Source organism: Streptomyces sp. NPDC050856 (assembly GCF_040653855.1).
Lineage (GTDB): Bacteria > Actinomycetota > Actinomycetes > Streptomycetales > Streptomycetaceae > Streptomyces.
This window is the reverse complement of sequence record NZ_JBFAGV010000002.1, coordinates 173766-289108: the sequence shown is the minus strand read 5'-3', so window position 1 is coordinate 289108 and position 115343 is coordinate 173766. Positions and strand designations below refer to the sequence as shown.

At 73.5% G+C, this 115343-nt stretch carries 94 protein-coding genes, 2 tRNA genes and 1 pseudogene (2 of these 97 cut by a window edge); 41 read left to right on the top strand and 56 right to left on the bottom strand.

Annotated features, from left to right (window positions below):
- From AB0H53_RS03160 to AB0H53_RS03090, 15 genes are all read right to left on the bottom strand, one after another.
- A protein-coding gene (locus tag AB0H53_RS03160) for an AMP-binding protein (RefSeq protein WP_362106283.1) crosses the window boundary here: on the bottom strand, window positions 1-490 show its 5' portion. 1040 nt of this gene lie to the left of the window's left edge; only the first 490 of its 1530 coding nucleotides appear in the window; its start codon is at window positions 488-490; the stop codon falls past the left edge of the window.
- A 1-nt stretch (window position 491) separates the two neighbouring features.
- Window positions 492-716 (bottom strand): acyl carrier protein, encoded by a 225-nt coding sequence (locus AB0H53_RS03155; protein WP_362106280.1) that lies wholly within the window; start codon window positions 714-716, stop codon window positions 492-494.
- Entirely contained in the window at window positions 713-1729 is a 1017-nt protein-coding gene (locus AB0H53_RS03150; RefSeq protein ID WP_362106277.1) for a transglutaminase domain-containing protein, read from the bottom strand. Before AB0H53_RS03150 ends, AB0H53_RS03155 begins: the two co-directional genes overlap by 4 nt.
- A gap of 5 nt (window positions 1730-1734) precedes the next feature.
- The gene (locus tag AB0H53_RS03145; RefSeq protein ID WP_362106274.1) at window positions 1735-2010 is read right to left on the bottom strand and encodes an acyl carrier protein; all 276 of its coding nucleotides are present in this window, start codon (window positions 2008-2010) and stop codon (window positions 1735-1737) included.
- Complete coding sequence (locus tag AB0H53_RS03140) at window positions 2007-3698, bottom strand: AMP-binding protein (RefSeq protein WP_362106271.1); 1692 nt, start codon at window positions 3696-3698, stop codon at window positions 2007-2009. Before AB0H53_RS03140 ends, AB0H53_RS03145 begins: the two co-directional genes overlap by 4 nt.
- A complete protein-coding gene (locus AB0H53_RS03135) occupies window positions 3698-5167 on the bottom strand; it encodes a Gfo/Idh/MocA family oxidoreductase (protein WP_362106268.1) in 1470 nt (489 codons plus the stop codon). The genes AB0H53_RS03140 and AB0H53_RS03135 overlap by 1 nt, the downstream gene beginning before the upstream one ends.
- Window positions 5164-6267 carry an Ldh family oxidoreductase gene (locus AB0H53_RS03130; protein ID WP_362106265.1) on the bottom strand — a complete coding sequence of 368 codons (1104 nt, stop codon included), beginning with the start codon at window positions 6265-6267 and terminating at the stop codon, window positions 5164-5166. The genes AB0H53_RS03135 and AB0H53_RS03130 overlap by 4 nt, the downstream gene beginning before the upstream one ends.
- Window positions 6267-7589 carry a M20/M25/M40 family metallo-hydrolase gene (locus AB0H53_RS03125; RefSeq protein ID WP_362106262.1) on the bottom strand — a complete coding sequence of 441 codons (1323 nt, stop codon included), beginning with the start codon at window positions 7587-7589 and terminating at the stop codon, window positions 6267-6269. The genes AB0H53_RS03130 and AB0H53_RS03125 overlap by 1 nt, the downstream gene beginning before the upstream one ends.
- A complete protein-coding gene (locus AB0H53_RS03120) occupies window positions 7586-8464 on the bottom strand; it encodes a sugar phosphate isomerase/epimerase family protein (protein ID WP_362106259.1) in 879 nt (292 codons plus the stop codon). Before AB0H53_RS03120 ends, AB0H53_RS03125 begins: the two co-directional genes overlap by 4 nt.
- Window positions 8461-9606 (bottom strand): DegT/DnrJ/EryC1/StrS family aminotransferase, encoded by a 1146-nt coding sequence (locus AB0H53_RS03115; RefSeq protein WP_362106256.1) that lies wholly within the window; start codon window positions 9604-9606, stop codon window positions 8461-8463. The genes AB0H53_RS03120 and AB0H53_RS03115 overlap by 4 nt, the downstream gene beginning before the upstream one ends.
- A complete protein-coding gene (locus AB0H53_RS03110; protein ID WP_362106253.1) occupies window positions 9603-10742 on the bottom strand; it encodes a DegT/DnrJ/EryC1/StrS family aminotransferase in 1140 nt (379 codons plus the stop codon). Before AB0H53_RS03110 ends, AB0H53_RS03115 begins: the two co-directional genes overlap by 4 nt.
- Window positions 10739-11890: a Gfo/Idh/MocA family oxidoreductase gene (locus AB0H53_RS03105; protein ID WP_362106250.1), complete on the bottom strand. Its 1152-nt coding sequence runs from the start codon at window positions 11888-11890 to the stop codon at window positions 10739-10741. Before AB0H53_RS03105 ends, AB0H53_RS03110 begins: the two co-directional genes overlap by 4 nt.
- 191 nt (window positions 11891-12081) lie before the next feature.
- Window positions 12082-12612 carry a flavoprotein gene (locus AB0H53_RS03100; protein WP_362106248.1) on the bottom strand — a complete coding sequence of 177 codons (531 nt, stop codon included), beginning with the start codon at window positions 12610-12612 and terminating at the stop codon, window positions 12082-12084.
- Between the two features lie 19 nt (window positions 12613-12631).
- Window positions 12632-13291, bottom strand: coding sequence for a class F sortase (locus AB0H53_RS03095; RefSeq protein ID WP_362106245.1), 660 nt, complete (start codon window positions 13289-13291; stop codon window positions 12632-12634).
- Between the two features lie 7 nt (window positions 13292-13298).
- Window positions 13299-14003 (bottom strand): DUF4142 domain-containing protein, encoded by a 705-nt coding sequence (locus AB0H53_RS03090; RefSeq protein WP_362106242.1) that lies wholly within the window; start codon window positions 14001-14003, stop codon window positions 13299-13301.
- A 560-nt stretch (window positions 14004-14563) separates the two neighbouring features.
- Between AB0H53_RS03090 and AB0H53_RS03085 the strand changes: the two genes are divergently transcribed.
- A complete protein-coding gene (locus AB0H53_RS03085; protein WP_362106239.1) occupies window positions 14564-15202 on the top strand; it encodes a DNA-binding response regulator in 639 nt (212 codons plus the stop codon).
- 133 nt (window positions 15203-15335) lie between these two features.
- Here the strand turns inward: AB0H53_RS03085 and AB0H53_RS03080 are convergent, their stop codons facing one another.
- The 7 genes and pseudogenes from AB0H53_RS03080 to iolC all read right to left on the bottom strand — a co-directional run bounded on the left by AB0H53_RS03080 (window position 15336) and on the right by iolC (window position 23832).
- Window positions 15336-16196, bottom strand: coding sequence for an ABC transporter permease (locus tag AB0H53_RS03080; RefSeq protein WP_362106236.1), 861 nt, complete (start codon window positions 16194-16196; stop codon window positions 15336-15338).
- Window positions 16193-19027 (bottom strand): alpha/beta fold hydrolase, encoded by a 2835-nt coding sequence (locus AB0H53_RS03075; protein ID WP_362106233.1) that lies wholly within the window; start codon window positions 19025-19027, stop codon window positions 16193-16195. The genes AB0H53_RS03080 and AB0H53_RS03075 overlap by 4 nt, the downstream gene beginning before the upstream one ends.
- A gap of 276 nt (window positions 19028-19303) precedes the next feature.
- Window positions 19304-19903: an NAD(P)H-dependent oxidoreductase gene (locus AB0H53_RS03070; protein ID WP_362106230.1), complete on the bottom strand. Its 600-nt coding sequence runs from the start codon at window positions 19901-19903 to the stop codon at window positions 19304-19306.
- A gap of 137 nt (window positions 19904-20040) precedes the next feature.
- A complete protein-coding gene (locus AB0H53_RS03065; RefSeq protein WP_362106227.1) occupies window positions 20041-21543 on the bottom strand; it encodes a CoA-acylating methylmalonate-semialdehyde dehydrogenase in 1503 nt (500 codons plus the stop codon).
- A 15-nt stretch (window positions 21544-21558) separates the two neighbouring features.
- Window positions 21559-21767, bottom strand: a pseudogene (locus tag AB0H53_RS03060) (3D-(3,5/4)-trihydroxycyclohexane-1,2-dione acylhydrolase (decyclizing)); the annotation flags it as partial.
- Window positions 21768-22001: 234 nt separating this feature from the next.
- Window positions 22002-22817, bottom strand: coding sequence for a 5-deoxy-glucuronate isomerase (gene iolB / locus AB0H53_RS03055; protein WP_362106224.1), 816 nt, complete (start codon window positions 22815-22817; stop codon window positions 22002-22004).
- 58 nt (window positions 22818-22875) lie between these two features.
- Complete coding sequence (iolC, locus tag AB0H53_RS03050; RefSeq protein WP_362106448.1) at window positions 22876-23832, bottom strand: 5-dehydro-2-deoxygluconokinase; 957 nt, start codon at window positions 23830-23832, stop codon at window positions 22876-22878.
- Window positions 23833-24165: 333 nt separating this feature from the next.
- Between iolC and AB0H53_RS03045 the strand changes: the two genes are divergently transcribed.
- The 3 genes from AB0H53_RS03045 (at window position 24166) to AB0H53_RS03035 (ending at window position 27283) form a co-directional block, all read left to right on the top strand.
- On the top strand, window positions 24166-24363 hold the full coding sequence (locus AB0H53_RS03045) for a MarR family transcriptional regulator (RefSeq protein WP_362106221.1): 198 nt from the start codon (window positions 24166-24168) through the stop codon (window positions 24361-24363).
- 284 nt (window positions 24364-24647) lie between these two features.
- Window positions 24648-24959 (top strand): heavy-metal-associated domain-containing protein, encoded by a 312-nt coding sequence (locus AB0H53_RS03040; RefSeq protein ID WP_362106218.1) that lies wholly within the window; start codon window positions 24648-24650, stop codon window positions 24957-24959.
- A 77-nt stretch (window positions 24960-25036) separates the two neighbouring features.
- On the top strand, window positions 25037-27283 hold the full coding sequence (locus AB0H53_RS03035) for a heavy metal translocating P-type ATPase (RefSeq protein WP_362106215.1): 2247 nt from the start codon (window positions 25037-25039) through the stop codon (window positions 27281-27283).
- Between the two features lie 408 nt (window positions 27284-27691).
- On the opposite strand, the gene AB0H53_RS03030 is transcribed toward AB0H53_RS03035, so the two are convergent.
- From AB0H53_RS03030 to AB0H53_RS03005, 6 genes are all read right to left on the bottom strand, one after another.
- Window positions 27692-28981 (bottom strand): citrate synthase, encoded by a 1290-nt coding sequence (locus AB0H53_RS03030; protein WP_362106446.1) that lies wholly within the window; start codon window positions 28979-28981, stop codon window positions 27692-27694.
- Between the two features lie 167 nt (window positions 28982-29148).
- A complete protein-coding gene (locus tag AB0H53_RS03025) occupies window positions 29149-31374 on the bottom strand; it encodes an ATP-dependent RecD-like DNA helicase (RefSeq protein WP_362106212.1) in 2226 nt (741 codons plus the stop codon).
- Between the two features lie 554 nt (window positions 31375-31928).
- Window positions 31929-32735, bottom strand: coding sequence for a sugar phosphate isomerase/epimerase family protein (locus AB0H53_RS03020; protein ID WP_362106443.1), 807 nt, complete (start codon window positions 32733-32735; stop codon window positions 31929-31931).
- Between the two features lie 26 nt (window positions 32736-32761).
- Window positions 32762-33904, bottom strand: coding sequence for a dihydrodipicolinate synthase family protein (locus tag AB0H53_RS03015; RefSeq protein WP_362106209.1), 1143 nt, complete (start codon window positions 33902-33904; stop codon window positions 32762-32764).
- A complete protein-coding gene (locus AB0H53_RS03010) occupies window positions 33901-35052 on the bottom strand; it encodes a Gfo/Idh/MocA family oxidoreductase (RefSeq protein WP_362106206.1) in 1152 nt (383 codons plus the stop codon). Before AB0H53_RS03010 ends, AB0H53_RS03015 begins: the two co-directional genes overlap by 4 nt.
- Before the next feature lie 205 nt (window positions 35053-35257).
- A complete protein-coding gene (locus tag AB0H53_RS03005) occupies window positions 35258-35392 on the bottom strand; it encodes a hypothetical protein (RefSeq protein ID WP_362106203.1) in 135 nt (44 codons plus the stop codon).
- A 126-nt stretch (window positions 35393-35518) separates the two neighbouring features.
- Here AB0H53_RS03005 and AB0H53_RS03000 point away from each other — a divergent pair, with 126 nt between their 5' ends.
- Window positions 35519-36307, top strand: a complete 789-nt coding sequence (locus AB0H53_RS03000) for a sugar phosphate isomerase/epimerase family protein (protein ID WP_362106200.1) — start codon at window positions 35519-35521, stop codon at window positions 36305-36307.
- A gap of 148 nt (window positions 36308-36455) precedes the next feature.
- On the opposite strand, the gene AB0H53_RS02995 is transcribed toward AB0H53_RS03000, so the two are convergent.
- Both AB0H53_RS02995 and AB0H53_RS02990 read right to left on the bottom strand, forming a co-directional pair.
- Complete coding sequence (locus AB0H53_RS02995; protein WP_362106197.1) at window positions 36456-37442, bottom strand: methyltransferase domain-containing protein; 987 nt, start codon at window positions 37440-37442, stop codon at window positions 36456-36458.
- 146 nt (window positions 37443-37588) lie between these two features.
- On the bottom strand, window positions 37589-38446 hold the full coding sequence (locus AB0H53_RS02990; protein ID WP_362106195.1) for a phytanoyl-CoA dioxygenase family protein: 858 nt from the start codon (window positions 38444-38446) through the stop codon (window positions 37589-37591).
- A gap of 75 nt (window positions 38447-38521) precedes the next feature.
- On the opposite strand from AB0H53_RS02990, the gene AB0H53_RS02985 reads away from it, so the two are divergent.
- Window positions 38522-39232, top strand: a complete 711-nt coding sequence (locus AB0H53_RS02985) for an adenosylcobinamide amidohydrolase (protein ID WP_362106192.1) — start codon at window positions 38522-38524, stop codon at window positions 39230-39232.
- On the opposite strand, the gene AB0H53_RS02980 is transcribed toward AB0H53_RS02985, so the two are convergent.
- Window positions 39212-41008 (bottom strand): ATP-binding cassette domain-containing protein, encoded by a 1797-nt coding sequence (locus AB0H53_RS02980; RefSeq protein WP_362106189.1) that lies wholly within the window; start codon window positions 41006-41008, stop codon window positions 39212-39214. The genes AB0H53_RS02985 and AB0H53_RS02980 overlap by 21 nt on opposite strands.
- A 484-nt stretch (window positions 41009-41492) precedes the next feature.
- Between AB0H53_RS02980 and AB0H53_RS02975 the strand changes: the two genes are divergently transcribed.
- The 3 genes from AB0H53_RS02975 to AB0H53_RS02965 all read left to right on the top strand — a co-directional run bounded on the left by AB0H53_RS02975 (window position 41493) and on the right by AB0H53_RS02965 (window position 46268).
- Window positions 41493-42641 carry a DUF4185 domain-containing protein gene (locus AB0H53_RS02975; protein WP_362106186.1) on the top strand — a complete coding sequence of 383 codons (1149 nt, stop codon included), beginning with the start codon at window positions 41493-41495 and terminating at the stop codon, window positions 42639-42641.
- A 138-nt stretch (window positions 42642-42779) separates the two neighbouring features.
- On the top strand, window positions 42780-43997 hold the full coding sequence (locus AB0H53_RS02970) for a glycosyltransferase (protein ID WP_362106183.1): 1218 nt from the start codon (window positions 42780-42782) through the stop codon (window positions 43995-43997).
- Between the two features lie 453 nt (window positions 43998-44450).
- The gene (locus AB0H53_RS02965) at window positions 44451-46268 is read left to right on the top strand and encodes a glycoside hydrolase family 3 protein (protein ID WP_362106180.1); all 1818 of its coding nucleotides are present in this window, start codon (window positions 44451-44453) and stop codon (window positions 46266-46268) included.
- 107 nt (window positions 46269-46375) lie between these two features.
- On the opposite strand, the gene AB0H53_RS02960 is transcribed toward AB0H53_RS02965, so the two are convergent.
- The 6 genes from AB0H53_RS02960 to speB all read right to left on the bottom strand — a co-directional run bounded on the left by AB0H53_RS02960 (window position 46376) and on the right by speB (window position 56333).
- A complete protein-coding gene (locus AB0H53_RS02960; RefSeq protein ID WP_362106177.1) occupies window positions 46376-47863 on the bottom strand; it encodes a S28 family serine protease in 1488 nt (495 codons plus the stop codon).
- Between the two features lie 89 nt (window positions 47864-47952).
- Complete coding sequence (locus tag AB0H53_RS02955; RefSeq protein ID WP_362106440.1) at window positions 47953-48300, bottom strand: hypothetical protein; 348 nt, start codon at window positions 48298-48300, stop codon at window positions 47953-47955.
- 217 nt (window positions 48301-48517) lie between these two features.
- Complete coding sequence (locus AB0H53_RS02950; protein WP_362106174.1) at window positions 48518-52249, bottom strand: ABC transporter ATP-binding protein; 3732 nt, start codon at window positions 52247-52249, stop codon at window positions 48518-48520.
- Window positions 52250-52404: 155 nt separating this feature from the next.
- On the bottom strand, window positions 52405-53280 hold the full coding sequence (locus AB0H53_RS02945; RefSeq protein ID WP_362106437.1) for a serine hydrolase: 876 nt from the start codon (window positions 53278-53280) through the stop codon (window positions 52405-52407).
- Window positions 53281-53420: 140 nt separating this feature from the next.
- Window positions 53421-55103 (bottom strand): thiamine pyrophosphate-binding protein, encoded by a 1683-nt coding sequence (locus tag AB0H53_RS02940; RefSeq protein ID WP_362106171.1) that lies wholly within the window; start codon window positions 55101-55103, stop codon window positions 53421-53423.
- A 249-nt stretch (window positions 55104-55352) separates the two neighbouring features.
- Window positions 55353-56333, bottom strand: coding sequence for an agmatinase (gene speB, locus AB0H53_RS02935; protein WP_362106169.1), 981 nt, complete (start codon window positions 56331-56333; stop codon window positions 55353-55355).
- Between the two features lie 157 nt (window positions 56334-56490).
- On the opposite strand from speB, the gene AB0H53_RS02930 reads away from it, so the two are divergent.
- Window positions 56491-57909, top strand: a complete 1419-nt coding sequence (locus AB0H53_RS02930; RefSeq protein ID WP_362106166.1) for a PucR family transcriptional regulator — start codon at window positions 56491-56493, stop codon at window positions 57907-57909.
- A 36-nt stretch (window positions 57910-57945) separates the two neighbouring features.
- Here the strand turns inward: AB0H53_RS02930 and AB0H53_RS02925 are convergent, their stop codons facing one another.
- From AB0H53_RS02925 to AB0H53_RS02915, 3 genes are all read right to left on the bottom strand, one after another.
- The gene (locus AB0H53_RS02925) at window positions 57946-58734 is read right to left on the bottom strand and encodes a SprT family zinc-dependent metalloprotease (protein ID WP_362106163.1); all 789 of its coding nucleotides are present in this window, start codon (window positions 58732-58734) and stop codon (window positions 57946-57948) included.
- A gap of 5 nt (window positions 58735-58739) precedes the next feature.
- A complete protein-coding gene (locus AB0H53_RS02920) occupies window positions 58740-62291 on the bottom strand; it encodes a type I restriction endonuclease (protein WP_362106160.1) in 3552 nt (1183 codons plus the stop codon).
- A gap of 100 nt (window positions 62292-62391) precedes the next feature.
- Window positions 62392-62706, bottom strand: coding sequence for a hypothetical protein (locus AB0H53_RS02915; RefSeq protein WP_362106157.1), 315 nt, complete (start codon window positions 62704-62706; stop codon window positions 62392-62394).
- A gap of 515 nt (window positions 62707-63221) precedes the next feature.
- On the opposite strand from AB0H53_RS02915, the gene AB0H53_RS02910 reads away from it, so the two are divergent.
- Both AB0H53_RS02910 and AB0H53_RS02905 read left to right on the top strand, forming a co-directional pair.
- Window positions 63222-64016, top strand: coding sequence for a helix-turn-helix transcriptional regulator (locus tag AB0H53_RS02910; RefSeq protein ID WP_362106154.1), 795 nt, complete (start codon window positions 63222-63224; stop codon window positions 64014-64016).
- Window positions 64009-64221: a DUF397 domain-containing protein gene (locus AB0H53_RS02905; RefSeq protein WP_362106152.1), complete on the top strand. Its 213-nt coding sequence runs from the start codon at window positions 64009-64011 to the stop codon at window positions 64219-64221. Before AB0H53_RS02910 ends, AB0H53_RS02905 begins: the two co-directional genes overlap by 8 nt.
- Here AB0H53_RS02905 and AB0H53_RS02900 read toward each other — a convergent pair.
- The 5 genes from AB0H53_RS02900 to AB0H53_RS02880 all read right to left on the bottom strand — a co-directional run bounded on the left by AB0H53_RS02900 (window position 64205) and on the right by AB0H53_RS02880 (window position 70712).
- The gene (locus AB0H53_RS02900; protein WP_362106149.1) at window positions 64205-65401 is read right to left on the bottom strand and encodes a restriction endonuclease subunit S; all 1197 of its coding nucleotides are present in this window, start codon (window positions 65399-65401) and stop codon (window positions 64205-64207) included. The two genes, AB0H53_RS02905 and AB0H53_RS02900, sit on opposite strands and share 17 nt — an antisense overlap.
- A complete protein-coding gene (locus AB0H53_RS02895) occupies window positions 65391-67988 on the bottom strand; it encodes a class I SAM-dependent DNA methyltransferase (RefSeq protein ID WP_362106146.1) in 2598 nt (865 codons plus the stop codon). Before AB0H53_RS02895 ends, AB0H53_RS02900 begins: the two co-directional genes overlap by 11 nt.
- Before the next feature lie 91 nt (window positions 67989-68079).
- The gene (locus AB0H53_RS02890) at window positions 68080-68739 is read right to left on the bottom strand and encodes an RloB family protein (RefSeq protein WP_362106144.1); all 660 of its coding nucleotides are present in this window, start codon (window positions 68737-68739) and stop codon (window positions 68080-68082) included.
- Window positions 68739-69998, bottom strand: a complete 1260-nt coding sequence (locus AB0H53_RS02885; RefSeq protein WP_362106141.1) for an ATP-binding protein — start codon at window positions 69996-69998, stop codon at window positions 68739-68741. The genes AB0H53_RS02890 and AB0H53_RS02885 overlap by 1 nt, the downstream gene beginning before the upstream one ends.
- Before the next feature lie 108 nt (window positions 69999-70106).
- Window positions 70107-70712, bottom strand: coding sequence for a hypothetical protein (locus AB0H53_RS02880; RefSeq protein ID WP_362106138.1), 606 nt, complete (start codon window positions 70710-70712; stop codon window positions 70107-70109).
- Between the two features lie 167 nt (window positions 70713-70879).
- Between AB0H53_RS02880 and AB0H53_RS02875 the strand changes: the two genes are divergently transcribed.
- The 4 genes from AB0H53_RS02875 (at window position 70880) to AB0H53_RS02860 (ending at window position 74718) form a co-directional block, all read left to right on the top strand.
- On the top strand, window positions 70880-72061 hold the full coding sequence (locus AB0H53_RS02875) for a helix-turn-helix transcriptional regulator (RefSeq protein ID WP_362106135.1): 1182 nt from the start codon (window positions 70880-70882) through the stop codon (window positions 72059-72061).
- Window positions 72062-72165: 104 nt separating this feature from the next.
- Entirely contained in the window at window positions 72166-73323 is a 1158-nt protein-coding gene (locus tag AB0H53_RS02870) for an acyl-CoA dehydrogenase family protein (protein ID WP_362106132.1), read from the top strand.
- 5 nt (window positions 73324-73328) lie between these two features.
- The gene (gene tesB, locus AB0H53_RS02865) at window positions 73329-74213 is read left to right on the top strand and encodes an acyl-CoA thioesterase II (RefSeq protein ID WP_362106129.1); all 885 of its coding nucleotides are present in this window, start codon (window positions 73329-73331) and stop codon (window positions 74211-74213) included.
- 40 nt (window positions 74214-74253) lie between these two features.
- Window positions 74254-74718 (top strand): hypothetical protein, encoded by a 465-nt coding sequence (locus tag AB0H53_RS02860; protein ID WP_362106127.1) that lies wholly within the window; start codon window positions 74254-74256, stop codon window positions 74716-74718.
- A 112-nt stretch (window positions 74719-74830) separates the two neighbouring features.
- Here AB0H53_RS02860 and AB0H53_RS02855 read toward each other — a convergent pair whose 3' ends face one another.
- Both AB0H53_RS02855 and AB0H53_RS02850 read right to left on the bottom strand, forming a co-directional pair.
- Entirely contained in the window at window positions 74831-75598 is a 768-nt protein-coding gene (locus AB0H53_RS02855) for a phosphatase (RefSeq protein WP_362106124.1), read from the bottom strand.
- Window positions 75599-75690: 92 nt separating this feature from the next.
- Window positions 75691-76269, bottom strand: coding sequence for a TetR/AcrR family transcriptional regulator (locus AB0H53_RS02850; RefSeq protein WP_362106121.1), 579 nt, complete (start codon window positions 76267-76269; stop codon window positions 75691-75693).
- Window positions 76270-76349: 80 nt separating this feature from the next.
- Between AB0H53_RS02850 and AB0H53_RS02845 the strand changes: the two genes are divergently transcribed.
- The 10 genes from AB0H53_RS02845 to AB0H53_RS02800 all read left to right on the top strand — a co-directional run bounded on the left by AB0H53_RS02845 (window position 76350) and on the right by AB0H53_RS02800 (window position 89619).
- Window positions 76350-77981, top strand: coding sequence for a carboxyl transferase domain-containing protein (locus tag AB0H53_RS02845; protein WP_362106118.1), 1632 nt, complete (start codon window positions 76350-76352; stop codon window positions 77979-77981).
- 14 nt (window positions 77982-77995) lie between these two features.
- Window positions 77996-79939, top strand: coding sequence for an acetyl-CoA carboxylase biotin carboxylase subunit (locus AB0H53_RS02840; RefSeq protein WP_362106115.1), 1944 nt, complete (start codon window positions 77996-77998; stop codon window positions 79937-79939).
- Window positions 79936-80892, top strand: coding sequence for a hydroxymethylglutaryl-CoA lyase (locus tag AB0H53_RS02835; protein ID WP_362106112.1), 957 nt, complete (start codon window positions 79936-79938; stop codon window positions 80890-80892). Before AB0H53_RS02840 ends, AB0H53_RS02835 begins: the two co-directional genes overlap by 4 nt.
- 7 nt (window positions 80893-80899) lie before the next feature.
- On the top strand, window positions 80900-82060 hold the full coding sequence (locus tag AB0H53_RS02830) for an acyl-CoA dehydrogenase family protein (protein ID WP_362106109.1): 1161 nt from the start codon (window positions 80900-80902) through the stop codon (window positions 82058-82060).
- 436 nt (window positions 82061-82496) lie between these two features.
- A complete protein-coding gene (locus AB0H53_RS02825; RefSeq protein ID WP_362106106.1) occupies window positions 82497-83531 on the top strand; it encodes an ABC transporter substrate-binding protein in 1035 nt (344 codons plus the stop codon).
- A gap of 5 nt (window positions 83532-83536) precedes the next feature.
- Window positions 83537-84397, top strand: a complete 861-nt coding sequence (locus AB0H53_RS02820) for a siderophore-interacting protein (protein WP_362106103.1) — start codon at window positions 83537-83539, stop codon at window positions 84395-84397.
- A gap of 147 nt (window positions 84398-84544) precedes the next feature.
- Window positions 84545-86020, top strand: coding sequence for an aspartate aminotransferase family protein (locus AB0H53_RS02815; RefSeq protein ID WP_362106100.1), 1476 nt, complete (start codon window positions 84545-84547; stop codon window positions 86018-86020).
- The gene (locus AB0H53_RS02810) at window positions 86004-87266 is read left to right on the top strand and encodes a lysine N(6)-hydroxylase/L-ornithine N(5)-oxygenase family protein (protein WP_362106097.1); all 1263 of its coding nucleotides are present in this window, start codon (window positions 86004-86006) and stop codon (window positions 87264-87266) included. The genes AB0H53_RS02815 and AB0H53_RS02810 overlap by 17 nt, the downstream gene beginning before the upstream one ends.
- Window positions 87263-87853, top strand: a complete 591-nt coding sequence (locus AB0H53_RS02805) for a GNAT family N-acetyltransferase (protein ID WP_362106094.1) — start codon at window positions 87263-87265, stop codon at window positions 87851-87853. The genes AB0H53_RS02810 and AB0H53_RS02805 overlap by 4 nt, the downstream gene beginning before the upstream one ends.
- A 47-nt stretch (window positions 87854-87900) precedes the next feature.
- Window positions 87901-89619: an IucA/IucC family siderophore biosynthesis protein gene (locus AB0H53_RS02800; RefSeq protein WP_362106434.1), complete on the top strand. Its 1719-nt coding sequence runs from the start codon at window positions 87901-87903 to the stop codon at window positions 89617-89619.
- Window positions 89620-89768: 149 nt separating this feature from the next.
- Here AB0H53_RS02800 and AB0H53_RS02795 read toward each other — a convergent pair whose 3' ends face one another.
- Window positions 89769-91325, bottom strand: coding sequence for a beta-N-acetylhexosaminidase (locus AB0H53_RS02795; RefSeq protein ID WP_362106432.1), 1557 nt, complete (start codon window positions 91323-91325; stop codon window positions 89769-89771).
- 247 nt (window positions 91326-91572) lie between these two features.
- Here AB0H53_RS02795 and AB0H53_RS02790 point away from each other — a divergent pair, with 247 nt between their 5' ends.
- Window positions 91573-91848, top strand: a complete 276-nt coding sequence (locus AB0H53_RS02790) for a hypothetical protein (protein WP_362106428.1) — start codon at window positions 91573-91575, stop codon at window positions 91846-91848.
- A 35-nt stretch (window positions 91849-91883) separates the two neighbouring features.
- Window positions 91884-93701: a glutamine--fructose-6-phosphate transaminase (isomerizing) gene (gene glmS, locus AB0H53_RS02785; RefSeq protein WP_362106090.1), complete on the top strand. Its 1818-nt coding sequence runs from the start codon at window positions 91884-91886 to the stop codon at window positions 93699-93701.
- Window positions 93702-93881: 180 nt separating this feature from the next.
- Here the strand turns inward: glmS and AB0H53_RS02780 are convergent, their stop codons facing one another.
- Window positions 93882-94403 (bottom strand): universal stress protein, encoded by a 522-nt coding sequence (locus AB0H53_RS02780; protein ID WP_362106087.1) that lies wholly within the window; start codon window positions 94401-94403, stop codon window positions 93882-93884.
- A gap of 463 nt (window positions 94404-94866) precedes the next feature.
- Between AB0H53_RS02780 and AB0H53_RS02775 the strand changes: the two genes are divergently transcribed.
- The 4 genes from AB0H53_RS02775 (at window position 94867) to AB0H53_RS02760 (ending at window position 97543) form a co-directional block, all read left to right on the top strand.
- Window positions 94867-95142 carry a hypothetical protein gene (locus AB0H53_RS02775; RefSeq protein WP_362106425.1) on the top strand — a complete coding sequence of 92 codons (276 nt, stop codon included), beginning with the start codon at window positions 94867-94869 and terminating at the stop codon, window positions 95140-95142.
- A 377-nt stretch (window positions 95143-95519) separates the two neighbouring features.
- Window positions 95520-96692: a helix-turn-helix domain-containing protein gene (locus AB0H53_RS02770; RefSeq protein ID WP_362106084.1), complete on the top strand. Its 1173-nt coding sequence runs from the start codon at window positions 95520-95522 to the stop codon at window positions 96690-96692.
- A gap of 70 nt (window positions 96693-96762) precedes the next feature.
- Window positions 96763-97374, top strand: a complete 612-nt coding sequence (gene orn, locus AB0H53_RS02765) for an oligoribonuclease (RefSeq protein ID WP_362106081.1) — start codon at window positions 96763-96765, stop codon at window positions 97372-97374.
- Window positions 97375-97470: 96 nt separating this feature from the next.
- Window positions 97471-97543: transfer RNA gene (locus AB0H53_RS02760), tRNA-His, on the top strand.
- A gap of 96 nt (window positions 97544-97639) precedes the next feature.
- On the opposite strand, the gene AB0H53_RS02755 is transcribed toward AB0H53_RS02760, so the two are convergent.
- The 3 genes from AB0H53_RS02755 to AB0H53_RS02745 all read right to left on the bottom strand — a co-directional run bounded on the left by AB0H53_RS02755 (window position 97640) and on the right by AB0H53_RS02745 (window position 101902).
- Complete coding sequence (locus AB0H53_RS02755) at window positions 97640-98683, bottom strand: methyltransferase (protein ID WP_362106078.1); 1044 nt, start codon at window positions 98681-98683, stop codon at window positions 97640-97642.
- A 1105-nt stretch (window positions 98684-99788) separates the two neighbouring features.
- Window positions 99789-101216, bottom strand: a complete 1428-nt coding sequence (locus tag AB0H53_RS02750; protein ID WP_362106076.1) for a HAMP domain-containing sensor histidine kinase — start codon at window positions 101214-101216, stop codon at window positions 99789-99791.
- Window positions 101213-101902, bottom strand: coding sequence for a response regulator transcription factor (locus AB0H53_RS02745; RefSeq protein WP_362106073.1), 690 nt, complete (start codon window positions 101900-101902; stop codon window positions 101213-101215). Before AB0H53_RS02745 ends, AB0H53_RS02750 begins: the two co-directional genes overlap by 4 nt.
- A gap of 68 nt (window positions 101903-101970) precedes the next feature.
- On the opposite strand from AB0H53_RS02745, the gene AB0H53_RS02740 reads away from it, so the two are divergent.
- Window positions 101971-102519 carry a hypothetical protein gene (locus tag AB0H53_RS02740; protein WP_362106070.1) on the top strand — a complete coding sequence of 183 codons (549 nt, stop codon included), beginning with the start codon at window positions 101971-101973 and terminating at the stop codon, window positions 102517-102519.
- 32 nt (window positions 102520-102551) lie between these two features.
- On the opposite strand, the gene AB0H53_RS02735 is transcribed toward AB0H53_RS02740, so the two are convergent.
- Together AB0H53_RS02735 and AB0H53_RS02730 are read right to left on the bottom strand one after the other, a co-directional pair.
- On the bottom strand, window positions 102552-103418 hold the full coding sequence (locus AB0H53_RS02735; protein ID WP_362106067.1) for a fused MFS/spermidine synthase: 867 nt from the start codon (window positions 103416-103418) through the stop codon (window positions 102552-102554).
- A gap of 80 nt (window positions 103419-103498) precedes the next feature.
- Window positions 103499-104023, bottom strand: coding sequence for a hypothetical protein (locus AB0H53_RS02730; RefSeq protein WP_362106064.1), 525 nt, complete (start codon window positions 104021-104023; stop codon window positions 103499-103501).
- A gap of 248 nt (window positions 104024-104271) precedes the next feature.
- On the opposite strand from AB0H53_RS02730, the gene AB0H53_RS02725 reads away from it, so the two are divergent.
- Complete coding sequence (locus AB0H53_RS02725; RefSeq protein WP_362106061.1) at window positions 104272-105657, top strand: tetratricopeptide repeat protein; 1386 nt, start codon at window positions 104272-104274, stop codon at window positions 105655-105657.
- 224 nt (window positions 105658-105881) lie between these two features.
- Here AB0H53_RS02725 and AB0H53_RS02720 read toward each other — a convergent pair whose 3' ends face one another.
- Entirely contained in the window at window positions 105882-106481 is a 600-nt protein-coding gene (locus AB0H53_RS02720) for a histidine phosphatase family protein (protein ID WP_362106058.1), read from the bottom strand.
- Between the two features lie 634 nt (window positions 106482-107115).
- Here AB0H53_RS02720 and AB0H53_RS02715 point away from each other — a divergent pair.
- The 6 genes from AB0H53_RS02715 (at window position 107116) to AB0H53_RS02690 (ending at window position 112662) form a co-directional block, all read left to right on the top strand.
- The gene (locus AB0H53_RS02715; RefSeq protein ID WP_362106055.1) at window positions 107116-108237 is read left to right on the top strand and encodes a hypothetical protein; all 1122 of its coding nucleotides are present in this window, start codon (window positions 107116-107118) and stop codon (window positions 108235-108237) included.
- Window positions 108228-109814, top strand: a complete 1587-nt coding sequence (locus AB0H53_RS02710) for a hypothetical protein (RefSeq protein WP_362106053.1) — start codon at window positions 108228-108230, stop codon at window positions 109812-109814. The genes AB0H53_RS02715 and AB0H53_RS02710 overlap by 10 nt, the downstream gene beginning before the upstream one ends.
- Window positions 109811-111148, top strand: coding sequence for an AAA family ATPase (locus AB0H53_RS02705; protein ID WP_362106050.1), 1338 nt, complete (start codon window positions 109811-109813; stop codon window positions 111146-111148). Before AB0H53_RS02710 ends, AB0H53_RS02705 begins: the two co-directional genes overlap by 4 nt.
- Before the next feature lie 160 nt (window positions 111149-111308).
- Entirely contained in the window at window positions 111309-111677 is a 369-nt protein-coding gene (locus tag AB0H53_RS02700) for a hypothetical protein (protein WP_362106047.1), read from the top strand.
- A 234-nt stretch (window positions 111678-111911) separates the two neighbouring features.
- On the top strand, window positions 111912-112598 hold the full coding sequence (locus AB0H53_RS02695) for a bifunctional DNA primase/polymerase (protein ID WP_362106044.1): 687 nt from the start codon (window positions 111912-111914) through the stop codon (window positions 112596-112598).
- Window positions 112589-112662: transfer RNA gene (locus AB0H53_RS02690), tRNA-Lys, on the top strand. The genes AB0H53_RS02695 and AB0H53_RS02690 overlap by 10 nt, the downstream gene beginning before the upstream one ends.
- 130 nt (window positions 112663-112792) lie before the next feature.
- Here AB0H53_RS02690 and AB0H53_RS02685 read toward each other — a convergent pair.
- Window positions 112793-114046: a M6 family metalloprotease domain-containing protein gene (locus AB0H53_RS02685; protein ID WP_362106422.1), complete on the bottom strand. Its 1254-nt coding sequence runs from the start codon at window positions 114044-114046 to the stop codon at window positions 112793-112795.
- Window positions 114047-114687: 641 nt separating this feature from the next.
- Here AB0H53_RS02685 and AB0H53_RS02680 point away from each other — a divergent pair.
- On the top strand, window positions 114688-115343 hold the beginning of the coding sequence (locus AB0H53_RS02680) for an EAL domain-containing protein (protein WP_362106419.1). The gene runs 1021 nt beyond the window's last position; the window shows 656 of its 1677 coding nt (coding positions 1-656); its start codon is at window positions 114688-114690; its stop codon lies beyond the right edge, outside the window.

The following is a 115343-nucleotide window of genomic DNA, read 5'->3' as shown; positions in this document are numbered from 1 at the left end:
GCACCCCCTTGGGGTGGCCGGTGGTGGCCGAGGTGTGCAGGATGGCGAAGGGGTCGTCGAGCCGGGCGGTACGGATGTGCCGTTCGCCGCCGTGCTCCGCCGCGCCGGCGGCCGGTTCCTCGATCGGCCACACCTCCAGGCCGGGCGCCAGGGAGGCCAGCCGTCCGGCACTGGTCCGCTGCGCGACGGCCAGACCCGGTTCGACGTACTCCACGATGTACGAGACCTCGGCGTCGGCGAGGTCGGCGTTGACCGGGACGACCACCACGTTCGCCGAGGCGCAGGCCAGGTAGGTCACCAGGACCTCCAGCCGGTTCTGGCTCATCACCAGCACCCGGGCGCCCTCGGGCAGCCGGCCGGCGAGGCGGCCGGCCAGCGCGCGCACCTCGGCCCGCAGTTCGCGCCAGGTCAGCTCGCGGCGGACGTCGCGCAGCGCCACGGCGTCGGGGGCCAGGCTCACCTGGCGGGCGAGGATCCTGTCGAGCCACATGTCAGCCCGCCTCCTCGGCCAGGAGCAGGTCGATGCCCTCCAGGGTGTTGACCGCGGCGAGTTCGTCGTCGTCCAGCGCCCGGCCGATCTCCTCCTCGCAGCGCAGGGCGATCCGGATGACCTCGCCGGAGTTGACGCCGGCGGCGTGGAACTCCTCCGTGTCGCCGATCCTCTCCAGCATCAGCGGGTTGTCCAGGCAGGCGGCGACCAGTTCGCGGGCGTTCACGCCTCTTCCCTCCGGGGTCGGGCGCTGACACCGGCCAGCGCCCACAGCGGTACCGGCTCCCCGCCGGCGCGGACGATCAGTGGTGCGGCGTCCTCGACGGCACACGGCAGCAGCCGGTTGAAGCGGCTGCCGCGGCACGCCTCGCGGAACGCCCCGCCCGCGCCGGTGCGGCCGATCAGGTGGGCGAAGACGGGGTCGAGGGCCTTCCAGCGCCCGTCCTCCTGGACCTCGCACCAGGTGTGGTCGCCGCCGACCAGCCCGAGCAGGTAGCCGCGCCTGGTGCGCGCGGTCAGCCCCGCGGCGCGCAGCCGGGCGGTGAGCCGGCGGCTGGCGACCACGCAGTCGGCCATGCCCAGTTCCCAGGCCCGGTCCGGGTCGGAGCGCAGCGCCTCGGCGACCGCCTGGTAGGTGGTGGCTCCGCTGTCGAGCGCGTCGAGCACGGCGTCGTAGGCGGAGCGGATCCGCGGGTCGCGCACCTGGTCCTCGGCCCCGGAGAGCCGGACCACGATCCGGTAGGCGCTGACCTGGTAGCCCCGGGCGGCGGGGGGCCCGCCGTCCCAGGCAGCCTCGCCCGGCGGCTCGAGCGCGCCGAGCAGTTCCACGCCGGGCGCCGCGCTGTCCGGCACCGCCAGCCGCAGCGGGCCGAGTTCCCTGGCCACCCGGCCGCTGGTGACCGGCGGCCGCACGGTCACGTCCCAGGTCTGCGGCCGGTACCAGGTGGCCGGCGAGGACTGCCCGAAGCGCAGCAGGAACCGCCAGGCGAGTTCGGGGATGGAGGTGTTGCTGCCGGAGAAGTAGGCCGCGTTGGTCAGGTCGGTGTAGTCGAACAGCGCGCCGCGCCCGGCGTCCCGCACATGGGGCAGCCCCGCGTCGGCCAGGCCGCTCAGGTGCGACGCGGCGATGCCCAGGTGGGCGGCGGCGTCCACCAGGCCGGTGTCGTACCGCGCCAGGTCGGCCGGCACCGGGCGGAAGCCGGCGGCCGCCGGGGTCCCGGCGGGGTCCGTGGTCGTCATGTCGGTCATTCCTGCACCGACCCGGCGATGTTGCGGGCCAGTTCGCGCGCCGTGGCCGCCTCGTACAGCACCTCGTCGGGGACCGCGACGCCGCACGACTCCTCCACCCGCACCACCGCGCGCAGCAGTTTCACCGACTCCATGCCGGGGAGGGCGGCCAGGGGCGTGTCGAGGCCGATGTCTCCGGGCTCGGTGCGCAGCACCTCGGCCAGCGCGGTGACGACGGCCCGCTCGACCTCCGCGAGCCTGTCGACGCCGGTCTCGTCAGCCTGTGGGTTCATGCTCTCGCTCCTTCGGTACGCCCTCGCTGCGGACCGGATATCCGGCCTTGGATGTACAGCTCCCGCGCCTGCCGGCGCTTGACCTTCCCGGAACTGGTGAAGGGAATGGACCGGGGGGCGACGGACATGACGTCGACGTTCTCGAAGCCGAGCCGGGACACGATCTCCCGCCTGACGTTCGCGGTCAGCTCCGCCGCCTCCGGGCCGCCGAGCGCCGTCTCGAACAGGACGGCGATCCGCTCGCCGCCGCCGACGCCGCTGTCGTCGGTGACCCCGAGCGCGGCGCAGTGCCTGCGGTCGACGCCGGGGATCTGCCGGACGATCTCCTCGACGTCCTCCGGGTAGTAGTTCTGGCCGCGGATGACGATCATGTCCTTCATCCGGCCGACGATGTGGAACTCCCCGTCCAGAGCGAAGGCCAGGTCCCCGGTGCGCAGCCACCGGTCGGCGGTGAACGGCTGCTCGGAGTCGGGCAGGTTGAGGTAGCCGCGCATGACCGCCGGGCCGTGGATCTGCAGTTCGCCGACCGTCCCGTCGGGGACCTCGCGGTCACCGTCGCCGACCCGGACCTCCAGGCCGGGCACGGCCCGTCCGACGCACACCACCGGGCGCGCCTCGGGAGCCCGCGGCGGTACCTGCCTGACCGAAGCGCCCAGACCGAGCGCGTACCGGTCGACCGTCCGGGTCGTGGGGCGCGTGCGCAGGTCGGCGTAGGTGGCCACGAGGGTGGCCTCGGCCAGCCCGTAGGCGGGCAGCATGGTCTCCGGCCGGAAGCCGTACGGGGCGAACGTCGCCTCGAAGCGGTCGATGGTGCGCTGGTGGACCGGCTCCGCGGCGTTGTACGCCACCCGCCACCGGGACAGGTCCAGCCCCTCCGGGACGCCGTCGGCGACCGCGTCGACCAGGTAGTCGAAGGCGAAGTTGGGGGCGGGCATGGCGGTGGCGGGCGACGCGGCGAAGCCGGCCAGCCAGGAGCGGGTGTCGCGGATGAAGTCCGAGGGGCGCCACAGGCAGACGGAGGAGCCCCGGGCGAACGCGCTCAGCATGAGGAACAGGCCCATGTCGTGGAAGAGCGGCACCCACTGGCCCATCACGTCGTCCTCGGCGCGCCAGTCGACGCCGTCCGCGAGCGAGGCGAGCCCGGCCGCCACGTTGGCGTTGGTCAGCGCCACGCCCTTGGGCGACGAGGTGCTGCCCGAGGTGTACTGGATGACGGCCAGGTCCTCGTCGCCGCCGGGCCCGCCGAGGTCGCGGGGCACCGCTTCGGCCGGCACCCGGGTGATGTCCACGAAGGGCAGGCCGGGCAGGCCGGCCGCCAGCCGGGGGGTGACGCGCTCGGTGGTGGCGTCGACGAGCACCGCGTCCAGCCGGGCGTCCTCGGCGATCCGACGGACGTGGTCGAGGTAGCTGTCGAAGCCGGGGAAGGCCACCGGCAGGGCGACGGGGACGGCGGCGCCGCCCAGCCGCGCGGTCGCCAGCAGGCCGCGGACCCAGGGCTCGCCATTGGCCATGAGCAGTCCGATGCGGGGTTTCACCGGTTGGCGCAGGCGGCCCAGCAGGGCGCCCGCCGTGCGTTCGGCGTCGGCCAGCACCCGTTCGAAGGGGTGGTGGGTGTCCTCGCGCATCGGGGTGTGCAGCACGGTCCGCGGCCGTACGGCATCGGTCAGGTCGGTCCACAGTGACGGCATCAGGCCCCCCGTTCCAGGTGTGCGGGGTGTGCAGGGTGTTCCGGGTGTGCGGAGTGCTCCGGGTGTGCGGGGTGTTCCGGGTGTGCGGAGTGCTCCGGGTGTGCGGGGTGTTCCGGGTGTGCGGAGTGCTCCGGGTGTGCGGAGTGCTCCGTGAACTCGATCCGGGTCCCGACGCTCAGGGCGAGTTCCGCGGCGGTGAGCGGCCGTTCGGTCCTGATGAGGACGTTGTAGTGGTTCGGTGCGTGGCACTCGTCGAAGCCGACGACGGTGCCCACGGTCCGGCCGTCCACACGGAAGTCGTCGCCCCGCTCGATGACGCCCGGCTCGTCGAAGGCGGCGAAGCCGAGGAAGCCCACCCGGTTCACTTCCTCACCGGGGCGCCGCGGCGCCTCGGCCGTGGTCACCAGCTCGTGGACCGCGCCGGCGGGCACACAGCGCGACCCCCACTCCGCCAGCCGCATGCCCCGGTCGTCCCGGGAGTGGTACATCAGCTTGACCATCCGCCCCGGAAAGGGCGCCTTGCTCGGCACGGACATGCGCGGGCGGGTCTCCTTGCGCCGCGCGACCCGGTAGGCCTCCTCGACGAGCGCGACCGCGGCGGTCCCGTCGGCACCGTGCGCGCCGCCGTCCCGGACGGCCGCGCGGAAGGCGTGGAGGATCCCCCGGTACTCGTGCGCCAGGGAGGACTTGAACGCGCTGAAACCCGCCAGCATGTCGGCCCGCAGGACGCCGCCGTCCTTGAGGACCACCTCGACGTCCTTGATCTCGCCGCCCGGCAGGCCCCAGTCCAGCTCGACGGTGACCGGCACCCCGCCGTCGACGGCACGCAGCCGCAGCTCCCCGAAGTACTCCGCACCGGAGCGGAGGTCCCCGATGCTGGCGTCCTCCAGGACCAGGTCGCCCAGCAGGAAACGGGCGGTGTCCAGGGCGTTGGGCCCGTTGTCGATGACGCAGCCCCCGCCGCAGCGCGCGGCGTCCAGGTACCACCGGTCGGAGCCCAGGTGCTCCTCGATCCTCTCGTGGTAGCGCAGCCGTACCGAGTCGATGGCCGCCGCCTGCGGCAATCGCTCCCGCAGCGCCCCGACATGGCGGTTGTACCGGCGGTGGAAGGCGGTGAACAGCGCCGCCCCGGTGCGCCGGGAGACCTGCTGGAGCCGCCGGGCGTCGGCCAGGCGCACGGTGAGGGGCTTCTCGCAGCACACGTGCACCCCGCGCTCCAGCGCCGCCGCGACGACCGGCGCGTGCAGGTCGTTGGGCACGGTGACCACCACGGCGTCGGCCACGCCGGACGCGAGCAGTTCCTCGTACGACGTGAAGGTGGCGACGCCGGTCGCGGCGAACGGCGCGAGCCGGTCCTCGTCCAGGTCGCACACCGCGGCCAGGTCGCACTCCGGGTCGGCCGCCACGGCGTCCAGGAAGAACGGGGCGATGCTGCCCAGTCCGATCACGCCCAGGCGCACGGCGGTCACCGCCCCCCGTCCGCGCCGGTTCGGAACGGCCAGGGCGGCACGCCCAGTTCGGAGGTGACCTTCTCCACCTCGGCGGCGGTGTCCTCGGCGACGGCGACCCCGGCCGCCGCGGCCTCGGCCGCCCGCTCGGCCTCGGGGAGCCCCGGGTAGGCGACGCGGTCGGCGTACCCGGCGGGCGGGCAGGCCGTCACGGTGCCCAGCAGCTCGTCGACGCGCCGCTCGAAGCCGGCGCGGTCGCCGAACGCCTCCGGGGAGACGGCGATCAGCACGTGCCCGATGTCGTCGTCGTCCTGCGGTCCCTCGAAGGCCGCCGGGTGCGGTCCGTGCCCGGCCCCGGCCAGCGGCCCGCACAGCAGGTCCACCAGCAGGCCCAGGCCGAAGCCCTTGGCGCCGCCGGTCTCCAGCGCGCCGCCGAGCCAGAGCACGTCGGCCGTGCCGTCGGCGTACTCGGCGGGGTCGGTGGTGCCCGTGCCGTCGGGGCGTATCAGCCAGCCCTCCGGGACCGGTTCACCCCGCTTGCGGGCCTGGTTGACCCTGCCGGTGGCGGCCACCGTGGTGCTCATGTCCAGTACGAACGGGTCGCGCTCCCGGCCCGGCACGGCCGCGCCCAGCGGGTTGGTGCCCAGCATCCTGACGGTGCCGCCCAGCGGCGGGACCACGCCCTGGCGTCCGCAGTTGGTCATCGCCAGCCCGACCAGGCCGGCCCGGGCGGCCCGGTGGGCGTACGCCCCGGCGGCCCCGAAGTGCGTGCTGTTGCGCACGGTGACGAAGCCGACCCCGGACTCGGCGGCGATCTCCGCCGCCAGGTCCATGGCGCGGGCGGCGCTCACCAGCCCCAGCGCCCGGTGCCCGTCCGCCGCGACCGCCACCCCGGTCCGCCGTACGACCTCCAGCTCGGCGGCCGGGTCGATCCGGCCGGCGCGCAGGGCGGGGACGTAGGAGCGGACGAGGGCGTTGACGCCGTGGGTCGGGTAGCCGCGGGTCTCCGCGTACACCAGGATGTCGGCGGCGGTCGACGCGGCGGCCTCGGACAGGCCGCAGGCCCGCAGGACCGACGCGCAACCCGTGTGCAGCTCGTGCACACCGATGGTGGGAAGCATCAGTGGGTCTCCTCCAGGGTGGACTCGTGGAGTGGCGCGCCGACGGCGTGGGCGAACCGCAGGACGGTGCGGCGCACCGTGTCGGTGTAGGCGGCGAGGTCGCCGACCGCGACGTGTTCGCGTTCGGTGTGGGCCCCGTTGCGGTCCAGCCGGCCGGGGCCGCAGACGCAGACGTACCTGCCGGGTCCGCCCGCCCAGATCGCGTCGCAGGTGAAGGGCGCCCCGTCGGTCGCCGGGGTGTGGCGGCGCAGGCCGGCGCCGCGCAGGACGGCCTCCATGGCCGGGTCGCGGTTGGCCAGTGTCGGCAGGCCCTGTTTGAGCCACTCGGCGCGCACCACGTCGTCCCAGTCGTCGGCCACCCGCCGGGTGAGCGGGTTGCCGGAGTAGGCGGCGCGGAACGCCCCGCGCGCGCCGGCGAGGGCGTCGGTGACCCGGCGGCGCATCAGGGCCCCGGTGCCGGTGTCCGGGTAGGCGATGTTGAGCAGGAGCTGTCCGGATCCGTAGACCCGGTTGTGGGCGGAGCCGGTCTCCAGGCCGGCGACGGTCACGCGGCTGCCGTCGGCGCGGTCACCGCCCAGCTCGCCGGCGAGCCGGGCGGCGAGGAAGCCGAGGGCGACCGTGGCGTTGTGGCCCTGCTCGGGGTGGTCGTCGGTCGAGTCCTGCCCCTCGACCCGCAGGCGCAGGGTCATCGTCGCCGTGCTGGAGTCCATGAACGTCCGCCCCGTCGGTTCGGCGAACAGCGTCAGCCGCCCGACCTGGCCCAGGGAGGTGAGCCAGCGGGTGCCGAAGCTGCCCATGGCGCCGCCCTCCTCGCCCGGTACGGAGCACAGGCGCACCTCGACGGCGCCGGCGATCGCCGGTTCCCGGGCGAACGCGGCGGCCACTCCGGCCAGTGCCGCCACCCCCGGGCCCTTGTCGTCCACGGCACCCCGCCCGTACAGCACTCCGTCCGCCAGCCGGGGCGGCAGGTGCGGGCCGACGGTGTCCATGTGGAAGTTGATGACGAGCCGTCTGCCGGCGGGGGCGTCCGGCGCGCCCATGGCGACCACCACGGAGGGCTGGGCGGCGAGCAGGCCGGGGGCGGCGGCGAAGAACGAGCGGACCGGGAGCGGCACTTCGGGCGCGTCCAGCACCTCGGGTCCGGGGGCCCGGGCGAGCAGCACCCGGAAACCGCGGGCCTCGGCCTCCCGGGCGAACAGCTCCTGGGCGCGGGCGGTCTGCCCGGCCTCACCGCCTTCCAGCGGTGAGACGGAGGGGATGTCCATCAGCCGTACCAGGAACTCCACGTCCCGCGGGCCGAAGGACCGGACCGGCACGGTCATCGGCCGTCCACCGCCCGCCGGACCAGGCCGGGCCAGGCCGTCCGGAGCTCCTCGACGTAGGCGCGGTAGGAGGACTCCAGGGCGGCGTCGTCCCCGGTGACCGCGAGGTGCGGCATGTGGACCAGGTGCGGTTCCACGCTGTACCAGCCGTCGTAGCCGTGCGTCCGCAGTTCCGCCAGGCTCCGCGCGAGCCCGGCCCGCCCGGCGCCCGGGGCGGTGGCCGACACCTCGCCGGTCTCGCCGCGCACCGCGTCCTTGAGGTGGACGTGCTCGACCCAGGGCAGCACCCGGCGCAGGAAGTCGGGGCCCTCGTAGCCGTACCAGACGCCGTTCCCGGCGTCGAACAGCAACCGCAGCCGGTCGCTGTCCACCCGCTCCAGCATCCGCAGCGACCGCTCGGCGCTCGCCGACGCCCAGCCGTGGCAGTTCTCGTGCAGCAGCGTGACGCCCAGCCGTTCGGCCTCCCGGGCCAGGGCCCGCATCCGGCTCAGCGCCTCCCGCTCCCACTCCGGCTCACCGCGCCCGTCGTCGGGGTACGACATGCAGCGCAGCCGCTCGCACCCGAGCCGCAGGGCGCGGCCGGCGGACACCTCCAGCACCCGGAGCTCGTCGGCGAGCGGGGTGGCGACCGTGGTCGACCAGCCGCCGAGCGGGGTGTCGACCACCGGGACGGCCAGCCCCTCGGCGCGTACCCGCGCCACCAGCCGGTCGGTGGCCGGCTCGTCCAGCTCGTGGATCCACCGGCCGTCGACGGTACGCAGCTCCAGGCCGGGCAGGCCCAGCTCGCGGTGGATGCGCAACTGGTCGTCCAGGGAACGGGCCGCCTCGTCACCGATCCCGCACAGCCGAGCGGGGGCGGCGGCCGGCGCGCTCACGGCCGTGCCCCGTAGAAGCGGGCGATCTCCGCGGCGACGCGGTCGACCGTGCCCGGGTCCATCTCCTCGTGCAGCGGCAGCGCGAGCACGGTGGCGGCGAGCCGTTCGGCCACCGGGAAGTCGCCGGGCGCGTGGCCCAGGTGGCGGAAGACCGGCTGGAGCGGCAGCGGGCGGGGGTAGTGCACCATGGTCTCGATCCCGCGCTCCAGCAGGAACGCCCGCAGCGCGTCCCGGTCCTCGGCGCGCACCGCGTAGGTGTAGACGCTCCGCTCGGCGAAGCCGTCCGGCGGGGTCCGCAGCGCGGGGGCCAGGGTCCGCAGCCGCTCCTGGTAGCGCTCGGCGAGCGCGCGGCGGCGGCGCAGGACCCCGTCGAAGTGGTCCAGGCGCCGCAGCAGGAAGGCCGCGGTCACCTCGTCCATCCGGGAGTTGATCCCGACCCGGTGGTACAGGAAGCGCACCCGGCTGTCCTGGCCGTGGTTGCGCAGTTCGCGCACCGCGCCGGCCACCTCGTCGTCGTCGGTGAGGACCATGCCGCCGTCGCCGATGCCGCCGAGCGGCTTGCCGGGGAAGAACGACAGGACGCCGAGGTCGCCCAGGCCGCCGGCGGGCCGGCCGGCCGCCGCCGCGCCCAGGGAGATCGCGCTGTCCTCGATCAGCAGGGCACCGTGCTCGTCCGCCGGGCCGCGCAGCCCCGCCATGTCCGCCAGGTTGCAGAACAGGTGCGCCGGCAGGATCGCGCGCACCGGCCGTTCGGCGGCCTTCAGCGCGGCGGCCACCGCCGTGGGCGCCAGGGTGGCCGTCTCCTCGTCCACGTCGGCGAACACCGGCCGCGCGCCGACGAGCGCGATGGTGCTGGCCGACGCGATGAAGGAGTAGGCGGGGGTGATCACGTCGTCGCCCGCGCCGATGCCGTGCGCGAGCAGGCCGAGCTGGAGCGCCCCGGTGCCGCCGCCGCAGGCCACGGCGTGCCGCACGCCCACCTCGGCGGCGATCCGCCGCTCCAGGAGCGCCACCTGGTCCTTGAGGATGAAGGCGTCGCTGCGGCTGACCCGCGCCATGACGTCGAGCACGTCGGCACGCCACGAGCGGGTGCGCTCGGACCAGCCGTGGAAGGGCACGGGCACGCGGACGTCCTGGCTCATGACGCTCCCTGGTAGAAGGCGCGCACGGCGCCGACGACGTGATCGACCTGCGCCTCGGTGAGGTCCGGGTACATCGGCAGTCCCACGGCGCGCCGGGCGCTCGCCTCGGCCACCGGGACCGGGTGCCTGACTCCGGGGCGGTGGGCCAGGGCGGGCTGGTGGGTGAGGGGTCGCGGGTAGTAGACCTCGGTGCCGACACCCCGCTGTTCGAGGAACGCGACCAGTTCGTCGCGGCGTTCGCACTCGATGAGGTACACGTACCAGACCTGGTCCTCGGGGCGGGCCGGCGGCCGCGGCCAGGGGACGCGGACCTCCGCCAGCCCGGACAGCCCCTCGGTGTAGCGGGCGGCGAGCTCGGCCCGGCGGGCGATCTCCTCCTCCAGACGCTCCAGCCGGGTCAGCAGGACGCACGCCTGCACCTCGTCCAGCCGGCTGTTCCAGCCCAGCAGTTCGTGGCGGCCGGTGCCGTCGGGGTGGCGGCCGTGGACGGTGAGCATCCGGGCGCGTTCGGCGATCCCGTCGTCGTCGGTGAGGAGCATGCCGGCGTCGCCGATGGCGCCCAGCGTCTTGGTGGGGAAGAAGGAGAGGACGCCGGCCCGGCCCCACAGGCCCGCGTGCCGTCCCCGGGTGCGCATGCCGATGGCCTCCGCGCTGTCCTCCAGCACGGTCAGACCGTGGTCGGCGGCGATCTTGGTGAGGGCGGGCATGTCGGCCATCTGGCTGAAGAGGTGGACCGGCATGATGGCCCGGGTGCGCGGCGTGACCGCCCGGACGACCGCCTCCGGGTCCATCGCGTACGACCCGGGCAGCACGTCCACGAAGACCGGCTCGGCACCGACGTGCAGCACGGCGGACGCGGAGGCGAAGAAGGTGTACGCGGGCACGACCACTTCGTCGCCCGGTCCGATGCCGGCCGCCCGGAGCATGATCGCGAGCGCGTCGCTGCCGCTGTTGCAGCCGACGGCGTGGCGGGCACCGGTGAACCCGGCCAGGGCCGCCTCCAGTTCGCCGGCCGCCTGCCCGGCGGTGAAGACGCCCCGGTCCAGGACCTGGGTCAGCCGCTCTTCCAGGCGCGGCCAGTCGCGCTGAGCGCTCCGCGCCCAGCTGTGGAACGGGACCGTCGTCCGGCTGCTCACGCGATGGCCTCCTCGTGCGGTTCGTCGTCCTGGGGGTGGGAGCCGTACGGGTCGTGGGAGTCGTACGGGTCGTCGGGGGGCGGCTCCCCGGGGGCGGGGCCGAGGCCCGCCGTCCGCGCGGCGGACTCCAGCAGGGCGCACGCGTGCACATGGAGGGCGGTGTCCGTCGCCGCGGGCGGGGCCGGGGACCGCCCGGCGAGGTAGCGGTAGGTGTCGGCCAGGAACCGCGTCAGCGGCCGGTCGGGGACCACTTCGGCGATGGGCAGCCGGGACGAGGCCAAGGTGCCCTCCCGGCGCTCCGCGCCCAGTGGGTAGCCGGCCCGTACCCAGCCGTGCGCGGTGTGGGCGGTGAGGCTCCGGCGCCGCCGGGTGACCGTGAAGTCGGAGACCAGCTCGCTGCGCACTCCGGACCGGTGGTGCAGCACCAGCCGGGCCCCGCCGAACCCGGGCAGGCCCCCCTCCCCGTCGGGCAGCGGCCGCACCGACGCCTCGGCGATCTCCCGTACCGGGCCCGCGAGATGGAGGGCCAGGAGGAGCTGGTGCGGCATCTCGACGTCGAGGGCGGACCGGTGGCCGTCGCCGAGGTCCCCCGGGCGGGGCGGGCGTGGCTTGCTCTGGTCCATGGACAGGTGCCGGAGCGGGCCGATGGCGGCGAGTTCCCGTTCGACGCGGTGGGTGACCTCGCTGGAGGGCCAGACCGTCACGGGGATGAGGCGGGCGCCCGCCGACCGGGCCGCCGCCACCATGCGCCGCGCCTCCGCGTGGGTACGGGCGAACGGTTTCTCCACCACGACCGCCCGGGCGCCGAGGGCCAGCAGGGCCCGCAGCAGGGGCAGTCGGCCGCCGGGCGGGGTGGCCAGGTGGAACACCGTCCGCCCGGGGTCGGCCGGTGCGCGCCGGGCGAGTTCGTCGAGACCGGCCAGCCAGCGGGTGCCCGCGGGCAGCTCGTCCGGCCGCCGCGGGTCCACCGCGGTCACCTCGGAGTCGTACAGGTCCGCGGGTCCGGTGGCGGCGGCCTCCCTGAGGGCCGCGTGGTGCAGCTCCCGCCCGGCCCGGCCGTATCCGACGATGACGGTGCGCAGGGGGCCGGAGTCCAGGAGCCGGGCAGGCACGGCGGCGGGCGCCCGCGAGGGCCGTTCCCCGGGCATGCGGCTGCCTCCTCCCCCGTAGCCGAAAGACTTCCGAAAACGCGCCGTTGACGGCGTGGGCGTCCTGCGGAAGCGTCGAAACCATAGGCCGGACGGGGGAGTACGCGTCCATGTCTCGTAAGAGGCATTCCCCGGCCCGGTGCCTCGGCGTGGGGGCGGGGTTCAGCGGCGGGCCGCCTCCCGGCCGGCCGTCACGGGCGGGCCGGGTGCCGCCCGGCCGTCACCGGGGCGAGGAGCTCCAGTGCCTCCTCCCAGCGCCACGCCTCGGCGGTGCTCACGCCGATCCGGACGCCCATGCCGCGCAGCCGGTCCAGGCTCTGCCGGTAGGCGGGGTGGGCGGCCAGGTCCGCGTTGACGCAGGGCAGTGCGGCGGTCGGGACGCCGGCGCCGTACGCCTCGCAGAGGGTGGCCACGGCGAGCGTGTCGGCCATCCCGGCGGCCCACTTGTTGATCGTGTTGAAGGTGGCCGGGGCCACCGCGATCGCGTCCGGGGGCGGGAAGGGGCGGGGGTCCCCGGGGCGGCGCCAGGCCGAGCGGACCGGGTGGCCGGTCAGGGTCCCGGCCGCCGCGACGTCCAGGAACCCCAGTGCCCGCGGGGTGGCGATCACCCCCACCTCCCAGCCCGCCTTCCGCGCGGCCGCGAGCAGCTCGCCGACCCCGTGGGCGATACCGGCCGCGCAGACGACGACGTACAGGAACGGCTTCTCGGACTGATCGCCCACACGGACCCCCCGGGGATGGTTACGGAGCAGTCCCCGCAGCGTACGGCGGCTGGACGGGCACCCCGTAGAGCACGAGGTTCCCGGCGTACACCCGCTCGTCGGGGTCGAAGTCCCCGGCGCAGGTCACCAGGGCGAGCCGGGGCGAGCCCTGGGAGGTGAACAGGTCGCGCGGCAGGTCCCTCTTGGCGTAGGTGCGGCGCGCCACGACGGTGTACGTGTGGCGGACGCCGTCGGCTGCGGTGACGTGCACCCGGGCGCCGATCGGCACGTCGTGCAGGGCCTCGAAGGGGCCGGCGCCCTCGGTGGCCGAGTCGAGGTGGCCCGCCAGGAGGAGGGTGCCGCGGGGCGCTCCGGGCGGGGCGCCGAGCGCCCACCAGCCCAGCCGGGACGGGGACTCGGGCACGGCCAGGGAACCGTCGCGGGTGGCGGTGACCGGGTCGACCGGGGTGGCGCGCAGGTGGCCGGGGACCGTGAGCGTCACGGGTGGCGAGTGCGCCGCGGCCTCGGCGGCCACGGCGCGGGGCGCGTCGGCCGGCGGCAGGGTGCCCGCGTCGGGCGCGCCGGGAGCCGTGGCCCGGGACGGCAGCAGACAGCTCAGGGCGGCACAGGCGGCGGCCGCGAGTCCGGCCCAGGCCATCAGCGGGCCCGGGCCGGACGTGGAGCGCGTCCGGACTCCCATCCAGGGGTCAGCGGCCGTCGTTGCGGCGGATGCGGCCGGCGGCCCAGAAGGCGCCGGCGGCCACCAGCACACCGCCGACCGCCACCGCGGGCACCGCGAGGACGCTCGGCACGTCCGCGGCGAGCGCGGCCTGGCCGCCGTTGCCCGCGTGGATCTCCCTGGGTTCCGCGGCGTGGCGGCAGGTGCCGCCGCGGACCATGTCCAGGTGCATGGCGACGACCGGCCGGGCGGTCCTGGCCGCCGCGGTGATCTCGTGGTTGCGGCCGTTGGCGATCTGGTTGTCGATCCGGGCCAGGGTCTTCTCGTGCGCGGCGGCCTGGGTCTTGAGCCAGGCGGCGTCGTAGGCGCTGGAGCCCGCCTTGGCCATGACGGCGGCGAGCGCGTCCTGCTGTTCCTTGCTGGGGGCGACCGGCAGGTCGACGCCGAGCTTGCCGGCGAGCGCCTTGGTGTCCGCGTCGAGCTTGGTGTGGTCGCGGACCAGGACGGCGCCCACGTGCTTCACGCAGGCGGTCGTGGCGTTCTTCTGGGCGTCCTGCCCGGCGGCGATCTCGGCCAGGTTGCCCTGGTGGCTCGCCCGCAGGAAGGCGCTGTCGGTGGGGTGGGCCTCGGCGTCGGCCGTGGCGGCGATGGCGGGGCCGGCGGCTATGCCGGTCAGGGCCAGGCAGGTGAGGACCGTGGCGGTCCAGCGGTGCGTGCGGATCACGTTGCTCATCCGTTCCTCGTCGTCGGTGTCCGACCCGTCACTGTTCGGGGTCGCACCGACCATCGGGACACGGCCGGGGGGCGGGTGCCACTCGCCGTACTGCAAATGGCGTCACCGCCGACGGCCCTGCCCGTACCTGGCCACCGGCATCACGACGGGTCTCACCACCGGCCGCGAAGGGCCGCGACCGCCGTCGGGTGGACGCGGCGGCCACCGCCCTGCGAAGGGCTCGGGGCCGTCGGTTCCCCGGGCCGCACCGGTCGCGCCCCGGCACCTGGGTGGATCCGTGCGGCCGGGCGGGGGAAATACCTTCGCTCCAGCGTGGACCGCCCGTCATGCCGGGGCGAGAGGTTGGCTTGGACTCGCCAACCCCGCACGTGCCCTTGTCACCGTGCGCAGTCACATGCGTACATGGAGTTGCGTAAGTTCCAAGGGGATGGCGGGGGTGGTCAGCCGTGGGGAACGCACCGGGCTCGGTGCTCGGCCGAACGGCACTGAGAGACTCGACACCGGCACGTGCGGCGCCGTCGCAGGTGCCACCGCAGGCACCTCGGCCCGCCGGGCAGTCGGTGCGGGGGACCAGACAGATCTGCGCGGCGCTCGCCGCGCTCGCCGAGTCCGCCCGCCGCGAGCTGCTGACCTTCGACGACCCGGCCGCCTGCCTGGGCCAGTCGATTCCCGAGCCCTTCCTGGAGCACGCCGGAGCGTGTGTCCGGGCGGCCACCGCCCGGGCCGGCACGGTCCGCCAGGTCGTGCCCCGGCACGCGCTGGAGCGGGTCACGGCGGCCGACGTCACGGCGGCGGCCAGACTGACCGGCCGGGCCCGGCTGACCGAGTCGATCCCGTTCAAGATGATCGTCGTGGACCGTACGGTGGCGGCCGTCCCCCTCGATCTGGAACTGCTGTACAACGGGATGCTGCTGATCCGGGACCCGGTCGTCGTCCAGGCCCTGGTCCGCGCCCATCACGCCTGGTGGGACGCGGGCGAGGAAATCACCCGGCCACCGGCCCCGCCGGGGTCGCTGCCGCCGCACCTGCGGCCGGTGCTGGAGGCGCTGCTGGCCGGGCTCACGGACGAGACGGCAGCCGCCCGGCTCGGCATATCGGGCCGTACGTACAGCCGCCGGGTGGGCGAACTGCTCGCGGCGCTCGGTACCACGAGCCGCTTCCGGGCGGGAGCGGAAGCGGCTCGTCGGGGCTGGCTGTGAGCACCGGTCCGGCGGTCCGGTGAGACCCGCCGGCGGCCAGGACCGCCGGCCGCCAGGCCGCCGGCACCGCGGCCGGCGGTGCCGGCGGTGTCGGAAGTGTCGGAAGTGTCGGAGGTGTCGGAGGTGTCGGCGCCTACGACACGATGTCCTTGCGCGCGAACCCCCGGAAGGCCAGCGCGAAAAGGACCAGGGCGTAGGTCACCGACACGGCGGCGCCCTTCACCATGCCGCCCCACTCCAGCTGCGGCTGGAGGGCGTCCACCCAGGCGAACTGCCAGTGCGCGGGCAGGAAGTCCCGCCAGGAACCGAGCGCGGTGACCGCGTCCAGCACATTGCCGACGATCGTCAGGCCGACCGCGCCGCCCACCGCGCCCAGCGGCGCGTCGGTCCTGGTCGACAGCCAGAAGGCGAGCCCCGCCGTGACCAGTTGGGAGACGAAGATGAACGCCACGACCAGCGCCAGGCGCGGCACCGCCCCGGCCGCGGCCAGGGAGCCGCCCGTGGGCAGCTCCAGCGGGCCCCAGCCGTAGGCCACGGTCCCCGCCGCCAGCGCCACGAGCGGCAGCAGGAGCATCGCGGCCGCGCTGAAGCCGAGCGCCACCACCAGCTTCGACCACAGCAGCCGGGCCCGTGGTACCGGCGCCGCGAGCAGGTAGCGCAGGGACGACCAGCCCGCCTCCGATGCCACGGTGTCGCCGCAGAACAGCGCCACCGGCACCACCAGCAGGAAACCGGCCGAGACGAAGAGACAGGTGGCGGCGAAGTTGGCCCCGGACGCGGTGGCGGTGTCCATCAGTGTGATCCGGCCGTTGTCCCGGCCGTCCGGGGTGCCGCCGATGGCGAAGGCGGCGATCAGGACGAAGGGCAGCGCGGCCAGCACGGCGCCCATCACCAGGGTGCGGCGGCGCTTCGCCTGGCGTACGGCTTCCACGCGCAGGGGCAGGGTGTGCCCCGGCCGGTAGCCGGGCGCCGCGGTCTCGTTCGGTGCGCTCACGCCGGGCCTCCTGCGTCGATCAGGGTGAGGAAGGCGTCCTCCAGCCGGCGGTGCGGGCCGACGCCGGTCACGGGCACGTCCAGCCGGACCAGTCCGGCGATCAGGTCGGTGGCGCTCGCGCCGTCGAGGCGTACCAGCAGGCCGCCCTCGGCGCGGACCACCGAGGCGATTCCCGCCAGCGCGCGGACCTTGTCGGCCAGCGGTTCCGGCACCTCGACCGCCGTGGTGACGAGCAGTGCCTCTCCCGCGCCGGTGATCTCCGCGACCGGGCCCGCCCGGACGAGCCGGCCGCGGTCCATGACCACCAGGTGGGTGCAGGACTGTTCGACCTCGGAGAGGAGGTGGCTGGAGACGATGACGGTCCGGCCCCCGGCGGCGTACCGGATCATCACGTCACGCATCTCGCGGATCTGCGGCGGGTCCAGGCCATTGGTCGGTTCGTCGAGGATGAGGAGGTCCGGCAGGCCGAGCATGGCCTGGGCGATGGCGAGCCGCTGCCGCATGCCCTGCGAGTAGGTGCGGACCGCGCGGGCCAGCGCGTCACCGAGACCGGCGATCTCCAGCGCCTCCTCGATCCGGGCGTCCCGCGCGGGGCGGCCGGTGGCCCGCCAGTACAGCTCCAGGTTCTCCCGGCCCGACAGGTGCGGCAGGAAGCCGGCGCCCTCCACGAACGCGCCGACCCGGGACAGCACCGGCGCGCCGGGCCGGACGGCGTGCCCGAAGATCCGGACCTCCCCGGCGTCGGGGGTGATCAGCCCCATCAGCATGCGCAGAGTGGTGGTCTTGCCGGCGCCGTTGGGGCCGAGGAGCCCGAGGACCTGGCCCTTCTCGACCCGGAAGGACAGCTCCCGTACCGCGTACCGGTCGGCGGACCTGGCGTACCGCTTGGTCAGGCCGTCGATGGTGAGGGGTACGCCGGCGAGCGCCGGGTCGGGCGCGGGGGCGGCGGTGCGGCGGCGGGCGGTCAGCAGCAGCACGGCGGCGGTCAGGGCGCCCCCGGCGGGCAGGCCCCACACCCACCACGGCCAGCCGGCCGCCTCGGTGCGCACCGCGGGTGCGGTCGGTACGGACAGGCCGCTCACCGCGGCGACGGTGTACGTCGCCGGGGCGACCGGCGAGGCGTAGCCGAGGTCGGTGGCGGCCAGGACCAGGCGCAGCCGGTGACCGGCCTCCACCTCGTGGTCGATGGCCGGGAGGGTCACCTCGACCTCCTTGGCGGCCCTCGCGCCCTCGACGCGGACGGGGGCGACGAGTTGGGCGGGCAGTACCTGTCCGCGCCCGTCCGGCCCGACGTCGTAGACCTTCGCGAAGAGGACCGCCTCCCCGCTGTCGGAGGCGACGGTGACGCGGACGGTGGGTGAGCCGGTGATCCGGAGGGGCTCGGTGAGGGGCCGGGAGTCGAACCCGGCGTACTGGCCGGGGAAGTCCAGGGCCAGGCCCATGCCGAGGGAGGAGAGCCGGGACAGCCCGCCGCCGGCGCCGGGAACGGTGGAGATGGCGGGCGGGGCGGCTCCGGCGGGGTTGCGGAACGCCTGCGCCCGGCCGGTCAGGGGGATGGTGCGGGCGCCGTCGCGCAGCCCCGGGTAGCGGTCGCCGGTGGCGCCGCGCAGCCGGGCCTGCCCGTCGGTCGAGTCGACACCGCCGGTACGGGTGACCCGGAACGCGGGCCCGGTGGCGGCGTCCGGGTCCTGCTTGAGGTGGCGGTCGAACCAGCCGGTGATCCGGGCCTGGACGCGCTCGGTCTCGCGGTCGCCGCCGTCGTGTCCGCCGGAGATCCAGTCGACGGCGACCGGGGCGCCGTTGGCGCTGATCGCGCGGGCCATGGCGTCGGCGTGGGAGAGCGGGAAGAGGGAGTCGGCCCGGCCCTGCACGATCAGGGCGGGCACCTTGATGCGGTCGCCCACGGCCGAGGGGCTGCGTCCTTCGAGGAGGGCGCGGGCGGCGGGGTCGGGTTTCCCGGTGACGGCGACCCGTTGGTACATGGCGCACAGCGTGTCCTGGAACCGCCCGCACGCGGCGGCGGGGGCCCTGACCCGGCCGGTGGCGCCCGCCGGCGCCGTACCCGGGGCCTTGGCGGTACCGCCCGGCCCGTTCCCCGTACCCGGCGCGTCACCCGTGCCGGGCGCGTTGCCGGTGCCGGGCGCGTCGCCCGGTGGCGGCTCCGTGCGCGGCGGCTCGGCGCCGACGGCGGCGGGCGCGCCGGTCGTGAAGAAGATCCCGGCCCAGAGCTTCTTGAAGACCCCGTCCGGGAAGAGGGCGTCCGCGAGGTTCCAGTACGTGATCTGCGGGGCGATGGCGTCCACCCGCTTGTCGTGGCCCGCCGCCAGCAGCGAGATCGCCCCGCCGTACGACACGCCCGACACGCCCACCCTCGGGTCGCCCGCCGCGTCCAGCCGTACCTCGGGCCGCCCGGCCAGCCAGTCGATCAGCCGGGACACGTCCTTGACCTCGAAGTCCGGGTCGTTGAGGCCGATCTGCCCGGTGGAGGCGCCGAAGCCCCGCGCGGTCCAGGTCAGTACCGCGTACCCGTCCCGCGCCAGCCGCTCCGCCTGCGCCCGCACATCGTCCTTGCTGCCGCCGAACCCGTGGCCCAGCAGCACCGCCGGGCGGCGCGCCCCGTCGCCGCCCGCACCGGTCGCCGGGGCGTCGGGCGAGGTGAAGAACGAGGTGTCGATCCGCGCGCCCGGCATCTCCAGCATCCGGTCCTCGCGGTGCACGGCGGGCTCGCCGCCGGAGGCGACCGCGGTCCAGGTGCCGGCACCCGCCAGTAGCGCCACGGCGACGGCGACGGCCGCCGCACGGCGGGGAGGCCGGGGAAGTCGGATCTGCATGACTAGACCCTAAGCGGAACACCGCCGCCGCTCGGCTGCCGCCGGGTGGAACCGGTGGGCCTCCTTCAGGAGGACCCGCGACCGCCGCCGTACACCGGACGCGGTACACGGCGGGGCCCGCTCGCGGGAAGGATCGCCGGGTACCGGCGGGGGCGGCCCGGACCGCCCCGGGCGTCAGGCGCCGGATGCCGCGCCCCCGTCGTGAGGCGCCGGGCGCCCGCCGCGTCCGGGGCGGCGGGCCCGCGTGCGGAAGGGCGCGGGGATGTGCCCGTCCGGTCACTCGTAGGGCAACCGGGCGAGCGGGGCCTCACGCTGGAAGAACGTCTTGGCGCGGATGGCCGCCCGTTCGTCGTCCCGCACCTGGCCGGGCCGGGAACCGTTGCCGAAGAGCACCCCGCCGAACCGCATCCGCAGGTACGCCGCCGTGTGGTTGAGGGTGGTGACCACCCCCTCGCCGACCACCTCCTCACGGTCCGCCATGGCCGTCACCCCCCACAGGGTCCGGCCCGCCATCCGCTCCTGGAAGTCCAGGCCGGGCACCCCCAGCCAGCCCGACCAGTAGTCGAGGTAGCGCTTGGCGGGAGCGGAGACGGTGTACCAGTACAGGGGCGAGACGATGACGATGTCGGTGGCCTCCAGGGTGGCCTGCCGCAGCGTCTCCTCGTTCTCCCCGGCGGGCCAGGTGCCGGACTCGTGACGCCCGTCCTGGAAGTCGGGCAGCGGCAGCCGGGCCAGGTCCACCCAGCGCTGCGGGGTGCCGGGGGGCAACTGCTCGGCGGCGGCCCGCGCCAGGATCTCGCTGTTGCCGTCGGGGCGGGAGCTGCCGAGGACGAAGAGGAACGAGCGGTCGGCGCCATGGCCGGTGTCTGTGGTCATGTCTGCACCAACTCCGGCCGCGTGAGCGGGTATTCCGCCGTCCGGAAGAGGCCCGCTGTCGCGGTGATCCCCCGGTGCCGGCGGGGCCGCGCCCCCGTCGTGAGGTGCCGGCGGGGGCGCGCGCACGGCGGGGCCGGCTACCGGGAGGTCGGGAAACCGAGGTCGACGCCGGCGGGGGTCTCGGAGGGGTCGGGCCAGCGGGTGGTGACGACCTTGCCCCGGGTGTAGAAGTGGACGCCGTCGTTGCCGTAGATGTGGTGGTCGCCGAAGAGGGAGTCCTTCCAGCCGCCGAAGGAGTGGTACCCGACGGGGACCGGGATGGGGACGTTGACCCCGACCATGCCGGCCTGCACTTCCAGCTGGAAGCGGCGGGCGGCGCCGCCGTCGCGGGTGAAGACGGCGGTGCCGTTGCCGTAGGGCGAGTCGTTGATGAGGCGGACGCCCTCCTCGTAGGTGTCGGCCCGCAGGACGCACAGGACGGGACCGAAGATCTCGTCGCGGTACGCGTCGGAGTCGGTGGACACCTTGTCCAGCAGGGACAGCCCGATCCAGTGGCCGCCCTCGTGCCCGGCGACCGTGTGACCGGTGCCGTCGAGGACGACCTCGGCGCCCTGGGCGGCGGCGCCGGTGACGTAGGAGGCGACCTTGTCGCGGTGGGCGGCGGTGATCAGCGGGCCCATCTCGGAGGCCGGGTCGGTGCCGGGGCCGATGGTGATCTTCTCGGCGCGTTCGCGGATCTTCGCCACGAGTTCGTCGCCGATGGCGCCGACCGCGACGACCGCCGAGATCGCCATGCAGCGCTCGCCGGCCGAGCCGTACGCCGCCGAGACCGCCGCGTCCGCGGCCGCGTCCAGGTCGGCGTCGGGCAGCACCAGCATGTGGTTCTTGGCGCCGCCCAGGGCCTGGACGCGCTTGCCGTTGGCGGAGGCGGTGGTGTGGATGTACTTGGCGATCGGTGTCGAACCGACGAAGGAGACGGCGGCCACGTCCGGGTGCGCCAGCAGCGCGTCCACCGCCACCTTGTCCCCGTGGACGACGTTCAGCACGCCGTCGGGCAGGCCGGCCTGGGAGGCCAGCTCGGCCAGCAGGTTGGCGGCCGAGGGGTCCTTCTCGCTGGGCTTGAGCACGAAGGTGTTGCCGCAGGCGACGGCCAGCGGGAACATCCACATCGGCACCATCGCCGGGAAGTTGAACGGCGTGATCCCCGCCACCACGCCCAGCGGCTGGCGGATGGAGGCCACATCGACCCGGCTGGAGACCTGGGTGGACAGCTCCCCCTTCAGCTGCGTGGTGATCCCGCAGGCCAGCTCCACGATCTCCAGGCCGCGCGCCACCTCGCCCAGCGCGTCCGAGTGGACCTTGCCGTGCTCGGCGGTGATCAGCGCCGCGATCTCGTCCCGGTGCGCGTCCAGCAGCGCCCGGTAGTGGAACAGGATGCCGGTGCGCTGGGCGAGGGAGGAGGTGCCCCAGGTGGCGTAGGCGGCCTTGGCGGCGGCGACGGCGGTGTCGACCTCCTCGGTGGAGGCGAGGGCGACCCGCGTGGTGACAACGCCGGTCGCCGGGTCGGTGACCGGGCCCCAGTTGCCCGACGTGCCCTCGACGCTCTTGCCACCGATCCAGTGGTGAACGGTCTTCGTCATGTCGTACGTACTCCTCTACAGGTGGCTGCGCCGGGCTGCGACGTGCCGGTCGTCCTCCTCGCGGGCCCGGTCGCCGGCGTACGGGTCGCGGTCCCGGCCACGGGCACATCCCACCATGCCCGCGCACCGGGCGCGCCCGACACTGTGTCTGCCGTTTCCGTCCCCGCGTAGACATATGCGGTGGACCCCGGTGGACCCGCTCCGGCCAGGGCTTCGCGCAGGTCGCGCCGGGCACGGGCGGACCCCGGACGGGCCGGCCGGGAGGGGCCGCGCCGCGGGCGGGGCCGACCGCGAACCGTTCCCCGGCGCACGTGGCGCCGGTGTACCGCGCCGGCGCGGGGCCCGGCACGGACCCGTACCGCCCATGGCGCCCGCACCGCCGGCGCCGCCGCCGCTCGGCGCCGCCGCCGCCGAGCGGGTCGCGGACGGAGCGGACGGAGCGGACGGAGCGGACGGGCTCACCGGTACCCCTCCGTGCGGTGGTCGGGGTGGAACCGGATCCGCCACTCCCGTTCGTCCCCCGGCCCGGCCATGACGTTGAGGTAGTACATGGGATGGCCGGGCTGGGCGATGGAGGGGCCGTGCCAGCCGTCCGGGACGAGCACCGCGTCACCGGTGCGGACCTCGGCGAGGACGTCCGCGCCGCCGGGCCGGGAGGGTGAGACCCGCTGGTACCCCACTCCCCCTCCGTCGATCTCGAAGTAGTAGATCTCCTCCAGCGGGGCCTCCTCGCCGGGGACGTGCTCGTCGTGCTTGTGCGGCGGATAGGAGGACCAGTTCCCGCCGGGGGTGAGGACCTCGACGGCGATGAGCCGGTCGCAGTCGAAGGCGTCGGCGGCGGCGAAGTTGCGCACCTGGCGGGCGCAGGCCCCGCTGCCGCGCGCCTCGACCGGGACCTCCGGCGCGGGGCCGTAGCGAGCGGGGAGTCGTCGCTCGCACTTCGCTCCTGCCAGGGCGAAGCGGCCTCCCGCGCCGGAGGCGATCTGGGCGTGGGCGTCACGCGGCAGGTACAGGAAGTCGGTGACACCACTGAACACGCTGTCACGGCCGGTCAGTTCGTGGCGCTCGTCCTGCACATGCACCGTACAACCACCGGTGAGCGGGAGCACGATCCATTCGCTGTCCCCGGTCGCGAACGCGTGGCTCGCGCCGGGACCGAGTTCGAGCACCCGCAGCGCGGAGTGGTCCCAGCCGGCCCGCTCGGGGTCGAGGCGCAGGGCGTAGGTCCCGTCGGCGGCCTCGCCGCCCCGTACGTGCAGCTGACGCTCGGTCATGCTCGCCTCCTGACGGCGATGTCGCGGCGGTGCGGTGGCCTCCGGGCGCCCCCACCGGTCATGGGCGGGGGCCATCGGGGCGCTCCGGTCGTGGCGGTGCTCCGTCCAGGACGGCCCTGACCTCGTGCGGGAACGGCATGGCGGTGGAGCAGGCGAGGCGGGAGGCGACGATGGCGCCGGCGGCGTTGGCGTAGGCGAGGGTGGCGGGCAGGTCCCAGGAGGCGAGCAGGCCGTGGCACAGGGCGCCGCCGAACGCGTCGCCGGCCCCCAGGCCGTTGACGACCTCCACGGGCACCGGCGGGAGGCGCACGGTCCGTCCGTCGCGGTGGGCGGCCAGCACACCGGCGGGCCCCAGCTTGACCACGGCGAGCTCCACACCCGCCGCCAGCAGCGCCCGCGCGCACGCCTCCGGCTCGCGCTCACCGGTGGCGACCTCGCACTCGGCCAGGTTGCCCACCGCCACGGTGGCCCCCGCCAGCGCCCGGGCGTAGTGCACCCGCGCCGGGGCGGGATCGGGCCAGAACATCGGGCGCCAGTCCAGGTCGAAGACGTTCACCCCGCCCCGGCCCCGGTGCTCCAGCGCGGCCAGGGTCGCCGACCGGCTGGGCTCCTGCGACAGCCCGGTACCCGTCACCCACAGGATCCGGGCCGCGCCGATCGCCGCCAGGTCCAGCTCATGGCCGTGGATCTCCAGGTCCGGCGCCTTGGGCTGCCGGTAGAAGTGGAGCGGGAAGTCGTCGGGCGGGAAGATCTCGCAGAAGGTCAGCGGCGTCGGGTACGCCGCCACCGGCGTCACCCACCGCTCGTCCACCCCCAGCGCCCGCAGCTCCCGGCGCAGGTACTCCCCGAACGGGTCGGCGCCCGTGCGCGACACCAGGGCGCTGCGGCGGCCCAGACGGGCGGCGGCCACCGCCACATTGGCCGCCGAACCACCCAGGAACTTGCCGAACGCCGTGACATCCGCCAACGGCACCCCGACCTGGAGGGGATACAGATCCACCCCGACCCGGCCCATGGCGATCAGGTCGAACGGCCCACTCTCCACGCGTGCCCCTCTCCGCTCGGCGCGCCCCCAGGTGTATCCACCGCTCCGGGACGCTGTCAACGCTTTGTCCTTACATCCTGACCACACTGGTACGGATGGCGGCGGGGACGGCGCGCGTCGCCTCCCTGTCACGCATGTCTCCATTACGCGGATCTTCCGTCACAGGCCCTCGACAGCCACTCCCCGTCCGTCACTCTCCGTCGTTCACCGGGCACAGGCTCAGTGATCGCCAGCGTCCACGCCGCGACTCCTCCGGCGGCCCTCCCGGGCCGCAGCCGCGGCGCGCGCAGGGAGGTGCCACAGATGACGGACCGAAGGCTCTGGTCCTACAAGGAGATCGCCGCGCACATCCGGGTGCAGCCGGACACCGTCCGGTCCTACCGGAAGCACGGCCTGCTCCCGCAACCCGACCACATGGAAGGCGGCAAGCCCTACTGGTACGCCGACACGATCCGCACCTGGGTCGCCAACCGCCCCAGCAACCGGGGCCGTGGCGGCTGACCCGCCCACCGCACCGGCACTCCGGCCCCGCACCCCCTCCTCCCGTGCGGGGCCGCCGGTCTGCCCGTGGCGCCAAAAGCCGCATATACCCCTTCACCGCCTATGCTCCGACAACACCGGGTCACCCGCGGGGCGAGTGGCCGACCCGGCTGGCCTTGATACCCCCTAGGGGTATACAGTCGACAGTGTCAGGGAGCCTCGGTGTCCCCGTGGGCCCCTGGCGCACCATGACGTCGCACCGCGACGTCGCACCGCGAGTCGCACCACCGAAGAGGAGAAACGCCATGACCGCCGAGACCAAGACCGAGCTTCCGCAGGCCACCGGTTCCTGCTGCTCGTCCACCGGTTCCTGCCACGACAGCGCGGCGGACACCCCGGCCGGTGGCGTGACCACGGTCTACGAGGTGAAGGGGATGACCTGCGGCCACTGCGAGGGCGCCGTCGCCGGTGAGATCTCCGAGCTGCCGGGCGTGACCTCGGTGGAGGCCGTCGCCTCGACCGGCCGGGTGACCGTGGTCTCCACGGCCGCGCTCGACGAGGCAGCGGTGCGGGCCGCCGTGGACGAGGCGGGCTACGAACTCGTCCGCCGGGCCTGAGCGACGACGACTGGCAGCCCCCGGCCGGGCCGCACCGCGACGACGGTGGGCCCGGCCCTTCTCCCCGGGAAGCGCACATGACCACCACCACCACAACCACCGAGCTGATCATCGGCGGGATGACCTGCGCGTCGTGCGCGGCCCGCGTCGAGAAGAAGCTCAACCGCATGGAGGGCGTCACCGCCACCGTCAACTACGCGACGGAGAAGGCGAAGGTCTCGTACCCGGAGGGCGTCGAGCCGGCCGACCTGATCGCGACGGTCGTCAGGACGGGCTACACCGCCGAGGAGAAGCCCGCGCCCCGGCCCGCCCCGACCCCCGCCGCCGGCCCCGTGCCCGCGGCCCCCGCGCCGGCACGGACGGACATATCCGACCCGCGCGGCACGCCCGAGCTCTCCGCCGCGCGGCAGCGCCTGACCGTCTCCGCACTGCTGGCCGCGCCCGTCGTGCTGCTCGCCATGGTGCCCGCCCTCCAGTTCGACAACTGGCAGTGGCTCTCCCTCACCCTCGCCGCGCCCGTCGTCGTATGGGGCGGCCTGCCCTTCCACCGGGCCGCCTGGACCAACCTGCGGCACGGCGCCGCCACCATGGACACCCTGGTCTCGGTCGGCACCCTGGCCGCGTTCGGCTGGTCCCTGTGGGCGCTGTTCCTCGGGCACGCCGGGATGCCGGGCATGCGCCACGGCTTCGACCTGACCGTCTCCCGCACGGACGGCGCCTCCAGCGTTTATCTGGAGGTGGCCGCGGGAGTCGTCACCTTCATCCTGCTCGGCCGCTACCTGGAGGCTCGCGCCAAGCGCGGCGCCGGCGCGGCTCTCCGGGCGCTGATGGAACTGGGCGCCAAGGACGTCGCCGTCCTGCGCGACGGCCGCGAGGTGCGCGTCCCCACCGCCGAGCTGCGGGTGGGCGACCACTTCGTGGTCCGCCCCGGCGAGAAGATCGCCACCGACGGCACCGTGGTGGAGGGCTCGTCCGCCGTCGACGCCGCCATGCTGACCGGCGAGTCGCTGCCGGTGGACGTGACGGTCGGCGACACCGTCACCGGCGCGACGCTCAACACCGCGGGCCGCCTCGTCGTGGAGGCCACCCGGGTCGGCGCCGACACCCAGCTCGCCCGGATGGCCCGGCTGGTGGAGGACGCGCAGAGCGGCAAGGCCCAGGTCCAGCGGCTGGCCGACCGGATCTCCGCCGTCTTCGTACCGATCGTGCTGGTCGCCGCCCTCGGCACGCTGCTCACCTGGCTGGCCGTGACCGGTGACGTGACCGCCTCCTTCACCGCCGCCGTCGCCGTACTGATCATCGCCTGCCCGTGCGCGCTGGGCCTGGCGACGCCCACCGCCCTGATGGTGGGCACCGGGCGGGGCGCGCAGCTCGGCATCCTCATCAAGGGGCCCGAGGTGCTGGAGTCCACCCGGCGGGTCGACACCGTCGTCCTGGACAAGACCGGGACGGTCACCACCGGCCGGATGAGCCTGCGGGAGGTGTACGCCGCCGAGGGCACCGACGAGCGGGAGCTGCTGCGCCTGGCGGGTGCCCTGGAGCACGCCTCCGAGCACCCGGTGGCCCGCGCCGTCGCGGCCGGCGCGGCCGAGCGGGTGGGCCCGCTGCCGGTGCCGGAACGGTTCGAGAACGTCCCCGGCCTGGGTGTACGCGGTGTGGTCGAGGGCCACCGGGTCCTGGTGGGCCGCCCCGGGCTGCTGACGGACGTCGACGGGGTCCTGCCCGAGGCGTCGCTCGGCACCACCGTCCAGGTCGCCTGGGACGGCCGGGTGCGCGGCACCCTGACCGTGGCCGACTCGGTGAAGGCCACCAGCGCGGAAGCGGTGGCGCGGCTGCGCGCGCTGGGCCTGTCCCCCGTCCTGCTGACCGGGGACAACAAGGCGGTCGCCGAAGCGGTCGCGGCCGAGGTGGGCATCGAGGAGGTGTACGCCGAGGTCATGCCGGAGGACAAGGTCGACGTGGTGAAGCGCCTGCAGGCCGAGGGCCGGGCCGTCGCCATGGTGGGGGACGGCGTGAACGACGCCGCCGCGCTCGCACAGGCCGACCTGGGGCTGGCGATGGGCACCGGCACGGACGCCGCCATCGAGGCGGGAGACCTCACCCTGGTACGGGGGGACCTGCGGGTGGCGGCGGACGCGATCCGGCTCTCACGGCGCACCCTGAGCACCATCAAGGGCAATCTCTTCTGGGCCTTCGGCTACAACGTCGCCGCGGTGCCGCTGGCCGCGGCCGGGCTGCTCAATCCCATGATCGCCGGGTTGGCCATGGCCTTCTCGTCCGTGTTCGTGGTGACCAACAGTCTCCGGCTGCGATCGTTCTCGTGATTTGACCTCCACGTGACACACAAGACCTTCACAAGGAGACCTAGATCACAGATATTTGGGGGTAACCATTTGGGCGGCTCGCGAGTCTAAATGGGCGATGCCACGAACGTCTTGGGGGACGTTCATGGGATGTCTTGGGGGACGTCCCAGGCAAGCGTAGGCCGGGGCACGTGCAGCGGGGAGCTTTGAGCGGCCCTCCCGTACGTACGTACCCCGGCAGATCGCGCGAGACCTCTGCTGACACCGGCAGACGCCCGGCCGGATCCCGTGGGGGGAATCCGCTCCGGGGACATGGAGAGCGCCCCGCTCGCCGACCCGTGGGGGGATCGGCGGCGGGGCGCTTTTCGCTGTCCGGCCAGGCCCGGGGCCTGGCCGGACGGGGTGGCGCGGTGAGCGGGCCGTACGGTGTCAGCGGCCCTCGACCGGCACGAAGTCGCGCAGGACCTCGCCGGTGTAGATCTGGCGCGGGCGGCCGATGCGGGAGCCGGGCTCCTTGATCATCTCGTGCCACTGGGCGATCCAGCCCGGCAGCCGGCCCAGCGCGAACAGCACGGTGAACATCTCGGTGGGGAAGCCCATCGCCCGGTAGATCAGACCGGTGTAGAAGTCCACGTTCGGGTAGAGGTTGCGCGAGACGAAGTAGTCGTCGGCCAGCGCGTGCTCCTCCAGCTTCAGCGCGATGTCCAGCAGCTCGTCGGACTTGCCGAGCGCGGAGAGGACGTCGTGCGCCGCCGCCTTGATGATCTTCGCCCGGGGGTCGAAGTTCTTGTAGACGCGGTGGCCGAAGCCCATCAGACGGACGCCGTCCTCCTTGTTCTTCACCTTGCGGATGAAGGACTGGACGTCACCGCCGTTGGCCTTGATGCCCTGGAGCATCTCCAGCACGGACTGGTTGGCGCCGCCGTGCAGGGGCCCCCACAGGGCCGAGATGCCGGCGGAGATCGAGGCGAACATGTTCGCCTGCGAGGAGCCGACCAGGCGCACGGTGGAGGTCGAGCAGTTCTGCTCGTGGTCCGCGTGCAGGATGAGCAGCTTGTCGAGCGCCGAGACGACGACCGGGTCGAGTTCGTACTCCTGGGCGGGGACCGAGAAGGTCATGCGCAGGAAGTTCTCGACGTAGCCGAGGTCGTTGCGCGGGTAGACGAACGGGTGGCCGATCGACTTCTTGTAGGCGTACGCCGCGATCGTCGGCAGCTTGGCGAGCAGCCGGATCGTGGAGAGGTGGCGCTGCTCCTCGTCGAACGGGTTGTGGCTGTCCTGGTAGAACGTCGACAGCGCGGAGACCACCGAGGACAGCATCGCCATCGGGTGCGCGTCGCGCGGGAAGCCGTCGAAGAAGCGCTTGACGTCCTCGTGCAGCAGCGTGTGCTGCGTGATCTCGTTCTTGAAGCCCGCCAGCTCGTCGACCTTCGGCAGCTCGCCGTTGATCAGCAGGTAGGCCACCTCGAGGAAGGTGGAGCGCTCGGCCAGCTGCTCGATGGGGTAGCCGCGGTACCGCAGGATGCCCTGCTCGCCGTCGAGGTAGGTGATCGCGGATTTATAGGCGGCGGTGTTGCCGTATCCGCTGTCCAGGGTCACCAGACCGGTCTGGGCTCGGAGCTTCCCGATGTCGAAGCCCTTGTCGCCGACGGTGCTCTCGACCACCGGGTAGGTGTATTCACCGTCCGCGTACCGCAGTACTACAGAGTTGTCGCTCACGTCATCCCTCACCGACGTAGTGCCTCTTCTTCGAGGTGCCCTGACTGTCTCTACCATCCCCCACTTGGCTCAGCAGAGTGCACTCGGGGTCGACCATTGGGCCAATTGGCGGCACTGAGTGCCGTCAACCTGCTCATCCTGCCCCCTTCGCCCCGTTTGGCAAAGTCCTAGGTGGTGTTTCCCACCGGGCGGGCGCCTGCCAGCCGGTGGTCCAGTGCGGTGAAGCGCCGGCCGGCGGAAACGGTACGGACGGCCTGCCCGATCGCCTTGCGGGAGCCGACCAGGACCACCAGCCGCTTGGCCCGGGTCACGGCCGTGTACAGCAGGTTGCGCTGGAGCATCATCCAGGCCCCGGTGGTGACCGGGATCACCACGGCCGGGTACTCGCTGCCCTGGGAGCGGTGGATGGTGACCGCGTACGCGTGGGCCAGCTCGTCCAGCTCGTCGAAGTCGTACGGCACCTCCTCGTCCTCGTCCGTCAGCACGGTCAGGCGCTGGTCGTCCACGCTGAGCGAGGTGACCACGCCCACCGTTCCGTTGAAGACGCCGTTGGCGCCCTTCTCGTAATTGTTGCGAATCTGGGTGACCTTGTCGCCCACACGGAAGACCCGGCCGCCGAACCTCTTCTCCGGCAGGTCGGGCCGGGCGGGGGTGACCGCCTGCTGGAGCAGGCCGTTCAGGGCGCCCGCGCCGGCCGGGCCGCGGTGCATCGGCGCCAGCACCTGCACGTCCCGGCGCGGGTCGAGCCCGAACCGCGCCGGGAGGCGGCGGGCGGCGACGTCGACGGTGAGCCGGCCGGCCTCCTCGGTGTCCTCGGCCACGAACAGGAAGAAGTCGCGGAGCCCGGAAGTGAGGGGCGGGACACCCGCGTTGATGCGGTGGGCGTTGGTGACCACCCCGGACTGCTGGGCCTGGCGGAAGATCCGGGTCAGCCGCACGGACGGCACCGGGCCCTCCGGTGCGAGCAGATCGCCGAGCACCTCGCCGGCACCCACGCTGGGCAGTTGGTCCACGTCCCCCACCAGCAGCAGGTGGGCACCCGGCGCGACCGCCTTGACCAGCTTGTTGGCCAGCAGCAGGTCCAGCATGGACGCCTCGTCCACGACGACCAGGTCGGCGTCCAGCGGACGCTCCCGGTCGTAGGCCGCGTCCCCGCCCGGCTTCAGCTCCAGCAGCCGGTGCACCGTGGACGCCTCGGCGCCGGTCAGTTCGGCCAGGCGCTTGGCCGCGCGGCCGGTGGGCGCCGCGAGGACCACCTTGGCCTTCTTGGCCCGGGCCAGTTCCACGATGGAACGGACGGTGAAGGACTTGCCGCAGCCGGGGCCGCCGGTGAGGACGGCGACCTTCCGGGTGAGGGCGAGCCGGACGGCCTGCTCCTGCTCGGGCGCCAGCTCGGCCCCCGTACGGTCCGCGAGCCAGGCCAGCGCCTTGTCCCAGGCGACGTCCTGGAAGGCCGGCATGCGGTCCTCGCCGGTGCGCAGCAGCCGCTGGAGCTGGGCCGCCAGGGACAGCTCGGCGCGGTGGAAGGGCACCAGGTACACCGCGGTGAGTGGCCGGCCCTCGGGGCCCGGCACCTGCTCCCGTACCACCCCTTCCTCCTCGGCCGCGAGGTCGGCGAGGCACTCGATGACCAGCCCGGTGTCGACCTGGAGCAGCTTCACCGCGTCGGCGATCAGCCGCTCCTCCGGCAGGTAGCAGTGCCCCTGGTCGGTGGACTGCGAAAGGGCGTACTGGAGACCGGCCTTGACCCGCTCGGGACTGTCGTGCGGGATGCCGACGGCCTGGGCGATCCGGTCGGCGGTGAGGAAGCCGATGCCCCACACGTCGGCGGCCAGCCGGTAGGGCTGGTTCCGTACGACGGAGATGGAGGCGTCGCCGTACTTCTTGTAGATCCGCACCGCGATGGAGGTGGAGACGCCGACACCCTGGAGGAAGATCATCACCTCCTTGATGGCCTTCTGCTCCTCCCACGCGGCGCCGATCAGCGTGGTCCGCTTGGGCCCGAGGCCCGGCACCTCGATGAGCCTCTTCGGCTCCCGCTCGATGACGTCGAGGGTGTCGACGCCGAAGTGGTCGACGATCCGCTCGGCGATGCGCGGGCCGATGCCCTTGATCAGGCCGGAGCCCAGGTAGCGGCGGATGCCCTGGACGGTGGCGGGCAGGACGGTCGAGTAGTTCTCGACGTGGAACTGGCGGCCGTACTGCGCGTGCGAGCTCCAGCGCCCCTCCATGCGCAGCGACTCACCGGGCTGCGCGCCCAGGAGCGAGCCGACCACCGTGAGCAGATCACCTGCCCCCCGCCCGGTGTCGACCCGGGCGACCGTGTAGCCGTTCTCCTCGTTGGCGTACGTGATCCGCTCCAGGACCCCTTCGACCACTGCCAGATTGGACATGCCCCGAAGCTACCCGGCGGGTCCGACAGCCCGGGCGCCCTGTGGACAACTCCCGCCGGCCGCCTCCCGGCGGTGTCACCGGACCGCGCCCTCCTCCCGGCCGCGGTCCGCCTCCGGCCGGCCCTCATCCGGTCGGCCCGGGCCGCGGTCGCGGACGCCGTCGCCCGCGCTGCTCGCCATCGGCGCCCCGCGCCGCCTGCCGGCCGCCCCGGCCGTGTGCCGGACCGCCGTGCCCCCGCCGGACTCGGCCTGCTCGGTCCCGGCGGGCGATACCCCTCGGGGCCCTGCTGCCGCGCCACGCCGGAGAACGGGTCACGGTGGGCCCGGGGTCTCGTGCCGTTCACCGGCCTGGCGGCCGTCCTGGTCGTCACCGTCACCGTCACCGCGCTGAGCCCGATGGCCGCCACCGGCACGGCAAGGGGCCCGGTCTGCCGACCGGGCCCCGCGCGCTCCCCCTCCACCAAGGTCTCCCGTCCCCCCGGACCCCTCCCCGGGAGACCTTGCCGCCCTGTACGACCGGCGTCACCCGGAAAGGGTTGTACGGATGCGCCAGGTCATTTTTCCGGAGCCCCGCCCTCCGCCCGGCGGGTGAGCCGGACGTACCGCTGTGCCGTCTCCGCCAGGACCTCGGCGCCGTCGCGGGCCCACAGGCCGGCGTTGAAGAGCTCCACCTCGACCGGACCCCGGTAGCCCGCCGCGTCGACGCGGTCGTGCCAGGCACGCAGGTCGATCGCCCCGTCGCCGAGCGGACCCCGGCCGGTGAGCGCCCCGGCCGGCAGGGGGGTGGTCCAGTCGGCCAGCTGGAAGGCGTGGACACGGCCCTGCTCGCCCGCGCGGGCGACCGCCGTCGGGGCTCGGTCGTCCCACCAGACGTGGTACGTGTCCACGACCACGCCCACCTGGGAGGCCGGGAAGCGCTCGGCGAGGGCGAGGGCCTGGTCGAGGGTGGACACGACGCAGCGGTCGGCCGCGTACATCGGGTGCAGTGGCTCGATCGCCAGGCGGACGCCCCGCTCCGCCGCGTACGGGGCGAGTTCGGCGAGCGCGTCCGCGACACGGGCCCGGGCGGCCGGCAGGTCCTTTGTACCGGGTGGCAGGCCGCCGGACACCAGCACCAGGGTGTCCGTGCCGAGCGCCGCCGCCTCGTCGACGGCCGCGCGGTTGTCGTCCAGGTCCGTGGCGGTGGTGAAGAAGCCGCCCCGGCACAGGGTGGTCACCGTCAGGCCCGCCCCGCGCACCAGCCGGGCGGTGGCCGCCAGGCCGTACTGCGCGACCGGCCCGCGCCACAGGCCGATGCCCGGGATGCCGAGGCGTGCGCACGCCGCGGTGAGCTCCGGGAGGGTGAGCTGTTTGACCGTCATCTGGTTGACGCTGAGGCGGGCGAGGCTCACTGCGGGACTCCGTACAGGGTGAGCAGGGTCCTCATGCGGGCTTCGGCCAGCGGCGGGTCGGGGAACAGGCCCAGGCCGTCGGCCAGTTGGTAGGCCCGCGCCAGGTGCGGCAGCGAGCGGGCCGACTGCAGGCCGCCGACCATGGCGAAGTGGTCCTGGTGGCCGGCCAGCCAGGCCAGGAACACCACGCCCGTCTTGTAGAAGCGGGTCGGCGCCTGGAAGAGGTGGCGGGACAGGGCGACCGTCGGGTCGAGGAGGGCGCGGAAGCCGGCCGTGTCGCCGGTGTCCAGGACCCGTAAGGCCCCGGCGGCCAGCGGGCCCAGCGGGTCGAAGACGCCGAGCAGCGCGTGGCTGAACCCCCGCTCGTCGCCCGCGATGAGCTCGGGGTAGTGGAAGTCGTCGCCGGTGTAGCAGCGGACGCCGTCCGGGAGGCGGCGGCGCAGGTCGACCTCCCGCAGGGCGTCCAGCAGGGAGACCTTGACGCCGTCGACCTTGCCGGGGTGCCCGGCGACGACCTCCAGGAAGGTGCCGGTGGCCGCGTCCGGGTCCGTGGAGCCCCAGTAGCCCTCCAGCGCCGGGTCGAACACCGGGCCCAGCCAGTGCAGGATCACCGGCCCGGACGCCTGGCGCAGGAGGCCGGCGTAGACGTTCAGGTAGTCGTCCGGGGACCGCGCGGCGGCGGCCAGGGCCCGGGAGGCCATGAGGACGGGCAGCGCGCCGGCGTCCTCGACGACACCCAGTTGCTCCTCGTACGCGGCACGGACGGTGGCCAGGTCCGCCGGGCCGGAGAGCTGGTCGGTGCCGGCGCCCGCCGCGATCCGGCCGCCGGCCGCCCTCGCCTCCGCCGCCGAGCGGCGGATCAGCTCGGCGGCGCCCGGCCAGTCCAGGCCCATGCCGCGCTGCGCGGTGTCCATGGCCTCGGCGACGCCCAGCCCGTGCGACCACAGGTGGTGGCGGAAGGCGAGGGTGGCGTCCCAGTCGACGGCCGCCGGCGAGTCGGGTGACACGTCCGCGTACGGGTCGGCCACGACGTGCGCGGCGGAGAAGACGGTCCGGGAGGTGGGGGGCGCGCCGCCGGCGGTGGGGACGGCGGGCTCGCCACGGGGTTCGTAGGGGCCGGACGGGAGCCGGATCGTCACAGCGACAGCTCCGGTACGTCGTGGCGGCGGCCCTCCGCCGACGACCTGAGGGCCAGTTCGGCGAGCTGGACGCCGCGCGCGCCCGCCAGCAGGTCCCAGCGGAACGGCTCGTCGCGGGCGACGTGGCGCAGGAACAGCTCCCACTGGGTCTTGAAGCCGTTGTCGAACGCGGCGTTGTCCGGGACAGGCTGCCACTGCTCGCGGAAGGCGTGCGTCGCGGGCAGGTCGGGGTCCCACACCGGTCGGGGCGTGGTGGAGCGGTGCTGCACGCGGCACTCGCGCAGGCCCGCGACGGCCGAGCCGTGGGTGCCGTCGACCTGGAACTCCACGAGTTCGTCGCGGTGGACGCGGACCGCCCAGGAGGAGTTGATCTGGGCGACGGCCCCGCCCTCCAACTGGAGGATGGCGTAGGCGGCGTCGTCGGCGGTGGCCCGGTACGGCTCGCCGCGCTCGTCCCGGCGCCGCGGGATGTGGGTGGTGACGTGCGCCGTCACCGCCGTCACCCGGCCGAACAGCTCGTGCAGGACGTAATCCCAGTGCGGGAGCATGTCGACGGCGATGCCGCCGCCGTCCTCGGCGCGGTAGTTCCAGGAGGGACGCTGCGCCTCCTGCCAGTCGCCCTCGAAGACCCAGTAGCCGAACTCCCCCCGTACGGACAGGATCTCGCCGAAGAAGCCGCCGTCGACCAGGCGCTTCAGCTTCCGCAGGCCCGGCAGGAAGAGCTTGTCCTGGACGACGCCGTGCTTGACGCCGGCGGCCCGGGCCAGTCGGGCCAGTTCCAGGGCCCCGGCCAGGTCCGTGGCGGTGGGCTTCTCGGTGTAGACGTGCTTCCCGGCGGCGATGGCCCCGCCGAGCGCGGCGGCGCGGGCCGAGGTGACCTGGGCGTCGAAGTAGATGTCGGTACGGTCGTCGGCGAGGACGGCGTCCAGGTCGGTGGTCCATTCGGTCAGCCCGTGGCGTTCGGCGATCTCCCGCAGGGCCCGCTCGCGGCGGCCCACCAGGACCGGTTCGGGCCACAGCACCTCGCCGTCGCCGAGGTCGAGGCCGCCCTGCTCACGGATGGCGAGGAGGGAGCGCACCAGGTGCTGCCGGTGGCCCATCCGTCCGGTGACGCCGTTCATCGCGATCCGCACGGTCCTGCGTGTCACGGAGGTCCCCCCAGGGTCGTGGGCGCGGGGCACGGGGCGGCGTCGCACCCGGGTGCGGGCACGGGCGCGGAGGGCCGCCGCCGAGCCGGGCGGCAGGCGTCTCCTCCCGCCGACGCTAGCCGCGGCCGGCGGCCCGGACAAGGACCGCGCCCGGCCCGCCCCGCAGGAGCGCTCGACGGCAGTCACCCCGGGCCGGTGCGGCGCCTCACGCCCGGCTGCCGACGACCTGCCGCTCCCGGTCGGCGCGCCGCCCGCGCTCACCACCGTCGAGCCGCCGCCGCACCAGGCAGGGGCGCGGGAGGCGGGCGGCGGGCGGGAAGGAACCGCCGTTGGGCGGCATGGGGATGGCCGGCGCGGAAGCGACGGACCGCGCGTCGACGCCGCCGCCGCGCCGGGTGCGGGCGGATGATCCCGGGCACGCGGGGTACCTTCCGCCTGACCGGATCAGCTAAGGAGCACCCTCATCGTGAAGTACGCCTTCTCCACCCTCGGTGTCCCCGGGATGCCGATCGCCGACGTCGTCCGCCTCGCCGCCAGCACCGGTTACCAGGGGGTGGAGCTGCGCGCCCACCCGGAGGAGCCGGTGCACCCCGGGCTGGTGGCCCATGAGCGGCGTGCCGTGGTGGAGGAGTTCGCCCGCGGCGGCGTGGAGATCCTCGCCGTCGCCGGGTACGCGCGCGTGGCCGCGGCGGGCGACGACGAAGCCGTCTACGAGGAGCTGCACCAGCTGCTCCACCTGGCCGCCGACCTCGGGGCGCCGTACGCGCGGGTCTTCCCGGGCGGCGGGGACCAGGACCCGGCGGAGGCGGACGCGACGGCCGCCAGGCGGCTGGGCGTGGCGGCGGAGGTCGCGGCCGACCTGGGCGTACGGATCCTGCTCGAGACGCACGACTCGCACCGCACGGGCGCGGACCTGGCCCGTGTCGTGGGGGCGGTCGGCCACAAGCACGTGGGCGCCCTGTGGGACGTGCTGCACCCCTGGGCGGCCGGCGAGTCCCCGGCGGCCACCCATGCCGTACTGGCGCCGTACCTCGGCTACACCCAGGTCAAGGACGTCGCGTCGGCGCAGGACACCGAGCCGCTGCCGCTCGGCGCGGGCGTGGTGCCGCTCGCCGAGTGCCTGTCCCTGCTGGGCGGGCCGGAGGCGGACGGCTGGGTGTCGTGGGAGTACGAGAAGCGCTGGCACCCCGGCGCCGCCGACCTGCCGGCCCTGCTGGCGGCGGGCCGGGAGCACCTGGGCCGACCCGGCGCCTGAGCCCGCCCGTCCCGCGGGCCGTGTGCCGCCCGAGGCCGTTCGGGACCTGAGCCGGCCGGGTGTCCGCGCCGGCGGGCCCGTACGCCCGGGGTCCGGCGTACGGGCCCCGGCGTACGGCGTCATCGCGTCCCCGCGTCCGGCCCGCCGGCTACGGCTTGCGCACCAGGATCCGCCGGTAGGTCATCCGGCGTTGGGCGTAGAGCCTGATGGTGGTGTTCACCGCGGCCACGAACTGCTCGATCATCAGCCGCCCGTAGGCGGGCCGGCCCGGTGCCGCCACCGGGTCACCCGGCCAGTCGGAGATCACCTGGGGGGCGAAGTAGTCCCACATCTGGCGCTCGAAGTGGTCGGCCATCGGCCCCCTGGCCACGTGACCGAGGTCGGTGAAGGTCTCGGCCGGCAGGAAGCCCGCGGCCATCAGGTCGTCCTCGATGGTGTGGGTCCGGCCGAAGTGCGGGAACTGGAAGTGGGTGACCAGCTCGGCCACGTCCTCGTCCGTGGCGAGCGAGGTCAGCATCCAGTCGTCGACGACGAACCGGCCGCCCGGCGCCAGGCTGCGGAAGACCCGCTCGTACAGGGCCCGGTGGTCCTTCACCTGGTACAGCATGTTGACGCTGAGCGCGGCGCCGAAGGGCCCGCCGGGCAGGGCCCGCTGGCAGTCGCCGAGGACGACGGTGACACTGCCGTCGCGCAGCGGCCGCGTGGCGTTGATCCGGCGGCTGGTCGCGGCGTGGGCGGCGGAGTTGGTCACCGAGGTGACGTGGACGCCGAAGTGGCGTGCCAGTAATCGGGCGGGGCCGCCGAGCCCGCCGCCGATGTCCAGGACGTGTTCGCCCGCGGTCAGTTCCGCGAGTTCGCCGATCTGGAGGGTGTGCAGCGCGGCGCCCCGCTTCCACAGCCGTCCGTCGGACCAGATGGCGGGGTCGGGGACCATCGGCGGGTGCAGCAGGTCGCCCGTGAGGTAGATGTGCAGCCCGCCGCCCGGCAGGCCGCGCCGGCCGCCCACGACGTCGGAGGAGTAGTGGCCGTTGTCGGCCCGGGCGTCGTCGGCCAGGCGGTCCTCCACCGCCAGGGCGCCGGCTCCGGCGGACCTGTCGCTGATGGCTCTGTCAGGGTGTTGTTCCCCGCGGCGCATGAACGTTACTTCTCCCTTGCGATCCAGTGGTCCGGTGATCCAGTGGTCCGGCTGTCCAGGGGGGCGGGCGCCCGGTCGGGCGGTGGCGGCGGCCCGCCGCCGTCACCGCCGCCGGGACGTGCGGCGCGGAGGCGGTCCGCCGGCCGTCAGGGCCGCCTCGGCCGCCGACGGTAGGTGACGGGCGGGTGGTCGGGGCCGTCGTAGGTGGGGAGCATGCGGCTGACCGGAGCGGTGCGCAGGGGATGGCCGGGCTCCCGCCACCAGCCGGCCTTCGGCAGGCAGAACTGCCGTACGTAGTGCGCCCGGAACTCCTCCGGCAGGTCCCGGAAGTCCGGGGTGAACAGCAGGTCCACGGCCGTCCGCCGGGCGCCGCTGGTGTTGGGGTGCGTCGCGTGCAGCACCCGCACATCGCCGATGACCAGGTCACCGGGGTTGGCCTCGATGGTGAGCTCGCCCGGCACGGGGAGGTGGGAGACCGAGTCCTGCGGCTGGTTCTCGATGTCCACCGTGTGCGGTTCGGGCAGGATGTCGTTCAGCTCGTGGTGGCCGCGGTGACTGCCCGGGACCACCCGCAGCGCCCCGTTCTCGCGGTCGGTGTGCTGGAGGTAGAGCATGCAGAAGACCTGGGCGGGACGGTCGGCGAAGCTGAGCTCGTGGTCCCAGGCCCACCAGTCCTGGTGCCACCACAGCCCCGGCGAACCCGGTGGCTTGCTGATGACATAGCCGCTGATCCAGCGCGGATCGGTGAAGCCGAGCCGCCGGAAGGCGTCGTCCAGCGCCGGGGAGGTCAGGACGTCGGCGTGCGGATCGTCCTCGACGTGGATGGGGATCAGGCTGCCGTGGTGGGCGTAGCGTTCGAAGTGGTCGCGCTTCTCGGAGTCCAGCTTGCGCTCCGCCAAGGCACGTAATCGGTCGATGAGTTGGGGGTCCAGGGCGCCGGGGATGAGGCAGAAGCCGTCGGTCGCCATGCGTTGGGTCAAGCCGGAGTCGATCGTCTGATCCATGTGGCTGGTCCTCCCGACACCTGATATGCCGTAGCCGGACGGTACCAGTGTGGGCGGAGAGGCAGGAAGGCTGTCATGGACATCGAATTGCGGGAAGTTCTGGACACCCCACTGGTGTTGTGGCGGCCCGGCCCCGGCTGGCGCATGCTCTCCTCCAGCCCGGTCGGCGGCGGGCTGGGCACCCGCGAGTGGGTGCTCAACGCACAGGTGCCGGCCTCCTACGCCCGCACCGATCTGGACACCCACGTGGGGGAGCTCTCCGCGGCGTGCGGGCTGCGCGGCCGGGGCGTCGGCATGCTCACGGCGGCGTCGGTACGGCACCACACGCGGGCCGAGGAGAGCGGCGTGGGCGCGGTGGCCACGGTCGGGCTGAGCGTGCCGACGTGGGCCGCGGACCACCGGCGTACGGTCCCGGCGCCGCGACCCGGGCCCGGCACGGTGAACGTCGTGGCGGTGCTGCCCGTGCCGCTGGAGGACGCCGCCCTGGTCAACGCGGTGATGACGGCGACCGAGGCGAAGACCCAGGCGCTGCTGGAGGCGGGCTTCGCCTGTACCGGCACTGCCTCGGACGCCGTCTGTCTCGCCGTGCCGCAGCCCGGGGCCACCGCCCGTCGGGAACCCTTCTGCGGCCCGCGGTCGCTGTGGGGTGCCCGGCTGGCCCGTGTCGTCCACACGTCGGTCCTGCGCGGCGCCCTGTCCTGGCTGGAGCGCCACCCCGACCGCACGACGGCCGCCTCGGTACGGGCCGGCACGGCACCGGCCGGGTCAGCGCAGGCCCCCGCCTGACCGGGCCGGCGACTTGCGCCCCACCGCCACCAGGCAGCCGGCGGTGAACAGCAGCAGCACCAGCAGCGGACGGACCAGCCCGGTGTGCCACCCGTCGAGGACCAGGCCCCTGGTGACCTCGATCGCGTACGTCAGGGGATTGCACCGGGCCACGGCCGCCAGCCAGTGCGGCATGGCGTCCAGCGGCACGAAGGCGTTGCTGGCGAACAGCAGGGGGAAGGAGGCGAATCCGCTGATCGCGAAGAACGTGGTGTGACTGGACGAGCTGTAGGCCAGGGCGATGAAGCCCGCGGTGAGGGCCCCGGTCAGCAGCATCATGGCGACCAGCACGAGCAGGGCGTCGCCGGCGTGCGCGGCCGGCCGGGCGCCCAGGGCGAGGGCGACGAGCAGGATGACCGCCGCCTGCACGGCGCCCAGCGCCATCTGGAAGAAGATCCGGCTGTTCACGATGGAACTCCGGGCCAGCGGCATGCTCATGAGCCGCCCGAGATAGCCGGTCTCCTTGTCCCAGAGCAGCGGGACGGCACCGCTGACCCCCAGGCCGACGGCGGTGAAGGCGATCACGCCCGGCAGCATGAACGCGATGTAGTCCGCGTCGGCGACGGTCCCCGGATCCACCGCGCGCCGCAGCGAGCTGCCGAAGAAGACCAGCCAGATCGCCGGCTGCAGCAGCGTGAAGAGCAGGTTCAGCCGCTCGCGGCTCAGTTGCAGGTACCAGCGCCGCAGCAGGGCGGCGGTCTCCTGCCGGCGGCCGCGCAGGGCGCCGTGGACGGCGGGCCTGCGGGGGCCGGCCGCCGCGGCCCGGGGAACGGGGGCCGGGACCGGCAGCCGCTCCCCGTCCGTACCGCGCAGCCCCCGGCCGGTGTGCAGCAGGAAGACGTCGTCCAGCGTGGGCCGCTGGTAGCCGACCTGCTCCAGCGCCACGCCGTGCTCGCGCGCCTCCCCGGCCACCACCGCCAGCGCCGCCATGGCGTCACCGACGTGGATGTGCACCGTACGGGGGCCCGCCTCCAGGAAGCGGTGTGCCCAGTCCCGGCCCTGGACGATGTCGCGCAGGCCGGGCACGTCGTCGGTCACCACGTGCAGCACGTCCGAGCCCACGGACCGCTTGAGCTCGTCGGGCGCGCCGGCGACCACCTCCCGTCCGGCGTCGATGATGGCGATCCGGTCGCACAACCGGTCGGCCTCGTCGAGGTAGTTGGTGGTCAGCAGCACCGATACGCCCTGGTCGCGCAGTTGGGCGACGTGTTCCCAGATCCGGTGCCGCGACTGGACGTCGAGGCCCAGCGTCGGCTCGTCCAGGATCAGCACCTCCGGCCGCTGCAGCAGCCCGCTGGCCAGGTCCAGGCGCTTGAGCATGCCGCCGGAGAACTCCGCCACCTGGCGGTCCGCGTCGGCCAGCAGGCCCACCACGTCCAGCACCTCGGCCACCCTGTCGTCCCGGTCCCGGCGGGGGACGTGGTGCAGGTCCGCCTCGATCTCCACGCTCTCCCTGGCCGTCAGCAGGTGCCGTACGCCCTTCTCCTGCGAGACGTACCCGATGCGCCGCCTGACCTCGGACGGCTCCCGTAAGACGTCGAACCCGCAGACCAGGGCGCGGCCCCGGGTGGGGGGCAGCAGCGTGGTGAGCATCCGGATCGTCGTGGTCTTCCCGGCGCCGTTCGGACCGAGCAGGCCGAAGACCTCGCCGGCCTTCACCTCGATGTCGAGTCCGTCGACCGCCCGGCGGTCGCCGAACTCGCGTGTCAAGCCCTCGGTTCTGATCACGTAGTCCATGCGGCTCATGATCTCCGCCGGTTCCGGCGGGTGTCCACGGACCGCACGGCCGGTGCGAGCGGGGCCCGGGTCGCCAGGTGCGGCGCCGGCCGGCGGCAGCCCCGGGCCGTCACCGGAGGGTGCCGCCGGGGCCCGGGAGGGTGCGGCTTCGGCCGCCGGTCCGTGTCGCTGCCACGGCCGCCGCGGGGGCCGCCGTAGTCTGCGTCGCCGTATCCGCGGTCCGGCGCCGCCCCACCGGGCGGCCCGCGACTCCCGCGCCGCCGACCCGGACCGGGCACCCGCCGGGCGCCGCGCGGAACGAGCCGGAGGGGTGAGACGACTGCCTGCGAAGACCCGACCACCGCTCGCGGGCGGCCCGCTTCCCGTGGGGCGGCCGGGTCCGTCCCACCGGTGGCCCCGGCACGGCCGCGCGGCGCCGCCGGCCCACCGGGAGCGCCGGACGGCACGGGCCGGGCGCCGGGCCCGGTGGGGGATCTGCCTCACGGTGTGCCTGGCGCTGCTGCCCGCGGCGGCCTGGGCGTCGGCCCGTGCCCGCCCCGCCGAACGCGCCCGAGCCCACGACCTGCCGCCCGCACCGGGCGCGCCGCTCCCCCGGGGCGACGCGCCGCTGACCCGGGGCGCACCGCCGGCGCCCGGTGCGGAGGCCGCGCCGGCGGAGTTCGTGGCCCTGGTGGCGGGTCAGGGGGACGGGGACGTCAACCGCACCCGCGACCGGTTCGCGGTGCACGCCACGGACCTGGGCGTGATGTGGCGGGACGGCCTGGGCCGGGTGGCGGTGGCCTTCGGGGACACCTACGGGGAGGGCTGGGGCGGCAGGGGCGCCGGCCCGGCCACGGCGGACTGGCGCTTCAACACCCTGGCGCACTCCACCGACGTCGACCTCGCGGACGGCATGAGCCTGGACTCCATGGTCACCGACCGGCCCGGCCACGCGGCGCGCATCCTGCCCGCGGACCCCTCGGTGAACGAGGTCACCGTGGTTCCGACGGGCGCGGTGAGCGCCGCCGGCCGGGACTACCTCCACTACATGTCCGTGCGCCAGTGGGGAACGCCCGGCACCTGGACGACCAACCACTCCGGCCTGGCCTGGTCCGACGACGGCGGGCAGAGCTGGAACAGGCCCGCCGGCGTCCGCTGGGCCAACGAGGCCGGCGGAAGCAGGTTCCAGATGGCGGCGCTGACCGAGTGGGAGGGGAGGATCCACCTCTTCGGCACGCCCAGCGGCCGGTTCGGTGACGCCTACCTCGCCCGGACCACCGCGGAGGGGCTGCTGGATCCCGCGGCCTACGAGTACTGGACCGCCGACGGCTGGCGCGCCGGCGCGCCGGACGACACCACACCGGTCATGCCGGGGCCGGTGGGTGAGCTGTCCGTGCAGTACAACACCCACCTGGGCAAGTGGCTGGCGCTCCACCTGGACGAGGACCGCGCCGCCGTGGTGGCCAGGACCGCGCCGGGTCCGACGGGCCCGTGGACCGAGGGGCAGGTGGTCGTCCGGGGCACCGACCACCCCGGCCTCTACGGCGGCTTCCTCCACCCGGCCACCACCGGGGCCGAGGTGTACTTCACGATGTCCCGGTGGGACCCCTACCACGTCGTCCTGATGCGCCTGGCCGTCGACCGGCTCACCTGACCGGGCCGGCCACCTGACCGGGCCGGCCGCGGCGGTGCCGGCCCGCACCCGCGCCGGCCCGGAGAGCCTGCCGACGCTCCGGGCCCGGCGTTGCTACAGTCCGCGTCCCCGCCAGCGGCCCGAAGGGAGAACCGCCCCGTGCGCGTCCTGTGCGTCTCGACCGTCCCGCCCTCCCACATCCATGAGACGCTGCGCTTCTCCCGCCTCCTCGCCGAGGCCGGGCACGATGTGCTCATCGCGACCGAGGAGCACCTCCTGGGCGCTTTCCTCGATGACGGGCTGGCGGCCACGGCGTGTCTGCCGAGCCTGTTCGAGGACGCGCTCGCGGCCGGCGAGGAGACGCACCGGGCGGCCCGGCTGCTGCGGACCGGCCGGGTGACCTTCGAGTCGGCCGCCCGGGTGCTGGCGGGCCCGCACATGGGCGGCCAGCTCCAGGCCCTGGCCGCGGTCGCCCAGAAGTTCGAACCGGATCTGATCCTGCGTGACGGCATGGACGTCAGCGCCTGCCTGGTCGCGGAGAAGGCCGGGGTACCGCATGTCGCGCTGCCGTCCGGCGCCAAGGGGTACACCCATCCGGCGGCGCTGCTGCCGCACCTCGACCGGTGGCGGTCCGCCATCGGGCTGCCGGCGCGGGGCGATCCGCTGTCGCTGACGGCGTACGGGCACCTCGACCACCTGCCGCCCGCCTGGTCGTTCACCCCGCACCTGCCACCCGCGTACGCCTACCGGCAGCCGGCGCCGGCGAGGCCCCACGCCAGGCTGCCCGGCTGGGTGGCCGACCTGCCCACCGACCGGCCGCTGGTGTACGCGGGGATCGGCCGGGCGCTGCCGCGTTTCCAGCCCCCGCACGAGGGCCCGGCGGTGCTGCCGGGCCAACCGGACGCGGTGGCGGTGCTGCGCGCGGTGGTGGCCGGGCTGTCGCGGCTGGAGTGCGTCGCGGTGGTGTCCACCAGCGGGGTGACCGTCCACGACCTCGAACCGGCACCGCACGTGCGGGTGGTGGAGTCACTGGCCCAGCCGCTGCTGCTGGAGGCGGCCGACCTCTTCCTCACCCCCGGCGGCTACAGCAGCGTCCGCGAGGCGGTCCGCACGGCGACCCCCATGGCGGTGCTGCCGCAGATGGCGGACCAGCCGCACAACGCGCGGCGGGTCACCGAACTCGGGCTGGGCGGACTGGTCACCGACCCTTCGGCGGCGGGCATCGCGTCGGCGTGCCGGCGGCTGCTGGCCGACCCGGCCGTGCCGCGGCGCGCGAAGCAGGCCCGGCTGGCCACGCTGGCCCTGCCCACCGCCGAGAAGGCCGTGCACCACCTGGAGCGGCTGGTGGAGCACCACGCCGCCACGGACACCGGCTGACCCACCGGCACCCCGCGCCCGTCCGCCGCGCCCGGCCCGTACCCCGCCCGGCCCCGCGCGCCCATCGGTCCCGCTGCCCACCGCGCCGCGCTGCCCGGCCGCCCGGCGGCCGCCCGCCGCCGGCTGGTCCGTCGGCGCCCGCGGGCAACCGTCCGCCCGCCGTTCGCGTCATTCGAGACGTACTGCCAGAGAGTGACCGCGGCGCGGTGTCGGCCTCGTTCCCCACCCACGATCGCCGGCTCCCCCTCTCAGCCGCCCGCGGCCGGCAGCACACACCGCCGCCGGCGCGTACCCCTCCGAAGCGCCGGTGGCGGGCCCCACCCCCGCAGCGCGTTCCGGCGCGTTTCCCGGCGCGGGCTGTTCAGGTCCTTGACCTGGCAGTTACTTTCGGGCTATCCGTGACTTCTTGGCAGTTTCCTTCACCCTCGTCACGCACGGCCGGAAGGAGCACCAGTGCACCACCGCGCCATCACCTCCAGACGTACCCTCCTCGCCGCCTCCGCCGCCACCGCCGCGGCCGCCGCCACCGGCGCCGTGGGACCCGCTCCCGCCCACGCCGCCGTCCTCGACCGCCACCTGAAGGGGCTCATCTCCCGGATGAGCCTGGAGGAGAAGGTCGGCCAGCTGTTCGTCATGCGGGTGTACGGACACTCCGCCACCGCCCCCGACCAGGCCGACATCGACGCCAACCTCAAGGAGATCGGCGTCCGTACCGCCGCCGAACTCATCGCCAGGTACCACGTCGGCGGCATCATCTACTTCTCCTGGGCCCACAACACCCGCGACCCGCGCCAGATCGCCGAGCTGTCCAACGGCATCCAGCGCGCCGCGCTCGGCCGGCCGGTCCCCGTGCCGCTGCTCATCTCCATCGACCAGGAGCACGGCATCGTCGCCCGGATAGGGCGGCCCGCCACCCTGCTGCCCGGCGCGATGGCGCTCGGCGCGAGTGGTTCGCGCTCCACCGCCCGGCGCGCCGCGCACATCGCGGGCGGCGAGCTGGCCGCCATGGGCATCCGGCAGAACTACGCCCCGGTCGCCGACGTGAACGTCAATCCCGCCAACCCCGTCATCGGCGTACGGTCCTTCGGCGCCGACCCCGGGGCCGTCGCCGACCTGGTCGCCGCCCAGGTCAGGGGCTACCGGCGGGCGGGGGTCGCCGCCACGTCCAAGCACTTCCCCGGACACGGGGACACCGCGGTCGACAGCCACTACGGCCTGCCCACCATCAGCCACACGCGCGAGCAGTGGCAGGCCCTGGACGCGCCGCCGTTCCGGGCCGCGATCGCCGCCGGTGTCGACTCGATCATGACGGCCCACATCGTGGTGCCGGCCCTGGACCCGGCGGAGGACCCGGCCACCCTCTCCCGTCCGATCCTGACCGGCATCCTGCGCGGGCAGCTCGGCTACGACGGTGTCGTGGTGACCGACTCGCTGGGCATGGAGGGCGTCCGGACCAAGTACGGCGACGACCGGGTGCCGGTGCTCGCCCTGAAGGCGGGGTGCGACCAGTTGCTCAACCCGCCCGACCTCGCCGTCGCCTGGAACGCCGTCCTGCGGGCCGTACGCGGGGGCGAACTCGGCGAGGCGAGGATCGAGGAATCGGTTCTCCGCGTCCTGCGCCTCAAGAACCGGCTCGGTCTGCTGCGCGATCCGTACGTCTCCGTGCCGGAGGTGGACCGCGCGGTCGGCACCCGGGCGCATCTGGCCGCCGCCGACCGGATCGCCGAGGAGACCACCACGCTGCTGCAGAACTCCGGCAACCTGCTGCCGCTCAGCGGCCGCCGGCAGAGCGACCTGCTCGTGGTCGGCGCCGACCCGGCCTCGCCGTCCGGGACGACCGGCCCGCCGACAGCGACACTCGCCACCGCCCTCACCGAACTGGGTTTCGCGGTACGGGCGCTGCCGACCGGCACCGCCCCGACCGCCGCGCGGATCGAGGAGGCGGTGGCGGCGGCGGCCGGCATGGACGCGGTGATCGTCGCCACGTACAACGTGACGGCCACCAGTCCGCAGCGCACCCTGGTGTCGCGCCTCGCCGCCACCGGGGTCCCGGTCGTCACGGTCGCCATCCGCAACCCCTACGACATCGCCCGGCTGACCGGTCAGCGCGCCGCCCTGGCCACGTACTCCTGGACCGACGTCGAGCTGCGCGCGGCCGCCCGTGTCATCGCCGGCCGGGCGCGCCCGGAGGGGCGGCTGCCCGTGCCGGTGCAGCGGGCGGACGACCCCGCCCGGGTGCTCTACCCGCTGGGCCACGGCCTGTCGTACTGAGGCGCGGGAGCCTCGGGCGCGGGAGCCCGAGCCGCGCGCGCCGGGGTGGCTACCGGCGCGCGCGGCCACCCGGGGGACTCAGCGTCCGGGCCCCGGGCCCCGGGACGTCACGGGCGCAGCGTCTGCTCGCGCTCGATGTCCCGCTTGTCCAGGCGCGCGTCGTAGCGCGCCAGCGGCCGGGCCTTGTCCGGGTCCGCCTGGACGGTGGCCGGGGCGACGTCCGCCCACGCCAGGATCCGGGCCGTGGCCTTCGTCCGCTCCGCCTCGACCAGGCCGGAGACATTGGCACCGTGGTTGGCGCCGGGCGCGGCGAACACGTACGCGTCACGGGCGCCCCTGTCGACGCGGAACCGCTCGGCGCCCCAGGGGTCGTTGCCGCCGTACACGAAGAGCATCGAACGGGCCCGGGTGCGGACCCAGTTGTCGACGTCGCGCATCACCCACGGCTTGAACCGCACCGGGATCTCGCGCGGCACGAAGTTGCGGGCGGGCTGGTAGCCGTACCGGGTCAGGCCCTTGAGGTGCGGGACCCGCAGGCTGGGCGAGCCGAGCTCGGTGGCGGCCTGGTAGTAGTACGGGGTGTAGGGCTCCAGCCCCTGGTCGGTGTAGGCGGACCAGCCGGCGTACTTGTCGATGGTGTCGTAGACGACCTCGTCGGTGGCGGTCGCGGCGTCCGGGACGGCGGCGCACTCGGCCTCGGTGTGGTACTGCCAGAAGCCCCAGACGAAGTCGAGCACCACCGCCTCGTACGCCTTGTCCAGGCTGCCGACGGTGGTGAACGTCGCGCCCTCGCCGGCCGCCCAGTCGCGGTACTTGCGCTGCAGCGGTTCCCGGCGGACCAGGGCCTCGCGCTGCATGGCGTTGAGACGGTCGCGGCACTCCTTGGTGGAGACGGTGGCGAAGAACCGGTCGTAGGCCGAGTCCTCCTTCTCCACGATGTCGTTGGGGGCGACGTAGGCGACGACGCCGTCCATGTCACGCGGGTAGAACCGCTCGTAGTACGTGGCGGTCATACCGCCCTTGGAGGCTCCGGTGGCCAGCCACTTGCGGTCGTAGACCTTCTTCAGCGCGGTGAAGACCCGGTGCTGGTCGGAGGCGGCCTGCCAGATGTTCAGCTTCGACCAGTCGGCGGGCTGCGGGCGGGACGGGGTGAAGAATCGGTACTCCAGGGAGACCTGGTTGCCGTCGACGATCCGCGTCGGCTCGCTGCGACCGGGGCGGGTGCTCAGGTTGTAGCCGCTGGTGAAGAAGACGGTCGGGCGGCTGGTGTCCTTGTGCAGCACGGTGAGGCGCTGCTGGAAGGTGCCCTTGGCGGGGTTCCGGTGATCGACGGGTTGGGTGTAGCCGAGGACGAGGAAGCGGTAGCCCGGGTAGGGCTTCTCCTCGATCAGGCTCATCCCGGGGATCGCCAGGATGCGGTCCTTGATGTCGCCGGTGGTGCGGGTGATGCCGGTGGTGCCTGTGCCGGTCGTGCCGGTGGTTCCGGTACCGGCGGCGGTGCCGCTGTCCGGGCCGGCGGCGGTGGCCGTGCCGGCCGCGCCCACGGTGCCTATGAGCACCACGAGCGACAGCAGCGATCTGAGCGCCTTGCGCATTCGCCCTCCACTTGGTTCATGACGGTCGCCGTGAACCTAGCGGGGTCAACGGGCGCCTCGCCAGACCCGATTGCCCACCGGTCTCCCGTTCAGCACAGGATCCACCCCGTGGAGACGCCCCGGCCGGCGACGGAACCGGCCGCCCGGACGCACCGGTTGAGGGCGTGCACGGTGACGGGACCGGCCTGCCGGCTGAACTTCCCGGCGTCGACGGCGGCCCGCCCGCCGCGCGCCTGGAGGGAGACGGCCATGGCGCGCCGGGCGCCGGGCGCCTTGGCGACGGTGACCGCGCAGGCGTACTGGCGGTTCTTGTGCACGCGCAGTTCCCCGGTGGGGAACGGCACGGTCTTGACGAGCCGTCCGGAGCAGGTCGCCGCCGCCGCGGCGGCCGGTGTGCCCGGCCCGGCCAGGGTGAGGGTGCTCACGGCGACCAGCACCGTGAGAGCGTGCGCGATCAGTCGTTTCGTCCTGACCACGGCCGCCACATCGAACACACTTGCTCTCCTTTGCCTCGTGAGCGTACGTGCGTACGACGCGCCGGAGAGACGGAGGGTTGCGTTCCGCCCGCAGTGCCCGCCTCCCCCGGCGGGACCCGGGGCGGAGAGGGGGCGGGAGCGTCGCCGGGCTCGCCCCCGCCCGCTCCGCCCGCCGGGGCTACGCCGTCGGCGCCGGGACCTCCTCGCCCACGAAGGTGCGCCACAGCTCGGCGTACCGGCCCCCGCGCGCCAGCAGCTCCTCGTGGGTGCCGTCCTCGGCGACCCGGCCGTGGTCCATGACCACGACCCGGTCGGCGCGGGCCGCCGTCGTCAGCCGGTGGGCGACCACCAGCGTGGTGCGGCGGCCCGCCAGGCGGTCCGTCGCCTGGTTGACCTGGGCCTCGGTCGCCAGGTCCAGCGCGGCCGTCGCCTCGTCCAGGAGCAGCACGTCGGGGTCGACCAGCTCCGCGCGGGCCAGCGCGATGAGCTGGCGCTGACCCGCCGAGAGGTTCCGCCCGCGCTCGGCGACCTCGTGGAGGTAGCCGCCGTCCAGCGTGGCGATCATCTCGTGGGCGCCGACTGCCCGGGCGGCGGCCTCCACCTCGGCGTCACTGGCCCCGGGGCGCCCGTACGCGATGGCGTCGCGCACCGTGCCCGCGAAGAGGTACGCCTCCTGCGGCACGACTCCGAGACGGTGCCGGTAGCCGGTGAGGTCCAGTTCCCGCAGGTCGGTGCCGTCCGCGGTGACCCGCCCCGACGTCGGGTCGTAGAACCGGGCGACCAGCTTGACCAGGGTGGACTTGCCCGCGCCGGTCTCGCCGACGAACGCCACGGTCTGCCCGGCCGGGATGCGCAGGTTCACCCCGCTGAGCGCCGCCTCCTTGCCGCCGGCGTCGTCGCCGCCGTACTCGAAGGAGACCTCCTCGAAGGCGATCTCACCGCGCAGGGACCGCACCTCCAGCGGCCGGGCCGCCCGCGCCGTCGACGTGGGCACCCGCAGCAGCTCCTGCATCCGTCCCAGCGAGACCGACGCCTGCTGGTATCCGTCGAAGACCTGCGAGAGCTGCTGGACCGGGGCGAAGAACAGGTCGATGTAGAGCAGGTAGGCCACCAGGGCGCCGGTCGTCAGCGTGCCCGCCTGCACCCGGCCCGCGCCCACGATGAGCACCGCAGCCGCGGCGACGGAGGACAGCAGCTGGACGAACGGGAAGTAGATCGAGATCAGCCACTGGCCGCGCACCCGGGCCGACCGGTACGCGGCGCTGCGCTCGGCGAACCGCGCCGCGCCCGTGCGCTCGCGCCGGAACGCCTGCACGATCCGCAGCCCGGCCACCGACTCCTGGAGGTCGGCGTTGACGACGCTGATCCGCTCCCGGGCCAGCTCGTACGCCTTCACGCTGGAGCGGCGGAAGAAGACCGTGCCGATCACCAGGACCGGCAGGGTCGCGAAGACGACGAGCGCGAGCTGGACGTCGATGACGACGAGGGCGACCATGATGCCGAAGAAGGTGACCACCGAGACGAAGGCGGTGACCAGACCGGTCTGGAGGAAGGTCGACAGGGCGTCCACGTCCGTCGTCATCCGGGTCATGATCCGCCCGGTCAGCTCCCGCTCGTAGTAGTCGAGCCCGAGCCGCTGGAGGTGCGCGAAGATCTTCAGCCGCAGCGCGTAGAGCACCCGCTCGCCGGTCCGCCCGGTCTTCCGGATCTCACCGGTCTGCGCGGCCCACTGGAGCACCACGGTCAGCAGCGCGAGCGCCGAGGCCGCCCACACCGCGCCGAGCGCGGCCCGCTCGACGCCCTCGTCGATGCCGTGCCGGATCAGGATCGGCAGCAGCAGGCCCATGCCCGCGTCGACCGCGACCAGCGCCAGGCTGACCAGCAGGGGCGGGCCGAAGCCGCCCAGCAGGCGGCGCAGCCCGTAGGACTCCTCGGGCCGCACGGCCCGCTCCTCGTCCACGTCCGGCGCATCGGTGGCCGGCGGGAGCGCCTCCACCTGCGCGAGCAGCTCGGGGGTGGCACCGGGCGCGGCGGAGGGGGCCACCGGTTCGTCGCGCTGCCACAGGGCCGGGGTGATGCCGCGCTCGGCGTCGAACTCGGCGTCCAGCTCCTCCCGTACCGAGCGGTCCTCCTCCGGGTCGGGGGCGGGCGGGGCGTGCCCGGGCGAGACACCGCCCAGCTCGTCGGGGTCGGTCAGCAGCCGCCGGTACAGGGCGCAGCGCCGCTGGAGCTCGTCATGGGTGCCGATGTCGGCCAGCCGCCCGCCGTCCAGCACGGCGATCCGGTCGGCGAGGTTGAGCGTGGAGCGGCGGTGCGCGATGAGCAGGGTGGTGCGGCCGGCCATCACCGACCGCAGCGCCTCGTGGATCTCGTGCTCGACCCGGGCGTCCACCGCCGACGTGGCGTCGTCCAGGAGCAGCAGCCGGGGGTCGGTGAGGATGGCGCGGGCCAGCGCCACGCGCTGGCGCTGCCCGCCGGACAGGGTCAGCCCGTGCTCGCCGACGGTGGTGTCGTACCCGTCGGGCAGCTCGGCGATGAACCGGTGCGCCTGCGCGGCGCGGGCCGCCGCCAGGATCTCCTCCTCGGTGGCGTCGGGCCGGCCGTAGGCGATGTTGGCGCGGACGGTGTCGGAGAAGAGGAAGCTGTCCTCCGGTACCAGGCCGATGGCGGCCCGCAGCGACTCCAGGGTCAGCTCGCGCACGTCGTGCCCGCCGACCAGGACCGCGCCGCGGGTCACGTCGTAGAAGCGCGGCAGGAGCATCGAGACGGTGGACTTGCCGCTGCCGGAGGAGCCGACGACGGCGACCGTCTCGCCGGGGCGGATCTCCAGCGAGAAGCCGTCCAGGACGGGGCGCCCGTCCTCGTACGCGAACGACACGTCGTCGAACTCGACGCTCGCCGGGACGTCCGCCGGGAGCTCCTTGGTGCCGTCCCGCATCACCGGCTCGGTGTCGATGAGCTCCAGTACGCGCTCCACGCCGGCGCGGGCCTGCTGGCCGACGGTGAGCACCATGGCGAGCATCCGGACCGGTCCGACGAGCTGGGCCAGGTAGGTGGAGAAGGCCACGAAGGTGCCCAGGGTGATCTGGCCCCGGGTGGCCAGCCAGCCGCCGAGGGCCAGCATGGCGACCTGGCCGAGCGCCGGCACGGCCTGGAGGGCGGGGGTGTAGCGGGCGTTGAGCTTGATGGTGCGCAGCCGGCCGGCGAACAGCTTCCGGCTCGCCTCGCGCAGCTTGCCGGTCTCCTGCTCCTCCTGCCCGAAGCCCTTGACCACCCGTACGCCGGAGACGGCACCGTCCACGACGCCGGCGACCGCGGCGGCCTGGGACTGCGCGTACCAGGTCGCGGGGTGCAGCCGCACCCGGCTGCGCTTGGCGACGAACCACAGGGCGGGGGCGACGGCCAGCGCCACCAGCGTGAGCGGCGGGGACAGCCAGGCCATCACGGCCAGGGAGATCAGGAAGAGCAGGACGTTCCCGATGGTCATCGGGAGCATGAACAGCAGGCCCTGGATCAACTGGAGGTCACTGGTGGCACGCCCGACGACCTGGCCGGTGGACAGCTCGTCCTGACGCCGCCCGTCCAGCCGGGTGATCGTCGCGTACATGTCGGTGCGCAGGTCGTGCTGGACGTCCAGGGCCAGCCGGCCGCCGTAGTACCGGCGGATGTAGGTCAGGACGTAGACGACGGCGGCGGCGGCGAGCAGCAGCCCCGTCCACACGGCGAGGGACCGGGTGCCGGACCCGATGACGTCATCGATGACGACCTTGGTGATCAGGGGGACGAGGGCCATCACGGCCATGCCCGCCAGGGAGGACCCGAGGGCGAGCACGACATTGCGCCGGTACCGCCAGGCGTATCCGGCCAGCCGTCGTGCCCACCCTTGTTCCGCCGCCTCAGCCGCCGCCACGTGGTGCCTCCCGTTCGTCTGTTCTGCCGGAAGGCACCAACGCGCTCACATGCGATTTTCATCCCGCTGCAACAGAGCGGGCCCGGGTGGTGGCGGCTGGCGCACCGCGCGCCCGGATGGTCCCGGCCGGTCCGCCGGCCGGCCGGGACCCCTTCTCAGCGCGCCGGACCGGTCTCGGGCACCGGCGGGATCGACTCCTGCGGCGCGGCGGGCGGCGTGAACATCATGCGGGCGCCGGCCGTCGGGTTGAGGTCCTTGTGGACGGCGCGGGCGACTGCCTGGATGGTGTTGACGCCGTCCTGCATCGTCGCGTTGCCGTGGGTGAGCACGGTGATCTGGTAGTTGTGCGCCGTGCCGGTGAAGGCGCCGATGGAGTGCACGCGCCAGCCGTGGGTGGAGCGCGGCAGCCAGCCGTTCTTCACGTGGATCTTGGCAGTGCTGGGCGCGCCGGCCGGGGTGCCCCAGCGCTGCTCGGGCACGACCTTGTTCATCAGTTCGAGGATGTAGCCGCGTGAGGCGTCGGTGAGGACGGTGTTCTTCGCGGTGATCAGCGCCAGCAGCTTCTGCTGGTCACGGGCGGTGATCTGGGTCAGGCCCCAGTAGCCGCCGGAGCCGGGGACGGTCCTGGTCATGCCGGCCGCGGTGAGGAAGCCCTTGACCTTGGTCACGCCCAGCTGCTTCCACAGCGCGCTGGTGGCGTTGTTGTCGGACTTGGTGATCATGGCCACGGCGTGCGACTTCTCGGTCGCGGTCAGGGCCCGCTTGGACTTCTGCGCGTCCCACAGCAGGGTGGCCAGCACGGTGGTCTTGACCACGCTGGCGGAGTCGAACTGCGTGTCCGGGCGCAGTACGCAGCTGGTTTTCGTGACGCGGTCGTTGACGAGGATCGCGGTGGTGGACGTGCGCCCCTTGAGGGCGGCGGTGATGTCCTGCACCAGCTTGGCGGCGAGGCCCGCCCGCTGGGAGGTGCACGCCACGGCCGGGGTGGCGGCGGTGGCGGGCGTGACGGTGGCGGCGGTCGGCAGGAGCACCCCGAGGGCGACCGCGGCGCACACGGCCCCGCGCCTGCGGCGGGATATGGAGAGTCGGTTCACGCATCAGAAGACTCGGCGGCGCGCGAAAAGTTGTACGCGCGGGGCCAGTGCGTTCGGCCGGCCCCGCGCGATTCCCGTCACAGGTGCGTCGGCGCGAACATCCGCAGCAGGGCCGGGAGCACGACCACCGAAGGGCCGGGTCCGGCAAGGGACTTGGCGAGGTCCTCGCGGAGGTCCCGCGGTGTCGTCCGGACGGCCGGGACGCCGAACGACTCGGCGAGCGCGACGAAGTCCGGGCGGGTCAGCTCGGTGCCGGTCGCCTCGCCGAAGGCGTCCGTCATGTACTCGCGGAGGATGCCGTAGCCGCCGTCGTCGACGATCAGCCAGGTGACGTCCAGCCCGTACTGGCGGGCCGTGGCCAGTTCCGCGATCGAGTACATGGCGCCGCCGTCACCGGAGACGGCCAGCACGGGCCGCGTCGGGTCGGCCACCGCCGCGCCGAGCGCCGCCGGGAAGCCGTAGCCGAGGCCGCCGGCGCCCTGGGCGGAGTGCATGGTGTTGGGGCGGCGGGCGTCGAAGGCGGACCAGGCCCAGTAGGCGAGGATCGTCATGTCCCAGAAGCTGGGCGCGTCGTCCGGCAGGGCCTCGCGCACGGCGCCGAGGACCTGGCGCTCCAGGGCGAGGTCCTGTCCGTCGATCCGGTCCCGGACCTTCTCCAGCACCCCGCGCACCCGGCCGGCGGCGTGCTCGTCCTCCCGTACCGGCACCGTCTCCAGGAGGGCTGAGAGGGCGAGCCGCGCGTCGGCGTGGATGCCGATGGCGGGATGGTTGGACTCCAGCTTGCCGGGGTCGGCCTCGATCTGGATCACCCGGCCGCGGGGCGCGAAGGTGTGGTAGTTCGAGGACAGCTCGCCGAGCCCGGAGCCGACGACGAGGAGGACGTCGGCGTCCTCCAGGAAGTCGGTGGTGTGCCGGTCCTCCAGCCAGGACTGGAGGGACAGCGGGTGCTCCCAGGGGAAGGCGCCCTTGCCGCCGAAGGTGGTGACGACGGGTGCGCTGATCCGCTCCGCCAGGGCCAGGAGCTTGCCGGAGGCGTCGGCGCGTACGACTCCGCCACCCGCGACGATCACGGGCCGCTCGGCGTTCGCCAGCAGGTGCGCGGCGACGGCCGTCAGCTCGGGCCGGGGCGCGAGGTCGGCGGGGGTGGCGTCCATGGCGGTGACCACGGGGAGGACGGTCCCGGCCGACAGCACGTCCTGCGGGATCTCCACCCAGACCGGGCCGTGGGGCGCCGTCAGCGCGGACTGCCAGGCGGCGGCGATCGCGGACGGGATCTGCGACTGCGTCCGCGCGGTGTGCACGGACTTGACGATGTCGCGGAACGAGGCCTGCTGGTCGCGCAGTTCGTGCAGGTAGCCGTGGCGCCCGCCGCCCAGCCCGGCGGCCGGGACCTGGCTGCCGATGGCGAGGACCGGCGCGGAGCCGGCGGCCGCCTCCTGGAGCGCGGCCAGCGACATCAGGGCGCCGGGCCCGGTGGACAGCAGCAGCGGCGCGGCCTCACCGGTGAGGCGGCCGTAGGCGTCGGCGGCGAAGCCCGCGTTGTTCTCGGCGCGCAGCCCCACGTAGCGGAGGCCGGAGCGGCGCACCGCGTCGAACATGCCGAGCGCGTGCTGGCCGGGCAGCCCGAACACCGTGGTGGCCCCGAGCCCGGCCAGCGTCTCGACGACGAGGTCCCCACCGGTACGGCCGGCCGGCGGATGGAGCGCCGCATCGGTCTGCGCGGCGGTGGGCCGCAGCACGAGGTCGTGGTCGTGGGTCACGCCTTCTCCTTGTCGAGGCTCGGTTCGCCTCCGGGGCGCCTGTCGGCGATGTCGACGGTCGATCGTGCTCGGTTCCTCGTTGCTCGGAACCTCCGCGTCCCCCTGCCCCGGCGGGGGGGGGACCCGTCCCTTTCGACATCACCGTGCCCCTTCGGCTCACTCGCCACAGGTTCCGCAGGTGGGCCGTGCGGGTCCCCGGGGCCGGGACCTCATGGTTCCGCACCCCGGGGGCGGGCCGGGCGCGGGGGGTTACTCCGCGGCCGGGGCGCGGCCCGCGGCGATCTGGCGGGACATGATCGTCGTCAGCTCGTACGCCGTGTGGGACGCGGCGACCGAGGTGATCTCGGCGTGGTCGTACGCCGGGGCGACCTCGACGACGTCGGCGGAGACCAGGTTGCAGGAGGCCAGGCCGCGCAGGATCTCCAGCAGCTCGCGGGAGGTCATGCCACCCGCCTCGGGGGTGCCGGTGCCGGGGGCGTGGGCCGGGTCGAGGCAGTCGATGTCGATGGAGATGTACAGCGGGCGGTCGCCGATGCGCTGGCGGAGCTGGTCGGCGACCTCGTCGGCGCCGCGCCGGTAGACGTCGGCGGAGGTGACGATGCCGAAGCCCATCTTCTCGTCGTCGGTCAGGTCCTGCTTGCCGTACAGCGGGCCGCGGGTACCGACGTGGGACAGCGCCTCGGTGTCGAGGATGCCCTCCTCGACGGCGCGGCGGAACGGGGTGCCGTGGGTGTACTCGGCGCCGAAGTAGGTGTCCCAGGTGTCCAGGTGGGCGTCGAAGTGGAGCAGGGCGACCGGGCCGTGCTTCTTGGCGACCGAGCGCAGCAGGGGCAGGGCGATGGTGTGGTCGCCGCCCAGGGTCATCAGGCGGGCACCGGTGCCCAGCAGGTCGTCGGCGGCGGCCTCGACGGTCTCCACGGCCTCGTTGATGTTGAACGGGTTGACGGCGATGTCTCCGCCGTCGGCGACCTGGGCGAGCGCGAAGGGCGAGGCGTCCTGCGCCGGGTTGTACGGGCGCAGCAGCCGGGACGCCTCACGGATGGCGTTGCCGCCGAACCGGGCGCCGGGCCGGTAGGAGACCCCGGAGTCGAAGGGCACGCCGACGACGGCGACATCGGCGGTGCCGACCTCGTCGAGGCGCGGCAGCCGCGCGAACGTCGCCGGTCCGGCGTACCGCGGGACGCGGGACGAGTCGATGGGGCCGCGCGGCGTCTCGTGGGTGCTGCTCATGATCGGTTGGCCTTCTTTCGGTCGTCAGGTACTGCTTCGTCCGGGTATGCGCTGCTTCGAGTGTGCATGGCCGGTCGGGACGACAGTAAGTGGCCCAGGCGCGGCGCTGAAGTGTACGTTTCCTCCATTGTCAGGGCTTCGGATGGAGGAAGCGTCCATGACGGAACCCGCCGCCGGTCCCGTGCCCGCCCCACCGGCGCCCCCGGTCCCGCTGAGCGCGCTGCTCTCCCTCGAGGAGCTGGGCCTGCGACTGCTCGCCGGGCCGCTCGGGACCGACGTCCACTGGGTGCACACCTCCGAGATGGCCGACCCTTACCCGTACCTGCTGGGCGGCGAGCTGCTGATGACGGCGGGCGTGCAGCTCACGGACCCCGAGCGGTACGTCGCGCGGGTCGTCGAGGCGGGCGCGGCGGCGCTCGGCTTCGGCGTGACGCCGGTGTACGACACGGTGCCGGAGGGCCTGGTCACGGCGTGCGCCCGGCACGGGCTGCCGCTGCTGGAGGTACCGCCCAGGACGCCGTTCGCGGCGGTGGGGCGCGCGGTCTGGCGCCTCATGGCGGAGGCCCGCCACCGGGAGCTGCGCCGGGTGACGGAGGCGCAGCAGTCGCTCGCCACCGCCGCGGCACGCCCCGACCCGGTGCCCGCCGTCCTGCGCGCGCTGGCGTCCCGGCTGGCGGGGCGAGCCGCGCTGTACGCCCCGGACGGCGCGGAGCGGGCGGCGGCGGGCCGGCCCGTGGAGCCTGCGGCCCGGGAGGCACTGGCCCGCCTGGTGCGGGTCCTGCACACCGGCGCCCGCCCCGCCTCGGCGGCCGACACCGCGGGCGGCGCCCACCTCGCCGCCTACGCCCTCGGGGGCGGCCAGGGCCTCGCGCTGGGCCTCGCCTCGGGGCGCCGGGAGGCGGGCGACCACACGATCGCGGGCGTCGCGGTGGTCCTCCTGTCGCTGCTCACCGCTCCGCACCAGGGCGCCGACGAGGCCACGCGCTCCGCCGCCCTGGTCCGGCTGCTGCTGGGCGCCGCCCCCGCCGAGGTCGCCCCGCTCCTGGGCGACGCCCCGTGGACCGTGGTGCACGCGCGCGGCGAGGGCGCCCCGCCGCACACCCCGCCCCCGCTGGGCACGCCGCTGGTGGACGCCCGGGAGGGCACCGTACGGGCGCTGCTGCCCGCCGGCCGCGACGTCGCCCCGCACCCGGGCTGGACCCTCGGGGCCAGCGCCCCGGTGGACGCCGACGGGCTGGGCGCGGCGGACCTCCAGGCGGCCCGCGCCCTGCGCCGCGGCCGGGCGGCACACCTGCCTCTGGCCCGGCACCGCCCCGGCGGCATCGGCGCCCTGCTGGACCCGGACGAGGCGGCGGCGTACGCCCGCGCGCTCCTGGCCCCGCTGCCGGAGCCCCTGACGGAGACCCTGCGCACCTGGCTGTCCCTGCACGGCAGCTGGGACCGCACGGCCGCGGCGCTGGGGGTGCACCGCAACACGGTCCGGCAGCGGATCGGCCGGTGCGCGGCGCTGCTGGCCATGGACCTGGACGACGCGGAGGCGCGGATGGAGCTGTGGTTCGCGCTGCGGTGGTGGTGACCCCTGGGGCAGACACCGGGGCTTCGGCCGCCGGAGCTACGCCGCGATGTCCCCCATCCACATGCGCCGCCCCAGCTCGTCGAGTTCCGCCTTGCGCTCCTCGTACTCGGGAAGGGCCCGGCCGAGCAGCGCCCAGAAGTCCGAGCCGTGGCCGTGGATCCTGACGTGGGCGAGCTCGTGGGCCACGACGTAGTCCACGAGGTGCATGGGGAGCTGGAACAGCGGCCAGCCGAGACTCATGCGCCCCTTCTCCCGGTTGTCGGCACCGGGCCGGTAGCTCCCCCAGCGTCCCCCGAGGTCGGACACGTCCAGGTCGGGCTCGGGCACTCCCATGCGGGCCGCCCACGGCTGAAGACGTCCCACGGCCCACCGTCGGCCGGCTCGGCAGTACCAGGCGGTGAGCGCCGCCCGCCCCCGGGTGGCTTCGGAGGCCTGCGCCGCGCTGAGAACGAGCCGTCCGGCGACCAGCCGCACAGGCGCCTCCGCCGCGCACTCATGGTCAACGGTGAGCCGGTACGTACGCCCCAGGTAGCGGAAGACCTCGCCCTCCACGAGGCGCTTGGGCGGGGTCAGCGGGCGGGTCCGTTCACGAAGGGCGACCTTGTCCGCTACCCAGGCCCGGTGTGCCCGGACGAAGTCCGCCGCGTCGGCCGCGGGACGCCCCTGGGGCGCGTGCAGCGTTACCTCTGCGTCCAGCTCCACCGTGAGCGCGAACCGTTTCCGCCGCGAGCTGACGCGTACGTCCAGCACCAAACCGTCAACGGCGAGCCGGTCGCCCTCGGCGAGGGCGACCGGTGAGGCGGAGTCGACGGTGGAGGCGGTCACTCTACCTATTCTCCCCTCAGCCTCGCCCGGAACGAGTCCTGGTTGCCGTTGGCGTACGCCGCGAGTCCCTGGGCGAGCGCGCTGAGCGGATCCCATCCCGAGTCGCCCGGCAGCACCCCGTGATGGAGAAGCGCGGTCTCGATCTCACCGGCGAGAAGGGTGATGTCCTGATCCTGGCCCTGGTAGGACTTCTTGCCCATGATCCGGGCCGCCGTCTCACACACCGCTTCGGCCATGGCCCGCAGGTCCGCCCCGCTCGTGTCGATGTCCGGGTTCTCCACCGCGTCCCTGTCCAGCAGGCGGTACACCACCTGTTCCAGCCGAGTGAGTCCCGCCAGCCTCGGGTCCTCCTCCGTCTCCCGGCGCACCTGTTCGAAGAGCGGCCCGAACTCCTGGATCTGGTCCTCGAACCGGCCGGGCATCTGGCGCAGGATCTCCTCCAGCCGCTGCGAGAGCCTGGCGTACTTCTCCGGGTCCTCACGCTTCACCCGCTCCTCCAGGTGGAAGCGCAGGGCATGCCCCATCTCGGCCGCCGCCTCGCGCGCGGGCATGGCTCGCACCTTCTCGTCGAACAGCGGCGACGCCAGCGACACGGGGGCGATCACCTGGTCGATCTCCGGGCCTTCCAGGTGCTCGGCGACCAGCGAGCGCACCTTGCGTCCGTACATGCGCATCGTGAAGGCGCCGCCCGCCGCATCGCGGTGGAGAGTACGAATCCGCTTTTGGAGCAGCCCCCAGCGGCGGGCCTCGCCCACGTAGTCCAGGCCGCGCTCATGCGGAAGGACCCGCTCCAGCGTGGCGAGGAACTCGTGCAGGACCTGATCGAAGCCCTGGCGGACGGTCTCGTCGTCGAAGGCAAGGGCGGCGGACCGCACGGCGGCGAAGTCGACGAGGTCGGCGTCGATGACACCGGCGTGGTCGCGAAGGTACCGGCGCACCTCCTCCGCCGCCGGTTCCAGAGCTTTGATCTCCACGGACATGCTGCGCATCGTGTCGTCGACGTCGGCCGCCTTGTAGTCGGCGAGCGCGTTGGTCAGGTGCTCGAAGACCCCGTAGTAGTCGACGACGTACCCGATCTCCTTGCCCGGCATGGGCCGGTTCACCCGGGCCACGGCCTGGAGCAGCTCTGCGTCCCGGATCGGCCGGTCCAGGTAGAGCGCCTGCTCGCGCGGGGCGTCGAAGCCCGTGAGGAGCATGGACTTGACGATCAGGAAGGCGATGGGGCTCTCGGGGTGCACGGGGTCAGGTTCCGTGTTCGGCCTCCCGCGCGGGTCGGTGCCTTCCTCGGACCACGGGTTGCCCCCGGTGGCCGCCGGGGCCTGAGGCTCGTTCGCCGGGGCGTGGAAGGGCGTGGTGACGACCCAGTCGGGTTCCGGCGACAGCACGGGGAACGCCTTGTGGAACCGCTCGATGTACGCGGCCTGCCGCACCGGGTCCGTCCAGTGCAGCCACTCGCGCCGCTTGCGCTCCGTGCCGGGCGAGACGACCGGCACGAAGTCGATCCGCCGCAGCAGCGACCGGAACGGGTACGCCTGGAAGAGGTAGCGGGTCCGCCGGTCCATCTGCTCGATCGGCGTCCCGGCGATCGACTCCGGACGGAACTCGGCCAGCTCGGCCAGCAGAGAGTCCCGCGCCGCCCGCAGCGCGTGGTGGTACTCGACGGCCGCCTTCCGGCTGACCGCCGCGACCTGCGCCTTGAAGCCGCCGCCCGGCAGCACCGTGGTCACCCAGTGCTCCAGCATGTCCTCGGCCTTGGCACGGATCATCGGCGTCGACTCGGCGACGTCCCTCTCCGTGGGCCACCGGTGGAGCAGCTCGCGCCGCTCCTCCTCGCTGCGGTCCTTGATGAGGTCTTCGAAGCGCCGGTCCAGGCCCTCCTGGTCGAGAACGGTGCCTTCGCCGGTGCGGCCCTCGTAGCGGATGCGGACGACCACGCCGTCATGCTCGGCGTCCGCCATGCGGTACTCGTCGAGGAAGCCCCGGTCGGGGCCGCCGCTGAAGATCCGGCGCGTGTCCTCGGCCTTGCCGGTCATGATGGGGGTGCCGGTGAAGCCGATCTTCGCCGCGTTGGGGATCGCCTTGCGCAGGGCGGCGTGCAGCAGCTTTGTGTGGGACCGGTGCGCCTCGTCGACGAGGACGAGGATGTTGGGCGAGGTGTTGCACTCGGGAAAGTTCGGCACCGGCGGCAGTTTCGCCGCGCGCCGCTCCCGCCGGGCCTTCTCCGCGTCGTCGTACTCGGCGGCGAAGTCCCGGTCGTCGCCGTCCTCCTCCGCCTCGGCGGCGAAGGTGAAGCCGCCGGCCCCGTACTTCTGGATCATCGCGAACACGACCCGCCGACCGCCGTCCCGCAGCAACCCCTCCATCTGGGCCGCGTTCCTGGCGGTCTCCACCTCGGACTCGCTCAGCCGCAGCGTGCCGGCGAGCTGTTCCTGCAACTGCGTCCGGTCGGTGACGACGACCACCATGAACTCGCTGAGCCGATGGTGCAGATGGATCCGGCGGACGAGGAACGTCATGGTGAGGCTCTTGCCGGAGCCCTGGGTGTGCCAGATGACACCCCCGCGCTCGTCGTCGAGCACCGGTCCGCCACGCGCCTTGCCGGTGAGCAGCTTGCGGACGGCCTTCTCGGCGGCCCGGTACTGCTGGTGCCGGGCGACGGCCTTGACCGTCCGGGCGCCGCCCGACTCGGTCGGGACGGCCATCGGGATGACGTAGTGCCGGACGAATCTGAGCAGCGCCGCCGGGCGCAGGACGACGCCCACCAGCTTGTGGCGCTCGTTGAGCTTGTCGACGCCGTCGGGGAGCTCGGCGGCGAGCGCGGCCGCGTCCTCCGGCTCGACGCTCCGCCACGGGTGGAAGTGCTCCGGGGTGGAGGTGATCGTGCCGAGATAGGCGGTCTCCGCCGTCGCGGCCACGAGCAGCTGCACCGTACGGAAGAGCTCCGGGACTCCTGCGGGCAGCAGCCCGGCAGGGTCCCGCTCGTCGTCGGGGAGGGGCGATCCGGCGTAGTGCCGCAGATCGAGGACCGCGCTGCGGATCGGGTCGGCGAGGTCGGGGCTCTTGCACTCGACGGCGACGAGCGGAATGCCGTTTACGAAGAGGACGATGTCGAGGACCGACACGTCACCGGACCGGTTCCGTACGCGGAGCTGGTCGACGACGGTGAACTCGTTCCGGTCGGCGCGCTCCTCGTGCCACTCGACGTACTGGACCGTGGCGGACGGACCGCCATGCGCGGCGGACGGGTTGAAGAGCGTCAGTCCGCTGAGGAGGAGGTCGGTGGCGGCGAGGTTGGCCGCGTCGACACCCTGGCCGAGGGAGACCGAGGCGAGTTCGGAGATCGACCGCCTGATATCTGTCAGGTCCATCCACGGCCGGCTGTCGTCGGCCCGGACGTTGATGCGGCGCAGTGCCTTGATGAGCTGGTCGTCGAGGAACGGGGCACCGGCATCGAGCGTGCCGACGTCCTTGCCGGGGATGTGCGTCCAGCCCATCGCCTGCAGCTGCGCGACGGTCGGCCGCTCCACCTCGTCCCGCTCGAACTGCATCGCCGCCATTCCCCCACGCCTCTCGCCCGCCCACCACACCCGTGCAGGCGATCCATTCTGCGTGATGGGCTGGGGGCGGGCGAGAGTTCAAGCCGCCGGAGAGTTCCGGCTATTCGGGGTGATCGGCGCGAACGGCGCCTCCGATCAGACGGGCGCCCCGGCTCCGTGCGACGCGGTGCACCTCGCGCAGGGACTCCGACAGGCGGGCCACGACGTAGCGGAGCTGCTCGGGCGTGGCCGAGCGGTCGCTCAGCAGGTCCTCGACGTGACCGAGGAGATCGGCGGCCATGCCGAGCTGCACGCTCTCGATGTTGTCGGCGACACGGGAGACGTAGCCCTCGCCGTCACCGAGGAGATAACAAGGCTTCCCCTCGTCGCCGGTCCAGGGGAGCAGCCGAGCGGCCTGCGTGGTGTGCCGGATCATGCCGCGACCTCCCTTCCGTGGATGACGCGGGGGCCGATGTCGATGCCGTGCACGGCGAGCCAGAGGGCACGGCGACGGCCTCGCTGACGCCGGGCCTGGTCCTGACGGCGCTCGTGGGCGAGGAGATAGGGCCTGACGAGGGGGCTGTCCTCTCCTCGCAGGTATGGCTCCGGGGCGGGGGCAGGCCTGGGGCCGGGTTCAGGCAGGGGGCCCACAGGGAGGATGTGGGCGTATAGCGGACGGTGGCGTCCGGGTGGCGGAGGCCACAGGAGCCGCAGCAGCGGGTCGAGCATCCGGGCGATAATGTGCAACACATCGTCAACTCCCATGTAGTTGAGGGCCACGCCCCCGGACCGCTCACCTCGGTCGCGGGGGTCTCGCGTGTGCGGCTCCGCCGGGCGCATCTACTCGCCGGAACTGCACTCTGTAGCGATTCCCTCACAGCGTGAGACCGGCATGGCTACCCTGAACAGGGGGTTCGGTGTGACGCAGTGTTTGTCACAAGGGAGTTGACGATGACCAACGTCTACGGCGAGTGGCTGAAGGCCCAGCGCGAGGCGGCCGGCCTCACCCAGCAGGAGCTGGCCGATACCGCGATCATGACGCGCTCACACATTGCCCACATCGAGGCGGGCCGCCGGATTCCCTCCCAGGAGGACGCGCGGAGGCTGGACAGGGCGCTGGGCACGGGGAATGTGCTGCAGAGCTTCCTGCCGCAGGATGACGACACGATCGCCGATTACTTCGAGCCCGCGCGTCAACTCGAACAGCAGGCAACGATGATCAGAGAGTTCGCCTTCGCCTTCGTGCCCGGCATCCTCCAGACAGAGGGGTACGCGCGTGCGGTTCTGGGCACGACCTTCCCTCCCAGGAGTGACGAAGAACGTGACAGGCACGTTGTCACACGGATGGAACGATCCAAGGTCCTGGCAGACCCGGTGACGCCCGTAGTGTGGGCGCTGCTGGACGAGATGGTCCTACGGCGCCCGGTCGGTGGCCGAGAGGTCATGGCTGAACAGACCGCGCACATCATCCAGCTGGTAGAGAGCAGGCGTGTACGTGTACACATCCTTCCCGTAAGCCTCGGCGTCCATCCGCTCATGCAGGGCATGCTGACGCTGATGTGGTTCGAGGACCAGCCACCGACCGCGTACAGCGAAGGCGTCTCAGTCGGCAAGCTGCACGACTCCCCGTCCGTGGTCCAGCGCCTACAAGGCGTCTACGATCTGGCGCTGGGCGAGGCACTGCCCTCGCAAGAGTCACTGACCCTGATGCGGGCGATCTCGAAGGAACACGAAGACCATGAGTGAGCACACCATCGCAGACGCCTCCACGTTGAGCGGCTGGCGCAAGTCGTCGCACAGCGGGAACGAGTCGGGAAGTTGCGTCGAGGTCCTGGACGGATACCTGTCGGGCGTCCCGGTCCGCGACTCAAAGAACCCCCACGGCCCCGCCATTGTCTTCACCGCGACCAGCTGGTCCTCGTTTGTCAGCACATTCAAGACTGGGCGGTAACCCCGTCCCTCACGAGCATCCTGTCCACCAGCGCCTGCTTCATACGTCCCGTCTTAACCAACTCGACTGCCTCGCGAGCGATCACGACGTCAAACCCGTCGAGCACTCGGCAGATCTCACGCTGGACCTCCAAACCCGGAGAGGGCACGGGGAGAGTTCTCAGCTCAGACTTCGGCAGCTGAAACTGCCCGCTGGTACCCCGAAAACGGCCTACGATCCGCCGCCGAACCAACGGAGCCGTCAGCACCTCGCTCAGGTATCGTGCAGTGAAAACATCCGCCTTCGGCTTCAGCCGAAAAACGAGATCCGACAACATGAGCCGGGGAGGGACGTTCTCGGCCACGCATACCGAGCCGACGAGGTCCACGGAGCCGTTGACGCGCACCATCAGGATGTCTTCGTTCCGAATCTCATACTCCGGGCGTGCCTTGATTCCGTCAGGCAGCCTTTTTGTCTGCGTTGAATCGAATTTCCCACTGGTCACCGCCCCAAGCCTGATAACGCCCCATTCACCAGCAGCCGGAATGGCCTCGGGCCCCACTGAAGCAACTCCAACCTCCAGTGAGACTAGGGATTTCTCCAGCAGGATCTCCCGCCCAACAGCACCCAGATATTGCTCAGCCGCGGCTTCCCGAGCCACCTGAAGCTTCGCGATCGAGGCCTCAATCGCACGCTCTTGCGCCGACACCGCGTCGATCACCTCGACGATCCGACGCTGCTCTTGCAATGGCGGGAGCCGAAAGAAGTACCCGGCCAAATCGACTCGGTTCACCTTCGGAATTCCGGTGCGCCCCGATAGGGATTCGACGTAGCGGGAAAAATGCTCACTCAGAAGCACCACCATCAGGAAGCCTGATGTAATTTCCTCGCCTGGCCTCAACGGGTACGTGTCCGCCGAGCAAGTACCAGAAAAATCAGCCAGAGCGACCTTGCGAAGAGCCGGACGAATCTTACTAAAGATCACGTCCCCGGGCTGGACCACGTACTTGCCGCTCGACGCACCTTGATCCGCTGCAGATTCTCGCTTGATGATCTTCCCGGTCCGGGGCTCTATATGGTCCGGTGCCAAGAGCACACGGTTGCGGTACGGCTCCATGCGTGGATCGACCTGGCCAACGGGCAGGCTGACCAGGTCTGTCAAGCGTCGAAGCGGCCAGTCAGTACGAGCGTCACTTTGCATACCCAAGCTCCTTCAGGAACCCGTCCAGCATCGCCGCCGCGCGCTCGCGCTCTGCGCGGATCTCGGTCAGCGAGACCGCATACTTGTCCGTCCACACCCCGTACGCGTCGATCAACTCCCGTCGACGCCGCACCACATGCCCCTCCAGCTTTCCCGCCAGGTCGTCCCGCAGCAGCTCAAGGACCACCCGACGCTCCCCCTCCGGGTCCTCCGCCAACCGCTTCCGCGCCGCGATCAGCCTCGGCGGGTCCTCCGCCAGCTTCGCCGGGTCCGGCCAGGGGAACCAGAACTCCGCCTCCAGCTTCTTGACCCGCGCCGCCGTCTTCGTGCGCTCCTTCTTCACGTGCGCCAGCTCCGCGAGCTGCTCCACACTCAGCTCGACCCGCTCCCGTGTGACAGCGTCCTCGTCAGCCTCGGTCTCGCCGTCCTCCCCCGGCTCCGAGGGTTCCGCGTTGAGTTCCTTCCAGCGGGCGTCCAGCTCCGCCTTGCGGGCGTCCGCCTCCGCCAGTTCCGACAGGAACTCCGGGACGATCGCCGCGACCACCTTGTGGTCGTACGCCTGGCGCCGCTCCGCCGCCGTGCGCTTGCGCAGCTTCCGCGTCTTCGGGTCCTGTTCGGGCGCGAGCATCGTCTCGACGTTCTCGACCCAGCCGTCGAGGACTCCGGCGAAGCCGTTCTCCGAGAGGGCCAGCAAGTCGTACTTGGCCTCGTACCACCAGCCGGCCACCGCGCCGGCGAGCGCGTACCGGTCGAGCAGGCCGATCCCGCCGAGCCGCTTCACGAACGACTCGATCAGTGAACCCCGTACGGCCATCAGCGCCGCCTTGCGCTCCGAGGCCGTCAGGTCGGCCAGGCGCTCGTCCGTGGCGGCGACGGCCTCCAGGTGGCGGGCTTCCTCGTCCCACCACTTGGCGAAGGCCGTCCGCAGCGCCTCCTCGCGGGGGCGGGCCAGCTCCGCCAGCCGGGCCGCATCCGGGCGCTCGTCCTCCGGGAGGAAGTCGACGTACGCCGGGTCCACCGGGTCCCGCTCCGCGAACAGGTCCTCCAGCCGGATCCCGTACGCGTCGAGCAGGTCCTGCTTGGCCTCTACCTCGGCGCGCGGCATCCCGCCCGTCAGGTGGGCCCGCACGTCATGCGGCTCCGGCGGGGGCGTGTTGTCGACGTACCGGCGGATGTTGAGGTTGTAGTCGTTCTCCCGCAGTTCCTCGCGGTCGACCCACCGGGCGAAGCCGGGTACATCCTCCTGCGCGCGGAACGTGGTGACGATCTTCTCGGCGTGCTCGGGGAGGAGTACGTTCTGCGCCCGCTCCGCGTGGTACTCGCGGTCCGCGTTGATGAAGAGGATCTTGCCCTCGCGGTCGCGGTCCTTCTTGCCCGGAGGGCGGAGGACCAGGATGCAGGCGGGGATGCCCGTGCCGTAGAAGAGGTTCGGGGCGAGACCGATGACCGCCTCGATGGCGTCCTTCTCGATCAGCTCGGCGCGGATGTCCCGCTCGCCGCCGCCCCGGAAGAGCACACCGTGCGGCATGACCGTGATGACCATGCCGCCGTTCCCCTCCTGCTTGGTCATCCAGAGCATGTGCTGGAGGAACATCAGGTCGGCCTTGCCGCGCTCGCTCGTCGCGCCGTACTTCGCCCGCTCGGCCTTGTGCGGGTAGCTCTCGTACGAGTAGTCCATGGAGAACGGCGGATTGCTCAGCACGCCGTCATACCGGTCGTCGTCCGACTTCGGGACGTGCGCCGGTTCCGACAGGGTGTCGCCGGTCCGCAGGTCGAAGCGGGTGCTGACGCCATGCAGCACCATGTTCATCGTGGACATGATCCAGGAGCCGCTGTTGGCGTCCTGGCCCGCGAAGAACATGTTCGTGGCGTCGCCGCCGTGCTCTTCCACGTACTCCTTGGCGTGGATGAGCATGCCGCCCGAGCCGACGCAGGGGTCGTAGATGCGCGTGCCGTCCTTGGGGTCGAGCAGTTCGACCATCATCCGGACCACGGCACGCGGGGTGTAGAACTCGCCGCCCTTCCGGCCGGCCGTGTCGGCGAACTCCTTGATCAGGTACTCGTACGCGGCACCGATCAGGTCCGGGAACTCGAAGTCGGCCGTCCTGAGGCGCACCCGCCCGAAGTGGGCGATCAGCAGCTTCAGCCGCTGGTCGGCGAGCTTCGCCGCGCCGGCCGTGGCGCCCGAGCCGCCGATGCGGTTGAAGTCGAGCTGGTCGAAGAGGCCCTTGAGCTTGGCGTTCTGTCCTTCGAGGGCCTGGAGCGCGGGCCGCAGGTATTCCTCGTTGATGTTGTGGGTGGCTGACGAGACCCTGGCCCAGCGGGCCTTCTCCGGCACGAAGAGGACGCCACTGGTGTTGTAGGGGGTCGGCTTCTCCAGCCAGCCTTCGAGGTGTTCCCCGGTCAGGCCCCGCGGTGCGCTCTCCCGGATCCGCTCGCGCGCCGCCTCGAACTCGTCGTTGGCCCGCTTCAGGAACAGCAGGCCGAAGATGTAGTCCTTGTACTCGGAGGCGTCCATCGTGCCGCGGAGGATGTCCGCAGCGGCGAAGAGATGCCGCTCCAACTGCGCGAGCGTGAGTTTGGCCACGTCACCGTCTTCCCTGCGAGCCGATACGACCAGGGAACCCTACGGCGATTCGGGGCCGGGGTGAAACCCGGCCCCGAGCTGTCACCCTCTGTCAGTACGCGGTGATGCCGAGGCCCTTCTCGACGAACTCGTACACGTCCGTGTACGGGTCCCGCAGGTCCATGGCCTTGTGGGCGGGATGCTGGGCGTTCATCTCCTGGGCCCGCTTCTTCGCCCGGGCGAAGCTGCCCTTCGGAATCTGGTCGGACAGCACGCTCTTGATGTTCTCGGCGCTGTTCGCGAAGGGGAGCAGCTTCACCGCCTCCCCGCAGACACCACCGAAGGTGCCCTGGACCGGCTTGTGGTGGAGCAGCCGCCAGACCTCGAAGCAAGGGTGGGAAAAGGCGATCCGCACGCCCGCCTCCTTCGCCAGCTTGAAGGCGTCCGGGATCTGCTGGTGCTCGTCCCGGTCGAACAGGCACCAGACCTCCGGCCAGAACTTCTCGGCGAGCTTCGCCTTCTTCGCGGCCCGCGTCTCCTCCCGCATCACCCGCACCGCCGCCTCGACCAGGGTGATGGGCTTCCGCTGCGACCCGGGCGCGGACTCATTGGCGATCCGGACCTCGATACCGGTCACACCGGCCCGGCCGCGCACGATCTCGATGTACTGGGGCTCGGTCACCCGGCCCTCGGTGAAGACGTGAACGATCTTGTTCCGCCGTTGCCCCTTGCTCGCGGGCCCCAGCGAGTCCTTCCCCCTCGTACGCGCCATTAGCTGCCGCTCCGCTCGGCCTCGTACGCGCGTTCCCGCTCGTTCGCCGCCATCAGCCGTCGCGCGATCTGCCCCTCCAACAAGGCGGGAACGGCTCCGAACGCCCCGGCCAGGTAGGACTTCATCAGGTCCTCGTCCTCCCCCGGGGAGGCCGCGGTCAGCGGGTACAGCTGGGTCCCCCCGTCCTCGTCCTTCTCGGTGAGCCACACCTGTGCGGGCTCCAGCAGACGGCCTCCGCTCGGTGTGGTGAGGACCGACGGGTCGTGGGAGGTGAAGACGAGCTGTGCGCCCTTGGGATTGGCCTGGGGGTCGTGGAAGAGCCTGACGACCTCGGCGGCGAATCGCGGGTGCAGGCTGGCGTCGAGCTCGTCGACGAGCAGCACCGCGCCTTCGTCCAGGGCCAGCAGTAGCGGGCCGAGCAGGGCGAACCAGGAGCGGGTGCCGTAGGACTCGTGCCGCCAGTCGAGGGGAACGTCCCCCGCCGCGGAGCGGTGGGTCAGGCGCACCTCCGGGCGTCCCTTGCCCCCCTCAACCGTCTCCGCTCCGGTGATGCCGAGGTCCGCGACCCGCAGCAGTTCGTTGATACGGCCTGCCCGGGCGCCGGACAGCTGGCGCGTCGTGAAGGTCTCCCGTTCCTGGCGCTCGACCTCGGGGTCGATCAGCCAGAGGTTCCGGCGGAACCAGTGGAACAGAGGGGTGAGCTGCGGGTGGTTGTCCGTGCCCGCCGTGGAGAGCACCAGGGCGTTGGGCCGGGTGCGCCGCTCCAGGCCGGCGCGGTCCTTCACCCGGGCGCCGGGCCAGTCGTAGACCTTGGTGCGTGAGGCGTCGCGGTCCAGCCAGACCTGCCGGTGGCCCCGGGGGTAGCTGTGCAGCCACTCGGCCTCGACCCGCTCCGCACCCAGTTCGAAGCCGTATGTCCAGCGGACCCCGTCGAGGACGAGGTCCACCTCGTAGAAACTCGACTCCGCGGCGCCCTTGGCGTCCAGTGCGAAGGGGGCGCGGTCCGTGCCGTCGTACGAGGCCCAGCGCGCGTAGGAGCTCTGCACGGCGCTGCTCATGTCCGTCATCGCGGCGAGGACGTTCGACTTGCCCGAGGCGTTGGCGCCGAAGACGCCGATCAGAGGGAGCACGCCCACCGCGCCGCCGGGCAGGTCGACGCGCCGGGCGGCAGCGCTCGGCGCGTCCTCGGGCACGACGAAGGTCAGTTCTTGTTCGTCGCGCAGTGACCGCACATTGGCCGTGCGGAATCTCAGCAGCATGCCGGCCCCTCTCCGCCGCCAGCGTAGTAGGTGGGCACGACAGCGGCGCGCCGAGGTTCCGGTCGCGCCGCTGCGGAGCTGTGGTCGGCCCTCGAGGGAGCCCCCGGGTCAGTGGAGCTTGTTGACGGCGGTCTTCGTCGTGGTGCGGAAGGCGGTCAGCGGGGCGTCCTCGAGGTCGCCCATCTGGCCCCAGCGGACGAGGGTGACGGTGCGGCCGTCGCGGCCGACGGAGAACAGGTGGATGTCGGTGCTGCCGATCTGCGGGTCGGCGGTGTCCAGGCTGTAGACCCAGGCGCCCTCCTCGACGGCGAGCTTGCCGTGGTAGCCGCTGACGGCCTGCATTCCCGGGTTCTGCTGCTTCAGCTGGGAGCCGCAGCCGGAGAGGGACTTGCGCAGGGTGTCGACCAGCTTCACGGCGTCGGCCTCGGTGCGGGCGACGGTGGTGATCTGGACGCCGTAGGCGTCGAGCTCGTTGCTGAAATCGCGGTAGCGGCTGTTCTGCGCCGGGATCTTGTACGGGGCGCAGAGGGTGCCACCGTTCTCCGGGACGCCGGCGAAGACCTTGGAGGCGGTCCACGGCGTCGACGACTTCGGCATCTCGGAGGCGGCGAGGAAGGCGGGCTGGGCAGCGGCCTGCGCCGGGGCCGTGGCGAGGGCCGCGAGGCCCAGGGCGGCAGCGGCGGCGGTGGCGAGCGCGGTACGGAGCTTGTTCATGGTGGTGGGTCCCCCGTCGGGTCGTTCGTTCGGTCAGTGCTCAACCAGCGTGGGGCCGGCGCCCGCCGCCTGCAACGATCACGCGCCCACCATCCGTCCCGGAACCATTCCACCCCCACTGACGTGCAAGGACGTGAAGGATGGGACGCAGGGTCGAGGGGGATGGAATGCCGAAGGACGCCGCCGTCGAGGAGTTCGCGGGGCTCGTGCGCGCGCTGAAGGCGCGGGACGGGCGGAGTTACGAGGCGCTGGGCCGGCGCCTGAGCGTCAGCACGTCCACCCTCCACCGCTACTGCTCCGGGGCGACCGTCCCGGAGGAGTTCGCCGTGGTCGACCGGCTCGCCCTGCTGTGCGGGGCGGACGAGGAGGAACGGCGGGCCCTGGAGGCGGCCTGGACGGCGGCGGACCGCACCCGCCGCCGCACGGCCTCGCCCGTCCCCTCGCCCACGCCTGTGCCGGCCGCGCCGGAACCGAACCCGGAACCGGCCGCGCCGGGACCGGGCCCCGACCCCGCCCCGGGCCCGACCGCCCCGGGGGCGCCCCGCGCCCGCCCCCGTCGTGCCGCCCCCGCTCCCCTGCTCGTCGCCGCCGCCGTCGCCCTCGTCGTGCTCGCCCTCGCCGCCGCCCTGCTCGGCCACCCCACCCGTACGGCTTCCGCCCCCGCTCCCGCTGCGTCCCCGCCGGGGCGGACCGCGGCCCCCCTTCCCTTCACCTGGACCATCGGCTCCCAGCTCTGGCAGGGCGGCTGCGGGCACACCTACCTCGTGGACCGGGCCCCCCGCGCGGTCGCCCCGCCGCCGGTCGCGGCCGACTCCGGGGCGTGGGCCGGGACGCACGGTGCCGTGCACGGCGGGGAGGCGCTGGTGCGGATCACGCTCCAGGGCCGGTCGCCGTCCGACGCCGTCGTCCTCCAGGCCCTGCACGTGCGCGTGGTCGGCCGGGCCGCGCCGCTGCCGTGGAACGCGTACCGGATGGACAACGGCTGCGGCGGCGCCGTCACCCCGCGCCACTTCGCCGTGGACCTCGACCGGCCGCGCCCGCTCGCCAGGCCCGTCAATGGCCTCGACGCCTCCGGCGCCGAGGTCCGGACGATCCCGGCCGTCTCCTTCCCGTACAAGATCACCTCCTCCGACCCCGAGGAGCTGCTGGTCTCGGCCCGGACGGCGGGCTGCGGCTGCCGCTGGTACCTGGAGCTGGAATGGAGCGCCGGGGGCCGTTCGGGGACGGTGCGGATCACGGACGGCGGGAAGCCATTCCGCACGAGCGCGACCCGAGGGAGGCCGGCGTACGTGTACGACTCCGCCGAAGGGCTCTGGATCACAGACGCGGAGTCTGGACAGATCGGGTGACCGATGAGTAACTTCGACGGACACAGGCTGAGCAAGCGCTTAGGCACATGCCGAAGCGTCGGAGCGACCGGCCGGACCAGGACAGGAACCGAAGGAGGCGGCTCGTGCGCCGTACCGTATTCGACGAGGACCACGAGGCGTTCCGGGAGACCATCCGCGCCTTCATCGAGGCCGAGGTCGTCCCCGTCTACGACGAGTGGTTCGCCGCCGGCCAGGCGCCGCGCGACTTCTACTACAAGCTCGGCGAGCTGGGTGTCTTCGGTATCCGCGTCCCCGAGGAGTACGGCGGCGCCGGCATCGAGTCCCACAAGTACGAGGCCGTGATGTACGAGGAGACCGCCCGCGCGGGCGTCTCCTTCGGCGGCTCCGGCGTGCACGTGCTGCTCGGCCTGCCCTACATCGAGATGCTGGCCACCGACGAGCAGAAGAAGCGCTACCTGCCGAAGTTCGTCACCGGCGAGGAGATGTGGGCGCTGGCGATGACCGAGCCGGGCACCGGCTCGGACGTCGCGGGCATGAAGACCACCGCCAAGCTCTCCGAGGACGGCACGCACTACGTCCTCAACGGCGCCAAGACCTTCATCACCGGTGGTGTGCACGCCGACCGCGTGATCGTGTGCGCCCGCACCTCCGCCCCGCGCGAGGACGACCGCCGCTTCGGCATCTCCCTGTTCGCGGTGGACACCAAGTCCGAGGGCTACTCGGTGGGCCGCAAGCTGGACAAGCTGGGCCTGAAGACGTCCGACACCGCCGAGCTGGCCTTCGTCGACGTCAAGGTCCCGGTCGAGGACCTGCTCGGCGAGGAGGGCAAGGGCTTCTCCTACCTCGGCCACAACCTGGCCTCCGAGCGCTGGGGCATCGCCTTCGGCGCGTACGCCCAGGCCAAGGCCGCGATCCGGTTCGCGCAAGCGTACGTGACCGACCGCACCGTCTTCGGCAAGCCGGTCGCCCACTTCCAGAACACCAAGTTCGAGCTGGCCGCCTGCCAGGCCGAGGTGGACGCCGCCGAGGCCGTCGCCGACCGCGCCCTGGAGGCCCTGGACGCGGGCGAGCTGACCCCGGCCGAGGCCGCCAGCGCCAAGCTCTTCTGCACCGAGGTCGCCCACCGCGTCATCGACCGCTGCCTCCAGCTGCACGGCGGCTACGGCTACATGAACGAGTACCCGATCGCCCGCCTGTACGCGGACAACCGGGTCAACCGCATCTACGGCGGCACCAGCGAGATCATGAAGACCATCATCGCCAAGTCGATGGGTCTGTAGTCCCTGTGACCGAAAGCGCGCAACCGCTCGACGACCTGCTCGATCTGCTCGACCTGGAGCGGATCGAGCAGGACATCTTCCGGGGCGAGTCCCGCTCGGCGATCGTCCCGCGCGTCTTCGGCGGGCAGGTCGCCGCGCAGGCCCTGGTGGCGGCCGGCCGGACCGTCCCGGACGACCGGCTCGCCCACTCCCTGCACGCGTACTTCCTGCGCCCCGGCGACCCCGGCGCGCCGATCGTCTACACCGTGGACCGCATCCGCGACGGCCGGTCGTTCACCACGCGCCGGGTCGTCGCCGTGCAGCACGGCCAGCCGATCTTCCACCTGTCGGCGTCGTTCCAGACGTACGAGGAGGGCCTGGAGCACCAGGCGGACATGCCGCCCGCCCCCGCTCCGGAGACGCTCCCGACGGCCGCCGAGCTGCTGCCCCGGTACGCGGACCGGTTCATCGAGCCGGACACCGTGGACCGCCTCCTGGAGGCCCGGGCGGCGGTCGACCTCCGGTACGCCGAGGAGCCCCCGTACGGGACGGCGGGCACGCCCCGCGAGCCGCGCTCGCAGGTGTGGTTCCGCACCAACGGCAAGCTCGCCGACGACCCCCTGCTGCACGTCTGCCTGGCGACCTACGTCTCCGACATGACCCTGCTGGACTCGGTGCTGCTGGCCCACGGGCGCGGCGGCTGGGCTGTCGGCGACGTGGTGGGCGCCTCGCTGGACCACGCCATGTGGTTCCACCGCCCCTTCCGGGCGGACGAGTGGCTGCTGTACGACCAGGAGTCCCCGTCGGCGTCCGGCGGCCGGGGCCTGGGCCAGGCGCGGATCTGGACGCAGGACGGGCGGCTGGCCATCTCGGTCATCCAGGAGGGCGTGGTCCGCGTACCGCGCGAGTAGGGGCTCGACGGCTCGCCCGCCTTCCACCAGGGTGGGGGCCATGGAAGACGTATCGGGGGGAACGGTCCTCGCCCTGGCCGGAGTTCTGCTGGGCACGCTGGGCACGCTCATAGGCCAGCACCTGGCGACCCGGGTGGAGAGCCGGCGCCACCAGTGGGAGCGGACCGCCACGGAGCGCGGGGAGCGCAAGGAGGCCATCATGCACTTCCTCGGCTCGGCTCAGCGCATCGAGCTGGTGCTGGACAGCAGGAACCTGGGGCTGCCGGCGGCCGACACCTCCGACGAGGAGGCCCTGCACGCGCTGTGGCTGGCGAAGAAGGCCGTCGAGCTGGTCTGCTCGCCCGGGACGGCACGGGCCGCCCAGGACTACGCGGAGGCGCTGCACGTCCGGATGCGCGACGGCACGGCGGGCGCGTCCCTCTCCGCCAAACGGGAGCGCCGCCACACCTTCATGGAGGCGGCGCGCGGCGAGCTGGGCAGCTCCGGCGGGACCGGCCGCCCGTGAGGGAAGGGGCCCCCGCGCGGCCTGCGGGCCCCCGTCCGGTCGTCCGGGCCGCCGTGCGCCGCCCCGCGCCCGGGCGCCCGGGTGTCCCCGGTCGGACCGGGGTGCCCACCGGTCAGAGCAGCCCGGCCGCGTCCAGCAGGTAGGCGGTCATCGGCTCGTAGAAGCGCGGGTCCACCACGTGGTCGTCGAGCGGGACGGCGACCTGGACGGTGCCCTCGGCCTCGCCGATGAACAGGGCGGGGTCGTTGCAGTCGGCGTACCCCACCGAGTCGATGCCGCGCTGCCCGGCCCGGCCGGCCCACCCGTGGTCGGCGACGACCAGGTCCGGCTGGACGTCCAGGTGGTCGAGGATCGCGTTCATCGGTTCCGGCGAATGGGTGTGCCAGAGGCTGGCGCCGCGCTCGAAGACGGCGACGTCCGCGAACTGCACGACGTACCCCTCGTCGGCGGTGAGCCCGCCGGGGATCCGCACGACGTCGCAGCCGGCGGCGCGCAGCGCGGTGGCCGTACCGCTGTGCACGTCCAGCAGGGCGCCGGGGTGCCCGGTCGCGAACAGCACCCGCTGCCGGCCCGCCGCCGCCTTGCGCAGCCGGGCGGCCATCCGCTCCAGGCCGTCGACGGTCAGCTCCGGGTCGATGGTGTCCTGCCCGCTCCGGTGCGAGGGGTCGTCGATCACCCCGCACCGCTCGGCCATCACGGCGAGCACGTCCTGCTCGTCGGTCCACCGGTCGCCCAGCTCCAGGCCGAGCCAGTAGTGGCGGTCCCCGTTCGCCAGCTTGCGGTAGTGGGAGAGGTTGTTGTCGCGGGGCGTGGCGACGTCACCGGCGATACGGGTGCGGACGAGGTGCTCGACGAGGGCGGCGCGGCTGGGTATCGGCATGGCCCCATTGTGCCGCGCGACCACCGGCCGTGGCCGCCCCGTTCCGCCCCGTGGACGCGGGGGGCGCCCGGCGGGTCCCCGGCCCGCACCCGTCACACCGCGAGCGCCCCGAACGCCCCGTGCGCCAGCCGGCGCAGCAGTGACTCCATGGCCGTGCGGCCCAGCAGGCCGATGTGGGGGGTCGAGTTCAGCAGGCCGAAGACGGCGTGGACGGTGGCCCGCGCCTCGGCCTCCGGGCGCGCCGGGTAGAGCTCGCGCACGACCGACACCCACAGCTCGACGTACTGCCGCTGGAGCTGGCGCACCCGCTTGCGGTCGGTGTCGCGCAGGCGGTCCAGCTCGCGGTCGTGCAGGGTGATCAGGGGGCGGTCGTCGAGCGCGAAGTCGATGTGCCCGTCGATGAGCGCCCCGAGGAGCGTCCCGGGGTCGCCCGCCGCCTCCGCCACCCGGCGCCGGCCGCCGTCGAGGAGCCGCTCGCTGATGCCGACCAGCAGCTCGGCGAGCATCGCGTCCTTGCCGGGGAAGTGCCGGTAGAGGCCGGGACCGCTGATGCCGACCGCCGCCCCTATCTCGTCCACGCCCACCCCGTGGAAGCCGCGCTCGGCGAAGAGGCGGGCGGCCTCCTTGAGGATCTGTTCGCGGCGCGTCGGGGCGTCGGTCCTGGTGCTCATGGATTGATTCTAGACAAGGCCGTTAGCGCTCGTTAACCTGAGGGAAATGCGTTAACGCTCATTAACCTGGGGGCGACACGATGCGACAGGCACCGGTGCTGACGAGCGCGGCGGATCCCGCGTCCGCGGCCTGGCAGGCCAACGAGGCGGCACACCACGAGCTGGCCGACGAGCTGCGCGCCCGGCTGGCCGCGGCCCGGCTGGGCGGCGGCGAGCGGTCCCGCGCCCGGCACACGGCGCGCGGCAAGCTGCTGCCGCGCGACCGGGTCGACACGCTCCTGGATCCCGGCTCGCCGTTCCTGGAGCTCGCCCCGCTCGCGGCGAACGGCATGTACGACGACCAGGCCCCGGCGGCCGGGGTGATCGCCGGGATCGGCCGGGTCAGCGGCCGCGAGGTGGTGGTCGTCGCCAACGACGCCACCGTCAAGGGCGGCACGTACTACCCGATGACGGTCAAGAAGCACCTGCGCGCCCAGGAGGTGGCCCTGGAGAACCGGCTGCCGTGCGTCTACCTGGTCGACTCGGGCGGCGCCTTCCTGCCGATGCAGGACGAGGTCTTCCCCGACCGGGAGCACTTCGGCCGGATCTTCTACAACCAGGCCCGGATGTCGGGCGCCGGCATCCCGCAGATCGCCGCCGTGCTGGGTTCGTGCACCGCCGGCGGCGCGTACGTCCCGGCGATGAGCGACGAGGCCGTGATCGTGCGGAACCAGGGCACCATCTTCCTGGGCGGCCCGCCGCTGGTGAAGGCGGCGACCGGCGAGGTCGTCACCGCGGAGGAGCTCGGCGGCGGCGAGGTGCACTCCCGGACCTCCGGTGTCACCGACCACCTGGCGGAGGACGACGCCCACGCCCTGCGGATCGTGCGGAACATCGTCGCCACGCTCCCCGCGCGCGGCCCGCTGCCCTGGTCGGTGGAGCCGGCCGAGGAGCCGAAGGTCGACCCGGCCGGGCTGTACGGCGCGGTGCCGGTCGACTCCCGCACGCCCTACGACGCGCGGGAGATCATCGCGCGGGTCGTGGACGGCTCCCGGTTCCAGGAGTTCAAGTCCGAGTTCGGCCAGACGCTGGTCACCGGCTTCGCCCGGATCCACGGCCACCCGGTCGGGATCGTCGCCAACAACGGCATCCTGTTCGCCGAGTCCGCCCAGAAGGGCGCCCACTTCATCGAGCTGTGCGACCAGCGCGGCATCCCGCTGCTGTTCCTCCAGAACATCTCCGGCTTCATGGTCGGCCGGGACTACGAGGCGGGCGGCATCGCCAAGCACGGCGCCAAGATGGTCACCGCGGTGGCCTGCACCCGGGTGCCGAAGCTGACGGTCGTCGTCGGCGGTTCGTACGGCGCCGGCAACTACTCCATGTGCGGCCGGGCCTACTCGCCCCGCTTCCTGTGGATGTGGCCCAACGCCAAGATCTCCGTGATGGGCGGCGAGCAGGCCGCCTCGGTCCTGGCCACCGTCAAGCGCGACCAGCTCCAGGCGCGCGGCGAGCAGTGGCCCGCCGAGGACGAGGAGGCCTTCAAGGCCCCGGTCCGCGCGCAGTACGAGCGGCAGGGCAACGCCTACTACGCGACCGCCCGGCTGTGGGACGACGGTGTGATCGACCCGCTGGAGACCCGCCAGGTGCTGGGTCTGGCCCTGACCGCGTGTGCCAACGCCCCGCTGCCCGCCAAGGACGGCCAGACGTCCGGCTTCGGCGTCTTCCGGATGTGAGGGACCTCAAGACGATGACCATGTTCGACACAGTCCTGGTCGCCAACCGAGGCGAGATCGCGGTGCGCGTCATCCGTACGCTGCGGTCCCTCGGCATCCGCTCGGTGGCCGTCTTCAGCGACGCGGACGCCGACGCCCGGCACGTGCGGGAGGCGGACACCGCCGTCCGGATCGGGCCGCCGCCGGCCGCCGAGAGCTACCTGCGGGTGGACCGGCTCCTTGAGGCGGCGGAACGGACCGGCGCGCAGGCGGTCCACCCCGGGTACGGCTTCCTCGCGGAGAACGCCGCCTTCGCGGAGGCGTGCGCCGAGGCCGGTCTGGTCTTCATCGGGCCCCCCGCGCCGGCCATCGCCCTGATGGGCGACAAGATCCGGGCCAAGGAGACGGTGAAGGCCGCCGGAGTGCCCGTCGTCCCGGGCTCGTCGGGCAGCGGGCTGAGCGACGACGAGCTGGCCGCCGCCGCCCGCGAGATCGGTATGCCGGTGCTGCTGAAGCCCTCGGCGGGCGGCGGCGGCAAGGGCATGCGCCTGACCCGCGCCGAGTCGGCCCTGCTGGACGAGATCGCGGCGGCCCGCCGCGAGGCGCGGGCGTCCTTCGGCGACGACACCCTGCTGGTGGAGCGGTGGATCGACCGGCCCCGGCACATCGAGATCCAGGTCCTGGCGGACGGCCACGGCAACGTCGTCCACCTCGGGGAGCGCGAGTGCTCCCTCCAGCGCCGGCACCAGAAGATCATCGAGGAGGCGCCGTCCGTCCTGCTCGACGAGAGGACACGTGCCGCCATGGGTGAGGCGGCCGTCCAGGCGGCCCGCTCCTGCGGCTACCGGGGCGCGGGCACGGTGGAGTTCATCGTCCCGGGCGGTGACCCGTCCGCGTACTACTTCATGGAGATGAACACCCGCCTCCAGGTCGAGCACCCGGTCACCGAGCTGATCACCGGACTGGACCTGGTGGAGTGGCAGCTGCGGGTCGCGGCGGGTGAGCGGCTGCCGTTCGGGCAGGACGACATCCGGCTGGACGGGCACGCCGTCGAGGCCCGGATCTGCGCCGAGGACCCCTCCCGGGGGTTCCTCCCGTCGGGCGGCACGGTCCTGGCGCTGAACGAGCCGCGGGGCGCGGGCGTACGGACCGACTCGGGCCTGAGCGAGGGCACGGAGGTCTCCAGCCTGTACGACCCGATGCTGGCGAAGGTCGTCGTCCACGCGGCCGACCGCCCCACGGCGCTGCGCCGGCTGCGCGCCGCCCTGGCCGACACCGTGGTGCTCGGCGTCCCGACCAACGCGGGCTTCCTGCGCCGGCTCCTGGCCCACCCGGACGTCGTCAGCGGCGACCTGGACACGGGCCTGGTGGAGCGGGACGTGGACGCCCTGGTCCCGGACGGCGTCCCCGACGAGGTGTACGAGGCCGCGGCGGCGGTGCGCCAGGCGGGGCTGCGGCCACGGCCGGGGGCCGGCGGCTGGACGGACCCGTTCGCGGTGCCGGACGGCTGGCGGCTGGGCGGCGAGCCGGCGCCCGTGACGCACTGGCTGCGCGTGCCGGGGTCCGACCCCGTCGCCCGCCGGGCCGGGGCCGGGGCGCATGTGACCGACGACCGGGTCACGGTCACCGTGGACGGCGTCACCCACACCTTCCACCGGGCCGGCACCTGGCTGGGCCGGGACGGGGACGGCTGGAACGTCCTCGACCACGACCCGGTCGAGGCCTCGCTGAACCGGGGCGCGCACGCCGGCGCCGACTCGCTGACCGCCCCCATGCCGGGCACCGTCACCGTCGTCAAGGTGGCCGTCGGGGACGAGGTGACGGCCGGTCAGGGGCTGGTCGTGGTGGAGGCGATGAAGATGGAGCACGTCATCTCCGCCCCGCACGACGGCACCGTCGCCGAGCTGGACGTCACGCCCGGCGCCACCGTCGCCATGGACCAGGTGCTGGCCGTGGTGGTCCCCAAGGAGGAGGCATGAGCACCGGACTTCCCATGACCGTGCCGGAGCCCGGGCTGCCCGGCCGGGTGACGATCCACGAGGTCGGGGCGCGGGACGGACTCCAGAACGAGCAGGGTGTCGTCCCGACCGAGGTGAAGGCCGAGTTCGTCCGGCGGCTGGCCGCCGCCGGGCTCGGCACCGTCGAGGCGACCAGCTTCGTCCACCCCAAGTGGGTGCCCCAGCTGGCGGACGCGGAAGCGCTGTTCCCGCTCGTCAGCGACCTGGCCGGGGCCGGGGTCCGGCTGCCCGTCCTCGTGCCGAACGAGCGGGGCCTGGACCGGGCCCTCGCGCTCGGCGCCCGTGAGGTCGCCGTGTTCGCCTCCGCCACCGAGTCGTTCGCCAAGGCCAACCTCAACCGCACGGTGGACGAGGCGCTCGCCATGTTCGCCCCGGTCGTCGCCCGCGCCAAGGACGCCGGCCTGGCCGTGCGGGGCTATCTGTCCATGTGCTTCGGCGACCCCTGGGAGGGTCCCGTCCCGGTCGAACAGGTCGTCGCCGTCACCCGTCGCCTCAAGGACCTCGGGTGCGACGAGCTCAGCCTGGGCGACACCATCGGCGTGGCCACACCCGGCCACGTCCGGCGGCTGCTCACCGCGCTCAACGAGGCGGGCGTGCGGACGGACGAGCTCGCCGTGCACTTCCACGACACCTACGGCCAGGCCCTGGCGAACACCCTGGCCGCGCTCCGGCACGGGGTGACCACCGTGGACGCGTCCGCCGGCGGCCTCGGCGGCTGCCCGTACGCCAAGTCCGCCACCGGGAACCTCGCCACCGAAGACCTCGTGTGGATGCTCCACGGCCTCGGCATCGAGACCGGGGTCGACCTCGGCCGGCTCACCGCCACCAGCGTGTGGCTGGCCGAACGGCTGGGCCGCCCCAGCCCGTCCCGCACCGTCCGCGCCCTCGGCGGCGCCGCCTCCCACAAGGAGTGACCCACCCATGTCCCTGGACCACCGGCTGTCGCCGGAACACGAGGAACTCCGCCGTACCGTCGAGGAGTTCGCGCACGACGTCATCGCGCCCAAGATCGGCGACTTCTACGAGCGGCACGAGTTCCCGTACGAGATCGTGCGGGAGATGGGACGGATGGGCCTGTTCGGGCTGCCCTTCCCCGAGGAGTACGGCGGCATGGGCGGCGACTACCTCGCCCTCGGCATCGCGCTCGAAGAGCTCGCCCGGGTGGACTCCTCGGTCGCCATCACCCTGGAGGCGGCCGTCTCGCTCGGCGCGATGCCGATCCACCGCTTCGGCACCGAGGAGCAGAAGCGGCAGTGGCTGCCCCGGATGTGCGCCGGTGAGGTGCTGGGCGCCTTCGGCCTGACCGAGCCCGGGTGCGGCTCCGACGCGGGCGGTACCCGCACCACGGCCGTGCGGGACGGTGACGAGTGGGTCGTCAACGGCTCGAAGTGCTTCATCACCAACTCCGGTACGGACATCACCGGGCTGGTCACGGTCACGGCCGTCACCGGCCGCAAGGCCGACGGCCGGCCGCTGATCTCCTCCATCATCGTCCCGTCCGGCACCCCGGGCTTCACGGTGGCCGCCCCCTACTCCAAGGTCGGCTGGAACGCCTCGGACACCCGGGAGCTGTCGTTCTCCGACGTCCGGGTCCCGGCGGCCAACCTGCTCGGCGAGGAGGGCCGGGGGTACGCCCAGTTCCTCCAGATCCTCGACGAGGGCCGCGTCGCCATCTCCGCGCTGGCCACCGGACTGGCGCAGGGGTGTGTGGACGAGTCGGTGAAGTACGCCAAGGAGCGGCACGCGTTCGGGCGGCCCATCGGCGACAACCAGGCGATCCAGTTCAAGATCGCGGACATGGAGACCCGGGCGCACATGGCCCGGATCGGCTGGCGGGACGCGGCCTCCCGTCTGGTCAGCGGTGAGCCGTTCAAGAAGGAGGCGGCGGTGGCGAAGCTGTACTCCTCCACGGTGGCCGTCGACAACGCCCGCGAGGCCACTCAGATCCACGGCGGCTACGGCTTCATGAACGAGTATCCGGTCGCCCGTATGTGGCGGGACTCCAAGATCCTGGAGATCGGCGAGGGCACCAGCGAGGTGCAGCGGATGCTGATCGCCCGCGAACTGGGGCTCTCCGCCTGATCCGTTCGCCACCTCTGCCGGGAAGGGCCCGGGGACGCGCCGTGCGGCGCGCCCCCGGGCCCTTCCGGTTCCTCCGGGCCGTTCCAGTGACTCCGGCCCCTTCCGGTCCCCCAGCCCCTCCCGGTGGCTCCGGCCCCTCCCTGTGTGCTTCCGGCCCCTCCCGGTGGCTCCGGACCCTTGGGTCCCTCCGCGGGATTCCGGCGGCACGCGAGGTTCCGGAGCACCGGGCCAACCGGCGTCCGCCCGCCCGCCGTTGCTGTTTTCGGCCACCACACCACCCGGGCGAATTATCTGCAATCCCCCCAGAGTGCCCCAACACGGCTAAGCGGAACGGGGCTTCCCAGCCAACCCGAGGTGAGGTTAGGCTTCACTTACCTCATAATGACCTCCGGCCTCCGGACCGACGGTTGCGATCCACACGAAAGCAGACTCAGCCATGCCCAACGCCCGCGCTTCCCGCCCCACCCGCCGCGGCATACTCGCCGCCGGCAGCGCCCTCGGCCTCGGCGCCGCACTCGCCGCCTGCGGCCAGGGGAAGGACGAGAAGAAGCCGAGCGGTGCGGACGCCGCCGGGAAGTCAGGCCCGTGGCAGTTCAAGGACGACCGCGGCCAGACCTCGAAGAGCGAGGCCCGCCCGAAGAACATCGTCGCCTTCACCGGCGCCGCGGCGGCGCTCCACGACTACGGCATCGAGGTCAAGGGCGTCTTCGGCCCCACCCGGGCGAAGGACGGCAAGCCCGACGTGCAGGCCGGCGACCTGGACATCGACAAGGTCGAGATCATCGGCAATGTCTGGGGCGAGTTCAACATGGAGAAGTACGCCAAGCTCACCCCGGACCTGCTCGTCACCGACATGTGGGAGAAGGACGACGCCTGGTACGTCCCGCCGCAGTCCAAGGACAAGATCTTCAAGCTCGCCCAGTCCACCGTCCTGCTGTGGGCCGCCCAGATCAGCATGCCGGGCGCGCTTCAGCGCCGGGCGGACCTGGCCGAGTCGCTGGGCGCCGACATGAAGAGCAAGAAGGTCACCGACGCCAAGGCCCGCTTCGAGAAGGCCGCCGCGCGCCTGCGCCAGGCCGCGAAGAGCAAGCCGGAGATCAGGGTCATGATCGGCTCGGCCAGCCAGGAGGAGTTCTACGTCTCGCTGGCGAAGATGTCCGCCGACACCCGCTACTTCCAGGAGCTGGGCGTCACGTTCGTGGAGCCGAAGGTCGACGCGCAGGGCTTCTTCGAGAAGCTGAGCTGGGAGACCGTCGACAAGTACAAGGCCGACATCATCATGATGGACAACCGCTCCTCGGCCCTGCAGCCCTCCGCGCTGACCGCCAAGCCCACCTGGACGCGACTGCCCGCCGTGAAGGCCGGCCAGGTCGTCCCGCGGGTCACCGAGCCCATCTACTCGTACGACAAGTGCGCCACGCTGGTCGAGGACCTCGCCAAGGCCATCGAGAACGCCAAGAAGGTGGCCTGACCGCGATGACGACAGCCGAGTCCGCCCCGTTCCGCTTCTTTCCCCTCCAGGTCGCGAGGACGCGGCGGCTCAGCCCGTCACTGGTCCGCGTGACCTTCACGGACGCCCCGGGCAGCACGGCGCTGAAAGGTTTCGCCTCCGGCGGCCGCGACCAGTCCCTCTCGCTCTTCCTGCCGCATCCGGGGCAGCCGGATGCGGTCATGCCGCCGCTGGACGGTGACGGCCTGTACGCCGTGCTCGGCGCCTGGCGGGCCATGCCCGCCGACGTACGGGCGGTGATGCGCTCCTACACCGTGCGCGCCCAGCGCCCGGACCTCGCGGAGGTCGACATCGACTTCGCCCTCCACGAGGACGGCGGGCCTGCCTGCCGCTGGGCCCAGCGGGCCACGGCGGGCGACCGCGTGGTGGTCCTCGGCCCCACCGTCGCGGACAACACCGGGGTGCGCTTCCGGCTGCCGGCGGACGCCGACGAGGTGCTGATCTGGGGCGACGAGACGGCACTGCCCGCCGCCTCGGCCGTCCTGGAGCGGCTGCCGGCCGGCATCAGGGCCCGGGTCTGGCTCGAAGTCCCCTGCGCCGCCGACCGCCTGGAGCCGGCGACGGAGGCGGATGCCGACGTCACCTGGCTGGTCCGGGAGGAGGGGGCGCCCCGCGCGGTCGACGCGGTGCGCGCCGCCGAGCTGACCGGCGAGGCACCGTACGCCTGGATCGCGGGCGAGTCCGGTTCGGTCAGGGAGCTGCGCCGGCACCTGGTGAACGAGCGCCGGATCGACCGGCGCCGGGTCACCTTCGTCGGTTACTGGCGCAAGGGCATGAGCGAGGACGCCCTGCGCGAGGCGCCGGACGCCGCCGACGACGAGTCCTGAAGGACCGGTGACGGCTGGGTCCTTCGCGGGGCGAGGGTCGATTGCGCGTTCAAATTAGGTTAGGCTAACCTAAGTTCAACAGTGGCCCTCGCCCCTCTCACCTGTCCGGAGGGGCCGACCCCGTCCCCGTACCCGGGAGGACATCGCATGCGCTCGCACCTGCTCAATGACGCGACGGCGGAGCAGTACCGGCGTTCCGTCACCGAAGGAGTCGAGCGGGTGGCGAGCCGGCTCGCCTCCACCCGGCGCCCGTTCACCGGCGTCACCCCCGACGAACTGGCCCCGGTCATCGACTCGGTCGACCTCGACCGGCCCCTCGGTGACAGCTCCGCCGCCCTCGACGAGCTGGAGCAGGTCTACCTGCGCGACGCCGTCTACTTCCACCACCCGCGCTACCTGGGTCACCTCAACTGCCCGGTCGTCATCCCGGCCGTGCTCGGCGAGGCGGTGCTCTCCGCGGTCAACTCCTCGCTGGACACCTGGGACCAGAGCGCGGGCGGCACCCTCATCGAGCGCCGCCTGATCGACTGGACCGCCGGGCGCATCGGCCTCGGCCCGGCCGCCGACGGCGTGTTCACCAGCGGCGGCACCCAGTCCAACCTCCAGGCGCTGCTGCTGGCCCGTGAGGAGGCCAAGACGGACGACATGTCGCGACTGCGCGTGTTCTCCTCCGAGTGCAGCCACTTCAGCGTCCAGAAGTCGGCCAAGCTCCTCGGGCTGTCCCCCCAGGCCGTCGTCGCCATCCCCTGCGACCGCGACAAGCGCCTGCAGTCCGTGGTGCTCGCCGCCGAGCTGGCCCGCTGCGCCGCCGAGGGCCTGGTCCCGATGGCCATCGTCGCCACCGCCGGCACCACCGACTTCGGCTCCATCGACCCGCTCCACGAGATCGCCGAGCTGGCCGTCGAGTACGGCGCCTGGATGCACGTGGACGCCGCCTACGGCTGCGGGCTGCTCGCCTCCCCCACCCGCCGCCACCTCCTGGACGGCATCGAGCGCGCCGACTCCGTCACCGTCGACTACCACAAGTCCTTCTTCCAGCCGGTGAGTTCGTCCGCCCTGCTGGTCAAGGACGGTGCGACGCTGCGCCACGCCACGTACCACGCCGACTACCTCAACCCCGCCCCCGTGGCGGAGGCGGGGGGAGCCGCCGCGTCCGGCGGGCTGCGCGGGGCGGTGCCCAACCAGGTCGACAAGTCCCTCCAGACCACCCGCCGCTTCGACGCGCTGAAGCTGTGGATGACCCTGCGCGTCATGGGCGCCGACGGCATCGGGCAGCTCTTCGACGAGGTGTGCGACCTGGCCGGGGCCGGCTGGGACGTGCTCGCCGCCGACCCGCGCTACGACGTGGTGGTCCGCCCCTCGCTCTCCACCCTGGTCTTCCGCTACATCCCGGCCGCCGTCACCTCCCCCGAGGAGATCGACCGCGCCAACCTCCACGCCCGCAAGGCGCTGTTCGCCTCGGGCGAGGCCGTCGTCGCCGGTACGAAGGTCGACGGCCGCCAGTACCTCAAGTTCACCTTGCTCAACCCCGAGACGACCGTGCACGACATCACCGCCGTCCTCGATCTGATCGCCGGCCACGCCGAGCAGTACCTGGGAGAGAACCTTGTCCACGCCTCTTGATTTCATCGGTATCGGACTGGGTCCGTTCAACCTCGGCCTGGCCTGCCTCACCGAGCCGATCGACGAGTTGAGCGGCGTGTTCCTGGAGTCCAAGCCGGACTTCGAGTGGCACTCGGGGATGTTCCTCGAAGGCGCCCACCTCCAGACGCCGTTCATGTCGGACCTGGTCACCCTCGCCGACCCGACGTCGCCGTACTCCTTCCTCCAGTACCTCAAGGAGAACGGCCGGCTCTACTCGTTCTACATCCGCGAGAACTTCTACCCGCTGCGCACCGAGTACAACGACTACTGCCGCTGGGCCGCCGGCAAGCTGAGCAGCATCCGCTTCTCCACCACGGTCGCCGAGGTCACGTACGACGCCGCCGAGGAGCTGTACGCCGTCCGCACCACCGGCGGGGAGACGCTCCGGGCCCGCCACCTCGTCCTGGGCACCGGCACCCCGCCGTACGTCCCGGAGGCCTGCGAGGGCCTGGGCGGGGACTTCATCCACAACTCGCGCTACCTGCCGAGCAAGGAGGCCCTCCAGAAGAAGAAGTCGATCACCCTGGTCGGCAGCGGACAGAGCGCGGCGGAGATCTACTACGACCTGCTGAGCGAGATCGACGTCCACGGCTACCGGCTGAACTGGGTCACCCGCTCCCCGCGCTTCTTCCCGCTGGAGTACACCAAGCTCACGCTGGAGATGACCTCCCCGGAGTACATCGACTACTTCCACGCGCTGCCCGAGGCGACCCGCTACCGTCTGGAGACGGAGCAGAAGGGCCTGTTCAAGGGCATCGACGGCGAGCTCATCGACGCGATCTTCGACCTGCTGTACCAGAAGAGCATCGGCGGCCCGGTCCCCACCCGGCTGCTCACCAACTCCGCGCTCCGGACGGCGGCCTACGAGGACGGGACCTACACCCTGGGCCTGCGCCAGGAGGAGCAGGGCAAGGACTTCGAGATCCAGACCGAGGGCCTGATCCTGGCCACCGGTTACAAGTACGCCACGCCCGGTTTCCTGGAGCCGGTGCGCGACCGGATCCGCTTCGACGGCCAGGGGCGCTTCGACGTCGCCCGCAACTACTCCGTCGACACCACCGGCCGGGGCATCTTCCTGCAGAACGCCGCGGTGCACACCCACTCCATCACCAGCCCGGACCTCGGCATGGGCCCCTACCGCAACGCGTACATCATCAGCGAGCTGCTGGGCACCGAGTACTACCCGGTCGAGAAGTCCATCGCCTTCCAGGAGTTCGCCGTATGAGCACCACCACCGCCGTCGGGACCTTCACCTTCCGCCCGCTCGACCCTTCCCCCGGCTCCCGGCTTCGTTCGAGCGGGGGAGGCCCCGTCCCGGACATCGAGCTGGTCCACTCCTGGGTCACCCACCCCAAGGCCGCCTTCTGGATGATGCGGGACCACACGCTCCAGGACGTGGAGCGCGAGTACCTGGCCATCGCCGCCCACGAGCACCACGACGCCTTCATCGGCCTGCACGACGGCGAGCCGGCGGTCCTGATGGAGCGCTACGACCCGCGCCACGTCGAGCTGGCCGGACTGTACGACGCCCGGCCCGGCGACGTCGGTATGCACTTCCTGGTCGCCCCCACCGACACGCCCGTCCACGGCTTCACCCGCGCGGTGATCACCGCCGTGATGGAGGAGCTGTTCGCCGACCCGGCGACCCGGCGGGTCGTGGTGGAGCCCGATGTGCGCAACACGGCCGTCCACGCCCTGAACGAGGCGGTCGGCTTCGAGATCGTCGAGAAGATAGCCAAGCCGGAGAAGGACGCGTACCTGAGCGTGTGCACCCGTGAGCAGTTCCGCGCCGCCGTGGGAGGCGCCCGGTGAACCCCGTCGCCCACCTGACGCCCGAGCGCTGGGCGTACGCCAACCGTATGCTCGTCCGCAAGGGCCTGGCCGAGTTCGCCCATGAGCGGCTGCTCACCCCCGAGCCGCTGGGCGCGGACCGCTACCGCGTGCTCAGCGACGACGGCACGACCGAGTACCGCTTCTCCGCCGCCCGGTTCGCCCTGGACCACTGGCAGGTCGAGGCCGGGTCGATCAGCCGCCACCGGGACGACGCCGAGCTGCCGCTGGACGCGCTGGAGTTCGTCATCGAGCTGCGCGGCTCCCTCGGCCTGAGCGACGAGATCCTGCCCGTGTACCTGGAGGAGATCTCCTCGACGCTCTCCGGTACCGCGTACAAGTCGGCCAAGCCGCGCGTTCCGGCCGCCGAACTGGCCACGGCGGACTTCCAGGCCGTCGAGACCGGCATGACCGAGGGCCACCCCTGCTTCGTCGCCAACAACGGGCGGCTCGGCTTCGGCATCGACGAGTACCACGCCTACGCCCCCGAGGCGGCGAACGAACTCCGGCTGATCTGGCTGGCCGCCCGCCGCGACCGCACCACCTTCACCGCCGGCGCGAGCATCGACTACGACACCTTCATCCGCGCCGAGCTGGGTGACGCCACCGTCGACGGCTTCGCCCGCACCCTCGCCGGGCAGGGCCTGGACCTCGCCGACTACCTCCTCGTCCCGGTCCACCCGTGGCAGTGGTGGAACAAGCTGTCGGTCACCTTCGCCGCCGAGATCGCCCAGCGGCGCCTGGTCTTCCTCGGCGAGGGCGAGGACCGCTACCTGGCGCAGCAGTCCATCCGTACCTTCTTCAACACCACCGACCCGGCCAAGCACTACGTGAAGACGGCCCTGTCCGTCCTCAACATGGGCTTCATGCGCGGCCTGTCCGCCGCCTACATGGAGGCCACCCCGGCCATCAACGACTGGCTGGCCAATCTGATCGACGGCGACGACGTCCTCAAGGCGGCGCGCTTCTCGATCATCCGCGAGCGGGCGGCCGTCGGTTACCGGCACCTGGAGTACGAGGCCGCCACCGACCGGTACTCCCCGTACCGCAAGATGCTCGCCGCGCTGTGGCGGGAGAGCCCGGTGCCGACGATCGAGGACGGCCAGCGGCTCGCCACCATGGCGTCCCTGCTGCACACCGACCACGAGGGCGCCTCCTTCGCGGGCGCGCTGATCGCCGAGTCGGGCCTGGCGCCCACCGAGTGGCTGCGCGGCTACCTGGACGCCTACCTGCTGCCGGTCCTGCACACCTTCTACGCCTACGACCTGGTGTGGATGCCGCACGGCGAGAACGTCATCCTCGTCATCGAGGACGGCGCGGTACGGCGCGCGATCTTCAAGGACATCGCCGAGGAGATCGCGGTGATGGACCCGGACGCGGTGCTGCCGCCGGCCGTCGAGCGGATCCGCGTCGACGTGCCCGAGGACACCAAGCTGCTGTCGGTCTTCACGGACGTCTTCGACTGCTTCTTCCGCTTCCTGGGCGCGACGCTCGCCGCCGAGGGCGTGCTGGGCGAGGACGACTTCTGGCGGACGGTCGCCGAGTGCGTGCACGCGTACCAGGAGTCGAAGCCGGAGCTGGCGGACAAGTTCGAGCAGTACGACATGTTCGCCGCGGAGTTCACGCTCTCCTGCCTGAACCGGCTCCAGCTCCGCAACAACCAGCAGATGGTGGACCTGGCCGACCCGTCGGCCGCGCTCCAGCTCATCGGCACCCTGGAGAACCCGATCGCGCGGTTCGCCCGCTAGCAGGCTCCGGGGCCCGGTGGAGTACGGTCCTCCACCGGGCCCCGGCCATGGCAGGCGCACGGCTCACCGCTGAAACGGGCCGCGCCGGGCCGGCCACCGGCTCGACCGGCACCCGGCGTGCCCCGGCCGGTACACGGCGGCTGCCCCGGTCACTCGGTGCGCCACGGCACCTGGGGCGAGCGGTGGAAGTCGATCCCGAGGGCCGCCAGCCGCGGCCCCTGCGCCGCCAGCCGCTCCCGGTACGCCTCCCAGCCGTGCGACGCCGCCGGGGACCAGCCGAGCTCGGCGGCGGAGAGCAGGCGCGGGAAGGCCATCCGGTCGATGTGCGCGCCGGTGGAGACGGTCTCGGTCCACAGCGGCGCCTCGACGCCCGCGACGGCCGACGCCGGGACGCCCGGCAGGTAGGCCGCCGGGTCCCAGTCGTAGGAGCGCCGCACCTCGACGTAGCCGGCCCAGGACAGGCCCGGCTCGGTCTTCTCGCTGTACTTCATGTCGAGGTAGAGCCGGTCGGCGGGCGACAGGATCAGCCCGGTGCCGTTCCGCGCGGCGGCCGCCACCTTCGCCTTCTCGGCGTCACCGGTGCGGTCCAGGCCCCAGTACTGGGCGAGGGCCCCCTTCGCCGGGTCGGCGCCGGTCAGCTGGTGCCAGCCGACGACCGTCTTGCCGTACTTGGCCACCACCGGCTGCACCCGGTCCATGAAGGCGACGTAGTCCGCGTGGCTGGTGGAGTGCGCCTCGTCACCGCCGATGTGGAGGTACCGGCCCGGGGTCAGCGCGGCCAGCTCGCGGATGACGTCCTCCACGAAGTCGTAGGTGACGGGCTTGTCCACGCACAGCGAGCTGAAGCCGACGGCCGTGCCCGTGTAGAGGGGCGGGGCCACGCCGTCGCAGTTCAGTTCGGCGTAGGAGGCGAGGGCCGCGTTGGTGTGGCCGGGCATGTCGATCTCGGGCACGACCTCCAGATGGCGGGAGGCGGCGTAGGAGACGATCTCGCGGTACTGCGCCTTGGTGTAGTGGCCGCCGGGCCCGCCGCCGACCTGGGTGGAGCCGCCGTACGCGGCCAGGCGGGGCCAGGAGTCGATCGCGATGCGCCAGCCCTGGTCGTCGCTGAGGTGCAGGTGCAACTTGTTGATCTTGTACAGGGCGAGCTGGTCGATCCAGCGCTTGACCTGCGCGACGGTGAAGAAGTGCCGGGAGACGTCGAGCATGGCCCCCCGGTAGCCGTAGCGGGGCACGTCGGTGATGGTGCCGCCCGCCACGGTCCAGGGGCCGGCCTGGCGGCTGTCCCTCTCCACCGCGGCCGGAAGCTGCTGGCGCAGGGTCTGGACGCCGTGGAAGAGCCCGGCGGGCGCGCGGGCGGTGATGGTGACGCCCAGGCGGCCGGACCGCAGCCGGTAGCCCTCCGGCCCGAGGGCCTTCTCACGGTGGCTCAGCCGCAGCCGGATGCCGCCCTTGCCGCCGTCGTCCGTGACGGGCAGGGCGTAGCCGGTGGCGGGCCGCAGCAGGGACGCCAGGTAGGCGCCGATCCGGCGGACCTCCGGCGCGCCGTGGTCGACGTGGATCCGGGTGCGGGCGGTGATCGTGTAGGGGGCGCCGGAGGGCCGTACGGACGCGGGCACCGGTACCACCTCGCCGAGCGGCCGGACGGCGGGCCCGGGCCCGGGGGCTCCGGGCGGCGCGGCCCCGACACCGGCCAGTCCGGCCATGGCGAGGAGGAGCAGCGAACCGAGGAGGCGCGGGAACGTTCTGTGCTGTCTCACAAGCTGGGTCCCTTCGACGGGCGTCACACCTGTGGGCTTGCGCAACCGAACCGCCCATGCCTACCGCCGTACCTCCCGCGCGGTCAAGGTGTAGACCAATCCTCGGCCTGACGTGACCCCGATCATGCCCGCCGCTGCCCGATATCGGGCAGGGATGTTGCGAAGAGCCACCGTGACACCTCAGTATCTACGGGTGCTCGAACGCCGCACGTCGCATGACGACCTCATCGACCACCTGGTGCGCAGCACCGCGCTCCAGCGTGGTGAGGCCTCCCGGGTGGTGCTCGACGTGCTGGCGTACTTCGACGAGACGACCGAGGAGTTCGTCCGCCGCCGCCATCGCGAGCTCCAGGCCGGTGGCGCGGTGAACTCCGAGATCTTCGAGCGGATCGCGGCCGAGCTGCCGCACCGCGCGGTGGCGCCACCGGAGCTCTCGCTCCGGCAGCTGCGCCGCATCGTCTACGGCTGAGCACACCCGCAACCACTCGGAGGGGCAGACACTTTATGTGCGGAATTGTCGGTTATATCGGTAAGCGTGATGTGGCTCCGCTGCTGCTGGAGGGCCTGCAGCGGCTGGAGTACCGGGGTTACGACTCCGCGGGCGTCGTCATCACCAGCCCGAAGTCCACCGGGCTGAAGATGGTCAAGGCCAAGGGCCGCGTCCGCGACCTGGAGGCCCGGATCCCCAAGCGCTTCACCGGCACCACCGGCATCGCCCACACCCGCTGGGCCACCCACGGCGCCCCCAGCGATGTGAACTCGCACCCGCACCTCGACCCCGAGAACAAGGTCGCGGTCGTCCACAACGGCATCGTGGACAACGCCGACGAGCTGCGCGCGAAGCTGGTGGCGGACGGCGTCGTCTTCGCCTCCGAGACCGACACCGAGGTCATCACCCACCTGGTCGCCCGCTCCCAGGCCGAGACCCTGGAGGAGAAGGTCCGCGAGGCCCTCAAGGTGGTCGAGGGCACGTACGGCATCGCCGTCATGCACGCCGACTTCAACGACCGCATCGTCGTGGCCCGCAACGGCTCCCCGGTCGTCCTGGGCATCGGCGAGAAGGAGATGTTCGTCGCCTCGGACGTCGCCGCGCTGATCTCCCACACCCGCCAGGTCGTCACCCTCGACGACGGCGAGATGGCCACCCTGAAGGCCGACGACTTCCGTACGTACACCACCTCGGGCACGCGCACCACCGCCACCCCGGAGACCGTGGAGTGGGAGGCCGCCTCCTACGACATGGGCGGCCACGACACGTACATGCACAAGGAGATCTCGGAGCAGTCCGACGCCGTGGACCGCGTCCTGCGCGGCCGCATCGACGAGAAGTTCTCCACCGTGCACCTGGGCGGGCTCAACCTGGACGCCCGCGAGGCCCGCGGCATCCGCCGCGTGAAGATCCTCGGCTGTGGCACCTCGTACCACGCGGGCATGATCGGCGCCTCGCTGATCGAGGGCCTGGCCCGCATCCCCGCCGACTCCGAGCCGGCCTCCGAGTTCCGCTACCGCAACCCGGTGGTGGACCCCGACACGCTCTACATCGCCGTCTCCCAGTCCGGTGAGACCTACGACGTGCTCGCCGCCGTGCAGGAGCTCAAGCGCAAGGGCGCCCGCGTCCTCGGCGTGGTCAACGTCGTGGGCTCCGCGATCGCCCGCGAGGCCGACGGCGGCGTGTACGTGCACGCCGGCCCGGAGGTCTGCGTGGTCTCCACCAAGTGCTTCACCAACACGGTCGTCGCGTTCGCGCTGCTCGCCCTGCACCTGGGCCGCATCCGGGACCTGTCGGTCGCCGAGGGCAAGCGGATCATCGAGGGCCTGCGCAAGCTGCCCGAGCAGATCCAGGAGATCCTCCAGGGCGAGGAGGACATCAAGAAGCTGGCCGCCGAGTACGCCGAGGCCAAGTCGATGATGTTCATCGGCCGTGTCCGGGGCTACCCGGTCGCCCTGGAGGCGTCCCTGAAGCTCAAGGAGATCTCCTACATCCACGCCGAGGCCTACCCGGCCTCCGAGCTCAAGCACGGCCCGCTGGCGCTCATCGAGCCGGCGATGCCGACCGTCGCGATCGTCCCCAACGACTCGCTGCTGGAGAAGAACCGGGCCGCGATGGAGGAGATCAAGGCCCGCAGCGGCAGGATCCTCGCGGTCGCGCACCAGCCCCAGGAGAAGGCCGACCACACCATCGTCGTCCCGAAGAACGAGGACGAGCTGGACCCGATCCTGATGGGCATCCCGCTCCAGCTCTTCGCGTACCACACGGCCCTCGCCCTGGGCCGGGACATCGACAAGCCGCGCAACCTGGCCAAGTCGGTCACGGTCGAGTAGTTCCACGCCGCGCCGCGGGCGGCACGCCGCCGGTGGTGGGCCGGTGGTACGCCGCCGGTGGCGGCACACCGAAGGGCGGCTCCCCGCGCGCACCGGCGCGCCGGGAGCCGCCCTGCTCCGTACGGGCGAGCACGTCCGGCCGGCGGGCAGCGGCGGCGGTACCCGCGAGGGGTCCGGCGGTTACGGGATGACCACCACCGGCCGCTGGGCGCGCCGCGCCAGCCGGCCGGCCACCGAGCCGAAGATGCGGCCGACGATGCCGTGCGTGGACCCGACCACGATGGCGTCGGCCGCGTACTCCCGGCCGACCTCCTCCAGCTCGTGGCAGATGTCACCGCCGCGCTCCACCAGGATCCACGGCACCTCGCAGAGGTAGTCCGCGCAGGCGAGCTCCAGTCCGAGCACCTCGGTGCGGTGGTCCGGCACGTCGACGAAGACCGGCGGCTCGCAGCCCGCCCACACCGTGGTGGGCAGCCGGTTGGCGACGTGCACGATGATCAGACCGGAGCCGGACCGGCGGGCCATCCCGATGGCGTACGCGAGAGCCCGCTCACTGGACGTCGAGCCGTCGAACCCGACGACCACCCCGTGCTGGAAGGCGGGATCGCAGGAGTGGTGTGTCTCGTCCGCCGCGAGGGGGTCGACCGTGGAATCGGCGACCTGCCTGCGGTCCGCTGGTTCAGGGATTTCGTGACCGGCCATCGGTGTCTCGACGAAGAAGGTCCTTGTGGGAAGGGACGTGGCAACAACGGTTGGCGGCGGAGCTGTGTCCGGGAAGCGTCTTCCCACCCCGTACCCCCAAGGGTACGGCGCCACTCCCGTCGTGCCCAGTGCCCACCGCCCGCACCCGGCGTTCCAGGGAGCATGCCCGAGCCCCTCCCCTTCTGGCAATGCCGGATGCCCGCTACAGGTGTTCCCCACGGGCCCCTCCGGCGCCCCGCGGCCACCCCTCCTTCCGGCGCCGTGCGCAGTGACCGGAGCGTTCCGTTCCTCGTTGGGCCGCACGGTCCGCCCGCCGCCCCAGGAGCTCCCCGTGCCCGCACCACCGGCCGCCCCGGCCACCCGCCCGCCCGCGCCCCGTCCGCCGGCCCACGCGGCCGCTCCCCCGCCCGGGCCACCGGCGGCCCGCGCCGCCGGCCACCCGCCCGCCGACGCGGCGGGCGAGGTGGTGCGCTGGGCCGCCTTCAGCTGCGCCCTCGTCCCCGTCGTCCTGATCGTGCACGGGATGTCCTTCACGGCCGCCGCCGGGACCGCCCTCGGGCTCGCCGCCGTGACCGCCGCCTGCCGGCTGCTGCTGCGCCGCTCCGAGCGGATCGCCGCCCGGTTGCGCGCCGAGCAGCGCGCGGCGGCCGCCGTCCCGCACCGGGGCCGGCACTCCCGCACCGGAGCCGGAGCGCACCGGGGAGGCCGTCATGGCGCCGGAGGTGCGCCCGGAGACTGACGGGTTCGCACGTGCACGCCCGTAGGTTTTCAGCCAACTTCGGTCACCAGGCCCATCCGTCCGGGAATGGCCTGTCAACCCCCTTGCCACCAGGAAAGAAAGGGGCGATCGGGTCTCTCGCACCCTACGCGGATGGGCCATGCACGCGAGGCGGCCTTCCCTGCGGGGCTCGCGAGTGGAACGCTTCGTGATCGAATGCTTCGCGCCAAGTTGCCTTGTCGACATAGTCCCGGATGCGGAACTTGTCACGCCGGCGGCACGGAACACAGTAGATTCGATCATGAGTATCGAAGGCTGGGGACTCGTGCAAAACCGAGGGGAAACGTGCAGGAGCGACAGGACCTAGGAGACGCGAACACCGAGGGGGGCTTAGCGTCATGAGCCAGGACTCCGCCGCACCGGAGGCCGGACGCAAACTGTCCGGACGCCGCCGTCGCGAGGTCGTCGCAGTGCTGCTGTTCAGCGGCGGCCCCATCTTCGAGAGTTCCATTCCGCTTTCGGTGTTCGGGATTGACCGCCAGGACGCCGGAGTACCGCGCTACAGGCTGCTCGTCTGCGCGGGCGAGGATGGACCACTGCGAACGACAGGGGGGCTCGAACTCTCCGCGCCGTACGGCCTGGAGGCGATCAGCAGGGCGGGCACCGTCGTCGTACCGGCCTGGCGGTCGATCACTTCACCGCCACCGGCCGAGGCGCTCGACGCGCTGCGCCGCGCACACGAGGAGGGCGCCCGCATCGTCGGGCTGTGCACCGGCGCGTTCGTGCTGGCCGCCGCCGGATTACTGGACGGGCGGCCGGCCACCACGCACTGGATGTACGCGCCGACACTCGCCAAGCGCTATCCGTCGGTCCACGTGGACCCGCGGGAGCTCTTCGTGGACGACGGGGACGTACTGACGTCCGCGGGAACGGCGGCCGGCATCGACCTCTGTCTGCACATCGTGCGGACGGACCACGGGGCCGAGGCCGCCGGGGCGCTGGCCCGGCGGCTGGTCGTGCCACCGCGGCGCAGCGGCGGGCAGGAGCGCTATCTCGACCGGTCGCTGCCGGAGGAGATCGGCGCGGACCCGCTCGCCGAGGTCGTCGCGTGGGCGCTGGAGCACCTCCATGAGCAGTTCGACGTGGAGACGCTCGCCGCCCGCGCGTACATGAGCCGGCGGACCTTCGACCGCCGCTTCCGTTCGCTGACGGGCTCGGCGCCGCTCCAGTGGCTGATCACCCAGCGGGTGCTCCAGGCACAGCGGCTGCTGGAGACGTCCGACTACTCGGTCGACGAGGTGGCCGGCCGGTGCGGCTTCCGCTCGCCGGTGGCCCTGCGCGGCCACTTCCGGCGCCAGCTCGGCTCGTCGCCGGCCGCGTACCGGGCCGCCTACCGGGCCCGGCGCCCGCAGAGCGACTCGGGCGCCCCGGCGGCGGTGGCGGAGTCGGCGCTCCCGTCACAGGGCCCGGCGCCGGTGCGGCGCGGGGCACCTCCCGAGCCGGGCAAGCCGCACGCGGACGCGTACGCCCCCGGAAGGGTGGCCCTGCCGGGCCAGCGCACCGCGCCATGAGGACCAGGCGGCCGCCGGTGGGGGTGCACGACAGCATCCCCCCGGCGGCCGTCCCTCTAAGGTAGGACGCATGAACGACCGCATGGTGTGGATCGACTGCGAGATGACCGGGCTCTCGCTGACGGACGACGCACTCATCGAGGTGGCCGCACTGGTCACCGACTCGGACCTGAACGTACTCGGCGAAGGCGTGGACATCGTGATCCGCCCGCCGGACGCCGCGCTGGAGACCATGCCCGAGGTGGTGCGGCGGATGCACACCGCCTCCGGCCTCCTGGACGAGCTGGCCGCCGGCACGACGCTGGCCGAGGCCGAGGAGCAGGTCCTGGCGTACGTACGCGAACACGTCAAGGAGCCCGGCAAGGCGCCGCTGTGCGGGAACTCGGTCTCCACCGACCGCGGCTTCCTGCTGCGCGACATGCCCACGCTGGAGGCCCACCTCCACTATCGGATCGTGGACGTCTCCTCGGTCAAGGAGCTGGCCCGCCGCTGGTACCCGAGGGCGTACTTCAACAGCCCGGACAAGAGCGGCAACCACCGGGCGCTGGCCGACATCCGGGAGTCCATCGCGGAGCTGCGCTACTACCGCGAGGCGATCTTCGTCCCGCAGCCCGGCCCCGACTCGGACACCGCGAAGTCGATCGCCGCCCGCCACGTCCTGCCGGTCGACCCCGCCGCGTAACCCCTCCGCCGGGCCTCCCCCGAAAGGTGGCAGCGAGCACCCTCCCGGACCCTGTACACTTTTTCTCGGCCGGTCGGGAAGAAGAGACCGGTCGTGGTGGGTATAGCTCAGCAGGTAGAGCACCTGGTTGTGGTCCAGGATGTCGCGGGTTCGAGTCCCGTTACTCACCCTGATGAACGAAGGCCCGGCCTGTGAGAACAGGCCGGGCCTTCGTCGTACCCGAGGGCGAATGGTGCGGCCCCGAGGGCGAGCGGTGCGGCGGCGGTCAGGCCGGAGCGACCTCGATCACACTGAGGCCCACGTGGGACGGCAGCGGGACCACGTCGGTGACCCTGAGGTCCGCCTGGGCGCACAGGGCGTCGAAGTCGGCCCGGGTGCGTTCCCGGCCGCCGACCAGGACCATCATCTGGAGGTCCTTGATGTAGGGGTTCAGGCCCGCCGCGTCCGGGGCGGCCGTCTCGGGCAGGACCACGTCGATGATCAGCAGGCGGCTGCTGTCGGACATCGCCGCCCGGCAGTTGCGCAGGATGGCGGCCGCGCGCTCGTCGTTCCAGTTGTGGATGACGCTCTTGATGACGTACAGGTCCGAGCCCGGCGGCACGGAGGCGAAGAAGTCACCGGTGGCGATCCTGCACCGGCCCTCCAGCCCGGCGGCCTTCACGGTTCCGGCGGCCTGGGCGGCCCCCTCGACGGTCTCGAAGACCACGCCCTTCAGCCCGGGGTGGCGGTCGAGGATCGCGGCGATCAGCGTGCCGTCGCCGCCGCCGACGTCGGTCACCTCGGTGAACCCGCCGAAGTCGTAGTGGTCCGCCACCGTGGCGGCCGTCTCGTGGCTCTCCTGGCTCATGGCGGTGTTGAACAGCGCGGTCAGTTCCGCGTCCTGGGCGAAGTACTCGTAGAGCGGCATGCCGAAGTGCTCGTCGAAGGCGGTGCGCCCGGTCCGTATGTTCTCCTCCAGGCGGGTCCACGGCCGCAGCGTCACCGGAGAGGTGTGGAACCGGGCGAACGCGTACAGGGAGTCGGGGTGGTCCTTGCGCAGCAGCGCGCCGCTCTCGGTGAGGCGGAACCGGCCGGGGGCCGTCTCCTCGCACATGTCCAGGCTCGCCAGGGCCCGCAGCAGCCGGTTCAGTTGCCCGGGTGCGATGTCGTACCTCCGGGCGAGGTCGGCGAGGTCCACCTCGGCGTCCCCGATCGCGTCGGCGAGGTCCATCCTCGCCATCAGGCCCACGACCTCCGTCACCCTCGAACCGAACAGCCGCCCCAACAGCGTTCCACGCGCCTGGAGCTGTGCCGCGTTCCATTCCGCCATGTTCTGTTCCTCTCGGTGTACGTGCGTGCTGTGTCGTTGGCCGGGGCGGCCGGGGCGCGTCCGCGCGCCGGCGCTTCCACGGGGCCACGGGGCCCCCGGGGCACGCCGGAGCGGCCACGGGACCCGGGCGGGCCGCGGGGGCGCTCACGCGGAGCGGGTGGGCCCGGGGCGCCGGACCCGGCGCGCGGGCCGGGTCGGTGCGCGGCGGGTGGCGGCCCGGAGGACCCCGTCGGGCGGGTGGCGCCGGTCGAACCGCGAACGGCGACAGGAGCTTCGAACGGGGTGGCGAAAAACGTCCGGTGGGCCTATGACGAAAGGGACAAGCACCGGCGAACAGCCGAATGGCGGATCGCGGTCTTGACATGAGATGGGGAAATCGGCATACCGCCGGGGGAATTCGCCCCCGGCCGCGCGGACGGCGCCCGGCCCGGCCCGACGCGCCACGCGCGGTAACCCCATCTCGCACACGCCTTACCTGCAATGGCCTCGTCGGCCCGGACAGCCTGGACGGGGGCGGCTCATGCGGGTCACCCGCCGCGGCCGGACAGCACCACGACACCGCCGAAGCAACTTCCCGAACCGCATATTACATTGATCCATGGCTTTGTGGATGATCTCTTTCCGGGCCACACCAGGACGAGGTGAATACGCCGGGAATTCCCCGCGCGGACCCGGAAACACGCCCCCCGCCGGACAATCGGGCGCCGCCCGCCGGGGCGGGGTACGCGAAAAGGCGCGCTCCGGCCGGATGGGGGGGGTGGGGCCGGCCGGAGCGCGCGGTAGGGGGGCAGGTGCGAGCGGTCACCGGTGGGTGGCGAACGCCTCGGTGAGGGCCAGTGGTCGCCGGAGGAGCGAACCGCGGGTGGTGTCCGCGTGGTTCACGGCTCCCGCCGCGCACCGCTCGCCGGCGGGCCGGACTCCGGGGTCCCGCCGCTCGCCCTGTCCCGGTGGCCGGGGACTCCGATGCCCATCGCGTGTGCCTGCCTCTGTACTACTCGGGGAATGCCGACACGCAGCACGCTAGCGCGCCGCAAACCGGCAATCGACCCAATCAGGACGGCAGTTGGGAGTCTTAGGCTCCGCTTAAGGTCGCCATGGGCGTGAATTAAGCGGAGCCGGGCGTACGCCGCCGGGACATCCGGCGCCCGCGTCGCCGGCGGTGCAGCCTGGCCGCCAGCCGTCCCCGGGGGCGCCCGTCCAGCCGGCCGCCCAGCCCGATCCACAGGCGCACCTCCGTGCCGCCCAGGACCGACCGCCCGATGCGGACGTCCCCGCCGGTCGACTCGGCCACCCGCCGCACGATGTCCAGGCCGAGTCCCGTCGAGCCGTCCCGCTCCCCGCTGTTGCCGCGCGCCATGGCCGCCTCCGGGTCCGCGATACCGGGCCCGGCGTCCGAGACGAGCACGATCACGGCGTCCTCGCCGTTGTGCACGTCGACCGAGAAGGCGGTGCCCTCCGGGGTGTGGCGGAAGACGTTGCCGAGCAGCGCGTCGAGCGCGGCGACCAGTTCGGGGCGCGCGACCGGGATGCGTACCGGCCGGTCCACGCCCGCCACACGCGCCTTGCGTCCCTCGTCCTCGGCGAGCGCCGACCAGAAGGCCATCCGCTCCCGTACGACCTCCGACACATCGCACCCGCCGCCGGCCCCGGCCGCCTGGGTCTGCGGCTTGGCCGCCCGCGCGGTACGGATGATGGTGTCCACCTCCCGCTCCAGCTGCTCCACGGCGGCCCGGGTCTGGTCGGCGGCCGGCCCTTCGCCCAGCGAGGCGGCGTTGAGGCGCAGCACGGTCAGCGGGGTGCGCAGCCGGTGGGAGAGGTCGGCGGCCAGCTCCCGCTCGTTGGCCAGGAGCTGGACGACCTGGTCGGCCATCGAGTTGAAGGCCACGGCCGCCGACCGCAGTTCGGTGGGCCCCTCCTCGGGCACCCGGGCGCCCAGCCTGCCCTCACCCAGGTCGTGCGCGGCACGCGCGAGCCGCTGGGCGGGCCGCACCATCCGTACGCCGAGCCGGTCGGCGACCGCGACGGAGCCGACGACCAGCGCGAGGCCCACCCCGGCGAGGATCAGCCAGGCGGTGGCCAGGCCGTTGGACACCTCGCCCTCCGGCACGTACACCTCGACGATCGCGATCTGACCGGAGCTGATCGCGGTGGGCTGGAGCAGCGCGTAACCGCCGGGGACCTCGGCGGTGGAGGCCCGCGGCTCCCGCCGGACGGTGGCCAGGTGCTTCCCGGCCGCCCGGCCCGTGCCGATCTCCATCGGCCGGCCGCCCGGCCCGTCCGGCCCGTCCGGCGCCGGTACGTGCACCGCCATCCGCCCCGCGGCGCCGGCCTGGGTGGAGGCGACGGCCCGTTCGAGCTGGTCGCGGTCGGTGGTGATGGACAGGGTGGGGCCGATGGCGGCGGCCTGCCGCTCGGCGTTGGTGAAGGCCCGGTCCCGGGCCATCTCCTTGATGACCAGGCCCAGGGGTACGGCGAAGGCGACGACCACCATCACCGTGACGGCCAGCGCCACCTTGACGAGCGCCCACCTCACTGCGGCGGCTCCAGCTTCACCCCGACCCCCCGCAGCGTGTGCAGATAGCGGGGCCGCGCGGCGGTCTCACCCAGTTTGCGGCGCAGCCACGACAGATGGACGTCGATGGTCTGGTCGTCGCCGTACGACTGCTGCCACACCTCGGCGAGCAGCTCCCGGCGGGCGACGACCACCCCGGGCCGGCCGGCCAGGAACGCCAGCAGGTCGAACTCACGCCGCGTCAGTTCCAGCCGCGCCCCGTCCAGTTCGGCCTGGCGCCGCAGCGGGTCGACGGTCAGCCCGCCGACCCGCAGGACCCGGCTCGGCGGCGCCTCTCCGGCGGCGGCGCGCGAGCGGCGCAGTACGGCCGCCATCCGCGCGGACAGGTGTTCCACCGAGAACGGCTTGGTCAGATAGTCGTCGGCACCGTCGTTGAGGAGCCGTACGATCTCGGCCTCGTCGTCCCGCGCGGTCGCGATGATCACCGGTACGTCGGTGATGCCCCGCAGCATCTTCAGCGCCTCCGCGCCGTCGAGATCGGGCAGACCGAGGTCGAGGATGACCAGGTCGAAGCGGACGTGGGCCACCTCGCGCAGCGCCTCCAGGGCCGTACCGACGCTCCGCACGGTATGGGACGCCTCGGTCAGGTGCCGGATGAGGGCCGAGCGCACGAACTGGTCGTCCTCGACCACGAGCACACTTGCCATGGGCGGCACCGTACGCCATTCGGGGGAACCGGGGGACCGATGGTGAGGTGGGGAGCGGGTGGTGCACTATGGCCCGGATGCGTAGAGGACTCGTACACGCGGTGGCGTGGTCGCTCGCCACCGGCGCGGCGGTCACGCTGTCGTGGTGGGGCGTGCACACGGTGATGGCCGGCACGGCGTACGACCCGCCCCGCGCGCTGCCCATCGCCGCCGACCGCCCGAGCCCGCACGGCCCCGAGCCGCTCGCCTCGTCCACCCGGCGCGCCAAGGACCCCGGGGCCACCCCCTCCGCGTCCCCGTCCCGGTCCGCGAAGCCGTCGCGGCCGGCGGCCCCCGCCCGCAGCGCCCCGCCGGCCGCCCCGACCCGCGCCCCGACCCGCGCCCCGGCCACCGCCGGCGACGTGCGGGGTTACTCGGTGGAGGGCGGCCGGGCGGTGTTCGACATCGGCCCCTCGTCGGCCGGGCTGGTCTCGGCCACGCCGGCGTCCGGCTGGCGGATCCAGGTGTGGAAGCAGCCGACCTGGATCCGGGTGACGTTCACCCGGGGCGGGCACGAGATCTCGGTGTTCTGCGTCTGGCACGACGGCGCCCCGCACGTGGAGATCGACGAACGCTGACCCGTGGCCGCCGGTCGCCGTCCCGCCGGTCGTCAGTCGAAGGTCTTCGCGGGCGGCGCCGGCGAGGGCTTGGCGTCCGCGTCGGTGACCACGGCCGCCCCACCGGTGAAGTCGGCCAGCTCCCGCCCGTGTTCCACCCGTCCCGGATGGGGATCGGTGGCCACCCGCCGGGTCAGCTCGGCGACGGGGAGCGGCGCGTCCGACGCGAGGAGTACGGCGTTGCCGAAGCGCCGTCCGCGCAGTACGGCCGGGTCGGCGGCGAGCGCCAGTTCGGGGAAGAGGGCGGCGGCGGTGGCGATCTGGCCGCGCAGATGGGCCAGCGGCGGCCCGTCGGCGAGGTTGGCCGCGTAGCAGCCGCCGGGCTTCAGCACCCGCCGCACCTCGCCGAGGAATTCCGTACTGGTCAGATGGGCCGGCGTGCGGGCCCCGCTGAAGACGTCCGCGATGACCAGGTCCGCCCAGCCGTCCGGCACCTTGCCCAGCCCCGCGCGGGCGTCGGCGCCGCGCACCCGGATCCGGGCTGCGGGGTCCAGCGGCAGTTCCCGGCGGACCAGTTGCACCAGCGGCGCGTCCAGTTCCACGACCTGCTGGGTCGAGCGGGGGCGGGTGGCGGCGACATAGCGGGCGAGGGTGAGGGCACCGCCCCCGAGGTGGACGGCGTGCAGGGGCCGGCCGGGCGGGGCGACGAGGTCCGCCATGTGCCCGAGCCGCCGCTGGTACGCGAAGGTCAGCCGGGTGGGGTCGTCGAGGTCGACGTGCGACTGGGGGGCGCCGTCGATGAGCAGCGTCCAGGCGCGGGGCCGTTCCCGGTCGGGTATCAGCTCGGCGCGCCCGCCGTCCACGGCCGCGACGACGGTTTCGGGGGCCGCCGTACGCGCACGCTGCCTGTTTCTCGCCATTGGCCCATTATCGGGTGGCCGGAACAGCGCGTGGACGGCCGCCCGCCGGCGGCCGTCGGTCGCGTACCCCCGGTCGTCCGCTACCGGCAGTTGTCGGCGGCCTCGATGAGCCTGGCGGCCTCCCCCAGCGCCTCGCGCAGGACGGCCGGGTCGGTGACCTGGCCGGTGTCCGTGGGGGGCAGCAGCCAGCCGGTGCCGGACACGGGCGGCTCGAGCACCGCGCCGGTGAGCCGCAGGCCGCGCCCCTGGGTCCGCGTGCAGTCGCTGCCCGGCACGTCCCAGCGGGCGGCGGTGCCCGGCGGCACCAGGAACCCGAGCGTGTCGCAGTGCCCGTCGTGCAGGACGGGGCCGACCGCGGGTGCGCCGCCGCGGCGCAGGATGTCGACCGCCTCCAGGCCCTGCCGGGTGGGGACCGTGACCAGGTCACAGGGTTCGCCGCCGCACTGCGGGGGCTCGGCGGCGGGCGGTCCGGCGGCGCACGGTCCGGCGGCGGCGGGCGGGGCGCCCGGCTCCCCCGCCGGCTCCGGCCGGTGCCGGCCCGTGGTGAGTGCTTCCGGCAGGGGCTCCGGGTGTGATGAGCCACCGGGCCGCGGACTCGCCTCCATACCGACCTCCAACAAGGGATTCCTCCTCGCTCGAGTCCCCGTGTGAAGACACACTGCGTCTCTCCGCATGGTTCAACGCCCCGGAACGTCAACGGCTACGGCGGCACGCCGCCGCAAAGGATGGCAGTTCATGGCGGATCGCGGGCGAGATATCCCGTTTTTCCCCAAACGCTGCGTACGCACCCCGGCACAGCCGGTACGTTTTGGCCTCGCCGGACCATCGGCAGCACGCAGGAGAGGGCTCGGCCATGGCGTCGTCACGGGCAGTTCCCAATCTGGCCTTCCGCCGGCTGCGCGGCCCGCGCTCCCCGGCGGAATTCGCGGCGGCGGTACGCAGGGCGGCCCGGGAGATCGGTGAGCAGGTGGCATGCGACGCCCGCTACATCGGGCGCGTGGAGTCGGGCGAGATCCGCTGCCCCAACTACGCGTACGAGCGGGTGTTCCTGCACATGTTCCCCGGCCGCACCCTGGCGGACCTGGGCTTCGCCGCCCGGGAACGGGTGCGCGGCCGGGGTGCCCGCGCCCTCGCGCCGCCACCGGTGCGCGGGCCGGCGGCAACGGCGCCGACCGGGTCGCGCGGGTCACCGGCGTCACCCATCACGTTCCGGAACGATGAGGAGAGCGACGTGCTGCGTCGCGCATTCATGACGAGCGGCACCACCGCGGTGGCGGCCGCCTCGCTCGGCCTCGGCGGCCTCGGGTCCATCCCCGCGCCCCGCGCCGGCGGCAGGTTCGGCGAGACGGAGGTGCGGGCCGTCGAGGAGGCGGTCCGCAGGATCCGGCTGCTCGACGACCGGTACGGCGCGGACGGGCTGTACCGCAGGGCCGCCGAGCCGCTGCGCACCGCGTACGCCCTGCTCGACGCGGGGAGCGCGGTCCGCCGGTCGACCGCCGACCGGATGCAGGCGGGCGCCGGGGAGCTGTCCCTGTCGGTCGGCTGGCTGGCCCATGACTCCGGCCGCACGGCCGAGGCCCGCTCCCACTACGCGGAGGCGCTGGCCACCGCGCGGGTGGCCGGTGACCCGGCCCTGGAGGCGCACGCCTTCTCCAACACCTCGTTCCTGGCGCGCGACGCCGGCCGCCACCGGGAGGCGGTTCGGGCGGCACAGGCCGGGCAGATCGCGGCCGGGCACCTGGGGTCGCCCCGGCTGCGCGCGCTGCTGGCCCTGCGGGAGGCGGGCGGCTGGGCGGGCCTGGGCGACCGGGAGGCGTGCGAGGGGGCCCTGGGCAGGGCGCACACCTGTTTCGCGCGCGGTACCCGCGACGCCGACCCGGAGTGGATGTCCTTCTTCGGCGAACCGGAACTGGAGGCCCTGGAGGCGCAGTGCTGGTCGGCCCTGGGCGACTGGTCGCGCGCCGTCCGCCACGCGCGCCGGGCGGTGGCCCTGCAGAACCCGCACTTCGCGCGGAACCTGGCGCTCTACCGGGCGCAACTGGCGGCGGACCTGGCCCGGGGCGGCGCCCCGGACGAGGCGGCGGCGGCCGGGCAACAGGTCCTGGACCTGCTGGGACAGGTGCGGTCGAGCCGTATCAGGGCCATGCTGAGCGACACGGTCCGGCTGCTGGCCGGTGAGCGCGGCACACCGGAGGTGGCGGCGTTCCTGGACCGCAGGGCGGCCCTGGGGGAGGCCTGAGGCCCCCGCCTCCCGGCCCGCGCCCGGAAGCGCCGGGCCCGGCGCGCGTCCGACGCGGGCGCGGCGCCGGGCGGCCACGGGACGGCGCCGGCGCTCGGCCGGACCGGTGCCAGCCCGCGCGTCCGCCGGCCGCACACCCCGGTTCCGCCACGGCGCCCGGCGAAGCCCGGGGGCACCCGAGCCGGGGCGCCGCGGCGCCCCGGCTCGGCCGGGCGGCACGGGCGCTAGGCGAGTTCCAGGTGCCCGGTGTCGTTCCAGCGTTCGATCGCGGGCGCGCCATAGGCCCAGCCCAGGGCGGACAGGCTGGTGGGGTCCAGGCGTATCCGGGCGGCGAACGAGACGTCCTCGCCCAGCCAGCGCGCGGCGATGGAACGCAGGACGTGGCCGTGCGCGAACACCAGGGTGTCCCGGTCGGCCGAGCGGGCCCAGGCCACGACCTCGTCCGCGCGGGCCGACAGCTGGGCCAGGGTCTCGCCCTCCGGCACGCCGTCGCGCCAGATCAGCCAGTCGGGGCGGGTCTCCTTGATCTCGGCCGGGGTCATCCCCTCGTACGCGCCGTAGTCCCACTCCATGAGCGTGTCCCAGTGCTCGGCCCGGTCGCCGAAGCCGGCCAGCTCGCAGGTCTCCCGCGCGCGGGCCAGCGGGCTGGTACGGATCTCGACGCCGTCCAGCCCGTCCCACGGGCCCCGGTGGAGCCGCTCGCCCAGCAGCTTCGCGCCCCGCCGGCCCTCGTCGAGCAGGGGGATGTCGGTCCTGCCGGTATGCCGGCCGAGCAGCGACCATTCGGTCTGTCCGTGCCGGGCGAGCAGGATGCGCGGTGCCATGGGTGGGTCTCCTGAGGTGTCACGGTGGTGTCCGTCCATCATCGCGCACCCGAACGACAGGCGGCCAAGGGGTCGCCCCGGGCGGCGGTCCCCGCGTCCCGGGGAGGGCCGGGGGCCCCGCCGGCCCCGGTCACGCACGGGAGGGCGTCCGGATCCCGCACCCCGTGACCGCCTCGGCCGCGTCCGGGCCGGGCCGCTCCGGCGGCCGGTCCGCAGGCCACCCCGCCGGCCGGATCCGCGCGCCGGCCGCGCCGGCGGGCGGAGCTGCCGCCGCTCGCGGCGGTGCACGGGGCCTGCCCGGCGGACGGCTGCTCGTACGCGGGTGACGTGACGGCACGGCGGACCACTACGTCCTGGCCGCGGTGGCGGGCGGGGCCCGGACGGGACTCGGACCGCTGCTCGCGGCGCCCGCGCGACGGCCGGCGGGACCGGCTGCGGAATCGTTCCGTCAGGGTGCGGACCCGCACGGGGTCCCCGGTTGTCAGTGCCGGATGCGAGACTTCCGCGGGTGAGCGAATCCCTGGGCAGCGGACCACAGCGGCAGCCTGCGACGGCGGGCCGGGAGCCGCGGACACAGACAGTGCCGACGGCGCGGACGGAGCGGACGGCGCCGGGTCAGCGGACGGCACGGGCCGTGCCGGCGGCACTCCGGCAGCGGCTCGCCGAGCTGCGCGGTCCGGCCGCCGCGCCCCGCCCGCTGGACGCCCGCGCCCTGGCGGCGCTGGCCGCCAACCCGGGCTGCCGCCGCCGGGCGCTGCTGGACGGCGCGGGCGTCGACAAGACGGCGCTGGCCTCGGCCCTGGGCTCCCCTTCGGGCTTCGGGCAGTCCCAGTTCGCCTTCATGCGGGGCAACGCCTTCGAGGCCAGGGTCAAGGCCGACGACGGGGTGGAACTGCTGCGGCTGCTGGGCGTGGCCGAGCCCGGGGAGGTACGGGTCCCCGACCTGTCGGCGGCCGGGCCCGAGGGCCGCACGGCCCGTACGGCGCTGGCGCTGCGCGAGGCCACGGCCGCCGGGGCCTGGACCTTGCTGGACCATCCGATGCTGGCGCTGGAGGTGGCCGGCTCGCCCGCGTACCTGGAGCCGGACGCGGTCGTGGTGGGGCCCGACGGCCGGTGGACGGTCGTGGAGATCAAGTCGTTCCCGATGATCGACGGCGCGGCCGACGCCGCGAAGGTGGGCGCGGCGGCCCGCCAGGCGGCGGTGTACGTACTGGCGCTGGAGCGGGTCGCGGCCCTGACCGGCGGCGCGCGGGTCGCCCACTCGGTGCTGCTGGTCTGCCCCAGGGACTTCTCCAACCAGCCGGCCGCGTCCCCCGTCGACGTGCGCAAGCAGCTCTCGGTGACGCGCCGCCAGCTCGCCCGGCTGACCCGGGTGGAGGACATCGCGGCGGCACTCCCCCCGGACATCACCTTCGACCTGGAGGGGCGCTCGCCCGAGCAACTGGCGGAGGCGGTCGAGGCGGTGCCGCACGCCTACGCGCCGGAGTGCCTGTCCGCCTGCGAACTGGCCTTCCACTGCCGGGAGCGGGCCCGGCGGGAGGGCGCGGTGGAGGCGCTGGGCCGTTCGGTGCGCGGTGAGCTGGGCGGGCTGACCACGGTCGGCGCGGTACTCGCGGCGGCGCGCGGCGACGGGGACACCCCCGGCTCCGGCGAGGCCGGGGACCCTGAGGGCGGCCCCGGTGACCCGGTGGTGGCCGCGCTGCGGCGGGCGGCGGCGCTGCGGGCCGAGTCCCTGCGGGGGGCGTCATGTCGCTGATCTCCACGCTGGCTCGGCTGGAGGCCGTGGAAGCGGGCCGGGCCCAGCCGCTGGCCACCGTGCGGCACCGGCACCTGTCGGAGCGTCCGCTCGTGTTCGTACCGCTGACGACCGCCGGTGAGGCGGGCGCGCCGCTGGGCGCGCTGGTGGGCACCGACCCGGCCGAGCCCCGGCTGCTGGTGGTGCCGCAGCCGCGTGACCGGGACCTGAGGTTCGCGTTCCTGGCCCAGTTGGCCGAGGTGGTCCTGCCGTACCTGGAGGAGTACACGGACCGGGTGGAGGCGGCCGAACGGAACGAGACCGACCCGGAGACCGGCAAGCGGGTCAAGGTCGAGGTGGAGCTGTGCGCGGACGCGCCGCAGCTCGTCGTGCCCAGCCGGGCGGGTGTCGAGTACGTCCGGCTGCTGGGCCGGTCGATGCGGTTCCGGCGCACGGCCGAGCAGGACCCGGACACGCCGTTCCCGGCGCCGCCCCGGGTGCCGCTGCTCGGGCGGTGGCTGACGCACTACGGCGAGCGGGCCCGGGTGCCGGGCTCCTCGCTGCTGCTGGCGGCCACCGACCTGTTGAACCGGCACTGGGCTACCGGCCAGTCGTCGCTGGAGGACCAGCACCTGGGGACGCTGCTCGCCTGGATCGACCCCCCCGAGGGAGAGTCCGGCGCGCGGGCCGCGCTGCACGCGGAACTGGCCCGGGACGGGCAGGGGCAACTGCTGTGCCCGCCGGCCGGCCCCGCGACCGACCCGGCGTTCGACAACCGGCTGCTGGCCCCCGCCATCGAGCGGTACGACCGGGCACGGCAGGCGCTGGCGGCGGCCGAGGACGGCGAGGCGGCCGACGCGCGCCTCGGTGAGCTGCACCGGGCCGAGCGGGAGATCCGGCGGCTGGTGCTGAGCCGGACCAGGCCCACCTGGGACGCGGTCTGGCGGGCGCTCGCGCTGGTGCGGGAGCTGCCGCCCGGCGCGCGGGTGGCGGACCGCTGGACCCGGGACCGCTGGTCGTTCACCGGCCACCGCGACCGGGTGCGGGCGGGGGAGCCGCCGCAGCCGCGCCGCGACGACGCGGTGACGGCGGCGAACAAACTGGCCGCGCGGGAGAGCGCCCAGGCCCAGTTGGAGGCGCAGGAGGCCCTGGACGACCCGCTGGTGCTGGCGGGCCGGCGGCTGGCCGGCGAGGCGTTCCGGGCCGAGGTACTGGATGTGACGATGGCCTGGACGGAGTCGAAGCGCCCCGCCCCCCGGCCGCTGCTGACCGTACGGACGGACGACCTGCCGCACCTGGGCGACCGGGTGAGGGTGTACCGCTCCCTGGAGGGCAAGCCGCAGAGCGCCGAGTTCGTCCGGCTGGAGGAGGACGGGTCGCTCGTACTGCGGCTGCTGGACCGGATGGGCCGCTCCAGGGACCCGGCGGAGGGATCGGTCCCGGAGAAGGGCGACCGGATCGTCTGGACGCTGTTCGAGCACGACCAGCGGACCGGCCCCAAGCTGCCGGACCCGGAGGAGACCCCCTGGACGCACGGCGGGCCGCCCCGTACCGACGCCGAGAGCCCCGACCCCCTGACCCCGGAGGACCTGCTGTGACGTCCGTGTCGTTCGACCCCGGGGCCGAGGCGGCCCGGGCCACCGACGCGATCCTCGCCGACACGCTGCGCGGCGAGGCCCGGGGTGTGGTCGTGGACTCGCCGCCCGGCGCGGGCAAGTCGACGCTGGTGGTGCGCGCCGCGCTGGAGCTGGCGGCGGCCGGCCGTCCCCTGATGGTCGTCGCCCAGACCAACGCGCAGGTGGACGACCTGGTGCTGCGGCTGGCCGAGAAGGAGCCGGAGCTGCCGGTGGGGCGGCTGCACAGCAATGACACCGACCCGTACGACAAGGCGCTCGACGGCCTGGACAACGTACGCAAGTCGGCGAAGGCCGGCGACCTCGCCGGGCTCGACGTGGTGATCTCCACGGCGGCGAAGTGGGCGCACGTCAAGGGCGTCGAGCCCTGGCGGCACGCGATCGTCGACGAGGCGTACCAGATGCGCTCGGACGCGCTGCTGGCCGTCGCCGGGCTCTTCGAGCGGGCGCTGTTCGTCGGCGACCCCGGCCAGCTCGACCCGTTCTCCGTGGTGGGTGCCGAGCAGTGGGCGGGGCTGTCGTACGACCCGTCCGCGAGCGCCGTCTCCACCCTGCTGGCGCACAACCCGGACCTGCCGCAGCACCGGCTGCCGGTCTCCTGGCGGCTCCCGGCGTCGGCGGCGCCGCTGGTGTCCGACGCGTTCTACCCCTACACGCCGTTCCGCAGCGGCACCGGGCCCGGTGACCGGCGGCTGTCCTTCGGCGTGCCGTCGGACGGGTCCGGGCCCGACCGGGTGCTGGACGAGGCGGCGGCGTCGGGCTGGGGCCTGCTGGAGCTGCCCGCCCGGCGCACCCCGCGCACCGACCCCGAGGCGGTACGGGCGGTGGCGCTGGTCGTCCGGCGCCTCCTCGACCGGGGCGGCGCGGCGGTGTCCGAGCGGTCACCGGACCCGGTGCCGCTGACCCCGGACCGGATCGCCGTCGGCACCGCCCACCGCGACCAGGCGGCGGCCGTCCGCGCCGCCCTCGCCGAGTTGGGCGTCCCCGGGGTGACCGTGGACACGGCCAACCGCCTCCAGGGCCGGGAGTACGACGTGACGGTGGTGCTGCACCCGCTCTCGGGCCGCCCGGACGCGACCGCGTTCCACCTGGAGACCGGCCGCCTGTGCGTGCTGGCCTCGCGCCACCGCCACGCGTGCGTCGTGGTGTGCCGCGCGGGCGTCACCGACCTGCTGGACGAGCACCCCGCCACGGAGCCGGTCCAGCTGGGCGTGACGGTGAAGTTCCCGGACGGGTGGGAGGCGAACCACGCGGTGCTGTCCCACCTGTCCGAACACCGTGTGACCTGGCGGCCGTAGTGCCCGCCGGCCCGGCCCGCACCGGGTCCGGGCCCTCTTGCGGGAGGCGGGACAATGGACGGTGGCCGTCCGCGTGGGCCCCGGCCGGCCGGACCGGCCGGGGCCCACGCGGTGGCGGCGGGCGAGGAACGGCGACGCGGCACTCAGAAGGAGACAGCACATGGCGGATCCCCAGCGCGGCGAGCAGCGGCGGCTCAAGCCCGCTCCCCTGCTCTTCGAGCCTGCCGAGGCGGCCGCCGACCCCGAGCACTTCTTCGACCTGGAGTCGATCGACGACCCCCGCGCGCTGCTCGCCAGGTCCACCGAGCTGGCCCTGGCGTTCCGGGCGGCGACCGACCGGGCCATGGAGTTCCAGGCCGTCGCGGCGGCCCAGCTCGCCGATCCGCGCCGCTTCGACCGGCTGAGCACCGCGGACATCGCCGAGCGCGCGGAGTGGACGGAGGACTACGCCCGCCGCATGGTCGAGTTCGGGCGGGACCTGCTGCGCGGTGGCAGCGCCGACGAGGACCCGGTGGTTCCGGGCCGCTAGAGGCGGGCCCGCCCCCGCCCGGCTCCCCCGGCCCGCCCGCCGCTTCCCGGCCCGCCCGCCGTTCCGGCCGCCGGCGGCCACCCGGCCGAGCGGCCAACCCGACGGCAGGCGGGCCGCGCGGCCCGTAGCTCTGGCATATGCCGGGCGCGAAAGATACTCCTGCCGGCCCGCCCCTGTCCCGATTTCCGGCAACCCGCCGGAACGGAACCGTCACAGCCGGTAGACGTCAGTGTCATGAGCACATGGCTGCGAGACCAGTCCGCCGACCTGTTCCGGAGCCCGCGCGGTGGCGAGGACCGCCACGACGAGGGCCATCACCACACCGCACTGGTCACCCCGGCCGGCGCGCGGTGGCTCGCGTCCGCCGCGGCGTACCCGGGGTCGCTGCTCGCCCTGTGGGAGGACCGGCCGGCCGCGCCCGCGGTGCTGCCCTGCGGATCCGCCTTCGACGTGGTGAGTGTCGACGCGGTCTTCGGGCGGCGGATGCTCGACCGGCTGTGGGGCGAGGGGCCCGGCTCCGGGCCCGTCGCCGTCCAGCGCGGACGGATGCTGCTGTTCACCGCGCCGGGCACCGCCCAGCGGCTGCCGTCGCTGCTGCGCTGGGAGGAGTGGGGGGACGCCGTACCGCCGCTGCTCTGCCACGGCACCGGCGACGCCGTCACCGTCCCCCCGCTGGTCCCGGACCCGGCCGGCCGCGCCCCCGGCACCCCGGGGCCCGGCTCCCCCGGCACCCGTGCCGGTGGAGGGCCGCGCTGGGTGGTCGCCCCGGACAGCCGGCACCCCTGGCTGCCGGGGCCCGATGTGCTGCTCTGGGCCTGCGTCCGGGCGGCCAGGTCCTCCCCGGCCGGTGACGTGCGGGTATCGATTTCTCCTCGCGCCGGACAGGGTGCTAAGGTCTACGACGTCAGCCGGCGCCGCTAGCTCAGTTGGTTAGAGCAGCTGACTCTTAATCAGCGGGTCCGGGGTTCGAGTCCCTGGCGGCGCACAGACGGGAAAGGCCCCTCGCGAGAGCGAGGGGCCTTTTCGTGTGCCCGCGCGGCTCCACGGCCCGTGTGCCGTGCGGCCGGGCTCCACGGGGCGGCTCCGTACGGCGGGACCGCTCGCGGGGCGGCGCCTCACCTGCCGGTGGTGACCTTCACCGTCCACGCCCCGGTGGGGGTCCGGTCCGCCACCTCCACCCGAACCCGTTCACCCGGTCCGCCGCGCACCGTGAACCGCTCGCCCACCCGCAGCGGCGCGTCCGCCAGCGGCGGGTACACCGACTGGTCCCAGCACGCCTCCGTGTCCGGGTGGGTGTCGACCACCTCGACCGGGCCGCCGCCCGACGCGGCCTGGTTGCGGACCCGGTAGATCAGCACGCCCTCGGAGCAGGTGTTCACGTCGTTCCCGGTCGCCCCGCGCGCCTCGATGGCCAAGGCGCTGGTCGGCCCGGTCCTGACCACCGCCAGCCGGGTGCCGATCGACGCGCCGGGCTGCGGCGGCGCGGCGAGCGGGTCCAGCGTGAACAGGTCGGTGCCGCCGCCCGGTACGCAGTGCACCGAGCGCCCGTCCAGCCACCCGAGCTTCCACTTGTGCCAGCCGAACAGCTCCGGCGCCATCGCGAACTGGCTGCCCATGACGTCCCAGTCGCCCACGTGCGTGTCCCAGTCGCCCTTGCCGTCCTCCGGCCGGTTGTAGAGGTCCGGCAGGTCGAAGACGTGCCCGGTCTCATGGGCGAGGACGTTGCGGTCCGGCGGGCGCCGCTCGAAAACGGTGACGATCCGCTTGATGTCCGTACCGTCGGCGCGCAGCGGAGTGTCGAAGTTGACCACTTTGGTGGCATCGGAGTCCACGCCGGGTGCGTCCGGGTCGGCGACCAGATAGACGATGTCGTACTTGGAGAAGTCGACCAGCGGGTCGGCGGCGGCGAGCGCGTCTCGCAGATAGGCGGCGCGGCCGGCGGGATGCCAGTCGCGCCGTATGGCGTACGCGGTGGAGGCGCGCGGCATCCTGATCCACTCCGGCCGGGGATGGGGGCGCAGGGTGAACTTGCCGTAGGAGGCCCAGGAGAAGAAACGGCTGGTGGCCGGGAAGTGGTCGGCGGTGATCTGTGCGGGGGTGCTCCGGGGCACCGAGTCCGGGAAGGACAGGAAGACCATGACCGCGTTCAGGTCGCGGACCGGCCGGGGGTAGGCGGAGTTCCAGGTGTCCAGGCCGAGCGAGTGGTGGGCGCCGGTGCGCGGCAGCGCGCAGGGGCCCCCTTCGGGTGCCGCCGCGGCGGGGCCGGCGACCAGCCCCGTGGCGGCGAGCGACAGCAGGGCGAACAGACCTGCGGCTGTGGAGCGCAGGCGCGGACGATCCACCCCGTCGGGTGTCTGCTGACCCGCCACGTCGACCTCCGGATACGGGAATTCGGCACGTGCCACCACCCTGTGACGATTTGCGGTGATACGCCCTGTTCCGCTGCCCCACCTGGGTGAGCGGCCGACGCTCCGCGCATCCGGATCGATCTCACGGACAGTCACAAGCGGTCAGGGCAGAACGCCCCTGTGGCACACCCGTGCAGAAACGATCGGCCGCACATCGGGCGGGCACGACCTCACCCGACCCGTGCGACCCACACCGGGCGGCGGCGCTGGAAGGCCGCTGCGGCTGCCTCTATGATCGGCACACTTTCATGGCTGGCACATCCCGACCGACCCTGTACGTCACGACTGCCCTGCGGGAGCGAGCGGTGAGCGGAACCTTCGAAGGACCGGGAACTGCGGCAGTCTCGTCGCCGGCCAGTTCCCGGCAGTCGATTACCGAGAGTCACGCCTTGGGTGCCGATCCGGCCCCGTGCCCCACCTGCGAGAGCAACCGTCCCGCCGAGACCGCCCGGCCGCCCCGGGGCGCACGGCACCCGGACAGCGGCGGTCACCCCGACAGCGGCCGGTACGCCGACAGCGGCCGGGGCTCCCGGGCCGGGCGCCGGGCCGGGGAGTCCGAGCTGCGGGACTACCGCGCCGCCTTCAACGCGGCCCACCTCGCCATGGCCGTCGTCGACCCCGACGGCCTGGTCGTCACCGCCAACGACGCCCTCGGTGACCTGCTGGGCACCGACAGCGCCTCGCTGCGCCGGCAGACCGCCGCCGACCTCGTCGACCTCGCCTCCGACCGCCGCACCTGGCACGCGTACCGCGAGGTGCTGCGCGGGCGCCGGTCGCGCTTCCGCTGCACCCGCCGGCTCAAGCACCCGGACGGGCGCGCGCTGTGGGCCGAGGTGACCGTCGCCCCCGTACCGCACAGCCGCAGTGTGCTGCTGTCCATCGCCGACATCAGCGACCGGCGGGAGCTCCAGGCGCGGCTGCGCCACCTCCAGATGCACGACCCGGTGACCCGGCTGCCCAACCGCACCCTGTTCTTCGAGCGCCTGGCCTCGGCGCTGGAGAACTCCGCGCTCGACTCCTTCGCGGACGGCGCCTCCGGGCGGATCGGCCTGTGCTACCTGGACCTCGACGGGTTCAAGGCGGTCAACGACACCCTCGGCCACCGGGTCGGCGACCGGCTGCTGGCCGCCGTCGCCGCCCGGCTCACCGAGTGCGCCGACGGGGACGGCCACGGCCGGGGCGGCGGCCACCTGGTCGCCCGGCTGGGCGGTGACGAGTTCGCGATCCTGGTGGAGGACTCCGCCGGGACCGAGCAGCT

Coding starts and splice junctions, on each gene's coding strand:
- AB0H53_RS03095 (WP_362106245.1), bottom strand. CDS start 13,291: ATGGGAGTCCGGACGCGCTCCACGTCCGGCCCGGGCCCGCTGATGGCC.
- AB0H53_RS02890 (WP_362106144.1), bottom strand. CDS start 68,739: ATGGCGCGTACGAGGGGGAAGGACTCGCTGGGGCCCGCGAGCAAGGGG.
- orn (WP_362106081.1), top strand. CDS start 96,763: ATGAACGACCGCATGGTGTGGATCGACTGCGAGATGACCGGGCTCTCG.
- AB0H53_RS03125 (WP_362106262.1), bottom strand. CDS start 7,589: ATGACCGTGCCGGTCCGGTCCTTCGGCCCGCGGGACGTGGAGTTCCTG.
- AB0H53_RS02995 (WP_362106197.1), bottom strand. CDS start 37,442: ATGCGCCGCGGGGAACAACACCCTGACAGAGCCATCAGCGACAGGTCC.
- AB0H53_RS02900 (WP_362106149.1), bottom strand. CDS start 65,401: ATGCAAAGTGACGCTCGTACTGACTGGCCGCTTCGACGCTTGACAGAC.
- iolB (WP_362106224.1), bottom strand. CDS start 22,817: ATGACCGAGCGTCAGCTGCACGTACGGGGCGGCGAGGCCGCCGACGGG.
- AB0H53_RS03140 (WP_362106271.1), bottom strand. CDS start 3,698: ATGCCGTCACTGTGGACCGACCTGACCGATGCCGTACGGCCGCGGACC.
- AB0H53_RS03070 (WP_362106230.1), bottom strand. CDS start 19,903: ATGACCACAGACACCGGCCATGGCGCCGACCGCTCGTTCCTCTTCGTC.
- AB0H53_RS02725 (WP_362106061.1), top strand. CDS start 104,272: ATGGCGTCGTCACGGGCAGTTCCCAATCTGGCCTTCCGCCGGCTGCGC.
- AB0H53_RS02825 (WP_362106106.1), top strand. CDS start 82,497: ATGCCCAACGCCCGCGCTTCCCGCCCCACCCGCCGCGGCATACTCGCC.
- AB0H53_RS02885 (WP_362106141.1), bottom strand. CDS start 69,998: ATGCTGCTGAGATTCCGCACGGCCAATGTGCGGTCACTGCGCGACGAA.
- glmS (WP_362106090.1), top strand. CDS start 91,884: ATGTGCGGAATTGTCGGTTATATCGGTAAGCGTGATGTGGCTCCGCTG.
- AB0H53_RS02910 (WP_362106154.1), top strand. CDS start 63,222: ATGACCAACGTCTACGGCGAGTGGCTGAAGGCCCAGCGCGAGGCGGCC.
- AB0H53_RS02830 (WP_362106109.1), top strand. CDS start 80,900: ATGTCCCTGGACCACCGGCTGTCGCCGGAACACGAGGAACTCCGCCGT.
- AB0H53_RS03065 (WP_362106227.1), bottom strand. CDS start 21,543: ATGACGAAGACCGTTCACCACTGGATCGGTGGCAAGAGCGTCGAGGGC.
- AB0H53_RS02835 (WP_362106112.1), top strand. CDS start 79,936: ATGAGCACCGGACTTCCCATGACCGTGCCGGAGCCCGGGCTGCCCGGC.
- AB0H53_RS02755 (WP_362106078.1), bottom strand. CDS start 98,683: ATGGCGGAATGGAACGCGGCACAGCTCCAGGCGCGTGGAACGCTGTTG.
- AB0H53_RS03090 (WP_362106242.1), bottom strand. CDS start 14,003: ATGAGCAACGTGATCCGCACGCACCGCTGGACCGCCACGGTCCTCACC.
- AB0H53_RS03005 (WP_362106203.1), bottom strand. CDS start 35,392: ATGCCGCCCAACGGCGGTTCCTTCCCGCCCGCCGCCCGCCTCCCGCGC.
- AB0H53_RS02740 (WP_362106070.1), top strand. CDS start 101,971: ATGGCCCGGATGCGTAGAGGACTCGTACACGCGGTGGCGTGGTCGCTC.
- AB0H53_RS02695 (WP_362106044.1), top strand. CDS start 111,912: ATGAGCACATGGCTGCGAGACCAGTCCGCCGACCTGTTCCGGAGCCCG.
- AB0H53_RS02710 (WP_362106053.1), top strand. CDS start 108,228: ATGTCGCTGATCTCCACGCTGGCTCGGCTGGAGGCCGTGGAAGCGGGC.
- AB0H53_RS03035 (WP_362106215.1), top strand. CDS start 25,037: ATGACCACCACCACCACAACCACCGAGCTGATCATCGGCGGGATGACC.
- AB0H53_RS02730 (WP_362106064.1), bottom strand. CDS start 104,023: ATGGAGGCGAGTCCGCGGCCCGGTGGCTCATCACACCCGGAGCCCCTG.
- AB0H53_RS03115 (WP_362106256.1), bottom strand. CDS start 9,606: ATGAGCCAGGACGTCCGCGTGCCCGTGCCCTTCCACGGCTGGTCCGAG.
- AB0H53_RS02795 (WP_362106432.1), bottom strand. CDS start 91,325: ATGGCCGGACTGGCCGGTGTCGGGGCCGCGCCGCCCGGAGCCCCCGGG.
- AB0H53_RS02880 (WP_362106138.1), bottom strand. CDS start 70,712: ATGAACAAGCTCCGTACCGCGCTCGCCACCGCCGCCGCTGCCGCCCTG.
- AB0H53_RS02990 (WP_362106195.1), bottom strand. CDS start 38,446: ATGGATCAGACGATCGACTCCGGCTTGACCCAACGCATGGCGACCGAC.
- AB0H53_RS02850 (WP_362106121.1), bottom strand. CDS start 76,269: ATGAGCACCAGGACCGACGCCCCGACGCGCCGCGAACAGATCCTCAAG.
- AB0H53_RS02860 (WP_362106127.1), top strand. CDS start 74,254: ATGGAAGACGTATCGGGGGGAACGGTCCTCGCCCTGGCCGGAGTTCTG.
- AB0H53_RS02840 (WP_362106115.1), top strand. CDS start 77,996: ATGACCATGTTCGACACAGTCCTGGTCGCCAACCGAGGCGAGATCGCG.
- AB0H53_RS02875 (WP_362106135.1), top strand. CDS start 70,880: ATGCCGAAGGACGCCGCCGTCGAGGAGTTCGCGGGGCTCGTGCGCGCG.
- AB0H53_RS02720 (WP_362106058.1), bottom strand. CDS start 106,481: ATGGCACCGCGCATCCTGCTCGCCCGGCACGGACAGACCGAATGGTCG.
- AB0H53_RS02700 (WP_362106047.1), top strand. CDS start 111,309: ATGGCGGATCCCCAGCGCGGCGAGCAGCGGCGGCTCAAGCCCGCTCCC.
- AB0H53_RS02770 (WP_362106084.1), top strand. CDS start 95,520: ATGAGCCAGGACTCCGCCGCACCGGAGGCCGGACGCAAACTGTCCGGA.
- AB0H53_RS02815 (WP_362106100.1), top strand. CDS start 84,545: ATGCGCTCGCACCTGCTCAATGACGCGACGGCGGAGCAGTACCGGCGT.
- speB (WP_362106169.1), bottom strand. CDS start 56,333: ATGAGCAGCACCCACGAGACGCCGCGCGGCCCCATCGACTCGTCCCGC.
- AB0H53_RS02985 (WP_362106192.1), top strand. CDS start 38,522: ATGGACATCGAATTGCGGGAAGTTCTGGACACCCCACTGGTGTTGTGG.
- AB0H53_RS03025 (WP_362106212.1), bottom strand. CDS start 31,374: ATGTCCAATCTGGCAGTGGTCGAAGGGGTCCTGGAGCGGATCACGTAC.
- AB0H53_RS03145 (WP_362106274.1), bottom strand. CDS start 2,010: ATGAACCCACAGGCTGACGAGACCGGCGTCGACAGGCTCGCGGAGGTC.
- AB0H53_RS02800 (WP_362106434.1), top strand. CDS start 87,901: ATGCTCGTCCGCAAGGGCCTGGCCGAGTTCGCCCATGAGCGGCTGCTC.
- AB0H53_RS02805 (WP_362106094.1), top strand. CDS start 87,263: ATGAGCACCACCACCGCCGTCGGGACCTTCACCTTCCGCCCGCTCGAC.
- AB0H53_RS03020 (WP_362106443.1), bottom strand. CDS start 32,735: ATGACGGTCAAACAGCTCACCCTCCCGGAGCTCACCGCGGCGTGCGCA.
- AB0H53_RS02980 (WP_362106189.1), bottom strand. CDS start 41,008: ATGGACTACGTGATCAGAACCGAGGGCTTGACACGCGAGTTCGGCGAC.
- AB0H53_RS03040 (WP_362106218.1), top strand. CDS start 24,648: ATGACCGCCGAGACCAAGACCGAGCTTCCGCAGGCCACCGGTTCCTGC.
- AB0H53_RS03150 (WP_362106277.1), bottom strand. CDS start 1,729: ATGACGACCACGGACCCCGCCGGGACCCCGGCGGCCGCCGGCTTCCGC.
- AB0H53_RS02820 (WP_362106103.1), top strand. CDS start 83,537: ATGACGACAGCCGAGTCCGCCCCGTTCCGCTTCTTTCCCCTCCAGGTC.
- AB0H53_RS02905 (WP_362106152.1), top strand. CDS start 64,009: ATGAGTGAGCACACCATCGCAGACGCCTCCACGTTGAGCGGCTGGCGC.
- AB0H53_RS02845 (WP_362106118.1), top strand. CDS start 76,350: ATGCGACAGGCACCGGTGCTGACGAGCGCGGCGGATCCCGCGTCCGCG.
- AB0H53_RS02915 (WP_362106157.1), bottom strand. CDS start 62,706: ATGATCCGGCACACCACGCAGGCCGCTCGGCTGCTCCCCTGGACCGGC.
- AB0H53_RS03075 (WP_362106233.1), bottom strand. CDS start 19,027: ATGCAGATCCGACTTCCCCGGCCTCCCCGCCGTGCGGCGGCCGTCGCC.
- AB0H53_RS02745 (WP_362106073.1), bottom strand. CDS start 101,902: ATGGCAAGTGTGCTCGTGGTCGAGGACGACCAGTTCGTGCGCTCGGCC.
- AB0H53_RS03130 (WP_362106265.1), bottom strand. CDS start 6,267: ATGCTTCCCACCATCGGTGTGCACGAGCTGCACACGGGTTGCGCGTCG.
- AB0H53_RS02735 (WP_362106067.1), bottom strand. CDS start 103,418: ATGGCGAGAAACAGGCAGCGTGCGCGTACGGCGGCCCCCGAAACCGTC.
- AB0H53_RS02780 (WP_362106087.1), bottom strand. CDS start 94,403: ATGGCCGGTCACGAAATCCCTGAACCAGCGGACCGCAGGCAGGTCGCC.
- AB0H53_RS03105 (WP_362106250.1), bottom strand. CDS start 11,890: ATGCCCGGGGAACGGCCCTCGCGGGCGCCCGCCGCCGTGCCTGCCCGG.
- AB0H53_RS02855 (WP_362106124.1), bottom strand. CDS start 75,598: ATGCCGATACCCAGCCGCGCCGCCCTCGTCGAGCACCTCGTCCGCACC.
- AB0H53_RS02960 (WP_362106177.1), bottom strand. CDS start 47,863: ATGCGCAAGGCGCTCAGATCGCTGCTGTCGCTCGTGGTGCTCATAGGC.
- AB0H53_RS02920 (WP_362106160.1), bottom strand. CDS start 62,291: ATGGCGGCGATGCAGTTCGAGCGGGACGAGGTGGAGCGGCCGACCGTC.
- AB0H53_RS03045 (WP_362106221.1), top strand. CDS start 24,166: ATGACGGACCGAAGGCTCTGGTCCTACAAGGAGATCGCCGCGCACATC.
- iolC (WP_362106448.1), bottom strand. CDS start 23,832: ATGGGCCGGGTCGGGGTGGATCTGTATCCCCTCCAGGTCGGGGTGCCG.
- AB0H53_RS02930 (WP_362106166.1), top strand. CDS start 56,491: ATGACGGAACCCGCCGCCGGTCCCGTGCCCGCCCCACCGGCGCCCCCG.